The organism is Alteribacter salitolerans, assembly GCF_016901055.1.
Lineage (GTDB): Bacteria > Bacillota > Bacilli > Bacillales > Salisediminibacteriaceae > Alteribacter > Alteribacter keqinensis.
On the sequence record NZ_JAFEUX010000003.1, the window covers coordinates 230687 to 346029 of the forward strand.

The 115343-nt window shown below is 46.8% G+C and carries 112 protein-coding genes and 1 pseudogene (1 of these 113 cut by a window edge); 95 read left to right on the forward strand and 18 right to left on the reverse strand.

The window, feature by feature from the left end; genetic code table 11:
- From JSY36_RS07285 to icmF, 4 genes are all read left to right on the forward strand, one after another.
- On the forward strand, positions 1-496 hold the 3' portion of the coding sequence (locus JSY36_RS07285; RefSeq protein WP_205165871.1) for an acyl-CoA dehydrogenase. It extends 647 nt beyond the left edge of the window; only the last 496 of its 1143 coding nucleotides appear in the window; its start codon lies off the left edge, out of view; its stop codon occupies positions 494-496.
- 22 nt (positions 497-518) lie between these two features.
- Complete coding sequence (meaB, locus tag JSY36_RS07290; protein ID WP_205165872.1) at positions 519-1466, forward strand: methylmalonyl Co-A mutase-associated GTPase MeaB; 948 nt, start codon at positions 519-521, stop codon at positions 1464-1466.
- Positions 1463-2116, forward strand: coding sequence for a TetR family transcriptional regulator (locus JSY36_RS07295; protein WP_205165873.1), 654 nt, complete (start codon positions 1463-1465; stop codon positions 2114-2116). The genes meaB and JSY36_RS07295 overlap by 4 nt, the downstream gene beginning before the upstream one ends.
- Positions 2117-2192: 76 nt before the next feature.
- The gene (gene icmF, locus JSY36_RS07300) at positions 2193-5450 is read left to right on the forward strand and encodes a fused isobutyryl-CoA mutase/GTPase IcmF (RefSeq protein WP_205165874.1); all 3258 of its coding nucleotides are present in this window, start codon (positions 2193-2195) and stop codon (positions 5448-5450) included.
- A gap of 444 nt (positions 5451-5894) precedes the next feature.
- Here icmF and JSY36_RS07305 read toward each other — a convergent pair whose 3' ends face one another.
- Positions 5895-6374 (reverse strand): hypothetical protein, encoded by a 480-nt coding sequence (locus JSY36_RS07305; protein WP_205166068.1) that lies wholly within the window; start codon positions 6372-6374, stop codon positions 5895-5897.
- A 611-nt stretch (positions 6375-6985) separates the two neighbouring features.
- On the opposite strand from JSY36_RS07305, the gene rpoE reads away from it, so the two are divergent.
- Both rpoE and JSY36_RS07315 read left to right on the forward strand, forming a co-directional pair.
- Positions 6986-7489, forward strand: coding sequence for a DNA-directed RNA polymerase subunit delta (rpoE, locus tag JSY36_RS07310; RefSeq protein ID WP_205165875.1), 504 nt, complete (start codon positions 6986-6988; stop codon positions 7487-7489).
- 357 nt (positions 7490-7846) lie between these two features.
- Positions 7847-9445 (forward strand): CTP synthase, encoded by a 1599-nt coding sequence (locus tag JSY36_RS07315; protein ID WP_205165876.1) that lies wholly within the window; start codon positions 7847-7849, stop codon positions 9443-9445.
- A gap of 158 nt (positions 9446-9603) precedes the next feature.
- Here the strand turns inward: JSY36_RS07315 and JSY36_RS07320 are convergent, their stop codons facing one another.
- The gene (locus tag JSY36_RS07320) at positions 9604-10140 is read right to left on the reverse strand and encodes a DUF2529 family protein (protein WP_205165877.1); all 537 of its coding nucleotides are present in this window, start codon (positions 10138-10140) and stop codon (positions 9604-9606) included.
- Between the two features lie 331 nt (positions 10141-10471).
- Here JSY36_RS07320 and JSY36_RS07325 point away from each other — a divergent pair, with 331 nt between their 5' ends.
- The 8 genes from JSY36_RS07325 (at position 10472) to JSY36_RS07360 (ending at position 18388) form a co-directional block, all read left to right on the forward strand.
- The gene (locus tag JSY36_RS07325; RefSeq protein WP_122899647.1) at positions 10472-10834 is read left to right on the forward strand and encodes a response regulator; all 363 of its coding nucleotides are present in this window, start codon (positions 10472-10474) and stop codon (positions 10832-10834) included.
- 380 nt (positions 10835-11214) lie between these two features.
- Positions 11215-12078, forward strand: a complete 864-nt coding sequence (fba, locus tag JSY36_RS07330; protein ID WP_122899645.1) for a class II fructose-1,6-bisphosphate aldolase — start codon at positions 11215-11217, stop codon at positions 12076-12078.
- Between the two features lie 123 nt (positions 12079-12201).
- On the forward strand, positions 12202-12849 hold the full coding sequence (gene fsa / locus JSY36_RS07335; protein ID WP_205165878.1) for a fructose-6-phosphate aldolase: 648 nt from the start codon (positions 12202-12204) through the stop codon (positions 12847-12849).
- A 150-nt stretch (positions 12850-12999) separates the two neighbouring features.
- Entirely contained in the window at positions 13000-14292 is a 1293-nt protein-coding gene (locus JSY36_RS07340; RefSeq protein WP_205165879.1) for a UDP-N-acetylglucosamine 1-carboxyvinyltransferase, read from the forward strand.
- 29 nt (positions 14293-14321) lie between these two features.
- A complete protein-coding gene (gene glpX, locus JSY36_RS07345) occupies positions 14322-15287 on the forward strand; it encodes a class II fructose-bisphosphatase (RefSeq protein WP_205165880.1) in 966 nt (321 codons plus the stop codon).
- Positions 15288-15708: 421 nt separating this feature from the next.
- Positions 15709-16983: a transcription termination factor Rho gene (gene rho, locus JSY36_RS07350; protein ID WP_205165881.1), complete on the forward strand. Its 1275-nt coding sequence runs from the start codon at positions 15709-15711 to the stop codon at positions 16981-16983.
- Positions 16984-17153: 170 nt separating this feature from the next.
- A complete protein-coding gene (locus JSY36_RS07355; RefSeq protein WP_122899635.1) occupies positions 17154-17396 on the forward strand; it encodes a type B 50S ribosomal protein L31 in 243 nt (80 codons plus the stop codon).
- A 368-nt stretch (positions 17397-17764) separates the two neighbouring features.
- On the forward strand, positions 17765-18388 hold the full coding sequence (locus tag JSY36_RS07360; protein ID WP_183163886.1) for a thymidine kinase: 624 nt from the start codon (positions 17765-17767) through the stop codon (positions 18386-18388).
- Positions 18389-18586: 198 nt separating this feature from the next.
- Here the strand turns inward: JSY36_RS07360 and JSY36_RS07365 are convergent, their stop codons facing one another.
- Complete coding sequence (locus JSY36_RS07365) at positions 18587-19147, reverse strand: sugar O-acetyltransferase (protein WP_205165882.1); 561 nt, start codon at positions 19145-19147, stop codon at positions 18587-18589.
- Between the two features lie 148 nt (positions 19148-19295).
- Here JSY36_RS07365 and JSY36_RS07370 point away from each other — a divergent pair, with 148 nt between their 5' ends.
- The gene (locus tag JSY36_RS07370) at positions 19296-19784 is read left to right on the forward strand and encodes a hypothetical protein (protein WP_122899630.1); all 489 of its coding nucleotides are present in this window, start codon (positions 19296-19298) and stop codon (positions 19782-19784) included.
- Positions 19785-20045: 261 nt separating this feature from the next.
- Here the strand turns inward: JSY36_RS07370 and JSY36_RS07375 are convergent, their stop codons facing one another.
- On the reverse strand, positions 20046-21374 hold the full coding sequence (locus JSY36_RS07375; RefSeq protein WP_205165883.1) for an FAD-dependent oxidoreductase: 1329 nt from the start codon (positions 21372-21374) through the stop codon (positions 20046-20048).
- 206 nt (positions 21375-21580) lie between these two features.
- Here JSY36_RS07375 and prfA point away from each other — a divergent pair, with 206 nt between their 5' ends.
- From prfA to JSY36_RS07640, 53 genes and pseudogenes are all read left to right on the forward strand, one after another.
- Positions 21581-22651 carry a peptide chain release factor 1 gene (gene prfA, locus JSY36_RS07380; RefSeq protein WP_122899626.1) on the forward strand — a complete coding sequence of 357 codons (1071 nt, stop codon included), beginning with the start codon at positions 21581-21583 and terminating at the stop codon, positions 22649-22651.
- Between the two features lie 3 nt (positions 22652-22654).
- Complete coding sequence (prmC, locus tag JSY36_RS07385; RefSeq protein ID WP_205165884.1) at positions 22655-23533, forward strand: peptide chain release factor N(5)-glutamine methyltransferase; 879 nt, start codon at positions 22655-22657, stop codon at positions 23531-23533.
- Positions 23534-23636: 103 nt separating this feature from the next.
- Positions 23637-24248 (forward strand): stage II sporulation protein R, encoded by a 612-nt coding sequence (gene spoIIR, locus JSY36_RS07390; protein ID WP_122899622.1) that lies wholly within the window; start codon positions 23637-23639, stop codon positions 24246-24248.
- Between the two features lie 348 nt (positions 24249-24596).
- Complete coding sequence (locus JSY36_RS07395; protein ID WP_205165885.1) at positions 24597-25049, forward strand: GNAT family N-acetyltransferase; 453 nt, start codon at positions 24597-24599, stop codon at positions 25047-25049.
- A 157-nt stretch (positions 25050-25206) separates the two neighbouring features.
- Positions 25207-26280, forward strand: coding sequence for an L-threonylcarbamoyladenylate synthase (locus JSY36_RS07400; protein ID WP_205165886.1), 1074 nt, complete (start codon positions 25207-25209; stop codon positions 26278-26280).
- Positions 26281-26360: 80 nt separating this feature from the next.
- Positions 26361-26873, forward strand: a complete 513-nt coding sequence (locus JSY36_RS07405) for a manganese efflux pump MntP (RefSeq protein ID WP_122900125.1) — start codon at positions 26361-26363, stop codon at positions 26871-26873.
- 728 nt (positions 26874-27601) lie between these two features.
- Positions 27602-28267 carry a low molecular weight protein arginine phosphatase gene (locus JSY36_RS07410; protein ID WP_205165887.1) on the forward strand — a complete coding sequence of 222 codons (666 nt, stop codon included), beginning with the start codon at positions 27602-27604 and terminating at the stop codon, positions 28265-28267.
- A 178-nt stretch (positions 28268-28445) separates the two neighbouring features.
- Positions 28446-29738 carry a methyl-accepting chemotaxis protein gene (locus tag JSY36_RS07415; RefSeq protein ID WP_419466034.1) on the forward strand — a complete coding sequence of 431 codons (1293 nt, stop codon included), beginning with the start codon at positions 28446-28448 and terminating at the stop codon, positions 29736-29738.
- A gap of 44 nt (positions 29739-29782) precedes the next feature.
- Entirely contained in the window at positions 29783-30220 is a 438-nt protein-coding gene (gene rpiB / locus JSY36_RS07420; RefSeq protein WP_205165888.1) for a ribose 5-phosphate isomerase B, read from the forward strand.
- Between the two features lie 32 nt (positions 30221-30252).
- Positions 30253-30825, forward strand: a complete 573-nt coding sequence (locus tag JSY36_RS07425) for a TIGR01440 family protein (protein WP_205166070.1) — start codon at positions 30253-30255, stop codon at positions 30823-30825.
- A 1108-nt stretch (positions 30826-31933) separates the two neighbouring features.
- Entirely contained in the window at positions 31934-33193 is a 1260-nt protein-coding gene (locus JSY36_RS07430) for a serine hydroxymethyltransferase (protein WP_419466031.1), read from the forward strand.
- A gap of 356 nt (positions 33194-33549) precedes the next feature.
- Positions 33550-34179, forward strand: a complete 630-nt coding sequence (gene upp, locus JSY36_RS07435; RefSeq protein ID WP_122899610.1) for a uracil phosphoribosyltransferase — start codon at positions 33550-33552, stop codon at positions 34177-34179.
- A 130-nt stretch (positions 34180-34309) separates the two neighbouring features.
- The gene (wecB, locus tag JSY36_RS07440) at positions 34310-35431 is read left to right on the forward strand and encodes a non-hydrolyzing UDP-N-acetylglucosamine 2-epimerase (protein WP_205166072.1); all 1122 of its coding nucleotides are present in this window, start codon (positions 34310-34312) and stop codon (positions 35429-35431) included.
- A gap of 197 nt (positions 35432-35628) precedes the next feature.
- On the forward strand, positions 35629-37908 hold the full coding sequence (locus JSY36_RS07445; protein ID WP_272873271.1) for a S8 family serine peptidase: 2280 nt from the start codon (positions 35629-35631) through the stop codon (positions 37906-37908).
- A gap of 563 nt (positions 37909-38471) precedes the next feature.
- A complete protein-coding gene (locus tag JSY36_RS07450; RefSeq protein ID WP_122899608.1) occupies positions 38472-38702 on the forward strand; it encodes an AtpZ/AtpI family protein in 231 nt (76 codons plus the stop codon).
- Positions 38702-39067, forward strand: coding sequence for an ATP synthase subunit I (locus JSY36_RS07455; RefSeq protein ID WP_205165889.1), 366 nt, complete (start codon positions 38702-38704; stop codon positions 39065-39067). Before JSY36_RS07450 ends, JSY36_RS07455 begins: the two co-directional genes overlap by 1 nt.
- Before the next feature lie 66 nt (positions 39068-39133).
- Complete coding sequence (gene atpB / locus JSY36_RS07460) at positions 39134-39859, forward strand: F0F1 ATP synthase subunit A (protein WP_122899604.1); 726 nt, start codon at positions 39134-39136, stop codon at positions 39857-39859.
- An 83-nt stretch (positions 39860-39942) separates the two neighbouring features.
- A complete protein-coding gene (atpE, locus tag JSY36_RS07465; protein ID WP_122899602.1) occupies positions 39943-40164 on the forward strand; it encodes a F0F1 ATP synthase subunit C in 222 nt (73 codons plus the stop codon).
- 121 nt (positions 40165-40285) lie between these two features.
- Positions 40286-40777 (forward strand): F0F1 ATP synthase subunit B, encoded by a 492-nt coding sequence (atpF, locus tag JSY36_RS07470; protein ID WP_122899600.1) that lies wholly within the window; start codon positions 40286-40288, stop codon positions 40775-40777.
- Positions 40774-41328: a F0F1 ATP synthase subunit delta gene (locus JSY36_RS07475; protein WP_205165890.1), complete on the forward strand. Its 555-nt coding sequence runs from the start codon at positions 40774-40776 to the stop codon at positions 41326-41328. The genes atpF and JSY36_RS07475 overlap by 4 nt, the downstream gene beginning before the upstream one ends.
- A gap of 11 nt (positions 41329-41339) precedes the next feature.
- Positions 41340-42842: a F0F1 ATP synthase subunit alpha gene (atpA, locus tag JSY36_RS07480; protein ID WP_122899596.1), complete on the forward strand. Its 1503-nt coding sequence runs from the start codon at positions 41340-41342 to the stop codon at positions 42840-42842.
- A gap of 191 nt (positions 42843-43033) precedes the next feature.
- Positions 43034-43906, forward strand: a complete 873-nt coding sequence (gene atpG, locus JSY36_RS07485; RefSeq protein WP_122899594.1) for an ATP synthase F1 subunit gamma — start codon at positions 43034-43036, stop codon at positions 43904-43906.
- A gap of 38 nt (positions 43907-43944) precedes the next feature.
- The gene (gene atpD, locus JSY36_RS07490) at positions 43945-45357 is read left to right on the forward strand and encodes a F0F1 ATP synthase subunit beta (protein WP_122899592.1); all 1413 of its coding nucleotides are present in this window, start codon (positions 43945-43947) and stop codon (positions 45355-45357) included.
- 146 nt (positions 45358-45503) lie between these two features.
- Positions 45504-45905 (forward strand): F0F1 ATP synthase subunit epsilon, encoded by a 402-nt coding sequence (locus tag JSY36_RS07495; protein WP_122899590.1) that lies wholly within the window; start codon positions 45504-45506, stop codon positions 45903-45905.
- A gap of 262 nt (positions 45906-46167) precedes the next feature.
- Positions 46168-47310 (forward strand): nuclease-related domain-containing protein, encoded by a 1143-nt coding sequence (locus JSY36_RS07500; RefSeq protein ID WP_205165891.1) that lies wholly within the window; start codon positions 46168-46170, stop codon positions 47308-47310.
- Positions 47311-47554: 244 nt separating this feature from the next.
- Complete coding sequence (locus tag JSY36_RS07505; RefSeq protein ID WP_122899586.1) at positions 47555-47926, forward strand: NADH-quinone oxidoreductase subunit A; 372 nt, start codon at positions 47555-47557, stop codon at positions 47924-47926.
- On the forward strand, positions 47917-48444 hold the full coding sequence (locus JSY36_RS07510) for a NuoB/complex I 20 kDa subunit family protein (protein WP_122899584.1): 528 nt from the start codon (positions 47917-47919) through the stop codon (positions 48442-48444). The genes JSY36_RS07505 and JSY36_RS07510 overlap by 10 nt, the downstream gene beginning before the upstream one ends.
- Complete coding sequence (locus tag JSY36_RS07515; protein ID WP_122899582.1) at positions 48441-48920, forward strand: NADH-quinone oxidoreductase subunit C; 480 nt, start codon at positions 48441-48443, stop codon at positions 48918-48920. Before JSY36_RS07510 ends, JSY36_RS07515 begins: the two co-directional genes overlap by 4 nt.
- A 12-nt stretch (positions 48921-48932) precedes the next feature.
- Positions 48933-50042 (forward strand): NADH-quinone oxidoreductase subunit D, encoded by a 1110-nt coding sequence (locus JSY36_RS07520; protein ID WP_122899580.1) that lies wholly within the window; start codon positions 48933-48935, stop codon positions 50040-50042.
- 14 nt (positions 50043-50056) lie between these two features.
- On the forward strand, positions 50057-51001 hold the full coding sequence (nuoH, locus tag JSY36_RS07525) for an NADH-quinone oxidoreductase subunit NuoH (protein WP_122900115.1): 945 nt from the start codon (positions 50057-50059) through the stop codon (positions 50999-51001).
- Positions 51002-51005: 4 nt separating this feature from the next.
- Positions 51006-51392, forward strand: a pseudogene (locus JSY36_RS20430) (NuoI/complex I 23 kDa subunit family protein); the annotation flags it as partial.
- Positions 51393-51913: 521 nt separating this feature from the next.
- Positions 51914-52411, forward strand: coding sequence for an NADH-quinone oxidoreductase subunit J (locus JSY36_RS07535; RefSeq protein ID WP_122899576.1), 498 nt, complete (start codon positions 51914-51916; stop codon positions 52409-52411).
- The gene (gene nuoK / locus JSY36_RS07540; RefSeq protein ID WP_122899574.1) at positions 52408-52722 is read left to right on the forward strand and encodes an NADH-quinone oxidoreductase subunit NuoK; all 315 of its coding nucleotides are present in this window, start codon (positions 52408-52410) and stop codon (positions 52720-52722) included. The genes JSY36_RS07535 and nuoK overlap by 4 nt, the downstream gene beginning before the upstream one ends.
- Before the next feature lie 34 nt (positions 52723-52756).
- Positions 52757-54619 carry an NADH-quinone oxidoreductase subunit L gene (gene nuoL / locus JSY36_RS07545; protein WP_205165893.1) on the forward strand — a complete coding sequence of 621 codons (1863 nt, stop codon included), beginning with the start codon at positions 52757-52759 and terminating at the stop codon, positions 54617-54619.
- On the forward strand, positions 54616-56148 hold the full coding sequence (locus tag JSY36_RS07550; protein WP_205165894.1) for a complex I subunit 4 family protein: 1533 nt from the start codon (positions 54616-54618) through the stop codon (positions 56146-56148). Before nuoL ends, JSY36_RS07550 begins: the two co-directional genes overlap by 4 nt.
- 6 nt (positions 56149-56154) lie before the next feature.
- Complete coding sequence (locus JSY36_RS07555; protein ID WP_205165895.1) at positions 56155-57612, forward strand: NADH-quinone oxidoreductase subunit N; 1458 nt, start codon at positions 56155-56157, stop codon at positions 57610-57612.
- A gap of 697 nt (positions 57613-58309) precedes the next feature.
- Positions 58310-58540: a DUF1146 family protein gene (locus JSY36_RS07560; RefSeq protein ID WP_236784652.1), complete on the forward strand. Its 231-nt coding sequence runs from the start codon at positions 58310-58312 to the stop codon at positions 58538-58540.
- A gap of 159 nt (positions 58541-58699) precedes the next feature.
- The gene (locus tag JSY36_RS07565; protein WP_205165897.1) at positions 58700-59482 is read left to right on the forward strand and encodes a YwmB family TATA-box binding protein; all 783 of its coding nucleotides are present in this window, start codon (positions 58700-58702) and stop codon (positions 59480-59482) included.
- Positions 59483-59515: 33 nt separating this feature from the next.
- Positions 59516-60841 carry a UDP-N-acetylglucosamine 1-carboxyvinyltransferase gene (murA, locus tag JSY36_RS07570; protein ID WP_122899562.1) on the forward strand — a complete coding sequence of 442 codons (1326 nt, stop codon included), beginning with the start codon at positions 59516-59518 and terminating at the stop codon, positions 60839-60841.
- Positions 60842-61488: 647 nt separating this feature from the next.
- Positions 61489-62529, forward strand: a complete 1041-nt coding sequence (gene spoIID, locus JSY36_RS07575) for a stage II sporulation protein D (protein ID WP_205165898.1) — start codon at positions 61489-61491, stop codon at positions 62527-62529.
- Positions 62530-62706: 177 nt separating this feature from the next.
- On the forward strand, positions 62707-63492 hold the full coding sequence (locus tag JSY36_RS07580) for a stage II sporulation protein SpoIIQ (RefSeq protein WP_205165899.1): 786 nt from the start codon (positions 62707-62709) through the stop codon (positions 63490-63492).
- A gap of 1174 nt (positions 63493-64666) precedes the next feature.
- On the forward strand, positions 64667-64948 hold the full coding sequence (gene spoIIID, locus JSY36_RS07585) for a sporulation transcriptional regulator SpoIIID (protein WP_122899556.1): 282 nt from the start codon (positions 64667-64669) through the stop codon (positions 64946-64948).
- A 403-nt stretch (positions 64949-65351) separates the two neighbouring features.
- The gene (mreB, locus tag JSY36_RS07590; protein ID WP_205165900.1) at positions 65352-66356 is read left to right on the forward strand and encodes a rod shape-determining protein; all 1005 of its coding nucleotides are present in this window, start codon (positions 65352-65354) and stop codon (positions 66354-66356) included.
- 60 nt (positions 66357-66416) lie between these two features.
- The gene (locus JSY36_RS07595) at positions 66417-67244 is read left to right on the forward strand and encodes a flagellar hook-basal body protein (RefSeq protein WP_205165901.1); all 828 of its coding nucleotides are present in this window, start codon (positions 66417-66419) and stop codon (positions 67242-67244) included.
- A 21-nt stretch (positions 67245-67265) separates the two neighbouring features.
- On the forward strand, positions 67266-68102 hold the full coding sequence (locus JSY36_RS07600) for a flagellar hook-basal body protein (protein ID WP_205165902.1): 837 nt from the start codon (positions 67266-67268) through the stop codon (positions 68100-68102).
- Between the two features lie 45 nt (positions 68103-68147).
- Positions 68148-68459: a DNA-directed RNA polymerase subunit beta gene (locus tag JSY36_RS07605; protein WP_205165903.1), complete on the forward strand. Its 312-nt coding sequence runs from the start codon at positions 68148-68150 to the stop codon at positions 68457-68459.
- 289 nt (positions 68460-68748) lie between these two features.
- Complete coding sequence (gene fabZ, locus JSY36_RS07610; protein WP_205165904.1) at positions 68749-69183, forward strand: 3-hydroxyacyl-ACP dehydratase FabZ; 435 nt, start codon at positions 68749-68751, stop codon at positions 69181-69183.
- A gap of 439 nt (positions 69184-69622) precedes the next feature.
- Positions 69623-69847 (forward strand): hypothetical protein, encoded by a 225-nt coding sequence (locus JSY36_RS07615; protein ID WP_205165905.1) that lies wholly within the window; start codon positions 69623-69625, stop codon positions 69845-69847.
- Between the two features lie 154 nt (positions 69848-70001).
- Entirely contained in the window at positions 70002-70250 is a 249-nt protein-coding gene (locus tag JSY36_RS07620) for a DNA primase (protein ID WP_205165906.1), read from the forward strand.
- Between the two features lie 131 nt (positions 70251-70381).
- Entirely contained in the window at positions 70382-70537 is a 156-nt protein-coding gene (locus JSY36_RS07625) for a hypothetical protein (protein ID WP_183163884.1), read from the forward strand.
- 99 nt (positions 70538-70636) lie between these two features.
- Entirely contained in the window at positions 70637-70783 is a 147-nt protein-coding gene (locus JSY36_RS07630; RefSeq protein WP_205165907.1) for a hypothetical protein, read from the forward strand.
- A gap of 246 nt (positions 70784-71029) precedes the next feature.
- Entirely contained in the window at positions 71030-71293 is a 264-nt protein-coding gene (locus tag JSY36_RS07635; protein WP_205165908.1) for a DNA primase, read from the forward strand.
- Positions 71294-71887: 594 nt separating this feature from the next.
- Positions 71888-73423, forward strand: a complete 1536-nt coding sequence (locus JSY36_RS07640) for a C40 family peptidase (RefSeq protein WP_205165909.1) — start codon at positions 71888-71890, stop codon at positions 73421-73423.
- A 337-nt stretch (positions 73424-73760) separates the two neighbouring features.
- Here JSY36_RS07640 and JSY36_RS07645 read toward each other — a convergent pair whose 3' ends face one another.
- A complete protein-coding gene (locus tag JSY36_RS07645) occupies positions 73761-74753 on the reverse strand; it encodes a C40 family peptidase (protein WP_205165910.1) in 993 nt (330 codons plus the stop codon).
- A 406-nt stretch (positions 74754-75159) separates the two neighbouring features.
- Positions 75160-76116, reverse strand: coding sequence for a peptidoglycan-binding protein (locus JSY36_RS07650; RefSeq protein ID WP_205165911.1), 957 nt, complete (start codon positions 76114-76116; stop codon positions 75160-75162).
- A 433-nt stretch (positions 76117-76549) separates the two neighbouring features.
- On the opposite strand from JSY36_RS07650, the gene pgsB (JSY36_RS07655) reads away from it, so the two are divergent.
- The 5 genes from pgsB (JSY36_RS07655) to JSY36_RS07675 are packed head-to-tail and all read left to right on the forward strand — an operon-like array spanning position 76550 to position 81470.
- Positions 76550-77725 carry a poly-gamma-glutamate synthase PgsB gene (gene pgsB / locus JSY36_RS07655; RefSeq protein WP_205165912.1) on the forward strand — a complete coding sequence of 392 codons (1176 nt, stop codon included), beginning with the start codon at positions 76550-76552 and terminating at the stop codon, positions 77723-77725.
- A gap of 18 nt (positions 77726-77743) precedes the next feature.
- Entirely contained in the window at positions 77744-78193 is a 450-nt protein-coding gene (gene pgsC, locus JSY36_RS07660) for a poly-gamma-glutamate biosynthesis protein PgsC (RefSeq protein WP_122899531.1), read from the forward strand.
- Positions 78194-78205: 12 nt separating this feature from the next.
- Positions 78206-79414 carry a CapA family protein gene (locus JSY36_RS07665; protein WP_205165913.1) on the forward strand — a complete coding sequence of 403 codons (1209 nt, stop codon included), beginning with the start codon at positions 78206-78208 and terminating at the stop codon, positions 79412-79414.
- An 18-nt stretch (positions 79415-79432) separates the two neighbouring features.
- Entirely contained in the window at positions 79433-81268 is a 1836-nt protein-coding gene (locus tag JSY36_RS07670) for a gamma-glutamyltransferase family protein (RefSeq protein ID WP_205165914.1), read from the forward strand.
- Positions 81261-81470, forward strand: coding sequence for a hypothetical protein (locus JSY36_RS07675; protein WP_122899525.1), 210 nt, complete (start codon positions 81261-81263; stop codon positions 81468-81470). Before JSY36_RS07670 ends, JSY36_RS07675 begins: the two co-directional genes overlap by 8 nt.
- 702 nt (positions 81471-82172) lie before the next feature.
- Here the strand turns inward: JSY36_RS07675 and JSY36_RS07680 are convergent.
- On the reverse strand, positions 82173-83348 hold the full coding sequence (locus tag JSY36_RS07680; RefSeq protein ID WP_205165915.1) for a pyridoxal phosphate-dependent aminotransferase: 1176 nt from the start codon (positions 83346-83348) through the stop codon (positions 82173-82175).
- Between the two features lie 95 nt (positions 83349-83443).
- Between JSY36_RS07680 and JSY36_RS07685 the strand changes: the two genes are divergently transcribed.
- Positions 83444-84238 carry a carbon-nitrogen family hydrolase gene (locus JSY36_RS07685; RefSeq protein WP_205165916.1) on the forward strand — a complete coding sequence of 265 codons (795 nt, stop codon included), beginning with the start codon at positions 83444-83446 and terminating at the stop codon, positions 84236-84238.
- A 265-nt stretch (positions 84239-84503) separates the two neighbouring features.
- On the opposite strand, the gene JSY36_RS07690 is transcribed toward JSY36_RS07685, so the two are convergent.
- Positions 84504-85178: a 2-hydroxy-3-keto-5-methylthiopentenyl-1-phosphate phosphatase gene (locus JSY36_RS07690; protein ID WP_205166074.1), complete on the reverse strand. Its 675-nt coding sequence runs from the start codon at positions 85176-85178 to the stop codon at positions 84504-84506.
- 308 nt (positions 85179-85486) lie between these two features.
- Complete coding sequence (locus JSY36_RS07695) at positions 85487-86464, reverse strand: nuclease-related domain-containing protein (protein ID WP_205165917.1); 978 nt, start codon at positions 86462-86464, stop codon at positions 85487-85489.
- A 324-nt stretch (positions 86465-86788) separates the two neighbouring features.
- Between JSY36_RS07695 and JSY36_RS07700 the strand changes: the two genes are divergently transcribed.
- The 3 genes from JSY36_RS07700 to JSY36_RS07710 are packed head-to-tail and all read left to right on the forward strand — an operon-like array spanning position 86789 to position 89992.
- A complete protein-coding gene (locus JSY36_RS07700; RefSeq protein WP_249414100.1) occupies positions 86789-87685 on the forward strand; it encodes a glycoside hydrolase family 16 protein in 897 nt (298 codons plus the stop codon).
- 1 nt (position 87686) lies between these two features.
- On the forward strand, positions 87687-89051 hold the full coding sequence (locus tag JSY36_RS07705) for a glycosyltransferase family 2 protein (protein WP_205165918.1): 1365 nt from the start codon (positions 87687-87689) through the stop codon (positions 89049-89051).
- Positions 89048-89992: a polysaccharide deacetylase family protein gene (locus tag JSY36_RS07710; protein ID WP_205165919.1), complete on the forward strand. Its 945-nt coding sequence runs from the start codon at positions 89048-89050 to the stop codon at positions 89990-89992. Before JSY36_RS07705 ends, JSY36_RS07710 begins: the two co-directional genes overlap by 4 nt.
- 145 nt (positions 89993-90137) lie before the next feature.
- Here the strand turns inward: JSY36_RS07710 and JSY36_RS07715 are convergent, their stop codons facing one another.
- Genes JSY36_RS07715 through opp1C form a run of 4 tightly spaced genes read right to left on the reverse strand, consistent with a single transcriptional unit; the run spans position 90138 to position 94014 of the window.
- The gene (locus JSY36_RS07715; RefSeq protein WP_205165920.1) at positions 90138-91157 is read right to left on the reverse strand and encodes an ABC transporter ATP-binding protein; all 1020 of its coding nucleotides are present in this window, start codon (positions 91155-91157) and stop codon (positions 90138-90140) included.
- Positions 91123-92163: an ABC transporter ATP-binding protein gene (locus JSY36_RS07720; RefSeq protein WP_205165921.1), complete on the reverse strand. Its 1041-nt coding sequence runs from the start codon at positions 92161-92163 to the stop codon at positions 91123-91125. The genes JSY36_RS07715 and JSY36_RS07720 overlap by 35 nt, the downstream gene beginning before the upstream one ends.
- Positions 92164-92181: 18 nt before the next feature.
- Entirely contained in the window at positions 92182-93105 is a 924-nt protein-coding gene (locus tag JSY36_RS07725; RefSeq protein ID WP_122899506.1) for an ABC transporter permease, read from the reverse strand.
- 21 nt (positions 93106-93126) lie between these two features.
- Positions 93127-94014 (reverse strand): nickel/cobalt ABC transporter permease, encoded by an 888-nt coding sequence (opp1C, locus tag JSY36_RS07730; protein ID WP_122899505.1) that lies wholly within the window; start codon positions 94012-94014, stop codon positions 93127-93129.
- Between the two features lie 333 nt (positions 94015-94347).
- On the opposite strand from opp1C, the gene JSY36_RS07735 reads away from it, so the two are divergent.
- Entirely contained in the window at positions 94348-95970 is a 1623-nt protein-coding gene (locus tag JSY36_RS07735; protein ID WP_336511457.1) for a glutathione ABC transporter substrate-binding protein, read from the forward strand.
- Positions 95971-96901: 931 nt separating this feature from the next.
- Entirely contained in the window at positions 96902-97888 is a 987-nt protein-coding gene (locus JSY36_RS07740; RefSeq protein ID WP_205165922.1) for a nuclease-related domain-containing protein, read from the forward strand.
- Positions 97889-98107: 219 nt separating this feature from the next.
- Here the strand turns inward: JSY36_RS07740 and JSY36_RS07745 are convergent, their stop codons facing one another.
- A complete protein-coding gene (locus JSY36_RS07745; protein ID WP_205165923.1) occupies positions 98108-98650 on the reverse strand; it encodes a MerR family transcriptional regulator in 543 nt (180 codons plus the stop codon).
- Between the two features lie 251 nt (positions 98651-98901).
- Between JSY36_RS07745 and JSY36_RS07750 the strand changes: the two genes are divergently transcribed.
- From JSY36_RS07750 to JSY36_RS07810, 13 genes are all read left to right on the forward strand, one after another.
- Positions 98902-99408 carry a YtxH domain-containing protein gene (locus JSY36_RS07750; RefSeq protein WP_205165924.1) on the forward strand — a complete coding sequence of 169 codons (507 nt, stop codon included), beginning with the start codon at positions 98902-98904 and terminating at the stop codon, positions 99406-99408.
- A gap of 126 nt (positions 99409-99534) precedes the next feature.
- Complete coding sequence (locus JSY36_RS07755) at positions 99535-100074, forward strand: hypothetical protein (RefSeq protein WP_122899494.1); 540 nt, start codon at positions 99535-99537, stop codon at positions 100072-100074.
- 15 nt (positions 100075-100089) lie between these two features.
- Complete coding sequence (gvpA, locus tag JSY36_RS07760; protein ID WP_122899492.1) at positions 100090-100353, forward strand: gas vesicle structural protein GvpA; 264 nt, start codon at positions 100090-100092, stop codon at positions 100351-100353.
- Positions 100354-100441: 88 nt separating this feature from the next.
- Positions 100442-100714, forward strand: coding sequence for a gas vesicle protein GvpO (locus JSY36_RS07765; protein WP_122899490.1), 273 nt, complete (start codon positions 100442-100444; stop codon positions 100712-100714).
- Positions 100715-100720: 6 nt separating this feature from the next.
- On the forward strand, positions 100721-102055 hold the full coding sequence (gvpN, locus tag JSY36_RS07770; RefSeq protein WP_236784653.1) for a gas vesicle protein GvpN: 1335 nt from the start codon (positions 100721-100723) through the stop codon (positions 102053-102055).
- 15 nt (positions 102056-102070) lie between these two features.
- Positions 102071-102826, forward strand: coding sequence for a GvpL/GvpF family gas vesicle protein (locus JSY36_RS07775; protein WP_205165925.1), 756 nt, complete (start codon positions 102071-102073; stop codon positions 102824-102826).
- On the forward strand, positions 102823-103086 hold the full coding sequence (locus JSY36_RS07780; protein ID WP_122899486.1) for a gas vesicle protein GvpG: 264 nt from the start codon (positions 102823-102825) through the stop codon (positions 103084-103086). Before JSY36_RS07775 ends, JSY36_RS07780 begins: the two co-directional genes overlap by 4 nt.
- Positions 103087-103090: 4 nt before the next feature.
- The gene (locus tag JSY36_RS07785; protein WP_205165926.1) at positions 103091-103924 is read left to right on the forward strand and encodes a GvpL/GvpF family gas vesicle protein; all 834 of its coding nucleotides are present in this window, start codon (positions 103091-103093) and stop codon (positions 103922-103924) included.
- A gap of 71 nt (positions 103925-103995) precedes the next feature.
- Complete coding sequence (locus tag JSY36_RS07790; RefSeq protein ID WP_249414098.1) at positions 103996-104211, forward strand: gas vesicle protein; 216 nt, start codon at positions 103996-103998, stop codon at positions 104209-104211.
- Complete coding sequence (locus JSY36_RS07795) at positions 104204-104506, forward strand: gas vesicle protein K (RefSeq protein ID WP_122899480.1); 303 nt, start codon at positions 104204-104206, stop codon at positions 104504-104506. Before JSY36_RS07790 ends, JSY36_RS07795 begins: the two co-directional genes overlap by 8 nt.
- 39 nt (positions 104507-104545) lie before the next feature.
- Positions 104546-104854 (forward strand): gas vesicle protein, encoded by a 309-nt coding sequence (locus tag JSY36_RS07800; RefSeq protein ID WP_122900106.1) that lies wholly within the window; start codon positions 104546-104548, stop codon positions 104852-104854.
- Between the two features lie 16 nt (positions 104855-104870).
- Positions 104871-105074 (forward strand): hypothetical protein, encoded by a 204-nt coding sequence (locus JSY36_RS07805; RefSeq protein ID WP_122899478.1) that lies wholly within the window; start codon positions 104871-104873, stop codon positions 105072-105074.
- 1278 nt (positions 105075-106352) lie between these two features.
- Positions 106353-106865 (forward strand): VanZ family protein, encoded by a 513-nt coding sequence (locus JSY36_RS07810; protein WP_205165927.1) that lies wholly within the window; start codon positions 106353-106355, stop codon positions 106863-106865.
- 16 nt (positions 106866-106881) lie between these two features.
- Here JSY36_RS07810 and JSY36_RS07815 read toward each other — a convergent pair whose 3' ends face one another.
- The 4 genes from JSY36_RS07815 to pgsB (JSY36_RS07830) are packed head-to-tail and all read right to left on the reverse strand — an operon-like array spanning position 106882 to position 111971.
- Positions 106882-108771, reverse strand: coding sequence for a gamma-glutamyltransferase family protein (locus tag JSY36_RS07815; protein WP_205165928.1), 1890 nt, complete (start codon positions 108769-108771; stop codon positions 106882-106884).
- Positions 108768-110135, reverse strand: coding sequence for a CapA family protein (locus JSY36_RS07820; RefSeq protein WP_205165929.1), 1368 nt, complete (start codon positions 110133-110135; stop codon positions 108768-108770). Before JSY36_RS07820 ends, JSY36_RS07815 begins: the two co-directional genes overlap by 4 nt.
- Before the next feature lie 15 nt (positions 110136-110150).
- Positions 110151-110603, reverse strand: coding sequence for a poly-gamma-glutamate biosynthesis protein PgsC (pgsC, locus tag JSY36_RS07825; protein WP_122899471.1), 453 nt, complete (start codon positions 110601-110603; stop codon positions 110151-110153).
- Between the two features lie 39 nt (positions 110604-110642).
- Positions 110643-111971 (reverse strand): poly-gamma-glutamate synthase PgsB, encoded by a 1329-nt coding sequence (gene pgsB, locus JSY36_RS07830; RefSeq protein ID WP_205165930.1) that lies wholly within the window; start codon positions 111969-111971, stop codon positions 110643-110645.
- Positions 111972-113369: 1398 nt separating this feature from the next.
- On the opposite strand from pgsB (JSY36_RS07830), the gene pgsB (JSY36_RS07835) reads away from it, so the two are divergent.
- Genes pgsB (JSY36_RS07835) through JSY36_RS07845 form a run of 3 tightly spaced genes read left to right on the forward strand, consistent with a single transcriptional unit; the run spans position 113370 to position 115225 of the window.
- Entirely contained in the window at positions 113370-114548 is a 1179-nt protein-coding gene (pgsB, locus tag JSY36_RS07835) for a poly-gamma-glutamate synthase PgsB (RefSeq protein WP_419466035.1), read from the forward strand.
- A 20-nt stretch (positions 114549-114568) separates the two neighbouring features.
- Positions 114569-115033, forward strand: a complete 465-nt coding sequence (gene pgsC, locus JSY36_RS07840; protein WP_205165932.1) for a poly-gamma-glutamate biosynthesis protein PgsC — start codon at positions 114569-114571, stop codon at positions 115031-115033.
- A 27-nt stretch (positions 115034-115060) separates the two neighbouring features.
- On the forward strand, positions 115061-115225 hold the full coding sequence (locus tag JSY36_RS07845) for a hypothetical protein (protein ID WP_205165933.1): 165 nt from the start codon (positions 115061-115063) through the stop codon (positions 115223-115225).
- Positions 115226-115343 lie beyond the last annotated feature (118 nt).

Consider the following 115343-nt stretch of genomic DNA (forward strand, 5'->3'; position numbering starts at 1 on the left):
GTGCCGTGTACCTGCAGAAAACATGCTGGGCAATGAAGGAGACGGCTTTAAGATTGCCATGATGACCCTTGACGGCGGACGAAACGGGATTGCAGCCCAGGCAGTAGGGATTGCCCAGGGAGCTCTGGATGCGTCTGTCAATTATGCAAAAGAGCGTAAGCAGTTCGGAAAGCCAATCGGCGTTCAGCAGGGTATCGCCTTTAAACTCGCCGATATGGCTACTAAAATTGAAGCGTCCCGCCTTCTCACGTATCAGGCGGCCTGGAGAGAAAGCCAGGGCATCTCCTATGGAAAAGAATCAGCGATGTCGAAGCTGTTCGCAGGAGATACCGCCATGGAAGTGACAGTGGAAGCGGTTCAGGTATTCGGAGGATACGGGTACATTAAAGAATACCCTGTGGAGCGCTACATGCGTGATGCGAAAATTACACAGATTTACGAAGGTACCAACGAAATTCAGCGCCTCGTCATTTCAAAAATGCTGCTGGCAAATTAATAGAATGAAAGGGGGAAAGAGAATGGAAAACATAGCAGAACGGATCAGAAACAAAGAACTCCGTGCCCTTGCCAGAGGAATCAGCTACGTTGAAGACAATCATGAACAAAAACAGGAACTTCTCTCCATGCTCTTTCCCCATACAGGGAAAGCCCATATCGTAGGCATTACCGGTTCCCCCGGAGCCGGTAAAAGCTCTCTTGTGAACGGTCTGGTGAAAGTATGGCGTAAGCAGGGGAAAACCGTCGGAATTGTAGCGGTTGATCCTACCAGCCCTTTTTCAGGCGGGGCCCTTCTCGGAGACCGTGTACGCATGCGGGACCACGAAGAAGATGACGGCGTTTTTATCCGGAGCATGGGAACGAGAGGGAGTCTTGGGGGACTGTCCGAAGCGTGTAAAGATGCCATCCGTCTTATGGATGCCTCCGGTCTTGATATTGTCATCGTGGAAACCGTGGGTGTAGGGCAGAGTGAACTGGACATCATGAAGATCGCCGACACGATTGCCCTTGTTCTTTACCCGTCGGGCGGCGACGTAATTCAGGCGTTTAAAGCAGGGATTATGGAAATTGCCGATGTGTTCGTGATTAACAAAGCCGATCTTCCGGGCGTTGATCAATTAAAAGGGGAAGTGGAAGATCTGCTTCACTTAACCGCTGAACATAAGGACTGGAAGCCGCCGATATTGAAGACTGTATCGACTGAAGGAAAAGGAATGGACGACGTTGTCTCCCGAATCACTGCTCACAAGGAACAGCTTTTATTGTCAGGCGGTGGAACTGAGCGCAGGTTCAGTCAGCTTGAAGAGGAAGTCACAAGAAGACTGAAAGAACAATTCGCAGAGGATATCCGCGATCTTGTCCGAAGCGAGCTTGAAAATTCGCAAGAACCAGGTGACCCGTACGATACGGCTGCCCGGGTTTACAGACAATACAGAGAAAAATCAGGGGTCAAGGAGGGGAAGGCGTGAAGAAAAAACAAGTTCCGTCCATGGTGAAGGATCAGCGTCTGGTTAAAAAACGCAGAGATCAGATTGTAAAAGCAGCGGTTCAGCTATTTAACAAAAAAGGGTATCACAAGACAACCACTCGTGAAGTTGCCCAGAAGTCGGGCTTCAGTATTGGGACGCTTTACGAGTATATCGGCTCAAAAGAAGACATTCTCTACCTTGTCTGCGACTCTGTGTACGATGAAGTAGTGGAAAACTGGGCGCAGCTCATGGATGAAAACCTTCATGGGCTGGAGCGTCTTAAACAGGTGATCGAAGCGTACTTCCGTGTGGTGAACGATCTGCAGGATGAGGTCCTCGTTATGTACCAGGAATCCAAGTCCCTTTCCGGAGAAGCCCTCAATTATGTGCTGCAAAAAGAATTGAAAATGAAAGCCATGTTTGAAAAAGAACTGCAAAATGCCATTGACGAAGGGTACTTATCCCTTACAAAAGAAGAACTTGATCTTGCGTGCCACAACATTTTAGTTGCAGGACATATGTGGACATTCCGGCGCTGGGTGGTTCAGCGTGAATACACAATCGATCAGTACTGCAAGCTTCAGCTACGTCAACTGCTTGAAGGCTTTAACCTTCAGACATCACCCAGCGTTGAAAAAGAACTGAGCTGATTACTCACAGAAGAAGGCACTAAAAAAGTTCGGTCTTTAACTTTTTTAAGCGCCTTCTCAGAAAGGAAGGATCAACATGAAACGTTACGAACCGAAAAACCCGGTCCGCTTTGTTACGGCTTCAGGCCTTTTTGACGGCCACGACGCCTCCATTAATATTATGAGGCGGATGCTTCAGGCAACAGGTGCCGAAGTCATTCATCTCGGTCATAACCGCTCCGTAGAAGAGGTCGCTGACGCTATCGTCCAGGAAGATGTCCAGGGTGTAGCTATCTCTTCTTATCAGGGGGGGCACGTGGAGTATTTTAAATATCTCTACGATTCTCTTAAAGATCGAGGGGTAAGCCATGTAAATATTTTTGGCGGCGGGGGAGGAGTTATTATCCCTGCAGAAATGAAAGAGCTTCATGACTATGGAATCAAACGAATCTATTCTCCGGAAGACGGGCGGAAAATGGGCCTCCAGGGGATGATTAATGAAATGATGGAGTTGTGCGATTTCCCTCTGGACGATGTGTCGGATGTGGATCTTCAAAAGCTTACAAACCGTGAAGCGAAAGATATTGCACGAATGATCACGGTAGCTGAAAAACGGGCGTTCAACAGCCGGGAAGTGGCAGCCTCTGCAGAAACACTCTTTGAAGAAGCGGTTAATCAGTCGAATCTGCCCGATGTCCCTGTCCTTGGGATTACCGGAACAGGAGGCGCAGGAAAAAGTTCGTTAACCGATGAACTGGTCCGACGTTTTTTACGGGCATATGAGGACAAAACCCTGGCGATCCTGAGTGTTGACCCGACTAAGAAAAAGACCGGTGGAGCGCTGCTCGGTGACCGGATCCGGATGAATGCGATTCATCATCCCCGTGTTTACATGAGAAGCCTTGCTACCCGCGACAGCCGTCAGGAACTGTCAAAAGCGATTGAAGAATCCATCCGTGTAGTGAAAAAAGCCGGTTTTGACCTGATCATTGTGGAAACGAGCGGAATCGGTCAGGGAGATGCTGCCATCTCAGACGTGGCGGATGTATCCATGTACGTCATGACAAGCGAGTTCGGGGCGCCTTCTCAGCTTGAAAAAATCGATATGATCGACTTTGCCGATTTGATTGCCATTAATAAATTTGACAGAAAAGGTTCGGAGGATGCCCTCCGTGAAGTGCGCAAGACGTACCAGCGAAGCCATACGCTGTTTGAAGAAGACCCGGAAACCATGCCTGTTTTCGGAACGATTGCAAGTCAGTTTAACGATCCGGGAACGAACCGTCTATTTTACGAGCTTGCAGTCATTCTGGATAAAAAATGCGCCGGCAGCTGGGGCACCGACCTCGGTAAAACTGACAAGCTGACAGAAAAGGATGCCATTATCCCTCCTGAGCAGATCCACTATCTCCGTGAGATCGCCCAGAAAGTAAGAGGATACCATGCTGATACAGAGGCTGAAGTAAAGAAAGCCCGCCGATTGTTCCAGGTGGAGGGAACCCTTGAAGCGATCGATGAAGAAGGAACAGAAGGTGTTGACCGCACGAGCCTTCTTGAGCTTCGGGATCACTACTCCCAGTCTCTTGATTCACAATCAAAAGAGACGCTGGATACATGGGAAAGTACGAAAGAAGCCTATGCTAAAGACGAGTTCGTCACGAAAATCCGTGACAAGGAAATCGTGACGGAACTGAAGACAACAAGCCTGTCCGGACTCGATATTCCAAAAGTGAGTCTGCCGAAATACGAAGACTATGGCGAGATTGTCCGCTGGGTCCGTAAAGAAAACGTACCGGGGAAGTTTCCTTACACAGCAGGCGTGTTTCCGTTCAAGCGTAAAGGGGAAGACCCGAAGCGTCAGTTTGCCGGAGAAGGATCTCCTGAACGCACCAACCGCCGCTTCCACTATTTATCCAAGGACGACGAAGCGAAGCGCTTATCCACTGCCTTTGACTCCGTTACGCTGTACGGAGAGGACCCGGGATACCGTCCTGACATTTACGGAAAAGTCGGTGAGAGCGGTGTGAGTATCTGTACCCTTACCGATATGAAAAAGCTATATGACGGGTTTGATCTGTGTGCTCCGTCTACGTCTGTTTCCATGACGATCAACGGGCCGGCACCGATTATTCTCGCCATGTTTATGAATACAGCGATCGATCAGCAGCTCGCATTCTTCGCAGAGGAAAACGGCCGCCCTCCAACGGATCAGGAGACTGCGGGAATTAAAGCCAAGACCGTTTCTACGGTCCGAGGTACTGTTCAGGCCGATATTTTAAAAGAAGACCAAGGACAGAACACGTGTATCTTTTCAACGGAGTTTGCTCTTCGTATGATGGGAGACATCCAGCAGTACTTTATCGATAACAAAGTACGTAACTATTATTCAGTCTCCATCTCCGGCTACCATATTGCCGAAGCCGGGGCGAATCCAATCAGCCAGCTTGCCTTTACACTGGCTAACGGATTTACGTACGTGGAGTATTACTTGAGCCGCGGAATGAACATTAACGACTTTGCGCCGAATCTGTCGTTCTTCTTCAGTAACGGCCTCGATCCTGAGTACACCGTTATCGGACGTGTAGCGCGGCGTATCTGGTCTGTAGCTATGAAGAACAAGTACGGAGCAAATGAGCGAAGCCAGAAGCTGAAGTATCACATTCAAACATCGGGCCGTTCTTTACACGCCCAGGAAGTGGACTTCAACGACATCCGTACAACACTTCAGGCACTGCTTGCGATATATGACAACTGTAATTCTCTTCATACGAATGCCTATGACGAAGCGGTGACAACACCGACAGAGGAATCTGTCCGCCGTGCCATGGCGATCCAGCTGATTATTACAAAGGAGCTCGGCCTGGCAAGAAACGAGAACTCTCTTCAGGGCTCGTTTATTATCGACGAACTTACGGATCTTGTAGAAGAAGCGGTGTTAATGGAACTTGAGCGTCTGAATGACCGGGGCGGTGTACTCGGTGCCATGGAGACTCAGTATCAGCGAGGAAAAATTCAAGAAGAATCTCTACTTTATGAGACGAAAAAGCATAACGGTGACCTTCCAATCATCGGCGTGAACACGTACCTGAACCCGAATCCACCTTCAGAGGACGAGTTTGAGATGGAACTGGCCCGTGCCACGAAAGAAGAAAAAGAGGGACAGATTACTCATTTGAAAGAATTCCAGGATTCAAACGGAACAAAAGGGGAAGAAGCGTTAAACCGTCTGAAGCAGACGGCGCTGAATGGGGGCAACCTGTTTGAAGAGCTGATGGAGACGGTCCGCTATGCGAGTCTCGGCCAGATTACAAATGCTTTATATGAAGTGGGCGGTCAGTACCGCAGAAACTTGTAAACGTTATGTAGGGACCCGGGCTGCCTCAATCTGAGGCAGCTCTTGTTTATTAAAAGGAAATATAAAAGTTCTCTGTGAATTTATAATGAGATTTGACCGCGTAAGCTTCCTTGATCAAATGAAGTATTTAGCTTTGTTTTAATAATGGGTATTTTTAAGAGACGATTTACTGTAGGAAAGGAATTCCTAAGTACCTAAGTGTCTCTTTCACGTCCTTACTTTGAATTGGAGAAGCGATGTAGCCGGAATGTCCTCCTGCGGTAGCAGGGGCTGGGAGAGACACCGCAAACGAAGTGAGGAGGCTCGCCGGCACCGAAGGGACATACCGGCTGCATGTTACATCTTACGACTTTTAATATTTGTGTTTCTCCTTAATATGGGGGAGGGTCTGTAAACTCAAGCAACGGAAATCGACCTCCGGGTTTAACAGGGTCAGTGCGTAAGTTAATCCAGAGGATCTTTGCTTTTTCCGTATTTCAAAAGGTCATAAACAGCCATCATGTCACTCGGATGATCTTCTGAGTACCGCGCCGGGAAAAGGGCGAAGAACATATAATAGACTGAAAAGTAGACGAACTGGTAAAAAAAGATGTGAGGTTCAAACATGCCGGTCAGTATCAGGCTGTTTATGAGAATGATGCTCCCGGCATTAAATAACGATCCGCCGAGAAAAACGAGTATATGAGCGATTTTTGTGTCGTGTTTCAGTTTTTCGTACTGGCAAAAGCTGTGCCAGAAATAAATCCGTCTTACCTCTACAGGGCCAAGGGCAAATAATTTTTTGCCGGCACCGATCGTAAAGGTAATCTTCCCTCCAAAAATCCAGGCAAAAAAAGCATGACCAGCCTGGTGAATCATTGTGATCAGAGGAAGAATGACTAATAGTGACAAAAAGAACAATGTCATGTCTTCTAAATTAAAAATAGAGATTTCTCCTCTCCTGCTCAATGTTAAAGCGTCAGGGGTTTTGAGCAGGAATTGACGGAAAGGACCGGCTTCTTAAAAGATCGTTGTGTTAAAGGTCATTGCTTTTGTCAGTAAGCGTTGATGGAGCAAAACGGGAGGAAAATCAACACCGGGGTATAACAAAACCTAACAGATAAATCCAGCCGGTAAGCGGGGGCTTCCGGCCTCCTTTTTTAAGAAGCGGACTCCTATAATAAAAAATGTTGCTTGCTTATGTCAATGAAACGGTGTAAAAAGGGTATAAAGAAGGTTTGAAGTGGAAAACATTGGATGGATAGGTGCGGTTTGATTTGCGCTTAAAGTAAGTGCTTTCCGATGGTTGCTGCAAGATACGCTTTGTGGCTTTCATGCCCTTTATTTAGATTCCTGCTGTCTGGATCATTTCTTTCTTCAACCTGCTTTGATAGACTGGCATAAAGACAGTGTTTATGTTTATAATGAAAGGTGCAATTTAACAATTCTCTGTTTCGATTTTGATAAGGAAATAGTGTCGGGAGCCAAAAGGTCCACGAGGTTCTCACATTACCTATAAAGAACTAAGATTATGAGGGCGAAAGGAAGTGCCGGTTGTGAGCTTTAAACAATATAATGATACACAGCTGAAAGAATTATCCATGTTGGAGATTGCATACGAACTTTTGAAGGAGAAAAAAGGGTCTGAAGAGTACCACGTGTTGCTTAAGCAAGTGGCTGGGATGAAAGAAATCTCTGATGCCGATCTCAAAGACCGTATTGCGAACCTTTACACTGAAATGTCTCTTGACGGCCGTTTCGTAAACCTTGGAGACAACAAGTGGGGTCTTCGTTCCTGGTATCCGTTCGATCAGACGGAAGAGGAACTTTCCCAGACGAACAAGCCGAAAAAGAAAAAGCTTCGTGCATCTGCAGATGAAGATGATGACATCTTTGGTGATCATGAGGACGACTTCGACGAGTTTGAAGATCTTGAAGATGAGCTTGACGAACTTGCCAATGAAGAAGACGAGGACTTCGAAGATCTGGATGAAGAAGACGAGTTTGACGGTGAAGAGGACGAAGAAGACTTAGACAGTGAAGACGAAGAAGATCGTTAATTTTGACTGCTGCTCATTACAGACTGCCTATTGACATGGACGTACATTCTAGGTAGAATCATTTTTGGGCTACACAAGCACGTAAATATGAACGAAACCAATATATAAACAAAAGTGCCCCTCAATGCGAACGCTTGAGGTGGGCACTTTTGTTTTTTTTGTTTTGGCTATGTTAAAAGATTATTGTTGTTTTAAAAAGTTGATTGCAGCGAATGCGTCCCCGCGGGCGAAAGGAGCGGAGATCAACATTAACAGAGCCTTGTTTTTTAAAATGCGGAAGCTTCTAACCATTTAGGGTTATCCTAAAGGCGGATGTTCCGTCCCCTGAAATACACAAAAGAAAAGGAAGGGAACGTAATGACAAAATATATCTTCGTAACCGGTGGAGTAGTATCTTCTCTTGGAAAAGGCATTACCGCGGCATCTCTCGGCCGTCTTCTTAAAAACCGAGGCCTGAAAGTGACGATCCAGAAATTTGACCCATACATCAACGTGGACCCGGGAACAATGAGTCCGTATCAGCACGGGGAAGTTTTCGTTACAGGCGACGGTGCTGAAACGGATCTTGACCTTGGTCACTACGAGCGCTTTATTGATATTAACCTGAATAAAAATTCCAACGTAACAACAGGTAAGATTTACTCCAGTGTCCTGAAAAAAGAGCGCCGCGGAGATTACCTTGGCGGAACCGTACAGGTTATCCCCCATATTACCAATGAGTTGAAAGAGCGGATCTTCCGTGCAAGCAAAGACGGCAGCCCGGATGTTGTCATCACTGAAATCGGCGGAACAGTCGGGGACATTGAAAGCCTGCCTTTCCTTGAAGCCATCCGTCAGATCAAGAGTGACGTGGGTGTGAGAAACGTAATGTACATTCACTGTACACTTATCCCTTACCTGGCAGCTGCAGGGGAAATGAAGTCAAAACCGACCCAGCACAGTGTAAAAGAGCTCAGAAGCCTCGGTATCCAGCCAAACGTAATCGTGGTTCGTACAGAGCGCCCAGTACCTGAAGACATGAAGGATAAAATTGCCCTTTTCTGTGACATTGAAAAGGAGGCCGTTATTGAAGCGCGTGATGCAGAAACACTATACGAAGTTCCTCTTGAGCTTCAGCGTCAGAACTTCGACGACTATGTCTGCAACTACCTTGATCTTCCGAAAGCAGAAGCAAACATGGACGAGTGGAACGCTCTTGTTGAAAAAGTAACAAACCTGTCAAAGAAAGCAACCATTGCTCTCGTAGGTAAATATGTTGCCCTTCAGGATGCTTACCTCAGTGTGGCGGAAGCTCTGAAGCACGCAGGATATAACTTTGATGCAGACGTTGACATCAAGTGGATCAACTCAGAAGATGTGACACGGGAAAATGCTGCCGAGCTTCTTGGCGGTGTGGACGGCATCCTTGTACCGGGCGGATTCGGTGATCGCGGTATTGAAGGTAAAATTGCAGCAATCGAATACGCGCGAACGAAAAATGTTCCATTCCTCGGCATCTGCCTTGGTATGCAGCTGGCCAGCGTGGAATTTGCAAGACACGTTCTCGGTATGGAAGGGGCTAACTCAGCTGAGCTGAACCCGGGTACACCATACCCTGTTATTGACCTTCTTCCGGAGCAGAAAGATGTGGAAGATTACGGCGGAACGCTTCGTCTCGGTCTGTATCCGTGTAAGCTTCAGGAAGGCACAAAAGCGTATGAAGCATACGGTGAACAGGTTGTTTACGAACGCCACCGTCACCGTTATGAGTTCAACAACGAGTACCGTGAGCAGATGGAGGAAGCCGGCTTTACATTCTCCGGGACCAGCCCGGACGGCCGCTTAGTGGAAATCGTGGAGCTTAAGGATCACCCTTACTTTATCGCGTCCCAGTTCCATCCGGAATTTATCTCCCGTCCGACCCGCCCGCAGCCGTTATTCAGAGACTTTATCGATGCGAGCCTGAACAATAAGTAAAAGAAAAAGCTGATCTTTTTTGGGGGATCAGCTTTTTTGTGTGCCAGGGTGGCGCAGTTTCAGGGAATTTTTTTGTTTTCAGGAATCGGGCCGTTGGAATAAGAAAAAAAGGTGTATTTTCAGGAATCTGCACCCACACCCGCACTGCCTGCTTACAACTACCCGCGGTTCTCTGCAAGAATTTCTTCCGTCGTAAAGTAAAGATTGTAATACGCATAAAGGGCGATTAGGAGCTTAGGCTGACCAACCCGCTCACCCCGTTCGTTCGGAACGAGTCCTTTTTTTACCCCTAAATCAATTGAAACATCGGTCAGGTTCTCCAGGGACGGTCCGTCTTCGTCCCGTTTTTCTCCTGTGAAAACGGCAATCGTCTGGATTCCCCGTCCTCTCAGGCTGTCAGCAATCATGCAGCAGGCAGCTTCGTTTGGAGAAGGACTAAAAATGAGGACCGTATCCATTTCATCAAGCTCATGTAGCCGGCCTTCTTCAACGGCAACAAGGTTCTCAAAACGATCCACGCCCTTAATCGCCTGGGCGAGGACCCCTTCCATTTCCCCGGTGGCAAACATGCCTATTTTTCCATTGGTGATAAGGCTCTGGGCAATGAGTCTTGAGCCGTCTTCGAAAGCTTCTTCGTATGTATCATTCATTTTGTTGAGCAGCCCCTGAAGCTGCGTGGAAAAGATTTTTTGCATCGTGAAATCATGCTCCCTTCATTTTTCTACTATATGAAATTGTAAATTAACTGTAATGTTTACTGCTGTTAATAGAGTGGTACATTGTGTACAGATGTGTCTTTCCCCGGAAGACACATGTCCGCGAGGTTCGCACATGCGTCACAGGTTGCATCAGTGCAGACGGAGGTTATAACGAACCTTCCTTATTCAGTATAAGCAACGAAGGTAAAAAAAAACAACGCATATGCTGACAGAAAAGAAGGAAGATCCTGTCTTCTTAGCGAAGATAATTAGTTGTATGCAAAAGTAATGTTTGGCGTGGGAGAAACTATTGAGAGGGGGAACCCGAGTGAAGAAGAAGCTGCTTATTGTAGATGATCAATATGGCATACGTGTCTTACTTCATGAGGTATTTGAAAAAGACGGATTCGACACATACGACGCTTCCAACGGAAAACAAGCGCTTTCGATTGTGAGAGACAAGAATCCTGATCTCGTGCTCCTGGATATGAAAATTCCCGGGATGGACGGGCTGGAGATTTTAAGAGAGATGAAAAAAATGGGTGTGGAAACAAACGTCATTATGATGACGGCTTACGGCGAGCTTGAAATGATCAATGAAGCAAAGAAGCTGGGTGCGCTGGCCCACTTTGCAAAGCCGTTTGATATTGACGAGGTTCGTGAAAAGGTAAAAGAACATTTGATGGTGTAATGACTGGGCTGTATTCGTAAAAAAGCACCGGCTTGCGGGCCAGTGATGTTTCAAGAAGCTGTGATCCATCGATTAACACATTTATTCTGAATAGAGGATGAAATTTTAACGGGTTATGCTATAATGGACAAGTGAATCAACCCGTTGGGATGACTTTTCTCGTGAAGAATGCTGTGATATACCGAAAGGATCATGGCTTTTTGGTACGAGCTGATAAGGATGTAAGTGAAAAGCTGCGTCTGCAAACGTCCGAGTACAAATGGTAAGGATAAAACACACTCCGGTGGTAAATAGTATCATTATCGTTTGTATTCTTTTAATTACTTACACATTCCAAGGGCTGATCATAATGCTCGTGATTTCAAAGGAGGATATTTAGAATGCCTTTAGTATCAATGAAGGAAATGCTGGAAACAGCAAAAGCAGAAGGGTACGCAGTTGGACAGTTTAACCTGAACAACCTTGAGTTCACCCAGGCAATCCTACAAGCAGCACAGGAAGAAAACTCTCCGGTAATCCTCGGAGTTTCTGAAGGAGCAGCACGTTACATGGGAGGCTTCGTAACTGTTGTTACAATAGTTGAAGCTCTTATGGCTGAGTATGAAGTAACGGTTCCTGTGGCCATTCACCTTGACCACGGTTCAAGCTTTGAAAAATGTGTGGAAGCGATATATGCAGGATTCACTTCTGTTATGATCGACGGATCTCACCATCCGCTTGAAGAAAACATTGCGGTAACGAAAAAAGTTGTTGATGTAGCCCACGCGCTCGGAATTTCTGTAGAAGCTGAGCTTGGCCGTATCGGTGGTCAGGAAGATGACCTGATTGTTGACGATGCAGAAGCAGCTTACGCAATCCCGGCTGAGTGTGACGAGCTGATCAGAGCAACAAACGTTGACTGTTTTGCTCCGGCACTTGGATCTGTACACGGTCCTTACAAAGGTGAACCAAACCTTGGATTCGACCGCATGAAGGAAGTATCTGAACTAACGGCAGTACCACTTGTTCTTCACGGTGGAACAGGCATTCCGACAAAAGATATCCAAAAAGCGATTTCTCTTGGAACAGCTAAAATCAACGTGAACACGGAAAGCCAGATTTCATCGGCTAAAGCCGTTCGCGAAACACTTGCTAACGATGCTGAAATGTATGACCCGCGTAAATATATGGGACCAGCCCGTGAAGCAATCAAAGAAACAGTTAAAGGCAAAATGCGTGAATTTGGTTCTTCCCAAAAAGCGTAATGATACAGACAGTTGGCTGCGGACAAGCGTCCGCTTCCAACTTTCTTTTTCAACATGTTCGCCTGAATCTTCAGGAAATCGTAAGCGCTAACATAATGTACAGCTGGAAAGGTGGACGCCCAAGTGAGATTTTTTATTGATACGGCTAACATAGATGAGATTAAAAACGCACATGAATTAGGTATTCTATCTGGTGTGACAACAAACCCTTCCCTTGTAGCAAAAGAAGGCGTTGATTTTCATGATCGATTAAGAGAGATTACGAGTATCGTAACGGAAGGCTCCGTGAGTGCAGAAGTGATTTCCACGGAGGCGGAAGGGATGATCGAAGAAGGTAAGGAGCTTGCTGCCATTGCCCCGAACATCACGGTGAAAGTACCGATGACACTTGAGGGACTGAAGGCAGTACGGACGTTTGCAGACCTTAACATCAAAACCAATGTGACTTTGGTATTTTCAACAAACCAGGCCCTCCTGGCTGCCAGAGCCGGTGCAACCTATGTGTCACCGTTTCTCGGAAGGCTCGATGACATCGGTCACGACGGACTGGAATTAATCAGTGCCATTGCAGAAGTTTTTGATATTCATAGTATTGATACTGAGATTATTGCGGCATCCGTTCGTCATCCTGTCCATGTAACAGAGGCGGCAATGAGGGGCGCCCATATTGCCACGATTCCCCACAAGGTGATTGCACAGCTTGCATCACACCCGTTAACGGACGCAGGAATCGAAAAGTTCCTGAGCGACTGGGAAGAAGCGAACGCATAAGCTGAGCGTTACAAAAAACAGGCACCTTTTTCTCCGGGTGCCTTTTACGTTTTCTTTAAAGAAAGACGATACTTTTTTTCCGTTGAATGGTTATAATGGGATAAAAGTAAGGTTGGTTTATAACACCTACGAATAGAAGGGAAGCTGAATATGGAAAAGCTTTTAATTGAAGGCGGACATTTACTCGAAGGCACAGTGCCCATCAGCGGAGCAAAAAACAGTGCGGTGGCTCTCATTCCTGCAGGGATTTTGGCCGATTCCACTGTAACAATTGATAATCTGCCTGACATTTCAGATGTTGGCATCCTGGCAGAACTCCTTGAAGAAATCGGCGGAAAAACCGAGCTGGATGGCGACACACTGACAATACATCCGGAAAATATGTTTGCCATGCCTCTGCCAAATGGTCATGTAAAAAAACTTCGGGCCTCTTATTACATGATGGGGGCTATGCTGGGAAAGTTTAAAAAAGCCGTTATCGGTCTCCCTGGAGGATGTAACCTGGGTCCCCGCCCGATCGATCAGCATATAAAAGGCTTTGAAGCGCTCGGCGCAAAAGTAACCAATGAACAAGGGGCGATTTACCTTCAGGCGGACGAGCTTACAGGAGCCCGTATCTATCTTGACGTTGTAAGTGTTGGTGCGACCATTAACATCATGCTTGCGGCTGTAAAAGCAAAAGGGCGTACCGTTATTGAAAACGCAGCGAAAGAACCGGAAATCATTGATGTAGCCACCCTTCTCAGCAACATGGGTGCGAAGATCAAAGGGGCCGGAACAAACGTTATCCGCATCGATGGTGTGGAACATCTTTCTGGCTGCCGTCACTCCATTATTCCCGACCGCATCGAAGCAGGAACGTTTATGCTTGCTGCGGCAGCGATGGGGCGTTCTGTGATTATCGATAACATCATCCCGTATCACCTGGAGTCCCTTACAGCCAAACTCCGTGAAATGGGTGTGAGAATCGAGACAAATGATGACCAGGTCTTTATTCACGGAGCAAACAGCGATCTGACCGCGGTAGACGTAAAGACGCTTGTTTACCCAGGGTTTCCGACAGACTTACAGCAGCCGTTTACGAGTCTTTTGACCAAAGCCCAAGGATCGAGTATGGTCACAGACACGATTTACAATGCCCGTTTTAAACACATTGATGAACTCCGCCGCATGGGCGCAGACATCAAAGTGGAAGGACGATCTGCCCTGGTTAACGGCGGAAAACGTCTTGAAGGAGCACGGGTCCGTGCAAGTGACCTGCGTGCCGGAGCAGCCCTTGTTATTGCCGGTCTTATGGCAAACGGGGTTACGGAAATAACCGGTGTTGAACATATCGACCGGGGTTACTCGAACCTGGAAGAGAAACTGAAGAATCTCGGGGCCACGGTGTGGCGTGAAACCCTTGATACGAAAGAGGAAGAAGAAGTAAAAAGCTCGTCATAATACCATCAACAGACTTGGGGGAGAGGTTTATGGAAAGAAGCTTATCAATGGAACTTGTCCGTGTAACAGAAGCAGCAGCACTCGCATCTGCACGCTGGATGGGAAGAGGAAATAAAGAAGGGGCCGACCAGGCAGCAACAGAAGCGATGCGTGATGTATTTGACACCGTGCCGATGAAAGGGACTGTCGTTATCGGAGAAGGGGAAATGGACGAAGCACCGATGCTTTATATCGGTGAACGTCTGGGGAACGGATACGGTCCCCGCGTCGATGTGGCGGTTGATCCTCTTGAAGGAACGAACATCGTAGCAAGCGGAGAATGGAATGCCCTTGCAGTCATTGCGATTGCAGACAAAGGAAATCTTCTTCACGCACCGGATATGTACATGGAAAAAATAGCAGTCGGTCCTGAATCCGTAGGTAAAGTGGATCTCGATGCACCGATTATTGATAACCTGCGAGCAGTAGCAAAGGCGAAAAATAAAGATATAGAAGATCTCGTTGTTGCGATTCTGAAGCGCGAGCGTCATGCGGCAAAAATTCAGGAAATCCGTGAAGCAGGAGCAAGAATCAAGCTCATGGGAGACGGAGACGTGGCGGCTGCGATCAACACGGCCTTTGACGACACAGGTGTAGACATCCTCCTCGGTTCAGGTGGCGCCCCGGAAGGCGTTCTGGCAGCAGTAGGACTCAAATGCCTCGGCGGTGAAATTCAGGGTAAGCTTCTCCCAAGTAACGAAGAGGAACTGGCCCGATGCAAGAAGATGGGGATCGATGATATAAACCGTGTCCTGATGATGGACGACTTGGTGAGCGGCGATGACTGTATTTTTGCAGCTACAGGTGTAACGGACGGTGAACTGTTACAAGGTGTCCGGTACCACGGCCACACAGGTCATACCCAGTCTATGGTTATGAGAGCAAAATCAGGTACTGTCCGATTTATTGATGGTAAACACAGTCTTCAGAAGAAACCGGATCTCGTCATAAGGTAAACCCCAAATGCCTTAAAAGGTCAAACAGAGCACCTTTTAAGGCATTTTCTTATTTTACTTCCTTTTTCAACGGGTTTAAAAACAGCCCGCTTCGTAAATAATGATTCCAGTAAAATCTTTTTCTTGAAACAGTGCCTGTTTCTGATTAGAATAGAGAGTATCTACGTTGATCCTGACGAAACATTACCCAGTCCCTGCGTAAACGTTCTGTTTACCCAAACCTCAAAGTGCACTCCGTTTTTACCCTTCTGCGGTCATTTCCTAACACATTTAAAACTGATTCCAATGACCTTTTGAATGGAAAGTAAACAGCCGTCCCGGCATTCGTCTGCTTATGTCTTTTTGTGCAAAACCCGTATGCCCTGACCGGACAGGACTGCAAAAACATAATTATAATTTTAGTAAAGGTGTGATTAATGGTATGGGAGTCACCTTATCTCAACTGGAAAATATGAAACTTAAAGAACTTTATGAAATGGCCAAGCATCATAAAGTCTCTTACTACAGCCAATTAACAAAAAAAGAACTTATTTTTGCTATCTTAAAGAAGGCGGCAGAGAGTGAAGATCTTATGTTTATGGAAGGGATTCTTGAAGTTATCCCGACAGAAGGATTTGGTTTTCTTCGTTCAAACACCTACAAGCCGAGCTCACAGGACATTTATATTTCAGCCTCTCAGATTCGCCGCTTTGAACTCCGTAACGGAGACAAGGTAGCGGGTAAAGTACGGAAGCCAAAAGAGAATGAGCGTTATTACGGCCTTCTTCAGGTAACGGCAGTGAATGGACAGGACCCGGACCTTGCGAGAAGCCGCCCTCACTTCCCGCAGCTTACACCGTTATATCCTGAACAGAAAATGACACTGGAGTACGATCCGCGCATGGTCGCTTCCCGTGTGATTGATATGATCGCTCCGGTCGGTTTTGGTCAGCGTGGTATGATTGTAGCTCCTCCGAAAGCCGGTAAGACCCTGCTTTTGAAAGAAGTAGCGAACAGCATTGCCGAGAATCACCCGGATCATGAACTGATTGTTCTTCTCATTGACGAGCGTCCGGAAGAAGTAACGGACATGGAACGTTCTGTTAAAGGAGAAGTTGTCAGCTCTACATTCGATGAAGTACCGGAAAACCATATTAAAGTAGCAGAACTCGTTCTTGAGCGTGCCATGAGGCTTGTGGAGCATAAAAAAGACGTGGTTATTTTAATGGACAGCATCACCCGTCTTGCACGTGCGTATAACCTTGTTATCCCACCAAGCGGCCGTACCCTGTCCGGCGGTATTGACCCGGCCAGTTTCCACCGTCCGAAGCGTTTCTTCGGTGCTGCAAGAAACATTGAAGAAGGGGGAAGCCTGACAATTCTGGCTACTGCTCTTGTAGATACCGGCTCCCGTATGGATGATGTCATTTACGAGGAATTTAAAGGAACAGGTAACAGTGAGATACATCTTGACCGCAAGCTTGCTGAACGCCGTATCTTCCCTGCGATCGATATTCGCCGCTCCAGCACCCGCCGCGAAGAACTGCTTCTTCCGAAAAAGCAGATCGACAACCTGTGGGCCATGAGAAAAACGATGAACGATCAGCCTGACTTCCTTGAGGCCTTCCTGAAAAAAGTGAAGCAGACGAAGACGAACGAAGAATTCTTCAGCTCTTTTGAACAGGAAAAGACCGGAAAAGTAAGGATTAAGTCGTAAAAAAGGCGTCGCTCCTGGTTTTGAACGAATTTGTAGTTTTTTAAACAGCTGTTGCAAATTAAACAGCATCTTGATATAATTTCGTCATATGCGAAAATCCTTGTACTCATACGTGCGTGCAGGAATTAAACTCTGATTCGAAAGATTCAGGGCGGAAGGAGATGAAAAGAATGAAAGCAGATATCCATCCAAAATACCAAAAAGTTGTATTTAAGGATACAAGCACTGGCTTTATGTTCTTAACGGGTTCAACTAAAGGTTCAGCTGAGACAGTTGAGTGGGAAGACGGTAACACGTACCCAGTAATCAACGTCGAGGTTAGTTCTGATTCTCACCCATTCTACACTGGTAAACAAAAGTTTGCCGATGCAGGTGGCCGTGTGGACCGTTTCAAGAAGAAATACAACCTTTAATCAACTGGATAATAAAAACAGGCAAGGATTTGTTCTTGCCTGTTTTTTTTGCCCGGATTCAGGGCCTTTGTATAAGTGTCCTGGATAAACATCCGATGCGGGGCGGACGAAGATCCGGTTATCCGCAGCGGTTTGAACTGGATTAAATGGAAAACCTCCGTTTTTTTCCCTCAAAACATCAATTCTTCTCAACGATCTGTATCCGGGCGATACAAAGCGTAAAGGCCGTAAAAAGGTACAATAATCGACTAAATAAGACGTTGAGTTTTTGCCTGAAAGGGTAATATAATGGGGAAAAGTGTCAATTGGAACCGGCAGTCTGCCGGACGGTTTACATATACAGAAGGTTAAGTAGGGAGCTGTTTTTGATGAATTTAACAAGAAGAGAAGGATGGCTGGAAGTTGTATGCGGCAGTATGTTTTCCGGAAAATCGGAAGAACTGATCCGCCGGGTCCGCCGTGCCAGCTTCGGGAAATTAAAAGTACAGGTGTTTAAGCCTGCTCTTGATAACAGATACAGTGAAGAAGAGGTCGTATCCCATAATGGAACAAAGGTGACGGCACTTCCAATCAAACGTTCCACAGACATGCTGGATCGGCTTGAGAATGGAACCCAGGTGGTTGCCATTGATGAAGTGCAGTTCTTTGACGAAGACGTTCTGGATGTTGTGCAGACCCTGGCGGATGAAGGGATTCGCGTCATTTGTGCGGGACTTGATCAGGACTTCCGCGGCGAGCCGTTCGGCTGTATGCCTCAGCTGATGGCAGTGGCCGAGACTGTAACGAAGCTTCAGGCGATATGCCTGTCGTGCGGTTCTCCTGCAAGCCGTACCCAGCGCCTGATCAACGGAAAGCCTGCTTCCTACGACGACCCGATCATTCTCGTAGGAGCATCGGAATCCTATGAGCCCCGCTGCCGCCACTGCCATGAAGTGCCGGGCAGACCGGCTCCTTCTTATGAAAAACAGACAGTGGAGACAACAACGATGTAAATAGAGAAACCGCGGTACCTTTTCTGAGGGGCCGCGGTTTTTTAGTTAGGTGCAGAGTGGGGGTGAGTGGCTAAACGTAAAAAAGGGTGTGCTAAGTGTAAAAACCGCCGTGCTAAACGTAAAAATGCTGACGGGAAATGTAGAAACCGGTTGTTTAACCGTAAAATGACCGGTGCTAAGTGTAAAATGCCTCCAATGTTACTGATCAATCTCCTTAATCACCCGGGCTGGGTTTCCGCCTGCAACCGTATTTGCCGGCACGTCTTTCGTAACGACCGCACCGGAAGCGATAACGGCATTGTCTCCGATGGTTACGCCGGGATTAATGATGGCACCGCCGCCGATCCAGACGTTGTCGCCGATCGTGACAGGCTTACCGAACTCTTTGCCCGAGTATCTCCCTTCCACATCGAGAGGGTGGGAAGCGGTGTAAATATGTACGCCGGGAGCGAGCATGCAGCGTTTTCCGATCGTCACGGGACAAACATCAAGAATCACACAGTTGAAATTGGCGTAGAACTCTTCTCCCACATGAATGTTAAAGCCGTAATCACAGCGGAAGTCCGGTTCGATATATAGTTCGTCACCTGTAGACCCGAAGAGTTTTTTCAGGAGCGTTTCTTTCATATCGTAATCGGTTTCGATTAACTGGTTAAAATGCCTTGTGATGGCCCGGGCATCTTCCCGGCCTTTCAATAATTCAGGGTCCATTGGTGAATACATCTCACCGGCAATCATTTTTTCTTTTTCACTGCGCATCGTATCGACTCCTAATAAATGACTTCCACCCTTAGTTTAAGCACTTTTGTACGTCCGGGCAATGCTGAATTTTGCCCATAAAATCATCGCGCCGTGAAGACTAAAAGAAGGCGTGTTTGGTTATGCTACTGGATAGGAGGTGTTCATCATGAAACTCATCCTTAAGAGCCTCGCCCTTGTCATGCTTTTGGTGACTGTGGGATGCTCTGATATGGATACACCTGATGTAGAGAGCATGAACAAGCCAAATGAACCGAATCATCCTTTTCAGCGTAACGTTGCACATGGACTGTTCGGACCGGGCCCTGCAAATTATGGTGCCATTAATGAAATGAGACAACCGCAGCATACAGATCATAGAGAAAACGTAAACGGGCTCAGCTACCGGGATCCGTTGTCAGCGCGCCAGACGATTGGTGAAGATCAGGATATGATGGAAAACGTCATTTACTCCACGCCGGGTGTAACACCGGGAATGATTCTTCTGAACGGGGCTCATGCATGGGTAAACATGCAGATTGACAACGACGGTCTTACCCAGAAAGAGAAAGACGCAAAAGTCCGGGAAGTGGAAGAAAAGCTGAAGGCCGCTAACCCTCGCTATGAGTACCGAGTTGTGGTCAATGATTTCAGGTAAGGTGTAAACATTGCTCCCCCATAATAGTTAATATAAATCAAAAAAGGCACCTGCCAGCCAACAGGTGTCTTTTTTGTATTTGCGGGGGACGGATAGGGGCGGAGGTTTATGGAGAACTTTTATGGTTTTATGGAGAGTTTCGGGCTGTTTATGGAGAACTTCAGATGGTTTAAGCAGAGTTTGGCCCGGTTTATGCAGACTTTTCGTCCGTTTAAAGAGAATTCGTCAAAATTAGACATTTTTCACGCAATGCGCTATCTCCTACTTCATCCGTCTGGCCGCCTGCTGCACAGGATCCCATACTCCGTTGTATGGAGGGGCGTAGCTCAGGTCAAGATTTTCAATATCAGCCATGGTCATGCGGTGATACAGCGCCGTTGCTGCCACGTCAATCCGCTTGTCCACGCCGTTTTTCCCGACGGCCTGAAGTCCGAGAAGGTGACCGGTATTTTTGTGGCTGATGACCTTTAACAACAGCGGTTCGTTGCCCGGATAGTACCCAGCGTTGGAGTGTCCTTCAAATTCAAGTGTTTCAAAGTCAAAGCCAAGGTCCTCTGCTTCTTTTTCCCCGAGTCCGGTCTTGCCTACTGTCAGGTCAAAGAATTTCACGATTGATGTACCGACGATTCCCTGAAAAGGCTGGGAGCCGCCGCTCATATTAATACCGGCGATCCGGCCCTGTTTGTTGGCATGCGTTCCGAGAGGCTGGTAATCGTTTTTCTCTTTAATCCGGTGGTACTGGGTTGCACAGTCACCGGCTGCGTAAAGGTCTTCCACGTTTGTTTCCATATAGGCGTTGACGATAATGGCGCCGTTTTCGCTTGCGTGGACCCGTGTGTCATCAATCATACTCGTGTTTGGTTTTACCCCGATGGCGACGATGACCAAGTCTGTAGAGTACGTTTTGCCTCCTGTCACGACGGACTTTACCCGTTCTTCACCTTCAAAACGTTCAACTGACTCACCGGTAACGACTTCAATGCCGTGACGTGCGGCTTCGTCTTCAATTGCTTTACTGATTTCTTTGTCGTAAACCGAACCGAGACGGGATGCCTGGTCAATGATGCGCACCTTTTTTCCTTTTTCCACAAGGTTCTCCGCCATTTCAAGGCCAATGTAGCCGCCTCCGATAACGGTAACATCGGAGGCGTTTTCCAGGTCGTCAACGATAGCTTCCGCATCCGGAATCGTCTTAAGGGTATGGACACCTTCCAGTCCCGTCCCTTCAAAAGGAGGGACCACTGGCGCGGCACCGGTTGCTACAAGACATTTGTCATATGAAATTTCAAACGACTCCCCGTTTTTTAGATTGGTTCCGAAAACACGCTTTCTTTCGGTGTCGATCTTCGTAACTTTATGATAAACCCGGGCGTCAATCCCGTATTCTTCTTCAAATGTATCCCGGCTTCGTGCGATCAGGTCATCACTGGATTCCGTGAGGCCTCCAATGTAATAAGGCAGGCCGCATTGGGCGTATGAATAAATACCACCCATTTCAAGTGTTGTAACCTTTGCTTTTTTATCTGTGCGGACAATCTGCATGGCTGCACTCATGCCTGCTGCATCACCGCCGATAATTACGTAGTTCATTCTATGCTCCTCCTCATCTATGACTGCATCTATTCTACAATATCCCACTAATCCCTCTAAAAAAAACGGGGAATTAAAAGTTCGGGGGTCTGTCCCCGCACAATTTCCGATGTTCGCTTGACAAAGAGGGGGGATTGAGGGGGCTTTGACGGCAGAGGCGGGCTGTACTATAATAAGACTGTTATGCAGAAGATGAGGTGAAGAGAATGTTTGAACGCCTGCAAGCGGTTGAAGAACGCTATGAACGTTTAAATGAATTACTTATGGATCCGGATGTGATCAGTGATACAAACAAACTCCGGGAGTATTCCAAGGAACAATCCGATATTGAAGATACAGTAATGACATACCGGGAATACAAAGAGGTTAAGTCTCAGTATGACGACGCCCGTGAAATGCTGAACGACAACCTTGATGATGAAATGTACGAGATGGTCAAGATGGAGATGGATGAGCTGTCAGACCGCATCCCTCCATTGGAAGAAAGGCTCCACATTCTTCTTTTACCTAAAGACCCGAACGACGACAAAAACGTTATCGTTGAGGTCCGGGGTGCAGCCGGCGGTGATGAAGCTGCCTTGTTTGCCGGTGACCTGTACCGGATGTATTCGCGCTATGCGGAGGATCAGGGCTGGAAGATTGAAGTCATTGAAACGAACCAGACAGGAATCGGCGGCTTTAAAGAAGTGATCTTTATGGTTAACGGAAAAGGCGCTTACTCCAAGCTTAAGTACGAGAACGGTGCCCACCGTGTGCAGCGTGTGCCATCAACAGAATCCGGTGGCCGTATCCATACATCTACAGCAACGGTAGCCGTGATGCCTGAAGCGGAAGAAGTAGAAGTGGATATTCACGAAAAGGACATCCGCGTTGATACGTTTACATCGAGCGGACCGGGCGGACAGAGTGTTAACACGACAATGTCAGCCGTTCGTCTTACACACTTGCCGACGAACACTGTTGTATCGTGTCAGGACGAAAAGTCCCAGATTAAGAACAAGGAAAAAGCGATGAAGGTACTTCGTGCCCGAATCTATGATAAGGTTCAAAAAGAAGAACAGGCTAAATATGATGATGCCCGTAAATCTGCCGTAGGTACCGGTGACCGCTCAGAGCGAATCCGTACGTACAATTTCCCGCAAAGCCGGGTAACGGACCACCGTATCGGTCTTACCATTCAGAAGCTTGACCAGATTCTTCAGGGGAAGCTTGATGAAATTATTGAGGCCCTCATTGTCGAAGAACAGTCCAGAGCAATGGAGCAGGCAGGAGAGTAACTGATGGAAAAAGATCAAAGAGTATACGAAGCCCTTGCATGGGCTTCTTCTTTTTTAGAAAAAAACGATGTTGAGCCGGGAGTCGCAGAGGTACTTCTCAGCCATCATACAGGCTGGAGCCGGGCTCGCTGGCTGTCAGAGATGAGAACCGAACTCGATCCCGCCGTATGGGAGCTGTTTCAGCGTGACGTAAAGACCGCAGCAACCGGGGTTCCGGTTCAGCACATTACCGGTGTGGAAGAGTTTTACGGCCGTACGTTTCGCGTGTCAAGAGACGTGCTTATCCCGCGTCCTGAAACAGAAGAGCTGATTGAATCGGTTCTTACTGAGGCGGAAGAGAGGTTCCCGAAGGATCATCCCCTTCATCTCGTTGACGTTGGGACAGGAAGCGGAATCATTGCCATTACGCTGTTTAAAGAATTAAAGGAACGAGGATGGTCTCCAAAAATCCAGGCAGTGGATATTTCAGAAGCTGCGATAAAAGTGGCGAAGGAAAATGCCCGGAGGCTGGAGGCGGAAGTCGCATTTGTCCACGGGGACCTTCTTGGACCTTTGGTCGAAAACGATGCTAAAGTGGACATCGTGGTCTCAAACCCGCCGTATATTCCGGAAGGACAAAGAGAGGGTCTTGCGAAAAACGTCCGGGATTTCGACCCTGAAACCGCTCTGTTCGGCGGGGAAGACGGACTTGTTTTTTACAGAGGGATGGCCCGGCAGCTTGGATCTGTGCTGAAACAGCCGGGAATGGTGGCCTTTGAAATCGGCTTCGATCAGGGAAGAAGCGTGCCTGGATTATTGCAGGAGCACCTTGGACAAAGCGGGGATATCAGGGTGTTAAAGGACATCAACGGGAAAGACCGGATCGTCTTATTTACCCGTTAAATTAAAGCCAGTCGCAAGTCATGTCATAACATGTCGGGCGATTGGCTGTTTACTTTCTTTCACCAGTGACCAGACTGGTTGGTGAGAGGAAGGTGTCAGAAAAATGAAACAACGAGCCCTTATTTATACAATTATTTCTTTTTTAGTTTTGATCATGAGCTGGGAAGGCCAGCAGGTAAACCCGGCATATGCGAATGATCCGGATGCGATTCCGGAAGAGTCAATCCGGCTGCGGATTCTCGCCAACAGTAATAGTCCGGTGGATCAGCTGGTTAAGCGGAATATCCGTGATGCGATTAACGTCCAGATCACAGAATGGGTCCAGGAAATTGTGTCTCTTGAAGAAGCGAGGAATACGATCGAAGAGGGGCTGCCTGAGCTTGAGGCTATTGTAGCGTCAGAGCTTGAAGCTGCCGGGAGCAGTGAGAATTTTACTGTAAGCTACGAGGATGTCCAGTTTCCAACGAAGCTTTACGGGAATTTTTTGTACCCTGCAGGCGAATATGAAGCGGTACTTGTGTCAATCGGAGAAGGCCGGGGAGACAACTGGTGGTGCGTACTGTTCCCGCCACTTTGCTTCCTTGATTTCGGTAACGGGGATGCGGTCGCAGCTGAGACGGCAGAAGAAGATGCTGAAGGTGAAGAGGAAGAAGTGGAAGTGACGTTCTTCTTCGTAGAGTTCTTCGGAGGGCTGAAAGACAGGATTTTTGGATAGGCAGTTATGGAGCATGAAAATAGGTGTGTGATTTGTTTTTGGACAGGTTATCTTTATCCTCTGAATATTCAATGTGTTGTGCTAAGTTGACCGGAATATGCGAGACTCCTGCGGAAGTGCTAGACAGGCTAGACCTTGCACCTTACCGGGGAAGCTCGGCCCGAGTCCGCGGAAAGAGAGCGTATATCGGTCAACGAAGCTTAGAACATCGATGAGAGGTTTGAAATCTCCCAAATTGTTTTACAGGGTAGTGGTTCGCCGGCATCACTCTATTAAATCAACGTTCCTATCATAATCCACAGGTTGTCCACATAAGGTGTAAAAACGACACTGGAAAGGGTGGACGATGTGGGAATGATCGTGCGAAAAGCATTGGAAGAAGATACATTGCAATTGCAGAGGCTCCTTTCTAAAGCCGGAGTCATAGAGCAGGTTTATGACGAGGAGCCTACGGAGTTTATCGTCGCAGAGAATGAAAACGCCGAGCTGGTAGCTACGGCAGGACTTGCTGGAATCGGGAAAAAAGATGTGATTCTTCGTTCCCTCGTGATTGATTCTGAAAAGGTAGGGGCAGTATTCCTGCTCGAATTTCTGGAAACGGCCACCGCCTTTGCAGAAAAAAGGGGCTATAAAAGCTTATATCTGTTAACGTCCGGCCAGCAGGCGTTCCTTGAGCAGGTAGGCTTTTCCCTTCTTCAAAGCGATGAGGTGCCGAAAAGGGTCAGGGAGTCGAATCACTATAAACAAAACGTAAAACGGAGCCCGAAAGTGATGCATACCCGCCTGGCTGTGAATAAATAAAAGTTTCACCCACAGTTTATAAACAAGGTTATCAACAAAAACATGGAGTTATCCACCGATGAATGTGGATAACTCTTTCTTATTTCACAAACCTGCCGGGCCGTTGACAATCGGTGTAAACATCCGCAAAATAGACAACAGCAAGGAGGAACGAATAATGACTGATCAACGGAACATGTTTATATGGACTGTGGAAAAAGATGTGGATAACCTCGCAGAATCCCATCATATTCAGGAAGCAGCAGAACGTTTAATACAAAATGAAGTTGTGGCTTTTCCCACTGAAACCGTCTATGGTCTCGGTGGAAATGCGCAATCTGATAAAGCCATAGACCGGATTTTTCAGGCAAAAGGCCGTCCGTCTGATAACCCCCTCATCGTCCATATTGCCAAAAGGGATGATGTGAAGCGGTATGTGGAAAAAACGAATGAGCTTGGTGAAAAGCTGATGAATGCTTTTTGGCCGGGGCCACTGACTCTTGTTTTTCGTCATAACGGCCGGTTATCAACGAAAGTCACCGCGGGTCTCGATACGGTAGGAATCCGGATGCCCGATCACCCCGTAGCCCTCGCTGTCATTGAAGCATCGGGGCTTCCGATTGCAGCCCCGAGCGCCAATACTTCGGGAAGGCCGAGTCCGACGACGGCAGCCCATGTTCAGGAAGACCTGAGAGGAAAAATTGCAGGGATTGTGGACGGAGGCGCCACGGGAGTCGGTCTTGAATCTACCGTGGTTGACTGTACCGGTGAGGAACCGATGATTCTTCGCCCAGGCGGCATTACGAAAGAACAGCTCGAAGCGGTGGTGGGAAAAGTAGCAGTTGATCCGTCACTGGCGCAGGAAAAAGAAGCACCACGGTCACCGGGGATGAAATACACCCACTATGCCCCGAAGGCAGAGATGATCCTGGTGGACGGATCCGACCGTTTTTTTCAGGAACAGATCGACAAAGCAAATCGTAAGGGATTAAATGCAGGCATCCTCGTTCCGGTGGAGAAAAGCGAGACGTTTTCAGGGATGAGAAGACAGGAAATCTGCGGCACGGAAAGTGATATCAGTACCGTTGCCCGGGAGCTGTACGGAGCTTTAAGAAGCTTTGACTCCGGAGAGGCGGTCGACGTTATTTTTGCCCGGACGGTGGGTGAAGCAGCCCTCGGTCAGGCTGTGATGAACAGGCTTAGAAAAGCGGCGGGAAACAGAGTTCTAACTGAAAACGAATTACAGAAATAAAACCCCTTGGACGTGCATACGGTAGAGTAGCACGTCCAAGGGGTGATTTCGTGATTGGAGAAGCATTAACGATAGGGATAATGGCTTTTGCTTTGAGTATGGACGCGTTCTCCATCTCCGTGGGGATGGGGATGATCGGTCTCCGTCTGCGCCAAATCGGGATGATCGGAACGACGGTTGGCCTGTTTCATGTGGCCATGCCGCTTTTAGGTATGATTTTAGGCAAGATCGTTTCTCAGTACGTGGGTGTGTTTGCGTATCTTCTTGGAGCAATCGTGCTGATTATATTAGGCCTGCAGATGATTTTTTCTTCTTTTTCGAAAGATACAAAAAGCTTTCTGCAGCCGGTGGGATTAGGACTCATTTTGTTCGCTGTGGGCGTGAGTATCGACAGCTTTTCCGTCGGGTTGAGCCTGGGGATGCTCGGGGCGAAAACGTTACTGACTCTTGTATCCTTTGGCATCATGAGCGCTTTTTTAACGTGTGCGGGACTGCTTCTTGGAAGAAAAGTCGAAGGACTCCTCGGAGGATACAGCGAAATGTTGGGAGGCCTCATTTTGGTGGGGTTCGGTGTTAAGATTTTGTTTGTATAAGTTGTTTGGTTTACCCTGAAAAAGAATTGAATTCAGCTTCTATGAATGGAATACGCTCCATTTTGCAGACTTGAGCCGAAAAGTCCAATTCCGATAATTGTGTCACCATTTAGGGCTCTAATTGCAGCCCATATAAAAGTTTTTGATGTGCTAAATGTCTTTGTCGTTTTATAAAAAGTGTTGATTGGAGCGAATGCGCGACACTCCTGCGGGAGCAGCGAGCGGTTACACCACGAATATGCTGCGAGTTGCTTCGACGCAGAAAGCTTCGTAGAGTAGCTGGCAGAGGAAGAAGCAGGGGTTCATCCTTTCACCGGCGCCCCCGCTGCAATGAGCGGAAATCAACACCTGACTTTACTGAGCCTATTTTAAACAAAATGGATTTTTTCAGTGACCTCTCGAAGTGTGAGGAGGCTCCCGAGCCGCCAGCGGAAAGTGCAATGAGCGTAATTCACATGAGTTTAACAGAGTAACTTTTAAAGTATGTGAGTGTGAAGGCAGGGGACGCGGTTTCCGTGCCTTTTTTGATCTGTTGAAAGAGTAAGGATAAAGGTGCTTAGTGAAAGGAGGGGGCACTGCTGAATCCGGTATAGGACTATTTTCTGAAATCATCTTCCGTTACCGGTTACAAAGGACCGGTATGGTAAAATATAAGTGTGAAAAAAAGTAAAAGAGGTAACGAATAGGAGTAAGTTTGAATTTTTACTCACAAGGAGGAAGCGGCAGCAATGAAAAAAGTACTGTTTGTCTGCACAGGCAATACGTGCCGGAGCCCACTGGCCGAAAAGGTGTTCATTGAGAAGACAAAGAGCTTCCCGGAACAGTATGAAGCCCGTTCTGCAGGAATCCATGCCATGGACGGCGTACCGATCTCAGAAGGGTCAAAAGCTGTTCTTGAGGATAAAGGAATAGAGCATTCACATCAATCCAGGTCTCTGGATAAGGACCTCCTGGAGTGGGCGGATGTGGTATTGACAATGACTCAGGAACACAAGCGAAGAATAATCGAACATTTTCATAAAGACCAGAACAATGTGTTCACATTGAATGAGTTTGTCCATGATACAAAAGAACACCGAGAAAAGAAAAAGAAGATTGATCAAGAAGCGGCCCAGCTTGAAATCAAGAGGGCGCAGTTTATAGCAGAAAACCAGAGTAAAGTGGATGACTTTCTTAAAAATAATGATAGGTCCAAACAACAGGAACTTGAAGAAGCGCTGCTGGCCGAGATTAAACCTCATCAGGAAGCGATCGATGAACTGATTAAAGATTTTCCTTCCATGGATATTGCCGACCCCTTTGGTGGAGACAAACACACATACAAACAAACACTCATTGAAATAGAACAAGCCATAGATAAACTTGTTGCCAAGCTTAAAAGAGATAAAGAATAAAAGCTTCTAAGGCAATGAGCGTAACGGTTGTATTTCTTAAAAGCCTGGTACGAGTGGGTTTTTCGTCCCAGGCGCGCAACCGAGTGGACCCATTGCAATTCTAATAAAAGGCACTGAAAAAGTTGTTTTGTACTTTTTCAGAGGCCTCTCTAACCAGGGGGAGTAAGCGTTGTCCAAACTGCAATCATCGTCATACCGGTTCAGTATCAGAAAGAAAATGGTTCTTGGAATTTGTTCGGTAGCTGTCATCACTTATGCTACGAGCGCGTTTTTTATCTTCTTTTTAAGTGATTATCTTGGCGGTTTACTCGGGGTTAACGAGAATATCTTTACCGTCATCACCTTAGTGCTTGGAGTCATGTGGTGCGGGGTATTGGGCTTTATCGGGGCAACTGTCATCGCTAAGCCTCTTCACAGACTGGAGAAGGCCGCCGGGAAGGTGGCTTCCGGGGATATTTCAGAACACGTGGAAGTTTCGAAGTCAGACGATGAGCTGCGCGGCTTGGCATTGGCTTATAACAACATGGTGGACAACCTCCGCTCCATGGTTCAGGATATCGACCGCAATTTTATGAGTACAAATGAGCGCGTGGCCGAGATTAACGGTGCCTCCCTGGCTGCGGCTGAGCAGGCAGATAACATCAGCCGGACTGTAGACGAAATCTCACAGGGAGCTGAAAACTCAGCGGCTTCCATTCAGGAAACCGCAGAATCGGTTGAAGATGTGATGCAGATTGCCACACAGGTGCAAAATCACGCCCAGACTTCAAACCGCCTGAGCGAAGATATGGTAGAGACGCTTGCTGAGAGTAAAGAAGTCATTACTTCTCTCGTGGAGGGAATTCAGCAACTTGCAAAGGATAACGAAACGTCTCTGACTGCTGTTCACCGGTTGGAAAAAAATGCGAAGGAAGTTGAAGAGATTATTTCTCTTGTCGGGGATATTGCCGGACAGACGAATCTTCTTGCTTTGAATGCATCCATCGAAGCGGCAAGAGCCGGAGAACAGGGCAGAGGATTTGCCGTAGTGGCAGAAGAAGTGAGAAAATTAGCTGATGAAAGCGGGAAAGCTGTACAGGGAATTTCCTCTCTCATTAAGAGTATCCAATCAGAAGTCACCAACGTGGTAGGGCAGATTACCGATCAGGTTCAGGTGGCAAAAAAAGAAGCGGATAAAGGATCTGCCACGAACGAAGCAATAGCGGATATGGGAGAGTCTGTTACGGAAGTGGCGAAATCAGTAGCTGAGATTTCCATACTCGTTGAAAAACAGATGAAGTCCGTTGAAGCGTCCGCCAGCCAGTCTGAGGAAGTGGCAGCCATAGCACAGGAGACGTCCGCCGGGGCAGTGGAAGTAAGCTCCGCCACCCAGGAACAGTCGGCAGTTATGGAGGAGATTGCGGCAGCTTCTGAAATTCTGTCTGAAGAAGCGGGCAATCTGAAAAAAGTGATACAGAAATTTCACGTGTAGGGGCTGTTAAGAGCGTGCCCCTAAAACCTAAGGAGGACAACGAGATGAAAGTAGCAATCGGTTCAGATCACGGTGGAAGAAATTTAAAAGAAGAAATTAAATCATTAATGGACGAGCTTAACATTTCCTATGACGATGTAGGCTGTGAGTGCAGTGACTCTGTCGACTATCCGGACTACGGAATTCCAGTTGCAGAGAAAGTGGCAAATAACGAAGCAGACCGCGGAATTGTCATCTGCGGAACAGGGATCGGCATGTCCATTGCGGCCAATAAAGTAAAAGGAATCCGCTGTGCGCTGGTGCACGACCTTTTCAGTGCAAAGGCAACCCGGGAACATAACGATTCAAACGTCCTTGCGATGGGGGAGCGTGTAATCGGACCTGGCCTTGCACGTGAAATTGCGAAAGTGTGGCTTACTACAGAGTATGAAGGCGGACGCCATGATCGCCGTCTTGAAAAAATCTCTGACTACGAAGGGTAGTCGGTAAGGAGCTGATAAGTGTGTCTGATCACCTGACCCAGTTAACCGAAGACCTCGAAGCCGCGCTTGTTGACCTGAACGAAGCTGCGAAGCTTAGGGAAGGGCAGATTCTTGTTGTAGGTACAAGTACGAGCGAAGTAAAAGGAGAGCATATCGGGAAAGCCGGTTCCATGGATATTGCAGAAGCGTTATGGAGAGCCCTTGAATCGTTCAGGATAAAAACCGGCGTTCATCTTGCCTTTCAATGCTGCGAACACTTGAACAGAGCGCTTGTGATCGAAGGAAACACAGCAGATTACTGGAGGATGGAAGATCATGTATCAGCGATTCCTATGCCACGGGCAGGGGGATCGATGGCGTCTTATGCCTACCGCCAGATGAACAGTCCTGTTGTGGTGGAAACAATAAAAGCACATGCAGGCATCGATATTGGAGATACGTTAATCGGTATGCATCTAAAGCAGGTTGCTGTTCCTGTCCGCAGCCGGATTAAGTCCATCGGAAGCGCCCACCTGACCCTCGCACGAACACGGCCGAAACTCATCGGAGGCGAACGGGCCGTCTACACGATCGACACAACAGAACCACCATCCACATGTGATTAACGTAGAGAAAACCCCGCCACCCGGCGGGGTTTTCTCTACGTTACAGGGATCCGTAAAACCAGAGGTCTGTCCCTATAGCCCATCGAATTAAAGGAATTCTTGAAGCAGAAGAAGTCAGGATGCAGCCGGAATGCCCTTCGCTTTCCGCGGGGGCGCCGGTGAGCCTCCGGGTGCTCCGCGAAGGCACTGAAAAAGTTTGGCCTTTAACTTTTTTAAGTGCCTTCTAAGCAATGAGCGGAACGGTTGCATGTTTTGAAAGCCTGTTATGAGTGGGTTTCTCGTAATAGGCGAGCAACCGATGGAGCCATTGCCATTTAAATAAAAGGCAGTGAAAAAGTTGTTTTGTACTTTTTCAGTGGCCTCCTCCGCACTCCGGGGTCTCACCCTGCCACCTGCTTCCGCAGGAGTCTCGAACATTCCGGATGCATCCTCTTTTACATTCTTATTTGATTGCTTTTAAACATGAAGCAGCTTACAGATTTCTATATGCGAGTATCCTCCTTTTACAAAGGTTAAATGGGGATAACGGAACTCGAAGAAAAAAGCACTCCAACTCCTCTTCTCTGAGTATTCTCTTAACCGTATAGGTAAAGAGGTGTAAGGAAGAGGAACCCGGAGGCATTACTTTTCTGCTGCTCTGTGTAAGCAGCCAAGTTTCTGTTGGGAACGATAAGCTAGGATGCTGGAACCATGTCCAATTTTTTTATCAAAGGTCATTGTCCTTTATAAAAGATCGTTGATTGGAGCGAATGCGCGACACTCCTGCGGGAGGAGCGAGTTCCGGGGAGACCCCGCAAGCGCGGAGCGCTGAGGAGGCTCCCGAACCGCCCGCGGAAAGGGAGCGCAATGAGCGGAAATTTACATCTGACTTCTCTGAGTTTAGTTAAAAAAATCTACTTCTTCAGTAGCCTCACGTTAGGGCAAGTAGGAAAACCGGCCCCCGCCGGGAAGCCGTGTACATAGCGACAGCATCTAGATCATTTACTTATGGGTAATACTAGAATATTGTGAAGCATCAAATAAACAGATGAAATTGCCGGTGGATATGCGTTATACTGTTAATGTTATGAAAACAACATGAACGGGATTACTTGAGGAGGCGAACGAAATGGAAACGTTGAACCAGGAACGATTGGCTCATGTAAAAAAGCAGGACAATGATGTTTTTCAGGCAATGGACAAGGAATTGAAACGCCAGCGTGACAATATCGAATTGATTGCATCAGAGAACTTTGTGTCTGAAGCGGTAATGGAAGCACAAGGTTCTGTGTTGACGAATAAATACGCAGAAGGCTATCCTTCCAAGCGCTATTATGGCGGCTGCGAACATGTGGACGTTGTAGAAGACATTGCCCGCGAGCGTGCAAAGCGTTTGTTCGGTGCGGAACATGTGAACGTTCAGCCTCACTCAGGTGCGCAGGCGAATATGGCTGTCTATTACACAGTTCTTGATCACGGTGATACGGTTCTTGGCATGAACTTAAGCCACGGTGGTCACTTAACTCATGGAAGCCCTGTTAACTTCAGCGGAAAGCAGTATAACTTCGTGGAATATGGAGTGGACAAAGAAAACCAGGTTATCGATTACGATGATGTCCTGGCACAAGCCAAAGAACACCGTCCGAAAATGATCGTTGCCGGTGCAAGTGCCTACCCGCGTAAAATTGACTTTGCCAAGTTCCGCGAAATTGCAGACGAAGTGGATGCACTGCTGATGGTTGATATGGCGCACATTGCAGGACTTGTTGCTGCCGGTCTTCATCAGAACCCGGTTCCTCACGCAGACTTTGTGACGACAACAACGCACAAAACCCTTCGCGGTCCACGTGGCGGTATGATTCTTTGTAAAGAAGAATTCGGAAAGAAAATTGATAAAGCGATCTTCCCTGGTCTTCAAGGCGGACCTCTCATGCACGTTATTGCTGCCAAAGCAGTTGCTCTTGGCGAGGCTCTTGGAGATGAATTCACAGGTTACGCCAAGCAGGTTGTTGATAATGCGGCTGCTCTGGCAGAATCCTTAACAGAGCAAGGAATTGATCTTGTGTCTCGCGGTACGGATAACCACCTTGTCCTTCTTGATCTCCGTAAATTAGGAATTACGGGTAAAATTGCAGAAGAAGCTCTGGATGAAGTTCGTATTACGACGAACAAAAACACCATTCCGTTTGACCCGGAAAGTCCGTTTGTTACAAGCGGTCTCCGCATCGGTACTGCTGCGGTTACGTCCCGCGGATTCGGTGTGGATGAAATGAAGGAAATCGGCAAAATCATGGCAACTGTATTGAAATCCCCTGATAAAGACGAGGTTCTTGAAGCAGCCCGTAATCAGGTCGCCGAACTGACTTCCCGTTTCCCGATGTATAAATAAGAAGTTGCGATGTCCCGGATGATTCATTTAGAAATCCGGGACATTTTTGTGGATAAAAAAGATAAGGGTGTGGATAACCCAAAACATTTTGTTAATAAAAAACCAGGGTTTGTGTGTATTTATCTACAGTTGTGAATAAGTTGCACTATTTTTGTGGACAAACATCTTTGATTGTGGATAAATGGGCATAACTGTGTGCATAACTTTTCCGACATCGGGAGCGCTGCCTTCATTTACAATGAATAACTTTATGGAATTGGCTTGAATCAGTCCATGTTTTTATGTAGAATCTTCAAAGGGTATAATAGAGATCACGTCCCGAACTAATCTTTGAGTCTAAAGGAGCGATATAAACCATGAGTAAGGTGTATGTCTTTGATCATCCGTTAATTCAGCACAAGCTGACGTATATTCGCGATAAAAATACAGGTACGAAAGAGTTTCGTGAGCTTGTGGATGAAGTTGCAAGCCTGATGGCGTTTGAAATTACGCGTGAACTTCCGCTTCAGGAAGTGGAAATTGAAACACCGGTAGGTCCGGCGACGAGTAAGACGATTGCGGGTAAAAAGCTCGGTCTGGTGCCGATTCTCCGTGCCGGTCTTGGTATGGTTGACGGTATTTTGAAGCTGATTCCCGCTGCAAAAGTGGGACATGTCGGTTTATATCGTGATCCTGAAACGTTAAAGCCGGTTGAGTATTACGTGAAGCTGCCGAATGACGTGGAAGAAAGAGAATTTATTGTGATCGATCCGATGCTTGCTACGGGCGGTTCTGCGGTGGAAGCGATTAACTCTCTTAAAAAGCGCGGAGCAAATAACATTAAATTAATGTGTCTGGTAGCAGCGCCGGAGGGTGTGGAAATTCTTCAGGAAGAACACCCGGATGTGGATATCTATCTTGCTGCAATGGATGATAAATTAAACGAAAAAGGCTACATCGTACCGGGTCTTGGTGACGCCGGAGACCGTTTGTTCGGGACGAAGTAATAATAAAGAAGTGTGGGAAGAGAGATGCAGGTCTCTCTTCTTTTTTTAAAGGGATGGGATTAACGGAAACCGGTGTGGATAAGAAATCGGACTTTTTGGGGTGTGGATTGTGAATAAACGAAAAAAAGTGATGACGATTTTCGGTACAAGACCGGAAGCAATTAAAATGTGCCCCCTTGTGCTTGAGCTTGAAAAACACGAAGAAATTGAATCGGTTGTTGCCGTAACCGGTCAGCACAGGGAGATGCTTGATCAGGTACTGGATATTTTCGGGGTAAACCCGGATGAGGATTTAAACATCATGCAGGCGCGCCAGACCCTGACGGATGTAACAACGAGAGCCCTTGAAGGTCTTGATGAGGTCATGAAGCGGGTCAAGCCGGATATTGTTCTCGTACACGGAGATACGACGACGACCTTTGTTGCGAGTCTGGCTGCTTTTTATAATCAGATTGACGTTGGTCATGTGGAAGCAGGTCTTCGTACGTGGAATAAATACTCACCGTTTCCGGAAGAAATGAACCGACAGTTGACAGGTGTTATCAGTGATTTGCACTTTGCTCCTACGGAAAAAGCAGCGGAGAACCTTCTTGGTGAGGGGAAAAAGGATAACGGGATTTTTATTACGGGAAACACGGCGATAGATGCTTTGAAAACAACGGTGGATGAAAATTACGATCATGAGGTTCTTGGAAAACTGGGGGATGATCGTCTTATTCTGCTCACCGCTCACCGCCGTGAAAACCTTGGTGAACCGATGCGCAATATGTTCAGGGCGATCAAGCGTCTCGTTGAAGAACATGCTGATGTGCAGGTAGTTTATCCTGTTCACCTGAATCCTCTTGTCCGTGAAGCGGCTGATGAGGTGCTTGGAAACGATCCTCGTGTTCATCTGATTGAACCGCTCGGTGTCCGGGATTTTCATAACTTTGCATCCCGGGCTCATTTGATTCTGACGGATTCCGGCGGTGTTCAGGAAGAAGCTCCTTCTCTCGGTGTTCCGGTACTTGTGCTTCGTGACACTACTGAAAGGCCTGAAGGGATCGAAGCAGGTACGTTGAAGCTTGCCGGAACTGACGAAGAAAATATCTACAGTCTTGCGAAAACTTTGCTCGATGATAAAGATGTCTATAAAGAGATGTCCCGGGCATCGAATCCATACGGAGACGGCCAGGCGTCCAAACGCATCGTTGAAGCCATCCGTTACTACTATGGTTTGCGGGAAGACCGCCCGGAGTCGTTCCGGCCGTAAATGAATGTAAAAACCTTGCCTCGTTTACAATGCAGGTAAGGTTTTTTGTCGTCCGGATACTCTCTTCGCAAAATCCTCCCAATTCCACAATCTTACACAAAATTGTGCGGGGACAGACCCCGGTGCGAATTTATACATGAAATGGGACAGAGTCACGCATGCTATAAAAATAATACTCAGCTCCGGGAGGTCTGTAGATGATGATGAGGCGTGTGTGGGGAATGCTGGCGGCAGCGATGGTAGTGACGATGTTGTTTTCACCTTATCAGGGGTTGGCAGAAGAAAGCGGCGGATTGTATCCTGAACGGCCGCCCCTGCCGGAAATAGATCCGGAACAAATGCAGATTGTGATTGTGGAAGCTGACGATGATCCGGTTGAAGCGATGGCACGGGTACAGGAGCAGCTCCCTGACACTCAGGTGCGCCGGACATTTCTGACGTTATTTAATGGTTTTTCACTTGAAATCAAACAAAAAGATATAGAGCAGCTTCAGACAATCAAAGGGGTTAAGCGAATTGATCCTGTTGCCATGTACGAGCCGTCCATGGATGAGAGCATTCCGTTTATCGGTGGAAACGAAATTCGAAGTATGCTCGATGAAGACGGCGACCGCCTTACAGGGGAAGGGATAAAGATAGGAGTAATTGATACGGGCATTGATTATCATCACCCCGACCTAAAGAAAAACTACCGGGGCGGATATGACGTGGTGGATGAAGATGATGATCCGATGGAAACGACGAAAGAAGAAGGTGTGCCGACCCTTCACGGTACGCACGTTGCAGGGATTATTGCAGCAGACGGCAGAATGCACGGCGTAGCCCCTGACGCTGAAATTTACGGGTACCGGGCACTCGGTCCGACAGGAATAGGAACCACTGAGCAGGTGATCGCTGCCATTGAAAAGGCGGTAGAAGACAAGGTGGATGTGATCAACCTGTCTTTGGGCAACACAGTAAACGGACCGGACTGGCCCACAAGCGTAGCCCTGGATAAAGCTGTAGAAGCAGGGGTTGTGGCGGTAACATCGAACGGAAACAGCGGCCCGAACCTCTGGACAGTCGGTTCACCGGGGACATCATCAAAAGCCATTTCAGTAGGGGCTTCAACACCGCCCCTCAGAATTCCCTACCTTGTTCTTGACCGGAACGAAGAACAGGAATGGGCGATCACGCCGATGATACGGGCGAAACCTTGGGACCAGAAGAGGGAAGATGAAATTGTCTATGCGGGTCTTGGCCGGAAAGAAGACTTTGATACCACTGACGTAAAAGGAAAAATCGCCATCGTTGAACGGGGTATCGTGACGTTTACCGTTAAAGCAAAGGCTGCGAAACAGGCTGGTGCGAAAGGGTTAATCGTATACAACAATCACGACGGGGAATTTGCCGGGACGCTTGAAGAAATTGTAGATCTCCCTGTGGTGAGTATGTCAAAAGAAGATGGTGAAGCACTTTTGAGTGAGCTTTCAAAGACGAATCATTCCCGGATCCGAACGGTTTATCATGAAGAGGAAGACTTTATCGCCCCATTCAGCTCAAGGGGGCCGGTAACCTATTCGTGGGATGTAAAGCCGGATCTCGTAGCACCGGGTGTGGCCATTGACAGTACCGTTCCTAAAGGGTACCTGGATATGAACGGAACGAGTATGGCAGCCCCTCACATCGCCGGTGCCGCAGCACTTGTTTTGCAAAAGCATCCCGACTGGACGCCTGATCAAGTGAAAGCAGCGCTGATGAATTCGGCCAAGCTGATCTCTGACCGTGACGGAAATGTGTATCCGCCCCATGTTCAAGGAACGGGGAGGGTGGACCTGAGTCGTGCATTAAAGGTTGAAACCTTGGTGTACCCGGGGGCAGTCAGCTTTGGGAAGTGGCTCCGGGATGATACGCGGATTGAGAAGCAGGTCAAAATTACCGTGGACAATCAATCGGATGAGAGAAAGCGGTACACGGTGGATCCACCGTTTGAAGTGCCTGATGGTATTCAGTGGAAAGTACCGTTTTCGTTTTACCTGAATCCCGGTGAAAAAAGAGAAGTGCCGATTATTATGGACGTTCTTCCTTCTGTATTCGAAGGAGGAATGTACAACGGGATCATTGAGGTGAAGAGTAAAGACGAGATCATTAACGTACCGTACCTCTTTTTTGTGGAAGAGCCTGATTACCCGCGGGTGATGGCCTTTATGCTTGAGCATACAACGGAGGAAGATGTGTATCAGTACGAAGTATACCTTCCGGGGGGCGCGGAGGAGTTCGGGATTGTTTTATACGATCCGGATACGTTCCAGTTCGTGAAGTATATCGAGGCTAAAAAGGATGTAGACCGGGGGATGCTTGAAGAAAAGCTTGAGATCCAAGGTGTGGAGCCCGGTGTTTATAAAGCACTGATTTTTGCAAGGCAGGACGGGAAGGAAGATACGATCGAGCGTGATATTATTATCGGCCAGTACCTGGGACCGTCTTCCAGCCGGTAATGGCAGAAAAAAGAGGCGTTTCGGCAGAATAAATTCGATTTTCGATAGAATAAATTCGGTTATCGGCAGAATAAAGCCGATTATCGACAGAATAAATCCGGTTACCGGAAGAATAACGCCCCGTATCGGAAGAATCAAAAAACCGGCGACCCAAATATCGCCGGTTTTATTGCTTTTATTAAATAAACGACCAGCTTTAATTTACTGAAAATTAGAACATTTATTTTCTTTGTGAATCGTCACGCAAAGAAATTAAAATTATGTATAATATGAACTGTGTCATTTTTTTAATTCCCACTAACTTAATGAGGATTCATGAAAGCGCTTTTCCTTGTGCGAAAAACTTCCATGTGTTTTTCCCCGGTTTCGATTGACACAAGAGGGGCTCTATTATACGATTACAAGGGGGATTTACCACCTTTGTACATAATTGTGTCATCGTTTTCAGTCGGCCGGGCGGAGCTTGTTATCCGGCATAAGGATTCTAAAAAGTCTGATATTTCGACGTGCTTTTTGAATCGTTCAAACAACTGTTTAACGACGTCGCAGATCGGAGGAAGAAGATGGCTGACGAACCGCAGTTCAAATCTTTGATGCGGAAGATGGCGTTAGTATCCACGATCACTTCCTACCTCATTGGTGCCATTCTTGTCGGTGTGCTCGGCGGGAGATGGCTTGACCAGCACTATGAGACAGGGGGGCTGCTTCTGGCGCTCGGGTTTGTTATCGGGCTTGGAGCAGGTGTGTACGGGATTTACCAGGTACTCAAGAGGTTTATGGGAGACGATATGTAATGGAGTTTCGCAGTACAGCAAGACGAATATCGCTTTATGCATTCGTCCTCATTGGTTTATATGCCTTGCTGGCGGTGGTCACACCCTATGAAACCGTGTTTTTCGGTCTCATACTCGGTACAGCATTCAGTCTTTTGAATCTGCTCACCACCTATGTACAAGTAAAACGAGTAAGTAACGCGGTACTTGGGAGAACCAAGTTTGCCTTTGGAACGGCAAGCAGGATCGTGACGGCAGTTGCCTGTATTCTGGTCACCGTGAACTTTCCGGATTTTTTTAATCTTGCTGGTGCGATCATAGGACTTATGAGTACCTATGCCATCATCATGATAGAACCTATTTTTCATATTAAGCGTTTACAGTGACGACGGTGTTTGTACTTCGTTGAACAAACTTAGCCGTTGCAGAAGCGAGAAAAGAGGTGAAAGTAATTGGAACATCAAGAGCTAGTGATTGAACTCTTTGGGATTTCCTGGCTTGCCATGAACGTAACGAACATGATTACCGTCACGGCAACGCTTCTTATCATCTTCCTGGTCTGTTTCTTCATGTCCAGAACCATTAAGATGTATCCGACAGGTGCCCAGAACGCCCTCGAATACCTTGTGCAGTTTGTTAAGAACATTATCAGCGCAAACATGGCCTGGGAAAAAGGGAAGAACTTTATCATGCTCGGTATTACCATTATCCTTTATGTGTTTACGGCAAATATGCTCGGTCTGCCTTTTGAGATCGTAACGGAGCCTGGACACTATGTGTGGTGGAAGTCACCGACATCCAATGCCTATCTGACATTGACATTGGCAGCCATGATCGTGTTACTCACACATTTCTATGGCGTTAAGATGAAGGGGCCGAAAGAATACACGAAAGACTATTTCCGACCTGTATTCTTCTTATTCCCATTCAAGATCATTGAGGAGATTGCCAACACTCTTACACTTGGAATGCGTTTGTTTGGTAACGTATTTGCAAAAGAGATACTCATGATCATGATTGTAGGTCTTGGAACCTCCGGAGTCCTTTGGGGGATTCTCGCATTCGCACCACTCGTAGTCTGGCAGGCATTCGGACTGTTTATCGGTTCACTCCAGGCATTCATCTTCTGTATGTTAACGATGGTGTACATGAGTCACAAAGTAAATGAAGAACATTAATTTTTGGTACCAACAGCTCTAACAAATTCATGGTAGAGCGTAAGTATAAAACTTTTTTCAGAATTCAAAGGAGGATTTTTTTAATGGGTACTATCGCTATTGGAGTAGGTATTGTTGCAGGTCTTGCAGCACTTGCGGGTGCACTTGGAGTTGCAATTGTTGTAAAGGGAACGTTGGAAGGAATCACTCGTCAGCCTGAGCTTAAAGGACAACTGCAAACAGTAATGTTCATCGGTATTCCACTTGTAGAGGCCGTTCCGATCATCGCAATCGTTATTTCGATCCTGCTATACGGACAAATGTAATAACGCCGGCGTCCTCATAGGACAAGCCGGAACTGATTTAGAACTTATATGGCGGAGAACGTTTGGATCACATACATCTTCGCCTTTCCTTATGTATGATTGAAGTAAAGGGGGCAGAACTGTGTTAGGACCATTTACAATCGTTGATGTTCTCTTCCAGCTCGCAGGTTTCGTCGTTCTCTTGCTCATCTTGAAGAAATATGCTTTCGGTCCGATTATGGACATGATGGAAAAGCGAGAGAAACACGTAGCAGAACAGATTTCTACTGCGGAAAAGAACCGCGAAGAGTCGGAAAAGTATCTTGAAGAACAGCGTGAAGCGATCAAAACTGCGAGAGCAGAAGCGAAGGAAATCGTGGAAAACGCTCGCAAGCAGGCTGAACGTCAGGAAAAAGACATTATTGCCAATGCTGAAAAGCAGGCTGAACGTAAATTGCAAGAAGCACTTGCTTCTATTAAGCAAGAAGAAGAACAAGCGATCTCTGCACTTCGTGAGCAAGTTTCGACCTTGTCTGTACTGGTTGCAACGAAGGTTATTGAAAAAGAGCTGGATGATAAAGAACAAGAGAAGCTTATTCAGGAAACTCTTAAAGAAGTGGGTCAGACGGTATGAAACGGGACCCGTTAGCGTTTCGTTACGCCAATGCTCTTTTTGATCTTGCCAAGGAGCGCGGCCAGCTCGAGCTCATTGGTGAGGAGTTGCAGGCAGTAAAGGATGTTTTTGAAGAGACGAACCTTCTTGACGAAGTGTTCAGACACCCAAGCATCACGAATGAAGAAAAGAAATCGTTGTTAAAAACGCATTTCGGTACACAGGTGTCAGGAGCGGTGATGAACCTGCTGTTCCTGCTCGTTGACCGGAAGCGCATCAGCATCATTTTGGCTGTTGCTGACGAATATAAGCGTCTTTCCTACGCATCAAGAGGCGTTGCTGAAGCCACTGTGTATACAGCAAAGCCGCTTAGCGAAGAAGAAAGACAAGCGGTGAAAGATACGTTCGCGAAGAAGACGAACACTGGGGAGCTTCTTCTTGATGAAGTAAACGATCCTGACGTCCTTGGCGGATTTAAAATCCGAATCGGTGACCGCGTCTTTGACGCAAGTGTCGCAAGTCAGCTTGAACGTATTCATAAGCGTATGATTTATGGGAACGCAAGTAGATAGGGGTGAAGCAAATGAGCATCAGAGCCGATGAAATCAGCTCTCTGATAAAGAAGCAGATTGAAGATTACCAGTCTGAAATTCAAGTAAATGAAGTCGGCACCGTAATCCGAGTTGGTGACGGGATCGCCGTTGCTCACGGACTTGAAAATGTCATGGCCGGTGAGCTTCTGGAATTCTCAAACGGTACAATGGGTATGGCCCAAAACCTTGAGGAAGATACAGTAGGTATTATTATTCTTGGACCATACGTGGACATCCACGAAGGTGACGAGGTTAAACGTACCGGACGCATCATGGAGGTTCCTGTAGGGGAAGCCCTTCTGGGACGCGTAGTAGACCCACTTGGAAACCCGCTGGACGGGCAAGGGGAAATCGAGTCAGAAAAGCGCCGTCCAATCGAAAGCCCGGCACCAGGGGTTATGGACCGTAAATCTGTACACGAACCACTACAAACAGGAATTAAAGCAATTGACTCTCTTATCCCGATCGGCCGTGGACAGCGTGAGCTTGTAATCGGAGACCGTCAAACGGGTAAAACAGCAATTGCAATTGATACAATCATTAACCAAGCAGACCAGGACATGATTTGTATTTACGTCGCGATCGGTCAAAAGGAATCTACAGTTGCAGGGGTAGTAGAAACACTACGTCAGCACGGTGCCCTTGATTACACGATCGTTGTAAGTGCGAGTGCGTCCAAGCCTGCACCACTTCTTTACCTTGCTCCTTATACAGGGGTAACAATGGGTGAGGAGTTCATGTACAACGGAAAGCACGTATTGGTTATCTACGATGACCTTTCCAAGCAAGCGGCAGCATACCGTGAGCTTTCCCTTCTGCTTCGTCGTCCTCCGGGCCGTGAAGCATTCCCGGGAGATGTTTTCTACTTGCACAGCCGTCTTCTTGAGCGTGCGGCAAAGCTTTCCGATGCAAAAGGCGGCGGTTCTTTAACTGCACTGCCATTCATCGAAACACAGGCCGGAGATATCTCTGCCTACATTCCAACAAACGTAATTTCCATTACAGATGGACAGATCTTCCTGCAGTCCAACCTTTTCTTCTCCGGTGTACGTCCGGCGATCGACGCTGGTTTATCCGTATCACGGGTAGGGGGATCTGCACAGATCAAAGCGATGAAGAAAGTTGCCGGTACGCTGCGTCTTGACTTAGCGTCCTACCGTGAGCTTGAAGCATTCGCCCAGTTCGGTTCCGACCTTGATAAATCCACTCAGGCGAAACTGAACCGTGGTGCCCGTACTGTAGAAGTTCTTAAACAAGGCCTTCACCAGCCATTAGCTGTAGAGAAACAAGTTGTGATTCTCTTTGCTCTTACAAAAGGCTTCCTTGATGATGTTGCTGTTGAGGATGTACAACGCTTTGAAGCGGACATGTACAGCTACCTTGAGCACAACAACAAGGATCTCTTGGATCACATCCGCACGACAGGAAACCTTCCTGAAGATGCTGATCTCAGAAAAGCGATCGAAGACTTCAAAAAGACATTTAACGCTTAATAAAAGATTGGGAGCGGCTGTCTCCATTTCAGCCGCTCCGTCCCTGAGAAGGACGATCGACCGTTAAGCGGCAGGCTGTGAGGTTACGAGGGTAACAGTGTCAATGACACACAGCCGGGTCGGAAAGAACAGACGCCCTTTTGCCCGGAAAAAGAGGACAGCGAGTTTTGAAAAAAAGGTGGTGAAGTACGATGGCCTCTCTTAGAGATATAAAGTCTAAAATTACGTCTACAAAAAAGACGAAACAGATTACCAAAGCGATGCAGATGGTTTCTGCTGCCAAGCTGAACAAGGCGCAGAACAAAGCTCAGTCGTTTTGGCCATACACACAGAAGATTCGTGATGTTGTTATGAGTATCGCTACAGGAACCGGGGCATCCCACCCGATGCTTGAGGCCCGTGACGAAGTGAAAAAGACAGCTTATCTTGTCATCACATCGGATCGCGGTCTTTGCGGTGCCTACAACAGCGGTCTGTTAAGACACACGATGAATACGATTAACGAGCGGCACAAGTCCCAGGATGAATACGGGATTATCGTGATTGGAAAAATCGGACGTGATTTCTTCAAGAAGCGTAACATGCCAATCTACCAGGAAATTGTAAGTATTTCCGATCAGCCAAGCTATGCAGACATTAAAAATATCGCTGCCACCACTGTTGAGATGTTCACAGACGAGGTGTTTGATGAGATTTATCTCCATTACAACCACTTTGTGAGTGCCATTTCACAGGAAATCACTGAAACAAAGCTCCTTCCTCTTACGGACTTTGATGGAAGTGAGAAGGAAGCGAGCGGTGATACGCCAACGTATGAATATGAGCCGAACGAGGAAGCGATTCTTGAAAAGCTTCTTCCACACTACGCAGAAAGCTTGGTGTTCGGCGCATTATTAGATGGTAAAGCCAGTGAGTTCGGAGCGCGTATGACTGCGATGAGCGCAGCCACAGACAATGCTTCTGATATGATTGACCAGCTGAACTTGCGCTATAACCGTGCAAGACAGGCCGCGATTACGCAGGAGATCAATGAAATTGTAGGTGGAGCATCAGCTCTCGAATAACGTTCATTCGTGTTCATAGGAAGTGAGGAGGAAAGATGATGAATAAAGGACGCGTCACTCAAGTAACAGGACCGGTTGTAGACGTAAAGTTCAACCGCGGAGAATTACCTGAGATCTATAACGCGATTAAAATCCAGCACAAAGCTCAATCCTCTGGTGAAGTGGACGTCGACGTAACGTTAGAGGTTGCCCTTCACCTGGGTGATGACTCCGTGCGTACGATTGCCATGGGATCCACTGACGGATTGACCCGCGGGCTGGAAGTAGTCGATACAGGTAAGCCAATCGCAGTACCAGTAGGGGACGCAACTCTCGGACGTGTATTTAACGTTCTTGGGGAAGCGATCGACCTTGGAGAGGAAGTAGCTGAAAGTGTGCAGCGTGACCCGATTCACCGCGAAGCACCGAAGTACGAGGAACTCTCCACTGAAACAGAAATCCTTGAAACAGGAATCAAAGTCGTTGACCTCTTGGCTCCTTACATCAAGGGTGGTAAGATCGGTCTCTTCGGAGGTGCCGGTGTAGGTAAAACGGTACTTATCCAGGAGCTTATCAACAACATCGCACAGGAGCACGGTGGTATTTCCGTTTTCGCAGGTGTTGGTGAGCGTACCCGTGAAGGTAACGACTTGTACCACGAAATGACGGATTCCGGCGTAATCAAGAAAACATCCATGGTATTCGGTCAGATGAACGAGCCGCCTGGTGCACGTATGCGTGTTGCCCTGTCCGGTCTTACAATGGCTGAGCACTTCCGTGATGAAAAAGGCGCCGACGTACTTCTTTTCGTTGATAACATCTTCCGATTTACGCAAGCCGGTGGTGAGGTATCCGCCTTACTCGGACGTATGCCGTCTGCCGTAGGTTACCAGCCTACACTTGCAACGGAGATGGGTATGCTTCAGGAGCGTATCACGTCTACGAAAAAAGGTTCCGTAACATCCATCCAGGCGATCTACGTACCTGCCGATGACTACACTGACCCGGCACCGGCTACAACGTTCGCCCACTTGGACGCAACAACTAACCTTGAGCGTAAACTTTCGGAGATGGGTATCTACCCGGCCGTTGACCCACTTGCGTCAACGTCCCGTGCGTTGTCCCCTGAGATCGTTGGAGAAGAGCACTACAACGTATCCCGTGAAGTTCAGCAGACGCTTCAAAAATACAAAGAGCTTCAGGACATCATCGCCATTCTTGGTATGGATGAGCTCTCTGAAGAAGATAAGCTTGTCGTACACCGAGCTCGTCGTATTCAGTTCTTCCTATCCCAGAACTTCCACGTTGCCGAGCAGTTCACAGGCCAGAAAGGTTCTTACGTACCAGTTAAAGAAACCATCCGCGGCTTCCGTGAAATCCTGGACGGCAAATACGACGACCTTCCAGAGGATGCCTTCCGTCTTGTCGGACGCATCGAAGAAGTCGTTGAAAAAGCGAAGGAAATGGAATAACAAGCCGGCATTGCGAGTGACGGCGGGGGTGGCTGGGCGGCGCTGCGTTAAAGCGGTGCCGCACCACCACGCCGGGGGTCTGACCCCGCTCCGCCTTTTTATGAGGCTGGGGAGTCACTTGTAAAAGCGGTGAAGGAGGATAAACCATGAAGACGATGCAGGTCAATGTCGTCACTCCCGATGGCAGTGTCTTCGAAGCAGAGGCCAATATGGTCAGTGTGAAAGCAGAGGAAGGTGAGCTCGGTGTTTTGCCAGGTCACATTCCCCTCGTCACACCTCTTCGCATCGGCCCTGTCCGAATCAAGCAAGACAATCAAGTCCATCTGGTGGCGGTAAACGGCGGCTTCATGGAAGTTCGCCGAGATGAAGTCAACATTCTGGCTGAATCAGCCGAATTGCCAACGGACATCGACGTCGTGAGAGCCCGTGCTGCCAAAGAGCGTGCCCAGCGTCGTCTGGACGTTGCCAAGCAGGACAACATCGACTTCCGCCGCGCGGAGCTCGCACTGAAGCGTGCGATCAACCGCCTGGAAGTATCAGGAGAATAATGTTTTAGTACAGCACCCCCGGTTCCGCATATGATGAATGCGCTGAGCCGGGGGTGTTTAGTAAGATAGTTTTTTGAAGAGAGGGGGGGGTGTCGAACCGTGGCGATTTTTGACTAATTCTCTTTAAATGGGTAGAAGTTCTGCATAAAACGTCCGAAAGTCTGCATAAACCTCTGAAAGTTCTCCATAAATCCTCCCAAACTCTGCATAAAAGCAAAAAAGTTCTCCATAAAAACCTCCCCCGAAAGGAAGTTACCTCTAAATGTTCATAAAACCCATCCAAAAACCAGCAAAACTACTCCAATACGAATCGTTAAGCAGAAGATTAGCCGATTCCCATCCTAAAAAAGAAGAAATCGTTGCAAGATACCACTCAGAAAGAAGCGGCTTTAAAGGAGAAGAGTCCATGGGATACTATCTCAACAGCCATGAACTCGAACAATGGAAAATCTTCCACAATATTAAACTCCACGACGGTTCTTCAACCTTCCAAATCGATTTCCTGCTGGTATCCCCCACACTCATATCAATTCTCGAAATCAAAAATATCTCAGGGAAGCTACGCTTCGAACCAGACCTGCAGCAAGTCATCTGGACAAATAAGCAAGGAATAGTAAAAATCCTTCCCGACTTTGTTATCCAGGTAAACACCCAGAAACGAAAACTTGCACACTGGCTTCGAAAAAATAAATACCCCAACATTTCAATTGCCCCATTGGTCATTATTACTGATCCACGCTGCCTCCTGGAAGTCCCTGACCACTGTAAAAAACACTCATCACTATCCGCTATCATAAGGAATTCTCTTTTCCCGTCCAAATTCTCAAACCTCATTGAATCACACAACGATCTTCTGTTAAAAAAACTACAGCTCAATAAACTCACCAAGCACATCCTCAGAGAAGACGTTTCTTCCGGCGAAGATGTATTAAGTAGATACGCAATCTCTTTAACTGACCTTCACACAGGGTTTTACTGCCGAAAATGCGAGAACTTCTCAAATGAAAAACGCAGACAATCATGGAGATGTATCGTCTGCGGCCAAACAATTACAACTCAGGAACCCTTGCTTCAGGCTCTGAGAGACTATAAATACTTGTTCAATCACACTATCTCAAACCAACAATTCCGTTGGTTTACGAATACATCTTCACGAGCAGATGCCTATTACCTGCTAAAAAGTTTAAACCTCCCACAACCGGCTCAAAGAAATCCACCACCTACGACCTCACCGACCTATAACTTGCCGCTCAGCCCCACGAACAAACCAACCACAACCCAACCCTTTACCAACCCAAGCCCTTTTACGCTCCGCTCAGCAAAATCCAAAACCCGTCCCAAGCACTTCGAAATTTCCACTGATAATCCTGTCCATCCACTCATACCATTTATTGAGGCACACTAAAAAGTCAGGCCTGTGCGGCAGCAAACCTCTGCACATTGCCTGACCTAAAACCACACTGCCTTGAAAAGACCCAGCCGCACCTGTCAAAAGGAGGGACCAGCCGACCATCATAGACCGCGCAAAAACGCAAAAGATGACGAACCTTGACTAAAGTTCAGATAATTCGGAATACTATAGACGGATAATTCCAAGCTTTGGTATACTTTGGGAGAGTAAGACTTGACGAATGGAGGGGAGTGACAGTATGGATTTAGCGCTTTATTACGAAAATTACACTTATGTGGTGATCTTTTTGCTGCTTGGTGTGGCGCTGCCGGTTGCAGCTTTAACTTTTGGAAGGCTAGTAAGACCGAAGAATCCTTATGAAGAAAAGCTCGTTACCTATGAAAGTGGTATAAAACCAACGGGTGACGCGCAGGTTCGCTTTCACGTCGCTTACTATATCGTTGCACTCGAATTTATCATTTTTGATGTTGAAACCGTTTTCTTATATCCGTGGGCCGTTACCCTCGACCAGCTTGGCTGGGTGGGCCTAAATGCCATGCTCATCTTCATCTTCATTTTAGCCTTAGGGCTTGCATACTCCTGGAAAAAGAAGGTGCTTGAATGGAACTAAAAGGATTTCAAGACTTAGAACGATACGACCCGAGACTCGCTGAAGACCTAAAGAGAAATGTATTTTTCACCAAAGTCGAGCAGGTAAAAGCCTGGGCCCGTACACGGTCACTATGGCCCCTCACATTTGGACTTGCCTGCTGCGCCATCGAAATGATGGGCACAGGAGCGGCGCGCTACGACTTTGACCGTTTCGGCGTTATCTTCCGTGCATCCCCGCGCCATGCGGATCTCATGATCGTCGCGGGCACCGTGACTGCTAAAATGGCACCGGTACTCAGACAGCTGTATGACCAGATGCCCGAGCCGAAATGGGTGATCGCCATGGGTTCATGCGCCACATGCGGCGGCCCTTACAAAGATGCGTACAGCGTTCTGAACGGCGTGGACAAAATCGTCCCCGTTGACGTTTATGTTCCCGGATGCCCGCCGACACCACCGGCCCTTCTCGACGGCGTCGAGCTGCTCAGGAAAAAAATCCGCGACGAAGCAGCAGGGAAGCAGGTGGTCAAAAAATGAGCGAGGAGCTTCTCGACACGATTACCCGGCGGATCGAGGGCCTTCAGGGAGAAGGCTCAGTCCTTGAAGCGACAATGAATTTTTCCAAACCGATGATCACCCTTGATACCTCACAATGGACACCGCAAGTAGCACAGCTGCTTCACAACGATCCCGAACTGAAGTTTAATTTTCTCAGCTGCCTCACAGGAATTGACTACGAAGAACACATGGAAGTTATCTATAATCTCTATTCAATACCTCACGACTATTATCTGTATGTAAAAGTAAAAACGCCACGGGACACACCGAGCGTGCAGTCAGTTCAGCCGATCTGGAAAACGGCAGACTGGCTCGAACGGGAAACGTACGACCTTTTAGGCATTGAATTCCCCGGTCACTACAACTTAAAACGCATTTTACTCGACGACGACTGGGAAGGACACCCGCTCAGAAAGGACTACGTTACAGACAAAAAAGCACTGGGACTGGATTAAGGGGGCAACAGGATGTCAATTCGCACAGAACAAATGACATTAAACATGGGGCCGCAGCACCCCAGTACACACGGGGTATTCCGGCTCATCCTCACCATCGAGGGGGAAACAATTAAACACGCCGAACCGGTCATCGGCTACCTGCACAGAGGCTCTGAAAAACTCGCAGAAGGGCTTTTGTACACCCAGTTCATACCCTACACCGACCGGCTCGATTACTTAAATGCCATGACCAACAACTACATCTACTGTGCCGGAGTGGAGGAACTCCTCGAATGGGAAATTCCCGAGCGCGCCGAGTACCTCCGCGTTCTCGTTATGGAACTGAACCGCATCGCCAGCCACCTCGTCTGGTGGGGCACATTCATGCTCGACATCGGCGCACTCAGTCCGTTCCTTTACGCCTTCCGCGACCGGGACCTCATCCTCGACCGACTGAACGAAATAAGCGGCGCACGAATGACGTTCAACTACGTCCGCATCGGCGGCGTAAAGTGGGACGCGCCAGAGGGCTGGATCGACCGGGTTAAAGAAACAGTGAAAGAGGTCCGGGAAAACATAAAAGAATACGACACGCTGGTTACGGGTAACGAAATTTTCCAGGCACGCACAATCGGTGTCGGGAAGATCAGCCAGGAGGAAGCGATCAACTGGGGCCTCTCAGGACCAATCGCGAGGGGAAGCGGGATTCGCTTTGATCTCCGTAAAGAAGAACCGTACAGCATTTATGACCGGTTTGATTTCGATATTCCTACCTTCAAGGAAGGGGACGTGTACGCCCGTTATAAAACGCGGATTGCTGAAATGCACGAATCTCTCCGGATTATCGAGCAGGCGTGCGAGCAGATTCCTGAAGGGGAAATCATTCATAAAAAAGGCAAACGGATTATGATGATCAAGCCGCCTGCCGGAGAAGTGTACAAACGCTGTGAAGCATCAAAAGGGGAGATTGGCGTTTATATCGTGAGTAACGGCAAAACCCAGCCGTACCGGGTGAAGCTCCGCCGTCCGTCCTTTGTAAACGTCCAGATTCTGCAGGAGCTTCTCATTGATGAGTCGATCGCCAATCTCGTAGCGATCTTCGGAAGCCTTGACGTGGTGCTTGGGGAGGTGGATGCGTAGTGGACCTCGTGTTCATGATCGTCTACGCCGTCTGTCTCATGCTCCTTCTTCTCGGGGCTGTCACATACGCGATCCTTTTCGAACGGAAGGTGATCGGCTATATGCAGGTGCGAATCGGCCCGAACAGGCACGGTCCATGGGGGATGCTTCAGACGGTCGCCGATGTGTCGAAACTTCTGATGAAAGAAGACGTCATCCCCCGGGCTGCAGACCGGCCGATTTTTATCCTCGCGCCGGTCGTTGCCTTCGTACCGTCGTTTGCCATTTACGCCACAATCCCTTGGAGCGAGAACCTGTACGCTGCCGACCTGAATATCGGAATTCTCTACTTCATCGGGATTTCATCCATTACAACCCTCGGCGTTGTGATGGGGGGATGGGCGTCCAACAACAAATATTCACTCATGGGGGCCATGCGAAGCGTCGCACAGGTGATCAGCTATGAGATTCCCCTCGTTTTGTCCATCGTCGGTGTGGTTATTCTCGCCGGATCGCTCAACTTCCGTGAGATTGTTTTTTACCAGGAATCGATCGGCCTGTGGCTCATCATTCCACAGTTTCTTGGTTTTCTAGTCTACATGATTGCAGCGATTGCCGAGCTGAACCGTTCACCGTTTGATTTGCCCGAAGCTGAATCGGAGCTTGTCTCCGGCTATCACACAGAATACTCCGGTTTCCGGTATGCTTTCTTCATGCTTGCTGAATATACGTACGCCATCGCCATCTCAGCCCTGGCCACAACCCTTTTCCTTGGCGGGTGGCTCGGACCGGCCTTTCTGCCTGGCGTCGTATGGTTCTTACTTAAAATGTGTGTGTTTATGTTCATCTGGTTCTGGCTCCGCGCCACTTTGCCACGCGCTAGGGTCGACCACTTAATGGGCTTCGGATGGAAAGTGCTCATCCCGCTGGCCCTCCTGAACATCGTGATAACGTCGATCATCAAAGTGTGGATGGGGTGATAACATGTTTCGACTGCTCAAAGGATTCGGCGTCACACTGAACTACTTCACGAAAAAGAAATTCACAATCCAATACCCCGAAGAAAAAGTAGAAATGCCGGAACGGTTCCGGGGCGTTCACCGCTTTTTTCCCGAAAAATGCATCGTCTGTGACATGTGCGTAAAAGTGTGTCCCACAGACGTAATCACACTGACGGGTAAAAAGAGCGAGGCGAATCCGAAAAAGAAGGTCATCGACACTTACAACATCGACTTTCAAGGGTGTATCCTCTGTGATTTTTGCACGGAAGTGTGCCCTACGAACGCGATTGTCATGACCGCCAAGTATGACAACCTGTCTTCCTACACAAGAGACGAACACTTTAAAGATATGGGATGGCTCACCGAAAACAAAGTGTTCGGAAACTACACCGAGCCCGATCCAAACGCAGAAGCAGAAAAACCGAAAAGACCCGCCCGTACCAAAACGGGGTCTGACCCTGTGAGAAAAACTTCACAAACAGAGAAAGATCCGAAAGGGGAAGCGGTGAAAGAGAAAAAGGCTCCGGTGAAGACAGAGGCTGAAGCCGAGGTTAAACCGGCTGAGGCTGGGAAAAAAGAAGCGAAGCCTTCTCAGGAAGCTACAAAGCCGGAAGTGGAAGGAAAAGCTTCGGAAGTACCACCTTCAGCTGAAGAGCCTAAGGAACGACCGGTAAAAAAAGAAGCTTCGGAAACCCCGTCAACAACGGAGGAGCCGAAAGCCTCGCCAATGAAAACTGAATCCGAAACTCCGGCAGAAGCGCCTTCCCCGGAGAAGAAAAAGAAAGAAACGGAAGAAGAAACACCGGCCGCGGAGTCAAAAGTACAGTCTGAAGAAGATTCGGCGCCAAAAGAAGCAGAAGAAGTTTCAGAGAGTAAGCGAGGTGGGGGAGAGTGAGTGCTCAAATGACGTTTTTCCTCATTTTCTCGTTTGTGATTATCGTGTGTGCCGTCCTTGTGCTGGCACTGCAGAGGATTTCCCACCGTCTTGTGGCAATGGCGTTCTGCTTTTTCGCCATAGCCGGAATGTACTTTTTACTCCGAGCCGAGTTTATCGGCATCATTCAGATCATGGTTTACGTGGGGGCCATTTCGATTCTCTTCATCTTTGGAATGATGCTCACCGATCACCGGGCGGTCGGGTTCGGACCTGATCGGAGCCGGCTCCATAAGGTGTTCAGTTTTCTCGGTGTTGCCACACTGCTCGGGGGGATGCTGTACGGAATTTTGACGGCTGATTTTGCGGTAAACGAAGAGCCGTTTGTAGGTACTGCCGAAGCCATCGGTCTTGAGCTTTACGGGAATTACCTGATTGCGTTTCAGGGTGTTGCCATCCTTCTTCTGGCTGCTCTCGTCGGTGCAATCGTCATTGCCCGGAAGGAGGCGGACTGACCATGGTTACGGTGAATTTATTTTTAGCCCTTGCGGCGATCCTGTTTTGTATCGGCTTGTACGGCGTCCTCACGAGACGCCACCTCGTTGTGGTGCTCATCTGTATCGAGCTGATGCTGAACGCCGTGAACATTAACCTGGTGGCCTTCTCGAGTATCGGACCTTTTGCCAGCATAACCGGGCAGGTGTTCACACTCTTTGTCATCACAGTGGCAGCTGCAGAGGCAGCGGTGGGACTCGCCATTTTAATTGCCCTCTACAGAAACCGTGCATCGATTGACGCCATAAAACAGGACCTCCTTCGCTGGTAGGGCAGGTCGAAAAGATAACAGAAAAGGTGATGGTATGTTACAAAACGCTTGGATCATCCCGGTTTTTCCGTTGATCGCCTTTATCGTCCTGCTCCTTTTTGGGCGGACGTTAAAACATAATGCTGCTTATGTGGGAATAGCTGCCCTGTTCCTCTCCTTTCTTTTTTCCACCATCGTACTTGTTGAACGGTGGGGAGGGGAGTCCTACACGGGGGTGGCGGAATGGATCACATTCGGTGAAAGTACGGTCATGATGGGTTATGAAGTATCGGCACTCAATGCCATGATGCTGTTTGTCGTAACGGCCGTGAGTCTTCTTGTTCACGTTTTTTCGAGACAGTACATGCTTGCCGATGACCGGGTACACGTATTTTACGCCTACCTGGGGCTGTTTTCCTTTTCAATGCTCGGCCTCGTTCTTGCCCCGAACATTTTGCAGCTGTTTATTTTCTGGGAGCTGGTAGGACTCTGTTCTTTCCTCCTGGTCGGGTTCTGGTATTTTAAACCGGAAGCAGCAGCGGCGGCGAAAAAAGCCTTTCTCGTTACGCGGATCGGGGACGTAGGGCTTTTAATCGGGCTTATCCTTTTATTCAACGCAACAGGAAGCTTTGAATACGGGGCGGCATTTGAAGCGATCAATGCCGGACTTGTATCAGACACACTTGTGACAGCAATTGCTCTATGTATCTTCCTTGGGGCCGTGGGGAAATCAGCACAGTTTCCCCTGCATGTATGGCTTCCGGATGCCATGGAGGGGCCGACGCCGGTCAGTGCCCTCATTCACGCGGCTACGATGGTAGCGGCCGGTGTGTATCTCGTTGCCGTCACGTATCCGATCTTTCAGGCATCGGGAACAGCTCTCACAGTCGTTGCCTACACCGGAGCGGTCACCGCCATTTTCGCCGCGTCAATTGCCCTTGTGAATACAGATATTAAACGGATTCTTGCCTATTCCACTGTGAGTCAGCTCGGTCTGATGATGCTCGCTCTTGGAACGGCGGGGTACGTGGCGGGTCTGTTTCATCTGATGACGCACGCGTTTTTTAAAGCGCTGCTCTTTTTAGCAGCAGGATCGGTGATTTACACCCTCCATCACAGACAGGACATCAACAAGATGGGCGGTTTGTGGAAAAAAATGAAGATTACCGCTGTGACGTTTCTGATCGGCTCACTGGCTATTGCAGGGATCTTTCCCCTCGCAGGGTTCTGGAGCAAGGAAGGCATTCTTGCGGCAGTTTGGGCAAACGGAGATGTGTTCTTGTTTGCGATTGCGATTCTTACATCGTTTATGACTGCGTTCTACATGTTCCGTCTGTTTTTCAAAGTGTTCACCGGTGAATTTCGGGGGGAGGGCAAACTTATAGAGGATGCACGGGAAAATAAAGGCTGGATGACAGTTCCCCTTATCGCTCTTGCCTTTTTCGCTGTAGTGGCGGGAATCATTAACAGTCCGTTAACCGGGTACAGTCTGGAGAGTTTCCTTACTGAAGGACTGGCACTGGGGTCACAGGCACATGGCGGACTGGGGCTGGCTGCTATTTCGCTTCTTGTTGCTGCTGCCGGTATCGGACTGGCGTGGCGGATGTACAGCGGAGCACCTGAACAAAGAGAAACCCGTTCACCTGTTTATAACGTTTTATTGAACAAATATTACATCGATGAACTGTACGACACGGTTATTGTAAAACCGACAATCGGACTCAGCCGACTGCTGTTTGCTGCTGACCGGAGATTAATAGACGGCTCTGTCAATGTTCTTGCCCGTTCCGTCAGAGGGATCGGGAGAACGGCAGGGAAGCAGCATAACGGACAGCTTCAGACATATGGACTTGTGACGGTAGTTGGAAGTCTGGCTGTAATAGCGGTTGCGTTTATCGTCAGGGGGTATTTCGGATGATTCCTAACATTCTCTCGTGGCTCGTATTTTTACCACTTGCAGGGGCTCTTATCCTGCTCGTCATCCCAAGGGAAAATAAAAACGTCATCCGCTCTCTGGCAGCGGGGACGGCTTTAATCACACTGATTCTTTCCCTTATTGTGTGGTCGGGTTTTGACAGAGGGGCTTCCAGTGCTCAGATGGGGGTGAGTTATCCCTGGATTGACTTCGGTCTCCTTCAGATCAATTATGAGCTTGGGATTGACGGTCTTTCCCTGCCGCTCCTCCTGCTCACAACCGTTGTGACGACCCTCGGAATTTTTGCATCCTTTACGATTCAGGACAGGATTAAAGAGTATTTTGTCTGGACACTCGTTCTCATGACCGGGATGCTCGGTGTGTTTACAGCACTCGATCTGTTCCTGTTCTTTCTTTTCTTTGAACTTACTCTTATTCCTATGTTTTTTATCATCGGAATCTGGGGCGGGAAAAAACGTGAATACGCCTCATTTAAATTTCTGATCTACACAGGGCTTGGGAGTGGCGTGATGTTTCTCGCTTTTATTGCCATGGCTTTCAAAGGTTCAGAGGCAATGGGGGCGGCAGAAGCCACATTCAATATGGCGGCCCTTGCAGACATTTATGCCAACCCCGCAAACCCGGAGGCGGTCAGTGCTGCTTTTAAAACAGGATTGTTTGCTGCTTTACTGCTTGCTTTCGCAGTGAAGTTGCCGATTTTTCCCCTTCACACCTGGCTTCCTGACGCGTATGCCGAAGCGCCTGTAGCAGCAACAATGGTTCTGGCCGGTGTTCTTTCAAAGCTCGGAGCCTACGGACTGCTCAGAATCGGTTATGGTATTTTACCCGATCAGGCTGTCTCGTTTGCCACATTCATTGCTGTGCTCGCAGTGATCAATATTCTATACGGTGCGTGTCTGGCGCTTGTACAGACCGATCTGAAAAAGCTGATTGCCTATGCGAGCATCAGTCATATGGGAATCATTCTTCTCGGTGCGGCTTCGTTTACGGAAGCAGGCCTTCAGGGAGCGATCTTTCAGATGGTTTCCCACGGTGTCATTACCGCTCTCCTGTTCTTCATGGTTGGAGCCATTTACGAACGGACCAAGACCCGGGAACTGTCGGAGCTCGGAGGACTGTCCAAGTCGATTCCGGTGCTCACAGGGTTTATGCTTGCTGCAGCCCTTGCATCTTTAGGACTTCCCGGACTCTCGGGATTTGTGAGTGAACTCCTTGCCTTTATCGGCATTTTCGGTGCTTCGCCGGATGTCATTCCACAGGCTGTGCCCATTGCTGTGATCGGAGCTCTTGGAATCATTCTGACGGCGGCTTACCTCCTCTGGGCGGTGCAGCGGACGGCGTTTGGGCAGCTGAATGAGAGATTTGCAGGTCTGAAGGATGCAAGGCCGGTGGAATACATTCCGATGGTCGGTCTTCTTGGAGTGAGTCTCCTGATCGGGATTTACCCGAATGTGTTAAGTGACGTGATAAACAGTACCGTAATTGACTTTGTGTCAAGGATAGGGGGGTAAAGACATATGCTTTCTTTTGATGCGGACTGGTCTTTAATGACCCCGGAGATTGTATTGGCAGCTGCTGCTTTACTCATCTTTACGATTGACTTTATGACAGGGATCAACGGGAAAAAGCCGTTCATCGGCCGCCTGAGTATCGTTGCTCTTCTGGCCACTGCGGCCCTGGTTCTGTTCTGGAACGGGGGGAATTCCGGAAGTATCGGTGATATGTTCGTCGTTGACCCGTTTTCTACCGCTTTTAAAGTACTGATTCTCACAGGCACGGCCATTGTGATCGGAATCAGCATGTACTATCTTGACCGGCATCCCGATGTGTATCAGGGTGAGTTTTATTCTCTGCTTCTGTTCGCTTCTCTCGGGGCTATGCTCATGGTTTCATCGGCAGACCTGATTACACTGTTTATCGGTCTTGAAATTTTAAGTATTTCAGCTTACTGTATGGCCGGGTTTAAAAAGTACAGTAAGAAATCAACCGAAGCAGCAGTGAAATACGTTGTCCTGGGCGGGACCGCTTCCGCTTTCATTCTCTACGGAATGTCCTTTATGTACGGCCTGACGGGAACAACAAGCTTAGTAGAAATCGGTGCACAGATCGGTTCGCTGTTCGATGCGTATCCATTCCTTGTGATGATGAGCCTTTTGTTTATGCTCGTCGGATTCGGCTTTAAGATATCCGTCGTTCCGTTCCATATGTGGGCGCCGGATGTGTATGAAGGTGCACCGACGCCGGTGACATCCTTCCTGACGGTCATATCCAAAATCGCAGCTTTTGCCATCATCCTGCGCGTCTTTTTCACTGGATTTGGCGGCATTTATGAAGAATGGGGGTTTATTATCGCTATCGTGGCGGCGGTCACGATGATTGCCGGAAACCTCATTGCCCTTACGCAGCATAACGTAAAGCGGCTGATGGCATACTCGGGCATTGCCCAGGCGGGATATCTTCTCGTACCAATTGCCGCTTTTGTAACGCTTGATATGACAGTCAGTGTCATCTTGTTTTACGCTGTTGCGTACATGGTGATGACTCTAGGAGCCTTCGCTGTCATCACGATTGTGACCGAGAGCTCGGGCTCGGAAGACATCCTGAGCTTTTCAGGATTATACCGGCGCTCTCCTTTTCTCGCCATTGCCATGAGTGCATTCTTAATTTCTCTTGCCGGCCTGCCCGTTTCTGCCGGTTTTACCGGGAAGGCATGGATCTTCTTTCAGGCCATATCCGCAGACATGCTCTGGCTTGCGGTGATTATGATCGTGACAAGTATTGTTTCGTTCTTTTACTACTTCGGAATTATCAGGCAGATGTTTATGAAAGAACCAAAAGAGAAGGAGGGGCAGCTTCGGATCCCTGCTGGAATGTCGGGAGTCGTAACCGTTACGCTGATTTTCACTCTGGGCCTTGGGATCCTGCCATTTTTACTGATTAACTTCTTTACGACGATGCAATGGATGGCGTTTTGAGTTAAATCCTGTATTGTTGTCTCTTGGTAAATACTAGATGAAGCCTAAGTACCCTTCTCTTTCCGCAGTGGTCCTGGCGAGCTTCCTCACTTCGTTTGCGAGGTCTTACCTAGGTTCCGTATAAAGTAAATGTAAAATTCTTTTTAAATTGATCATTTAACCTCTTTGGCGTTGATTTCCCTTTCCGCTGGCCCTGGAATAATTGTAAATATTTTGTCGAGATGACGGACAGAAAAAGAACCCTCTCCACGGACAATGTTTTATGGACATTGTGGAGAGGGTTCTTTTTGTCGGTTGAACATACACAAAATTCAAGGTAATAATGTAAACATTTTGAATAAATGGAATAAATTATGTAAAAATGAAGTCGATTTCATAAAAAAATCCAGTTATTTTCAGTTTAGAAGTTTACATTCATGTTACAAGTGTTATGTAATATACTACAAGTCAATTTTAAACCCATTCGACAATGAATTGTGTACAAAACGTGACAAGGAGAAATTTACCTGAAAAAAGTGTAATTTAGGTAAAACAATCCATAGCATTTGAGTGTGATTTTCGTTAAGATAGTTTTTGTGAAGTTTTGTATAGACGAGTTGATAACGTTAAAAGTTACCACGTTTATCATAAGACTTCAAGCAGAAGACATTCAAAAAGAAAAAGAGCTATGGACGTTAGCGTTGGAGGTAATGCAGTTTTGGAACAGTTCGGTCAGCAGGCGTTGGTCAGTCTTTTTGTAAATATCACAGTTCTGGTCACAGTCTGGTGGGCTTTACAGACATTCAAGTGGGACTTGTTTGTATCAGACCCTGACGGCCCCAAGGCAAAAGCATTAGTTATCCTGATCGCCATCGCCATTACGCATTTGGTAAGCAGCTTCCTGTTGAACTACCTCAATTGGTCAACAATGCTACAGCACTTATTTTAAGTTTTATTTAAGTCATGATTCAGTACTGGAAATGAGCTCAGACAAGCTCGAAGATTGTCGTGTATTAGCTTTAAATTCCATGTATGTCCCCCTTCTGAGAGGTAACAATGCTAGTAAGAAGTAACGTGCGAAACGTTATATCCGGGGGAGAGAAAAAACATGGGGAAATACACGGTTGTCACAGGGAGTCTGATATTGATTTTCCTGCTATGGATCGGAGTAGCTCAAGGAAACGAAAATTTGGACAAAGACGTAATAGCACAATCACCAATACAAACAATACAGCAGATGAACGATAAAATGACGGAAAATACCATTCGTACAAGTCGTTGGCACATTTACGCCAGAAACAATGACCCGAATACGATGACGAAGAGTACGTTTGAAGAATTTGTTCAGCAGAATAAAGGACAGCTGAGTATGTTCGATTGGGCAAAGGTTACGTACGAAAATGGAAATGAGGTTTGGGAAGGGATAAGAACGGATATTAACCAAACTGTAACGGAAAGAGTCACCTTAACGTCTATACGTGTTGCAGATGATGAATATCAGGCTTATCACACCTATAACGCATCAATGATCCCCATCAAACATGATGGAAACACCGAGTTCTCAATGCTTTTTGACAACGTTCAATCACCTGAATGGCTGCAGCAATCAGAATTTTTTGTTCGTGCAGAAGGCGTATTACCCGAGAACAGCGCAGACGATTTTGAAAAATGGGGAACAGAGATTACACAAACATTTTCCGCAAATGTAGTTGAATCCTTACAAGAAGCATCATTCGTTTCAATTTCCGCATATGCCCCTTTTTTAGGGACACATCTTGAAACGAACGGCGAACCGATGAACTTACAGATCGCTCTAAGGAAGAATGAACAAGGATTGGGCGGTGAAACAACCGTCACAATTGGCACGCCAATAATTACGGCTGAATATTAATAACTATAGAAACTGGACGCGGAGGGGAATACGTTGGAAAAAATTATTGTCCGCGGCGGCAGGCAGTTGAGCGGCACAGTTCGCATTGAAGGTGCGAAAAACGCCGTATTGCCGGTCATCGCAGCATCTATACTCGCCAGCAAAGGGAAGAGCAAGATTTATGATGTTCCAGCTTTAGCTGATGTATACACGATCAATGAAGTTTTACGAAATCTTAACATTGATGTTAATTACGAAAACGGCGCCATTGACGTGGACGCTACAAAAGCACTGAAAACGGAAGCACCGTTTGAATATGTACGTAAAATGAGAGCATCTTTCCTTGTAATGGGACCGCTTCTTGCAAGAGTGGGCCACGCCCGTATTGCACTCCCTGGTGGCTGTGCAATCGGATCACGTCCGATAGACCAGCACCTGAAAGGCTTTGAAGCCATGGGAGCGAAAGTGGAAATCGGTAATGGCTTCATCGAGGCCAAAGTGGAAGATAAGCTTGTGGGGAACAAGATCTACCTTGATTTCCCAAGTGTAGGTGCAACTGAGAACATCATGATGGCTGCTTCAATGGCTGAAGGTACAACGATCATTGAAAACGCAGCAGAAGAGCCGGAAATTGTTTGTCTTGCAACGTACTTAAACTCCATGGGAGCAAAGGTGCGCGGAGCAGGTACAGGTACGATCCGCATTGAAGGTGTGAAAGAACTGACCGGAGCAGAGCACACAATTATTCCGGACAGAATCGAAGCAGGTACCTTTATGGTTGCGGCGGCGATCTCTAAAGGTAACGTGCTTCTTGAGAACGTAGAGCCTGAACATTTACGCCCGCTCATTTCCAAGCTTAACGAAATGGGTGTCATCATCATCGAAGAAAGCGACGGGATCCGTGTTATCGGTCCTGAAAAACTCAAGTCTGTAGACCTGAAAACAATGCCTCACCCTGGCTTCCCAACGGACATGCAAGCCCAAATGATGGCGCTTCTGCTTCGTGCTGAAGGAACCAGCGTGATCACGGAAACGGTATTTGAAAACCGCTTTATGCACGTGGAGGAATTCCGCCGCATGAACGGTAACATCAAAATCGAAGGCCGTGCTGCCATTGTATCGGGACCAAATGAACTGCAGGGAGCTGAAGTTTCTGCGACGGACCTTCGTGCCGGAGCCGCCCTTGTTGTAGCAGGCCTTGTGGCTGACGGCTACACAAGAGTAACAGAACTTAAGCACATCGACAGAGGTTATGTTGACTTTGCAGGTAAATTGAAAGCACTTGGCGCAGACGTAGAGCGTATTTACGAAGCGCAGGAAAATGAACTTGAAAATCTTGAAGCACCGGCTCCATTAAAGATGGACCCGAACTTTGCATAAGAAATAATATTATTGATTATTATTATGACCCTGAGCACCCCGCGTGCCAGGGTTTTTCTTTGTGTTCACAGTTATAGATACCCTGTCTGAAGCAATATAGAGAATGCTCCACGGAAGGAAAGACAGTGGCCGGAGGTGCTTCACAGCACCACCGGGAATCTCCTGGTAGTGGGTTGCATCTTCAACATAGGGGAGGTTCACCGTTGGCACCTGTTCCGGAAAAAGCTTACTTAAAACCATAGCAGCTTATTTAAGGTAACAGCAATTAAAATACATATATTGGAATTTGTGTTTGTTGTCACTCGACATTATTTTCAGGGAAATAATCGAATGGAAGGGAAATTTGCGGAGTTGCACTGAGTAGGTAAAGCGTATAAATCTTAAGAAGGGAGCCTCACCATTTACCTGCACCCTGCTGCATCAAGGGAAATGAAGAGAAGGGATAGTAGGACATAGATCCACGGAAACCGGCTCTTTTCACTGCCTCTATCTTTTCTATTAATTTAAAGAAACTAGTATAAAATCCCGCCTGCCTGTTCTAACTAGTAATAAGAAAACATAGATATGTATCAGAAGTGGGCAAGTCAGATATAGCAAGAATCTACATTATTCTTCATTACAGTTGGAAGGGACGGGAGCGTGTAGGAATGAAGCAATTTATATTTGTCGGAATTATTCTCATGGGGGTCATCTTAGTGATTCCCTCCCTGCTTGTTGTCTGGTTTGCAGACGATGAGCCTGAGCAGGCGGCACAGGAAGCAACAGCCTCAATCGACTCGCTGCAACAACAGGAGCAGACGCAGAGCGCCCAGAGCGCTGGTGGAGAGCTGACAGTCTCCGTTTTCAGATCTCAGAGTGAAACCATTGAAGAAGTGGATTTCGAAAGCTACATTGCTGGTGTAGTTGCTTCAGAGATGCCGGCCTCTTATGAAAAGGAAGCATTAAAGGCCCAGGCGCTCACAGCACGCACCTATATTATCAGGCAGATGACGAGTCCGAGTGACGTCAACATTCCCGAGGGGGCCGATGTGACCGATACGGTCATGCATCAGGTTTTTCAGGACCAGGAAGAGCTTAAAGCGAGACATGGAGACAACTATGAAGATATGATGGCCAAAATTGAAGAAGCGGTTGCTGAAACTAAAGGAGAGGTCATCACATTCAACGGCAGCCCGATTACTGCAACGTTCTTCTCGACGAGCAACGGTTATACAGAAAACTCGGAAGAATACTGGGAAAATGAAATTCCTTATTTGCGCAGTGTAGAAAGTCCGTGGGATAAAGAGTCACCTCGATTTAACGGGGAGCGTACATTCACGGTTCCGGAATTTGAATCAACTCTCGGTGTAAGCGTGGCCGGCATATCGGGCAGCGCTATAGGTGATATAACAGAGCGTACAACCGGCGGACGTGTAGGGAAGGTCCGTTTTGGTGATACAGAATTCACTGGGAGGGAGATCCGCGATAAACTCGAACTGGACTCAAGTGACTTTACGATCACCCGTAACGGAACTGAAATTGTTGTGACTACTAGAGGCTGGGGCCACGGCGTGGGTATGAGCCAGTTTGGAGCAGACGGGATGGCCAAGGAAGGAAAAACTTATCAGGACATCATTCATCACTACTACAAAGACGTTCAGATCACAGAGGCCGATAACATACTGGGCAGCTTTACAGCCAAAAAATAATTGTCGGGGGTCTGTCCCCCGACAATTTGCATTTTACTGTTGACATAGGGGAATGCCCGTTTTTCAAAGGTTTGAGCGTGTATAGGAAGGTGGAGGGGACAGGCTTCAGAACTTTTTTCTGAATAATGTATAAACTGTTGACAATTTGATCAGAATGGTTGCTGAGGTGATGATCAAATGAATCAAGAAGAAAAACAAGTTTCCAAAGTGGAACAACTTAAGGCGAATCTCAAACGCCTGATGAAAAAACGTTTTACAATGCCGGCTCTTTACTTAACGCTTGCTGCAGTCGTAATTACAGGTTTTATCTGGCTAACATCTACAAGTGAAGATCTTACGCAGGATCCAACGCAAGACTCTGAGTTTGATATTGTTCAGCCAGGGGACGATGAAGATGCTACACCTGTAGCGGTGCAAAACGAAGTGTTTGAAATGCCGGTACTTGATGAAAACGAAGTAAGTGTCGTAGGAAGCTTTTATGACTATGAGTCTTCTGTTGACGAGCAAGTAGATGCCTTAATTCAGTACAATAATTACTACTACCAAAATAAAGGTGTCGACTTTGCATCTGATAACGGAGAAAGCTTCGATGTGACAGCAGCCATGAGTGGTACAGTTGTTAAAGCTGAAGAAGACGCGTTGTTCGGACAAGTGGTTCACGTAGAACATGATGATGACATCCTGTCTATCTATCAAAGCCTTGAAGGCGTACTGGTAGAAGCGGGTCAGACTGTGAAACAAGGTGACGTAATGGCAAGAGCCGGACGTAACCTGTATAACACAGATGCTGGTGTTCACCTGCACTTTGAGATCCGGAAAGACGGTGTTCCGGTAAATCCACTGGAGTACATGGAGCAGCCAATCGCTTCTCTTCCGGATGTTGAGGAAGATCAGGCGGCACAAGAGCCTGGAAGTGAAGAACTTCCGGAATCAGTTGTCGAAGATCTCAGACAGGAAGACTAGTTACGGGATCAGGTTAAGTCAAGGTTTCACTGGAATCCAGGCTCATGCCGGAATTCCAGACGTAAACAGTCACTGAATACAGCAAATGAAGCACCAAAAGAAAAAGCGTAAAACGCAGCTTTCCATATTGCCAACCAGTAAGCTAGTTTTAATTCCAACTAAACCGATAAAGTAACATCCTAAAGGAAGTACCTTCAATACTTCCTTTAGCAGTCACAATCTCATGTGACACCCTCAGCAGCAGCCCCCACCGCGTCCGGGGGCTGCTGTTTTTATGTGTGCAAAATTTATAGTTTGAGAAAAATTAAGTTTTTTCGAATGAATATAAATATCCAATTTTTCTTTTTTAAAAGTTCCTTTCTTATGGGGTTTCTTAAAATCAGTTGTTGATTTACGCTGATTGCGCTCCCTTTCCGCGGGCGGCTCGATCCTCAGCGCTGCGCGCTTACGGGGTCTCCCCGGAACTCGCTCTTCCCGCAGGAGTGTCGCGCATTCGCTGCAATCAACATTTTTAAAACAAATGGTATTTAACAAAGTTTCTTAAAAGATTGTTGTTGAACATCACTTCAGCCTCCTTGAGGAAAACAGGCCTGCGGGTCCTTCAGTTCCATTATTTCTGATTCTCCCTCTAGTGATGTGCTGTGTATGTGTCTAAGCAAATCAACGTTCATCCGATATATATGCTCGGTGCTGTAGTCAATTCCTTCGCTTCGTTTCTTATTATGAAAAAGTAATCATAATTTTTCGGATATGAAAAAAATCGATGCAGTTGGAATGTCCGAAGACTCCTGCGGAAGTGGGGGCCAGTGTGAGACCCCGCAGGGCGAAGCCTGAGGAGGCTCGCCGGCACCTCCGCGGAAAGCGAAGGGCATTCCGGCTGCATCAACCCTCTTCAAGGGTCTGTCCCCCGAACAATTGTGTAAAACATCGAAAACGCCTTGACGAGACAGGGATTTTACATCTTCTGTGATTTTTGTGCATATCTAAGCAAGCTCGTTAATAAAATTTAACAAACCTTACCACATTGACAAGGTCGTTCAAGGAGATAGCGAGTGCTGACAGGCAACCTGTATGGGACTTGGGAACGCAACCACCAGCAGCAGGAATAGCATCTAAGGGTGGCTGTCTTTTTCTCCGTCTTTTTGAACCTAGAAACATTAGGGAGGCGAGAGGTGTGCACGATTACATCAAAGAGAGGACAATCAAGATCGGTAGGTACATCGTCGAGACGAGAAAGACAGTACGAACCATCGCAAAGGAATTCGGCGTTTCCAAAAGCACGGTCCATAAAGATCTGACCGAGCGGCTGCCTGAAATCAACCAGGAACTGGCGAATGAAGTAAAAGAAATTCTCGAGTACCATAAATCCATTCGTCACCTTCGCGGAGGAGAAGCAACAAAAGTGAAGTACAAAAAGACTCATGTGGGAAAAAAGATGGCGGAAACGAAAGCGTAAACGCTGCGCTTCTCTTCCAAAGAGCACACGTTATTGACCTGAAAGAAGGCTGCAGCTAAACACGACCCTGTCTGGCTTATGTACAGTGTGAAGCCGGATGTACTTCAGCCTGCGTGCGAACTCAGGAGTTGACAAATCGTTGGAGATGCAGGAAACCTTGACTAATCCGCTATCCCTATCTTAACGGTGTAAAGAAAGCCCGGCACAACCAGAAAAGGACGCACCATTGTAAAACCGGAACTTCGTTTTGCACCTATCCTTTTTGAGGGTTTTTGTACAAAAATTTCATGAAACTCCCACCTTATTCTGACAAATTGTGATAAAATTAAACATTGGATACTTTATCTGCAATGAACGGAATATAAAAAGGCGCAAATAGACAATATCAGGGAGGAAAATTGAAATGTTTGGTAGGGATATCGGAATAGATCTCGGTACAGCTAATGTACTTATTCACGTGAAAGGGCGGGGGATTGTTCTTAATGAACCATCCGTTGTAGCCATTGACACAAACACAAAACGAGTGTTGGCAGTCGGTGATGAAGCTTTCCGCATGGTCGGACGCACGCCCGGGAACATCGTGGCGCTCCGCCCGATGAAGGATGGTGTTATCGCTGATTTTGACATGACTGAATCAATGCTTAAACACTTTCTTGATAAAATAAAAGTCCGTAACTTTTTCTCCAAGCCAAGAATTCTCATCTGCTGCCCGACAAACATTACTTCCGTCGAGCAGAAAGCAATCCGGGAAGCTGCAGAAAAAAGCGGAGGCAAATCCATCTTTATTGAAGAAGAACCAAAAGTGGCAGCGATCGGTGCCGGCATGGATATTTACCAGCCATACGGAAACATGGTGGTCGACATCGGCGGCGGAACAACGGACGTAGCTGTGCTTTCCATGGGCGATATCGTAACAGCTTCTTCCATAAAAGTAGCCGGAGACCGTTTTGACCAAGACATCCTGAATTACATAAAGAAAAAATACAAGCTTCTCATCGGCGAACGTACTGCCGAGCAGATTAAATTTGAAGTAGGAACTGTATCACCTGAGGGTCGTAACGAAGAAATCGATATCCGCGGACGCGATATGGTGAGCGGACTGCCAAGAACAATCACCGTCACCTCCCAGGAAATCAGCGAATCCCTTGAGGAATCGATCTACCATATTGTACAAGCGTCCAAGACTGTTCTTGAGCAGACACCTCCGGAACTTTCAGCAGACATTATTGACCGCGGGGTTATCCTCACCGGAGGAGGCGCGTATCTTCACGGCGTGGACGAGCTTCTCGCACAGGAGCTCAGAGTACCGGTTTTCGTTGCCGAAGAGCCGATGAACTGCGTCGTGAACGGAACAGGAAAACTTCTGCATAACCTCGACCGCCTGTCTAAACGGGGAATTAAAATCTGATACCAACCTTGCCGATAGAAGAAACAGACGAATCTTTTTACGAAACAGAGGTGTAATACCATGCTCAGAGGACTTCACACAACGGCATCAGCCATGATTGCCCAGCAGCGCCGTCAGGAAATGCTTACTGACAATTTAGCCAATGCGAATACACCAGGGTTTAAAGCAGATCAAGGCTCGCTTCGGACGTTTCCGAACATGCTCATTCAGGCCACAGGAACCGACCATTCCAGGCGGTTTGGATCAAATCACGTAGGAGAGCTTGCAACTGGCGTTTATATGCAGGAACGAACACCGGATTTTACCCAGGGCGACATTCAGGAAACGGGCAATGTCACTGATCTTGCGCTGCTTCAGGGGAACGTTCCGGTTAACGAAGAGACAGGACAGGCTGCAACGCTTCTATATAATGTGGAGTCTGATGACGGCACCATCCGTTACACCCGAAACGGAAACTTCACCGTTGATGGCGGAGGCTTTTTAACTACGTCACAGGGAAATTACGTTCTTGACAGTGAGGGAGAGCGGATCAACACAGGGAATGAGCAATTTACCGTGAACGAACGGGGAGAAATCCTGACCGGGCCGGATCAGCAACCACTGACCCAGCTTAACGTTGCCATCGTCCCTGATCCCGCCCAGCTCGTTAAAGAAGGGAACGGCCTTCTTCGCTACGAAGGGGAAGAACCCCCGGTTACAGCGGTCAACAACGATGATGCTGAGTACCAGATCCAGCAAGGGTTTATTGAACGATCGAACGTGGACGCAGCCCGGACCATGACCGAAATGATGGCTACGCTACGCTCTTTCGAAGCAAACCAGCGCATGCTTCAGTCCTATGATAAAAGCATGGAGCGGGCAGTGAACGACGTAGGTAGAATCGGGTAATGAGAAGGAGGTGCATCCACTTTGAATCAAGCAATGATTAACTCAGCCGTAACGCTCGGACAGCTCCAGCACAAAATGGACACCACCGGGCACAACCTGGCAAACATGAATACATCAGGATATAAACGGCGGGACGTCAGCTTTTCCGATCTGTTATTTCAGCAGGTCAATAATCAATCATCCCAGCAGTACGAAACAGGAAGGCAGACACCGGCAGGGATCCGCACCGGAACGGGGGGAGCCGTAGCTCAGACAGCCGTCCGCTTCGAACAGGGATCCATCTCCCAGTCAGGCCGCGATCTTGATGTTGCCATCACAGAACCAGGCTATTATTTTGAACTCGTACCGGGAGAAAACGGCGAACGGCGCTTCACCCGTGACGGTGCCTTTTATCTGTCACCAAACCCGAACAACCAAGCCGAGAACTTCCTCGTTGACCGTTCAGGCGAATACATACAGTCACAGGAAGGCCAGCCCATCACGATCCCGGGCAGCTTCCGTGACCTCAGAGTGAGCGAAACCGGCGAAATCCAGGTCACACTGAACGATGGGGAAAATACAGAGGTTACCGCAGGACAACTGCAGCTTGTTTCGATTACAAAACCGCAGCTCTTAGAAAGCCACGGGGGAAACTACTACGGCCTGCCTGATTTAGATGAGCTTAACCTCGAGATCGATGACGTTCTCACAGAGTCCGCCGGCACCCAGGTGTTCCAGCAGGGGGCTCTTGAGATGTCCAACGTGGACATGGCCAAAGAAATGAATGATATGCTTCAAACGCAGCGGGGATATCAGTTTAATACCCGTGCCATTTCGATCACTGATGAGATGATGGGACTTGTAAACAACATCCGTTAAAGCTACAATGTGTAGAGAGAACCATTGTAAACAAGGAGTTTATACATGACCAAAGAGAACGAAACACATCATATGACTCGTGAAGAGATAAGGAAACAAAAACACGAGGCGCAGGAACAGGAAAAAGTCCGGAAGAAGGAAGAAAACAATTCCAGGAAGATACCCGGACGAATCCGGTTAATCCCAATCTGGCTCCGCTTGATTCTGGTGGTTATCTTCTTGTTTATCAGTCTGGCAGCCGGTGCCATGATCGGCTACGGCGTTGTTGGCGACGGTAACCCTGCCGATGTTTTTGAAAGAGACACCTGGTATCACATAGTGGATATTATCTATAAGGATACAGATGTACCTGAATAACTTTCATCCCCTGGCCGCACCCGCGGCAGGGGTTATTTTTTTTTTTATGCCGGCGGGTGCGGGTGCGTGGGCCTAAACGTAAAAAGAGAGGGACTAACTGTAAAAAAGCTCGTTATAACTGTAAAATAGCAGGAGCGAAACGTAAAAAAGACGGATGTAAGTGTAAAAACCAGTGCAACTCCTCGTTCACCACTCAATAGTAACAACCGGCTTTTACAAACCGGCAAAAAAAAGATAAACTAAACGTAGTTAAAAATTAAAACCAGCATATAAGAGGAGGTACTAACTCATGTTAAATACAGAACAAATCAAAGAAATCATTCCTCACCGATATCCTTTTTTACTTGTCGACCGGATTCTTGAAGTGGAAGAGGGGAAGCGCGCGATCGGAATTAAAAACGTCACTGCCAATGAAGATTTTTTCAACGGCCATTTCCCTGAGTACCCGGTTATGCCTGGAGTATTGATTGTGGAGGCCCTCGCTCAGGTAGGTGCTGTCGCCATTCTGAAAAAAGAAGAAAATAAAGGCCGCCTTGCCTTTTTTGCCGGTATTGATAAATGCCGCTTTAAAGGCCAGGTAACACCAGGAGACCAACTCCGCCTCGAAGTTGAAATGACACGACTGCGGGGCAGTATCGGGAAAGGCAAAGCCGTTGCCACAGTTAACGGCGAAACCGTTGCAGAAATGGAAATGATGTTCGCCCTCGGCGACAAACAGGAATAATCCCGCAATCCGCAGAGGAGGGGGCAAAAGGTGAAAAAACACACCTTTTGCCCCCTCCTTTTTCTTCATGTCAAATTTCCCCGCCTTAATCAAACGTTTAATTAATCTCCAAAAGTTCGGGGGTCTGTCCCCAAAAAATTCCACTAATCCTATTGACATGGCTTCATCCGACAAATAATTACCACAAACGAAGAGACAAAATGCGCACTGCCGCAATCTTACACACAATTGTGCGGGGACAGACCCCCATTTTGGCTCACATTTTATGGGTGAGACTTTGGGAGGATGCTGTGAGAATGTGTGATTGTGTGTGAATACTGTCATTTTACGTTTGGGATTGGAGGAAAGGTGATATATCTCGAGTAGAATCACTGATCACAGCAAATTAAAAAGCTGGACTCATATTCGATTTATTATTACCGGACAGGAGGCTGATTCCGTGAAAAGAAAAGCCTTATTAACAGCAGCATCTTCACTTCTTGCCGTTGGTGTTCTGGCCGCATGCGGTGACGAGGAGCAGGAAGTTGACGTTGATGATAGTGATGCCGATCCAGGTGTAGAAGAAGACACTGAGGATAACGGCGACGACGCTGATGTTGACGCAGATGTTGATGTTGAGGGTGACATGGAAGAAGACCATGAAGAAGACGGTCAAGAAGAATAACAAGTCCCACATGCTGCATTGCATGACTAAAAGATAAACAGATCACAATAAGCAGAAGTGGCATTCATTGATTCATGATCAGACACAATCACTCAGTCATATGAGCATCCAGATAAACACAAAAAAACTTTTAAAAAATCAGGAGGAATTTAAAATGAAGAAAAAATTATTACTTTCAGTACTTTCCGGAGTTTTAGCCATTGGAGTATTAGGTGCATGTGGTGACACAGAAGAAGATCCAGGTATGGAAGAAGATCCGGGCATGGAAGATGACGGTATGGAAGATGACGGCATGGAAGACGATGGCATGGAAGATGACATGGAAGACGATGGCATGGAAGATGACATGGAAGATGACGACATGGGTGACGATATGGAAGAAGACGACGAAATGGATGAATAGTCCTGATTTAGTCTAAACTATACTCTACAGTGTCCCGGCATTGCCGGTTAACATGTATATTACCTTTTTCCGGTATACTATTTAAGCCGGATGGTTTTGAATCATTTCAATTCTTCAAGGAGGAATAAGTAATGAAGAAAAAACTGTTCTTATCTGTACTGGCAGGAGCAATGTCCCTTAGCGTTCTCGCTGCCTGCGGAGGCGATGTAGACGACCCGGGTATGGAAGATGACCCGGACATGGAAATGGAAGATGACATGAATGATGACATGGATGGCGACACTTAATCCAATCACCTGACATTGAACCGGGGATTTTTGCCCCATAACCCTTATTCGTATAGAACAACCAACACGACCACTACATCTTAGAAGGAGGGACAAGTTATGAAAAAGAAAGTATTACTTTCTCTTTTAGCCGGAGTTTTATCCATTGGAGTCCTGGCAGCTTGCGGAGACGCTGAAGAAGATCCGATGCAGGATGACCCAGGCATGGAAGACGACGGCGGCATGGACGAAGAAGGCGATTATTAAGCCTTCCCGCTTAAGTTATCCTAAGGTGTGGGGGGAATCCCCTGCATCTTTCAATGAGAAAACGCATTTTGGTAAAATCTCAAAATGTGCAAAAAACTTGCAAGATCTATTGCAGTTGGTTTTTTCTCGCGTTATGATGATTCCGACGTTGAAACACAGCGTCCATCGAAACAGGGATCTCGCTAACATCCCAAACACTAAAAACAACAACCATCTTGGAATGGTACAACTAGGAGGAATTTAATCATGAAGAAAAAGCTTATGCTTTCAGTATTATCAGGAGTACTAACAGTAGGAGTTCTCGCAGCATGTGGAGATGCTGAGCAAGACCCAGCAGAAGACGACATGGGCGATGACACTGGTGTAGAAGAAGATGCTGACATGGAAGATGACGGCATGGAAGATGACGGTATGGAAGACGACTTCGAAGAAGAAGACGAACTTGAAGAAGACGATGAGTTTGACATGGAAGATGACACGGAAGAAGACGACGAAGACGCTGACATGTAATCCGGGCTTAACCCACCCAGGCATTACACTCTAACCCTTTAATTTATACAACCCTAACTCTCTAAATAACCCATCCCTGGGTGTCCTGAGGCCTAACCCCCCTCGCTCACCCGGGGCAAGGATAAACAAATCCTTACTGTGAATAACACTTGTAACGCACGTTCAACCTATATTCTCTCCCAATTCCCCCTTAATTGAAGATAAATATAATGAACGTGAAAAGACCAGGGCCTCAACCACCCTGGTCTTTTTTTGTATTCTTTTTAGTCTGTAAAAGCAGAAACCTGAAGCATTAAAACCCAAAAGCTTTTACCTGAAATACATAAAAAAGTCCCACCTTTACAAAGGGAAAAACAAACACAGGTATTCCTTTCTTATAAAAACAACCCTTAACCACAATCCTTCAAAGCTAAACCTGATCCTTTTGAAATTTGACTTAAAGATAAAAAAGTCCCGCCATGAACCGTTACCTTATTCGGTTGTTTCTGATAGTGTACAAATGTATTGAATCTCCCCAACTGCAGGGGTAAAATTAAGTATAAAATAAGCCAAATTTAGCCAATTAAAACATAAAATAAGAGGAGCGGTGTAATAATGTCATTGTTGTCGTCGAAAAAAGCAATTGTTACAGCTTCAGTTGCTGTGGCAGGAGTTGTATTTGCGGCTCCATCAGCTACAGAAGCATCTTTTGGTGAACGGACCCTTCATTTTGGTATGAATAATAATGATGTCAAAGTACTGCAGGAAACCCTGAAGGAAAAAGGATTTTTTCAATTCCACACGGCGACAGGCTTTTATGGTGAAGTGACCCGCAAAGCTGTAACTGATTTTCAAAAAGCAAACGGACTTACGGCTGACGGTATCGCCGGTCCTCAGACATTTGGAGCGCTAAAAAGTAATTCATCCTCCAACGGCAGCTCTCAACCTGCCCGGCAGGAGGCTTCAAAAACAATCCCTGACACCCAGCTCCTCAGACAAGGATCTTCCGGCAGTGCGGTTACACTGCTTCAGGAAAAACTAAAAGAACTGGGGTACTATACCGGCTCGGTAAGTGGCAGCTTTCAGGCTGGTACAAGAGAGGCTGTCCTTGCTTATCAGCAGGCAAACAGCCTGCATCGTGATGGTATTGCCGGTCCACAGACAATCGGTCACATGAATAGTGGAAAAGGGAAAGCATACAGTCCGGAGCAGCCGTCTTCTTCAAATGGCTCAAAAAATTCCGGATCACTGCCTGCCAACACCGTTCTTCGTTTAAATGACAAAGGGTCTGCAGTAAGTGAACTGCAGGAAAAGCTAAAAACACACGGATTTTACAATTCCGGTGTCACAGGTACATATGGTACGATAACCCGCCAGGCCGTGCGGGACTTTCAGCAGGCAGCAGGTATAGGAGTAGATGGCATTGCCGGCCCTCAGACTTTCAGAGCCCTTGAAAACTGGACAGGCCAAAGCCAGAATGGCAACTCAGGCAATAACAATTCAAACTCAGGCTCAAATAACAGCAGTTCTGCATCAACCCTTAGAGAAGGGGTGGAAGGTACGGCGGTGACGGAGCTTCAGAACCAGTTGAGGACGCTTGGCCTGTTCCATGTGCAACCGACAGGGTATTATGGCTCAATTACAAAAGAATCAGTAAGGAAGTTTCAGCAGCAGTGGAACCTTACAGCCGATGGTATTGCTACGAAAGCTACAATTCAAAAGCTGAATGAAGTGGCAGAAATACATAGGAAGAGTGCTGAGAACAGTTCCTCCCAGCCGTCAAGAGGAAGCTTTCAGGTATTAAATCTGATCGCGGATGCATCAACATTCCTCGGAACGCCTTATGTGTGGGGCGGGGCTTCTCCTACCGGTTTTGACTGCAGCGGTTTCATCCAGTATGTTTTCAAGCAAAACGGGCTTACAGTACCCCGTACAGCTGCCCAGCAGTACAACTTTGGTAAAAACGTGAGTAAGCCGCAAGTAGGGGATATTGTTTTCTTTGAGACCTACACATCGGGCCCTTCTCATAACGGTATTTATATCGGAAACAATCAATTCATTCATAGTGGTTCATCCACCGGTATCACGATTGCTAATCTGAATACAAGCTACTGGAGCCAGCGTTACCTGGGAGCTAAACGTCTTCATTAAAAATAAGCGCCCTGCCGATTGAACCCGGCAGCGGCGCTTTTTTTGTGCTCGAAAAAAGAAATAGCCCGTTGTTTTTATGTGTACACACCAGAAAGACAAATGTTTGCAGAAATTAATCAAAAGGTGAAACTTTTTTGACATCAGGCTCGTCTATTATAGTAAGAGTGTGAAAGGGTGTGACCTACCTTTTCTTTTCTCTTCTCCCATTATTAAAGGCGCCCGTCTCGTCCACGGGCGCCAAGTGTAACAATGATTATTATGTTTAAAGCTATATAGTCAGGGTAGATTAAATGTAGGGTTGATTTGTGTAGTTAAGCTGCATTTAGTTTAAGATATTTTAGAAACGTCCTGCTCCAAGGTATCGTGGTCCCCAGTAAGTGTTGTTCATATCTGCAACAACAACCCCTGTTGACGATCCTGAGTGGATGAATTGTCCGTTACCCAAGTAGATACCCGCGTGTGAAGGGCCTGTACGAGTTTCGAAGAATACAATGTCTCCTACTTGTGGAGAAGACACCCGTGTGCTCGCGCTCCACATTTGAGCTACAGTTCTTGGAAGGCTTTTGCCGTTTTGAGAGAATGCGTAGTTAATGAATCCACTGCAGTCAAAGCCTGATGGGCTTGTCCCGCCCCATACATAACGAGCGCCAACTTGACTTCTCGCAGTTGAAATGATGTTTTGAACACTGCTATTTGAAGAAGTGGAAGTTCCAGTGTTTGATGTGCTGTTGCTTGAACGACTTGTGCTAGCTGATTTTACTACAGTTTCACCATTTAATGCACGGTAAGTCTGTGGTCCTGCGATTCCGTCAGCAGTAATACCGGCTGAGCGTTGGAAGCTGCGTACCGCCTGTGCTGTCTGAGGTCCGAAAACGCCGTCAGCAGAACCTGCACTGTGGCCAACAGAATTCAATGCGTCCTGAAGACTGCGTACGCCTGCACCTCTTGAACCTTGGCGAAGTGTTCCGTTAAATGAGATCCAATCACCTGATCCGGAAGATACAGATGTTGACCCTGAGTTAGAAGAAGAACTGTTGTTGCCACCAGATACGTTCATTGCGCTGAACGTTTGTGGACCAGCGATGCCATCAACAGCAATTCCTGCGTCTCTTTGGAAATCACGAACGGCTTGACGGGTAATAGAACCAAAGTATCCTGTTGCCGTATGGAAACTGAAGTGACCTTCTGAGCGTAATTTCTCCTGTAATTCTTTTACATCCCCGTGATTCATACCTTGACGTAATGTCTGATCCCCTAATGCTGCGTCCGCTGCCTGCGGTGCTAATAAAACCCCACCTGCTAATGCTACACTTAATACAACCTTTTTCATCCTAATCTCTCCCCTTAATCCTATGTGTTTATAAAATTGTTTAAATCTCCCTGTGTTGTACAATAGTAACTATACAAGAGCTTTTTACATACGACAATAGTATTTGATAATTCGATATATAACGTTAAACAGTCTGTAAAATTTGTAACATTAGCAAATAATTTGGCGAAAATATGCATCAATAAGACGAAAAAACCAGTACTTTAGTCACTTCCGTAAATGAAAGAACTGTATATCTACTTTTCCCGGGATGGGTAAAGTGTCCTACAAACCCATATATTAACAGTTACGTTTGTAAAAAGACGCCTGTCTCGTCCACAGGCGTCTATAAAAATCATGTTTGCATTTCGCTACAAGAGGGTAGCGTATAAAGGTACAAGTTTTTCATTTTACGGAATATCGTTTTTTACAGTCGGCCGGCACCCAGGTAACGAGGGCTCCAGTAAGAGCTGTTCATATCTGCGATCGTTACACCAGTAGATGATCCCGCATGGATGAACTTTCCGTCCCCAAGATAAATACCAGCGTGTGACGGACCGGAAGTGTAAGTTTCAAAGAACACAAGATCCCCGCGCTGCGGAGTAGAAACAGATTTTGCGGCATCGTGAATGGTTGCTACTGTTCGTGGAATGCTTTTGCCGTTTTGTGCAAATGCATACTGAAGGAACCCGCTGCAGTCAAATCCTGAAGGGCTTGTCCCGCCCCATACATAAGGCGTTCCTTCTAAGCTTTTCGCAGTAGAAATGATGCTCTCAACAGTGCTGGATGCAGATGAACCACTGTCTGAAGAACTGCCAGTGCTCTCTGATTTAACAACAGTCTCACCATTTAAAGCGTTATACGTTTGTGGTCCGGCAATACCGTCTGCAGTAATACCAGCGTCACGCTGGAAGCTGCGAACAGCCTCAGCAGTCTGTGGACCGAATACACCGTCGGCAGAGCCTGCGTTGTGTCCTAGAGAATTTAAAGCGTCCTGAAGGGTAGTAACACTTGCACCACGTGAACCTGAACGCAGAGTTCCGTTAAACGTGATCCAGTCACCTGAGCCCGAGCTTACGTTTGAAGAGCTGCTTCCCCCGCTTACACCCATGGCGTTAAACGTCTGCGGTCCTGCAATGCCGTCTACGGCAATCCCTGCGTCACGCTGGAAATCACGAACCGCCTGGCGGGTGATAGAACCGAAGTATCCTGTAGAAGTATGGTATGTAAAGTGACCTTCAGAGCTTAACCGATCCTGTAATTCTTTTACATCCCCGTGATTCATACCCTCACGTAAAGTCTGATCTCCCAAAGCTGCGTCCGCTGCCTGTGGAGCCAAGAATACTCCACCTGCTAGTGCTACACTTAATGCGACCTTTTTCATTATTCTCTCTCCCCTTAATTTATGTTTTTTATATAATTGTCTCTCTCCCTGTATTACACAGTTGTAACTATACAAAAGCTTTAAAAGTCCTACAATACTTTTTGAAGATTCGATATATAACGTTAAACGGTCTGTAAAGTTTGTAATATAAACAAATAAAACCGCGAAAATATAGGTCGAATTGTCACAGGAAACAGGTCTAAAGACCCTTTCTTTACCTGATCTCGCCTCTCTCTTTTTTGCCTCTCTTACATTCACTTTTCCTGATTAAATAGTTTCAAGAAATAATTGTTAATGAAAAAATTGAATATAAGATGAGTGAATCAACCAGAAAAACCCATACTAACGGTAGAAAAATCATTCCATTATTTAGATAAGATTCAGGACATACTAACGGAAATCGAATGGATTAGAGAAGCGGGAGGACCCCAACATGTTATTAATTCCACTCTCATGTGTGCTTTTGTTCGTCTTCGGCGTCTTAGAACGAAAACGCCACCAGCGAAACGTTGACAGTATCCCGGTCCGGATAAACATTAATGGTGTCAGAGGGAAATCCACTGTCACCCGGCTGATTACAGGGATCATGATGGAGGCAGGGTACAAAACCATCGGAAAAACAACCGGAACCCAGGCAAGAATGATCTACAATGACCGTGAAGATCCGATCATCAGGGATCCTGAAGGACCGAACATCCGTGAACAATTAAAAGTAATGAAAAGTGTTTCAAATGAAAACACAGAAGTGCTAGTAAGTGAATGCATGGCGGTCAACCCGGATTATCAGAAAGTATTTCAGAATATTATGCTTCAAGGAAATATCGGTGTGATTGTAAACGTCCTTGAAGACCACATGGATGTCCTCGGTCCTACTATTGATGACGTCGCAAGATCCTTTACCGCAACAATTCCGTACAACGGCCACTTAATCGTAAATGACGGGCCGTACCAGGATTTTTTTAAAGAGATTGCGGCAGCCCGGAACACAAAAGTAATTGTGGCGGACACGTCAACGGTTTCAGAAGATTACTTGAGAAAATTTGAGTATATGATGTTTCCTGATAACGCAGCTTTGCCTCTTGCGGTTGCAGAAGCGCTGGACATTGACCGTGAGACGGCTCTAAAAGGCATGCTGAATGCACCGCCCGACCCGGGAGCCATGAGAATTCTGAAGACAGGGAATCCTGAGCGTCCGTCCTACTTTTTCAATGGCTTTGCAGCAAATGATGCTTCTTCAACACTGAACATCTGGAAGCGGGTAAAAGAGCTTGGGTTTCCATCTGATCATCCGATTGTCATTATGAACTGCCGAAAAGACAGAGTGGACCGCTCGGAACAGTTTGCCCGTGACGTACTGCCAAACCTGGATATCGGGACTCTTGTTGTTATTGGAGATCTTACCTCCCCAATCGAACAGGCCTACAGAGACGGGACCATTGAGGCAGATGAATTTATCAATTTAGAAGGCCGCTCCACTGAAGACATCTACAACGAGCTTCAGAAGATAATGGATCGCTCGTCCGTTTTTGGAGTAGGGAACATCCACGGAGCAGCCGAGCCTCTGGTGGAGAGAATTCAGGCTGAACATCATGAGGAACATGCATCTTAGAAAGGGAGGTGGCATCCAGTGTTTGGAGCCGATTTATATATCACATTGGTTGTCGGAATTGTACTAAGTTTGATTTATGCAGAAAAAGCAGGAGCTCTGCCGGCGGGGATTATTGTCCCGGGGTATCTGGCCCTGATTTACGATCAGCCCTTTTTCCTTATGTCCATTTTCTTTATCAGCTGTGCCATTTACTTTCTGGTTGTTCATGTGTTCTCGAGGTTCACGATTCTTTACGGACGCCGGAAATTTGCAGCGATGCTCCTGACAGGCGTTGTACTCAAGCTTGCCTTTGACTTTTTCTATCCGGTGTTCCCGTTTGAGATTTATGAACTGCGTGGAATCGGGGTCATTGTACCGGGACTCATTGCCAACTCATTTGAAAAACAAGGTGTCTACATAACCGTGACGAGCACCATGGTCCTCAGTGGACTCACGTTTTTAATCATGACCATCTACTACATGTTTTAAGGCGGGTCAATTATGAAAAATAAGCGTTATCTAACGAAAAAAGAAAAGCTCCTTGCACTTACAAAAAGACATAAAGAAAAGGCAGACAAGCACGCACTCGTGTTTCTTATTGCTCTTTTTCTGCTGATCACACTCGGTCAGATTGTAAGCTTTGCTCAGATACCTGATGTTGAAAAAGACGAGGAATCGGTAGTGACCGGGACCGTTGTAGGAGACCTCATGTTCGGACGCTATGTGGAAGAGGTAGTGTCCAGAAAAGGGTTTGATGAGCTGTTTACATTTGCAAAGCCGTACTTTGATGCCTCAGACTATGTGAGCGGCAATTTCAAGCAGACGATCATCGATATGCCCGCAAGTGCCATGGAAAATAAAAACGGCGATACCCTTGAAAACATTACGGAGAACGAAAACAAGCAGATGATATTCTCTACCACCTATGAAAGTGTGGAATCCCTTATTAACCAGGGATTTACGAACGTAAATCTTGCCAACAACAATCAGTTTGACTTTAAATATCTCGGCTTTCGCAACACGTTAAATGTCTTTGATTTATATGAAAATGAAATCAGCTATGTAGGGGCAGGAGTCAATACAGAGCAGGCAATTACACCGGCAGTGCAGGAGATTAACGGGACAACGGTGGCGACGGTCGGCTTCACAGATATCTATGCGCCTAACCACGCGGTGGACCAGGACCGTTCCGGCGTGCTTACGACCCGCCGGCTTGCTGATGTCTACGAAGCTGTCCAGCTTGCCGAAGAGCAGGCTGACTTTGTAGTTGTTCATGCCCACTGGGGAGAGAACTTTAACAACCGCATCTTCTCCAGACAGCGGGAGATTGCCCACTACCTTGTCGATCTCGGCGCGGACTTGATTGTCGGACACTACTCTCACGTAATCAGCCCGATGGAGGTATATGAGGACAGTCTCATTTTGTACGGTGTCGGCAACTTTATCTCAGACCAGGGGTGGTCAAGAACCTCAGATGCTCTCATTACCCAGTTTCATTTATTTGAGGATGGCAAAAAACAGTATGTTTTTTCACCCATGATGATCAGAGAGGCGACTCCGCTTCCTGCTACAGAGCCTTTTGGCAGCATTCAGAAGCAGCGGATCTTCAGAACCCTCACGAAAGAACTCGGAAGCGATGTCAACACGTGGCGGGATGACGGTAAGCTTTACCTTGAGATTGGTGGAAATGACGAGGGAGATTCCCTGTAAAAGAAAGGAGTGAGACGGATGCGCCTTCGCTTTGCAACAAACATCATCGGAACTGTTTTAATCATCGTCTTTTTAATCGCCGGCTTTAATGAAATTGAGTTCACCCAGAACCAGGGTCTGCAGGAAGATGATGATATCCCGGAAGAGGAAATCGCCAGTGGTGAACAGTCGTATGGTGTAAGTGCTGCTCACCCATATGCTGTTGATGCAGGGATGAAAGTCCTCAAAGAAGGAGGCAACGCAGCAGACGCCTTTATCGCGGTCTCTTTCATGCTCAATGTCGTCGAACCTTATGGCTCGGGCATCGGGGGAGGAGGCTCACTCCTTTATTACGACCCCCAGTTCGGTGCAGCTCCACAATACCTTGACTACAGGGAGACAGCACCCTATAACATTCCCACGGCTGAACAGTACGGCAGGAGCTTTGGGATCCCGGGCTTTTTAATCGGGATGAGCACCGTCTTTGATAACTATGCTTCCGGAAACCTGAGCTTTGCAGACCTTCTCGAGCCGGCCATTCAAATTGCCGAAGAGGGATTTGAAGTAGACCGCTATTTAGCCGGACGGCTTGTCCATGCCCAGTACAGAATGGACCCTTCCCAGATTCCTCACTTTTACGAAGGGGCAGAGACAATCCAGAGCGGAGGCCTCCTTGTGCAGGAAGAGCTGGCGGAAACCCTTCGGACAATCCAGGAAATGGGCCCCCGCCAGTACTTTTTGGAAGTACTCGCACCGGCAATGGAACAGCGTTACCCTGGCCTGACGGTAAACGACTTTCAGCAGTATCAGGTTAAGCAGCCTGAACCGGTCACCGGCACGTTTCAGGGATACAGTGTTTACAGCGCTCCTGCACCTCTGGCAGGACCGACGCTTATTCAGCTTCTCCAGGCTTCGGAATATCTGGATTTAGAGGAAATAAAAGAAAGTGAAAACGATGACGAATCGTGGTATCTTACTTATGCAGAGCTTCTTTCGAGGGTACAGATTGAAGCCTACAACGATCGTCTGCAATTTATTGCGGACCCTGATTTCAATCAGGGGAACCAATGGGAAAACCCGTTTCTTGAGAATCTGAACCGCCTCACATCAGAGGAATATGCCCAGGAACTGGCCGCAGATGCCAGGGACGGAGTCGTTTCAGAAGAGATGGAAGACGACGCCCCGGCCATGACAAACAACCATAACAATACCAGTCATTTTGTAATCGTGGATAAAGAAGGACGGATGATCTCTGTGACCCACACCCTGAGTAACTTTTTCGGCTCGGGTCAGTATTTCGGAGGCTACTTCCTGAACGATCAGCTGAGCAACTTTAACCAGTCACCGGAATCAATCAACCGCTATGAACCGGGCAAAAGACCGAGAAGTTTTATGGCACCGACCATTCTGGTAAGCGAGGAAAAAGGAGTTCTCGGCATGGGTTCCCCGGGTGGGGCCCGTATTCCGAATATGCTCGCCCAGACACTGATTCAAAAGGAAATCTTTGATTACGGCCTGAAAGCAGCCGTCGAACAGCCGCGCTTCCACTTTGATGACCGGATTGACCGTACTGGTGAAATCGGTGTGTTCGTGGATTACAAATTCCCGTCGGACTGGCAGGTGGACCTGGAAGCCCGCTTAAATGACCGGGAAGACATTGAAGGCTGGATTGTTCAGCAGGACGACAGTGATATGTTCTTTGGCGGAATTCAGGCAATGCTTATAGATACGTCAAACGAAATTCTCTACGGGGCATCAGACCCTCGCCGGGGAGGAAAGTGGGAAGCGAGCGATCCGGAAAAAGAAGAGGAAGAAGACACAGACTTCTTCGATCAGGACGATATTCAGGAAGAGGAGGGACAATACGATGAATAGCAAGTGGTTGCAAAAATACGGGTCATTACTTTTTCTCGTCATTGTTTTTGCCTTCATGGCCTTTTTCAGGCACGACATCGACCTCACGGACAATGAAGAGCGCATGACAGAAAACTATTTTGACCACCACGTAGGTGATGACTCAGATACCAGTGACGACATCATCACCTCACCGGAAGAAGACGCCGGAACAGAGAGCTGAACCTCTTCCGGAAACCCCGCTGCCTAGGATGGTTGCGGGGTTTTAGTGCTGGAAGGATTAATGAAAAAAGGTCGCCTCACGAAACCGGAAAAACCAGGTGTTGAATTCCGCTCATTGCGCTCCCTTTCCGCGGGGCCGCCGGTGAGCCTCCGTGTGCTCCGCACTCCGGGGTCTCACCCTGCCGCCTGATCCCGCAGGAGTGTCGCGCATTCGCTCCAATCAACACAATCTTTTATACCGATCTGATCTCTGATCCATAAAATGATTGCCTGACTTTAATTTTTCAGTGGCTTCTTTCGCGTTTCCGAGTCTCAGCCTCGTGTAGCACTCCAAAGTGAGTTTTTTGAATAATTCTGCTTCTTTTTTCCAATAACAGCCGAAAAGAAAAATCCAAAAAAAGGGTACGGGAATTATCGATGAAACAGAAAAGTTCATGAAACCAATAAATCGCGTGCAAAAAACGAGGCTGGAACAAAAAGAAAGTGTTTTGCAGAAAATTCGAACAATCCGCTGACATAGCGGATGAAATATACGGAGACTCCTGCGGGATGAAAAGCAAAGGTGAGACCCCGCAACGAAGTGAGGAGGGTAACCCGCTTCCCGCGGAAAGCGAAGTATATTTCAGGAGCGGTTTGTTTGCACCGCATTATATTCGTTCGGATTCTCTTTGACTAAAACACCTTTTGTCCCAGCTGCGCCGGCTTAATCAAACAGTTTTAAGTCATCGATTCGCCGAACAGCCTCAAGCAGCCGCTCTTCACTGGCGAGGAGGCCGACGCGCAAATAGCCTTCGCCGCACTCACCGAAGCCATTCCCGGGTGCGGTCACCACATGAGCCCTGTCCAACAGCAGTTCAGCAAACGCTTCAGACGTGTACCCTTCAGGCACAGGAAGCCACGCAAAGAACGTACCTTTGGACTCAGGCACCTTCCAGCCAATGTCATTCAATGCCGGAATCAGTACATTTCGGCGGTGTTCATATGTTTCCACGAGATCACGAACCGCGCTCTGGTCACCGGTTAACGCTTTGGCGGCCGCCTGCTGGACCGCCCCGAACAAGCTTACATATCTGTGATCCTGAATCAAATTAAGACTCTTAATCACTGACGGGTTTCCGACTGCAAAGCCAACGCGCCAGCCCGCCATGTTGTACGTCTTCGAGAGGGTGTACATTTCCACCCCGACATCCTTGGCTCCCTCACTTTGAAGAAAGCTTCTCGGCTTTTCCCCATCGAATCCAATCGCGCCGTACGCGAAATCGTGGACAACGCAAATATCGTGTTTTTTGCCCAAGGCCACGGTCTGGTCAAAAAACGATGCGTCAGCCACCGCCGACGTCGGGTTGTTCGGATAGTTTAAAAACAGAAGCTTCGCCTCATCAAGGGTGTTCTTATTGATGCTTTTGTAGTCAGGCAAAAAGCGGTTCTCTTCAAGCAGCGGCATAAACGATGTCCGGGCATTGGCAAGGGCGATGCCGGACATGTAGTCCGGGTAGCCCGGATCGGGGAGAAGGGCGAGATCCCCCGGGTTCAGGAGGCACTCGCTGATCTCCACAAGACCGGTCTTCGCCCCGAACAGAACAGCCACCTCGGTCTCGGGGTCCACATCCACATCATACTCCTGCTTGTAAAACGCAGCGATCGCTTCTTTTAAAAAACGGTGTCCCGTGAAAGGGGAATACTTATGATAAAGAGGATTTTCCGCTGCTTCCTGAAGTTCTGAAACAATATGTTCAGGGGTAGGCAGATCCGGATTTCCCTGGCCGAGGTTGATCAGATCATGACCTTCAGCCGCAAGATCCTGGACTTGTTTGGCAAGCCGGGCAAAAAACTGCTCGGGCAGACGCTTTAATGTATCGGACGGTTCAAATGTACGCATAGCAATCACTCCAGAAAAAAATTCTCGTAATACTTGAAATAGTAACACAAATCTTATACTGTTGATCACAACCATAACAAAAAAGGAGCCTGAATATGAAAGTAAACACTGCACTTCTTCAAATAGATATTGCTTTTGGCGATCCAAAAGCAAACCGCACAAAAGTGGAGCGGTATTTTCATGAAGCCATGAAGCAAAAAACAGATGTTGTTGTCCTGCCCGAGCTTTGGACGACCGGCTATGATCTCGGGCGTCTTGATGAGATCGCGGACCGCGGGGCAGAAGGGTCTGTGGCTTTTATATCAGCACTGGCGAAAGAATACTCGGTGAACGTTGTAGCCGGCTCTGTTGCAAAACAAACAGCCAATGGTGACGTCACCAATACGATGCTTGTGATTAACCGTGAAGGTGAGCTCGTGAAAGAGTACTCGAAAGCGCACCTGTTCCGTTTGATGAGCGAGGAAAAATTCCTTAAAGAAGGGAACGAAGACGGGAATTTTGAGCTTGACGGTGAGCCGTGTGCAGGCGTGATCTGCTACGATATCCGTTTCCCCGAGTGGATTCGTACCCACATGCTGCAAGGGAGCAAGACCCTTTATGTAGTGGCTGAGTGGCCGAAGCCCCGCGTCGATCACTGGCGGGCACTGCTCATTAGCCGCGCCATCGAAAATCAGTGCTACGTGGTGGCCTGCAACCGTGTGGGGAGCGACCCGAACAACGAGTTCGGCGGCCATTCGATTATAATTGACCCGTGGGGAAAAGTCGTGGCCGAAGCCGATGACCGGCAGGAGCTCGTTCTCCGGGGAGAAATTGACACGAGCGAAGTGGACACGATCCGCGACCGCATGACGATCTACGAAGACCGCCGCCCGGAATTGTATAAGATCTGAGTGAGAAGACAAGCCTTTTGGGGCTTGTCTTTATTAGTGGGGGGGGGGATTTATTTATTTTCTAAAGAGTTTTTGCTGCACAAAACAGAGAAAATTCTGCTCAAAATAGAAACAATTTTGTACAAAATGAGAATAATTCTACCCAAAACAAAAATAACTCTGTCCAAAATCAATTAAATCTTCCCCCAAAAGAAGTTACTTCTTCTAAGTCCAAAAGCCCGCAAAAAACACATGCACGCCCCACTGGAGCGTGCATGAACCTTACCTACCGCCGGCCGGCTATCTCACGCTGTTGTTCGATCTGACTAATCACGTCATAAAAAGTGGTAAACGAAGTATGGTTCAGCCCGAACTCACGGCATTTTTCCAGGAGAAAATCATCGCAGGCAAAAACCTGATGTGCTTCTTTTGCGGCTTCAAGGTTCGATATGGAATCTCCAATTACAATTTTATAGTATTCATCGTCAGGGAACTGCCGGAGAATGGAAGCTTTACAGCAGCCGCAATCCTTATCGCAACCTTCATCACACGCATGAGGCCAGGTAATTCGAATCGTGTCCCCCGAAAAGTCACTTCCATTACAGAAAAGCTGATCGAGAAGCTTGTACGGTTCCAAAAGGGGCTCGATGAAAAAATCGATCCCGCCACTGACCACGCGAATCCGGATCCCGCGGTTTCTTGCAAACGCTAAAAATTCAGTGAACCCTTTACGCATCTCCGCCTGTTCCAACACATAATTTACAATCTCAATTTTCTTTGCGGAAGGAATAAGAGAAAACATTCTTCCAACGCCTTCGCGAAGGGAGATTCTCTCCTCGAAGATATCGTCTTTGATTGCCTTCCACTCGGGTGGCGCAAACTCCTTCATAATCGTGATGATGTTGTCTTTTACCGTAATCGTACCGTCAAAGTCACAAAAGACGATCGGCTTTCTTTTCATTAAAGGGCTCATAACTGCACTCCTTTCTTTTATCCTGGCAAAAAACGAAAACATCCTCTTCAATAGGTGAAGAGGAGGATTTATCATTTTCGGTGCAGTTTCGATTGATATGAATTATGACAGGATTAAAGTTATCTGTCAATTCAAACAAAAGAGAGGGGGTTATTTGGAGAAGCTTAAGCATTTTTGTTAAAATCTAAGCCAGCGGGCTTGTTTTTTTTGGTTGAGAGGAGGGGGGATTCACCCCTTATGTAAGTTATTTCTCCCCTAAGTCGAATTAATTCCCCCCTAACTTCACTTTTTCCCCCCTAAGGAATTAACGCCCCCAGAAAATATCTTCTGGCTTTTGTTTCCCCATCATAATTAAGACCGAGACGCTTAAATGTCTTCGTAATCGTCTTCCTGTTATTAATTTCACACCATTGAGAGAACAACTGATTAGTTATAGGTTTCCCGGTCATGAGGTAATAGTCTTTGAGTGTATCGAGCAACACTTCTTTCGAATAAAAACCACAAGCAGCACACTCCCAAGTCCTATGAACCTTCAGCATCTTTAAATACTTACAGTCCGGACAATGAACCCCTTTCTTCAGTTCCTCAAAAGACACATTATACCGCTCCATCCCCGGCTTAAAAAGCTCCCTATGCTGACTCAACAGGGCTTGGTCCAGATCCCGAAGCACACCTTCAGTTAAAATATTCTTCTTATGCTTCTGATCAAATTCATAAATGAGATATTCGAGATAAGAGGGGCGAATGACGCGGTCGCGCTCTTTATAAGAGGGGGAGAGGATCACTTCACAATGGGGATTGGCCATTACAACGAAGTATTCGACGGGCATCGGAGGCAGATTATTGGTCCTGAGCCAGAGTTGCAGTTGCTTTTTCTGTTGCTTCACTTGCAATATGGGATCATCAAACGTATTCTTCTTCTTTTCATACGATTTCCATGTAAGCTGGTGAGGGTCCGCCTTTAACGTAACAGACTCGCCGGAGTAGTGCTTCACTTCCAGAATTAACAAATATCCGGGAAAAGTTAGGAGCACATCCATTTCGAATGCTTCATCATCGGGACGTTCAAACCTCAGGTTGTGATAGATGTAACTTGAAGAAAGAGGGCAGTTCTTGAGGTAGTAATCAACGGAGGATTCCCCTTTATAGCCGGAGGAAAAATTTCTGTGGTCCCTTTTTATATAAGGATACCGGGGATGCAAGGGGGGCGTGCGCCTGAGAGCAGCTTCTGCAATACGGAGAGCAAGAGGAATACTGCGGGGTTTTTTGATCAAACATACTCATCCCTTCTATTAAGTTAGTAAAATTATGGCATTACCAGAGCTGTGCGTCAATCAGGACAAATTTAACGCGTAATTCTTCTACATACGACAAGATGATTTTATTTTACATATACAAAAGAGGGGGAAGAGGGGCTGAAATTCTTTATAAAGAACCATTCTGGTATATGAACTTTATCAATTATTGTTTAATCTTATGTCTTTTTAGTTTACTTTCTAATTCTTTAGTAGTATTATTCTTTATATAGAACAAACCCAAGCATTATAAAGAACTTATTTTTTTAATCTGTTTGTTCTTTATTAAGAACGATAAACGGGGTGTTTCTGATAAAGAGTCTATCAATCGTAATACTTGTCATAGTGTTTGGGTCTATCCCTTTTCTGTTTGAGAGTTTAATCAGTCAGTTCAAAACGCAGGTGGAAGAAATAACGGAAGTAACCATGCATGCTGCCAGGGCCGTTAATGCTAACGACTTAAAAAGAAATTTAGGGCCCGAAAGTTTAATTGTACCTCAATACTATGATGAGAATGAAAAAAAATGGAGATTGATTTGGAGAGACGAATTTGAAGAGGACGCTTTAGATACGAGTCGTTGGAATACAGAATATTGGCCTGCTGAAAAGAACAATGAATTACAATACTATACTCCGGAAAATGTGAGCGTGCGTAATGGCAACCTTATATTATCCAGTAAAATTGAGATTTATGAAGACCGGTCGTATACATCCGGTGCAGTCCATTCAAAGGACAAGTTTAGTTTTAAGTACGGAAAAATAGAAATGAGGGCCCGTCTCCCTGAAGGAAAGGGAATGTTTCCGGCATTTTGGCTTCTTCCAAACATAGATCATACATGGCTTCCTGAGATTGATATTTTAGAAATGTTAGGTGATAAGCCGAATGAAATATGGATGGTGGTTCATTGGGAGGATGAAGAGGGCAACCTCTCAAGTGATTTTAGCTCATATTATGGCAGTGATTATTCCAAGGGGTACCATACTTACGGAATTGAGTGGAACCCATCAGAAATCAGGTGGTTTATTGATGGAATTGAAAGATTTAAAACCAATCAATTTGTCCCTCATGAAGAGATGTATTTGTATATAAACACAGCGATTGGCGGCGATTGGCCAGGCTCCCCGGATAAAACGACGTCCTTTCCTCAATTTTTTGAAGTCGATTATGTGAGAGTTTACCGAGCTGAAGGGGGAGAGTAAAATGATGATCCTTACACTATCGTTATTCTCAATATTTATCGTTTTTCAAATCCTGTATATCTTTGTACCCCTATACTTGGTGAAAGAAAAAAGAGAATTTATTAAAACGAGTGAGGAAAAGCGTATTTCTATTTTAATACCGGCTTTTAATGAAGAAAAAATAATTATGAACTGTATTGAGGGGATTCATCATTTAGACTATTCGAACTATGAAGTCATCATCATTAACGACGGATCCGTCGACCAGACAAAAGAGTTGCTCATAAATAAATTAAAAATGAAACGGGTCATAAAGTCATCGGATGAATCACTTTCTTATAACCTCATTAAAGGCCTCTATAAATCTGCTGTTTATCCGAAGATCTATATGATTGATAAGGAAAATGGGGGGAAGGCTGACGCATTAAATGCAGGGATTGACCATTCTGAGAGTGAAATCGTGATCACTTTAGACGCTGACAGTGTACTCGAATCCAACTCATTGAATGTGATTAATACCAGGTTTGACGATCAGCATATTATGGCTGCAGGAGGAATGGTTCAAATTGGACAAGGCTTTTATGGAGATCTGAAAAATCTTCAGCCTACCTTTTATACCAAAGGGTTAATAAAGTATCAAATCATTCAATACCTTACAGACTTTTATCTGCACCGGTTAACACAAACCAAGTTTCAATCTATGACAATTATTGCCGGGGCCTTTGGTGTCTTCAGGAAAAATATACTGCTGGAAGTGAATGGATACCGGAAGACAGTGGGGGAAGACATGGACATTACACTCCGCTGCCTGAGTTTAAAAAAAGAAAAGTATAAAAAGCATAAGCTTGTTTTCATTCCAGAAGCCATATGCTATACGGAATGTCCATCATCGTTCATTGATTTATTCAAGCAAAGGATAAGGTGGCAAAAAGCGTTTCTCGACTGCATCCTTAATTACAAGACTGCTTTTTTTAAAAAGCTGGGCTGGGCACCTTCCATATACTTGTTGTTTGACTCTTTTATTCTTGGAACTATCAATGCATTTTTTACCATATTTGTCTGCGTCATTTTAGTAGTGACTCAAGGGAACTATATGGTTGCTTTAGCCTTTCTGTCTGTAACCTTTTTACTCGCTGTTTATAGAAGTGTGACAGCCATGGTGATCAGCAGAAGGTTCGGCTTAGCATACAGCAGAAAGGATTACTTTAAAATATCCTGCTTTATTCTTTATGAGATTATAACTTATAGATTGCTGGGTTTGGTTTTTGTAACGGTTGGAACGATCATGTATGTGAAAAATAAGGAAGGGTGGGACGCCTCAAGGAGGAATGGAAAGAGTTTTCAAACATCGCCTGAAAGAGGTCAGCTCAGGAGGACGGGCTCATGAGAATAATGCTGGTTAATGCCTTATTTCTGTTAACCTTTGTATTTTTCTTCAGTTCCATTGTTAATTATTATTATGATGATTTCGCAACTGCCATGGATAGTAATAGTGGTTTATTTACAGAAAATAAATCTATAGATTTAAATGATACAAACCAGGGATGGGGCAGGGGCGTGAGGGACTTTAAGGTCGATGAGGGCAGTGCAGCACCTGAAATACCTGTTCTGTTGTATCATAGAATCTTGGACGATAATGACATTCAAGACCATCATTACAACAAGAATGGCGAACTATACAAAACCATTACCCTGAAATCACAATTTGAGAAGCAAATGGACCTTTTAGCAAAAGAGGATTTTGTAACGTTAACTTCAAAGGAATTTGAATTATTTATGAGAGGAGAAATAGATTTACCCGAAAAAAGCGTACTAATTACATTTGATGACGGATTTAAAGACAATCATATTGAAGCCTATCCAATTTTAAAAGAACATCAATTTACCGCGCTGAATTTTGTTATAACTGGATATATTGATGAATCAGATTCCGAATATGAACCGGCCCATAACCAGTACCTGAGTATTTCGGATATCATGGCCGCCACAGATGTATTTGAATACTACAGTCACACCTATAATTTTCATCACCAGAATGAAAAAGGGGTAGCTTATCTCATCTCTGAACCTATAAGCGCTGTGAAAAAAGACATCGAAATTAGCGTGAACAATCTAAATAACCGTTCTGATTATTTTGCCTATCCATACGGGGCATATAACGATAAAACAGCTGATTTATTGGAAGAAATGGACTTTAAAATGGCTTTCACCAGTGATTTAGATAAAGCCCGTCCCGATCAGGATCCTTACCGTATTCCCCGTATCGAGATAAGTAACCGGGATGATATAGAAGACTTTAAAGAGAAAATAGGATTAGAGAAAGAGTAGGGAGTGTCGGCCTGTCATCACAACCGGAATAAACTCATTTAAGTCCCCCGTCCAAAGCAGGCGGGGGACTTAAATGATGCCTTCTTTGCCCTCCTCTTTAACTGCAGCAAAAAACCCCGCTCCTTAAAGAGCAGGGTTTTGGTTCTTACGTATACTTCGGCTTCATCTCGCCGCTTTCAATCTCTTCAATATAATGGCAGGCAGCGTTGTGGCCTTCTTTCATCATATCCTTGCCGGTGTTGCGAAGCTCCGGAACTTCGTCTTTACACTTGTCCGTTGCAAACGGGCAGCGGGTGTGGAAACGGCAGCCGGTCGGCGGATCGATTGGAGAAGGAACATCGCCCTTCAGGACAATCTGATCGCGTGTGGCAGTCGGATCCGGAACAGGGATCGCAGACAGCAGCGTCTTCGTGTACGGGTGCTTCGGATTGTCGAACACAGACTTTTTGTCACCGATTTCGACAATTTTACCGAGATACATTACCATAACACGGTCGGAAATGTGACGGACAACCCCCAGGTCGTGTGAAATAAACAGGTACGTGAGGTTAAATTCCTTCTGCAGTTTTTTAAGCAGGTTCAATACCTGTGCCTGAATGGACACGTCAAGAGCGGATACACTCTCGTCACACACAATAAGCTTCGGATCCACTGCCAGCGCGCGGGCGATACCGATACGCTGACGCTGACCGCCACTGAATTCGTGAGGGAAGCGGTCAAGCTGGTGAGCCCCGAGGCCGACCGTCTCCATCAGGTCCATCATGCGGTCAAGGCGCTTCGCCTTAGGCACAACGTTTTGAATTTCCATTGCTTCGTTTAAAACCTGACGAACCGTCTGACGCGGGTTAATGGAAGCATAAGGATCCTGGAAAATAATCTGAAGATCTTTCCGGCGTTTACGCATGTCACTTTTACTTAGAGCCAGCAGATCTTCACCGTTGAACGAAACTTCACCGCTCGTCGGCTCGTCAAGACGGAGGATCGCACGGCCTGTTGTGGATTTACCACAGCCGGACTCCCCAACGATACTTAACGTTTCACCTTCGCGAACGCCGAATGTGATGTCGTCTACGGCTTTAACGTCATTGACACGGCGGCCGAAGATTCCACCTTTAATAGGAAAATACTGTTTAAGATTGTTTACTTGCAGCAGATTCGTAGTCATTTTTGACGTTCACCTCCGGGCCGTCCCATTTGTCGGTATGAATCCAACAGCGGACTTGATTTCCTTGTTCAAGATCCTCTAAGTGAGGGAGGCTTTCGCGGCACATCTCACGTGCGAACGGGCAGCGTGGTGCAAAACGGCAGCCTTCTGGCATATTATCAGGTGTCGGTACCGTCCCTTTGATGGTACTCAGATCACCTTCCATATCAATATCGTGACGCGGGAGGGATTTTAACAGTCCAACCGTGTACGGGTGTTTCGGGTCAGCAAACAGTGTATTCACATGTGCGTACTCCACAATTTTACCGGCGTACATAACCGCTACGTAGTCACACGTGTCAGCTACAACACCAAGGTCGTGAGTAATCAGAATCACACTCATGTCAAGCTCGTCCTGAAGGTTACGAATTAAGCGGAGGATCTGCGCCTGAATCGTTACGTCAAGAGCTGTCGTCGGCTCATCGGCAATCAGCACCTCCGGACGGCACGCAAGAGCAATCGCGATCATCACACGCTGGCGCATTCCCCCCGAAAGCTCGTGAGGATAGTTTTTCAGACGTGCTTTCGGAGAAGGAATTCCTACGAGCTCAAGCATCTCAAGGGATTTCTTCATCGCTTCTTTCTTCGATAATCCCTGGTGAATCATGACGGCTTCAGAGATTTGATCCCCTACCGTGAATACAGGGTTCAACGATGTCATCGGCTCCTGGAAAATCATTGAGATCTGATTTCCACGGATCCGGCGCATCTGGCCCTCGGATTTGTTCAACAGGTTTTCCCCGTTAAAGTTAATTTCGCCGCCTATAATTTCACCTGGCTCATTAATCAGGCGCATGATGGAAAGAGAGGTGATACTTTTGCCCGAACCGGACTCTCCTACAATTCCGAGCGTTTTACCGCCTGGTACGGCAAAAGTAACGCCGTCAACGGCTTTTACTTCTTTTCCATCAACGAAAAAGGATGTTTGCAGTTCTTTTACATCAATAATACTTCGTTTGTTTTCCATAGAAGTACCCTCCTTTCCTTAATCCAGTTCAATTCGTTTATTTAAGAATCGGTAACTCAAGTCAACAATCAAGTTTACAAGCACGAACAACAGGGCAATGACAAGAACAGACCCTTGGACGATCGGGAAGTCCCGGGCATTAATCGCCTCAATTACCAGTCGTCCCATACCGTTTATTGCAAAAACTGTTTCTGTCAGCACCGTTCCGCCAAGAAGAACCCCGAACTGAAGTCCAACTACCGTAACAACCGGAATCAGGGCGTTACGAAGGGCGTGTTTGTAAATAACGTACTTCTCTTTTACCCCTTTGGCACGGGCTGTACGGATATAATCCTGATTGATAACTTCAAGCATGGACGAACGGGTCATACGGGCAATAATCGCAGCTCCGGCCGTACCAAGTGTAATAACCGGAAGAACGATATGACCCGGAGTTCCCCAGCCGGAAACCGGGAACCACTGCAGCGGAGGCAGGGCAAAGTACTGAATAAGCATAAGTCCGAGCCAGAAGTTCGGCATGGAAAGACCGAACAAAGCCACAATCATAATTCCTGTATCAAGAAACGTGTAACGCTTCGTTGCAGAAACAATACCGGCAATAAGTCCCATAAAAATACTTAATATCGTACTGTATACGGCGAGCTCTATGGTTACCATAATTCGTCCGCCAATCTCGGCACTAACCGGATTTCCGCTTCGGATGGAGTTCCCTAAGTCACCTTGAACAACACCGCCGATGAATTTTGCATACTGAACAGGAAGCGGCTCGTTCAAGCCAAGTCGTTCACGCATCTGTTCAACCTGTGCTTCACTGGCACTTTCACCGGCGATGATCTGAGCCGGGTCACCGGGAATAAGGTGCATCATGGAAAAAACTAAGATTGTAACCCCGATCAGTACGGGGATGGTTTGTAATAAGCGTCGAATGATATAGACAAACATCGTTTCTCACCTCTCTCTTCGTTATTTCGTCTTAGGATCAAGAGCGTCGCGTAAACCGTCACCAAAAATGTTGAAGGCTAATACGACAATGACAATGGCGAGACCAGGGAATAAGGCAATGTGAGGGCTGTCCCACATATAGTTACGCCCGGCACTCAGCATGGCACCCCATTCAGGTGTCGGCGGCTGTGCACCTAAACCTAAGAACGAAAGTCCGCTGGCTGTCAGAATCGCAGTTGCCATACGGAGCGTCGACTGAACGATGATGGGTGACATAATGTTAGGCAGGATGTGTCTGAAAATAATGCGCGTATCCGTTGCACCCAGTGCACGAACCGCATCTACATATTCAAGTTTTCGAACCGCAAGCGTGGAACCACGCACAATTCTTGCAAACATTGGAACCGAGAAGATACCAACGGCGATAATCACGTTTTGCAGGCTTCCTCCCAGTACACTTACAATCGCAAGAGCAAGAAGGATACCAGGGAACGCAAGAAGCACGTCCATACAACGCATGAGAATTGCATCTACTTTTTTTCCGTAATACCCGGAGATAACCCCTATAAGCACCCCGACTATAGCCCCGATTAATACGGAAACAAAGCCGATATATAATGTGATGGACATCCCGTGGATGATCCGCGTGAAGATATCCCTTCCTTGGTGGTCAGTTCCGAACCAGTTATCCGCAGATGGTGATGCCATCCTGTTCGTCGGATCAATGGAAGTCGGTGAACCGGATGTAAAAAGTGGTCCGAAGATTGCCACTAATACAAAAAAGATAATAAAGTAACCGCCGACCATTGCCGCTTTGTTTTTGCGTAATTTTTTGAAAATGGTTTTGAAATTTTCAACCGTCGGCGATGGCGGCTTTGCAGCTGGTTTATTAACAGTCGTTTCAGCCATCAGTTCTTCCCCCTATTCTAAATTATTTGATAATTTACCTGTTTGTTGCGATTCAATTAGACACAAAAAAAATTATATCATCTCAATAAAATAATACAAGAGATTCTACTGCTTGAAATTATTGTCATACCAATATTTGCAAACGCTTTCTATGACAATGATGCGCTAATAATGCACTTAACTGCAGTGTTTATAATGTTATATTAATAAAACAATTTTCGCCACATAGCGAATACATAAAAGGTTCCGACAATTGGAACTTGTCTTTTTAAATTTAATCGTGTAATTTAGATATGAAACATTCTCTAAAAATTTTACAAGGGGGTAACAATTTTGAAGAAAAGTAAATGGTTTAAATCCATTGCAATTCCTGCAGTCATGGCAGTTGCGCTTGTTGGTTGTGCAAGTGAGCCGGACGAAGGGGGAGACACAGGTACGGACGATGGCGATACAGGTGCAGACAACGGAGAAGAAGCAGAAGGTGAAGAAGGCGGCAACCTCGTCATCGCACTTGGTGCAGACATCGTTGCTTTGGATCCGCACGGGTCTAACGACGTTCCTTCAAGTAACGTTCAGACAAATATCTATGAAACTCTTCTTACTCAAAGCGAGGACATGGAGCTTGAGCCGCTTCTTGCTACAGACTGGGAAGCCGTTGAAGACGACCTTTGGGAATTCGAACTTCGTGAAGACGTAACATTCCACGATGGAAGCGAATTCAACGCTGAAGTTGTAAAAGCAAACTTCGACCGTGTACTCGATCCTGAAGTCGCATCACCACGTCAGTTCCTATTTGAAATGATTGAAGAAGTTATCATTGTCGATGACTACACTGTTCAATTTAAAACAGAATACCCATTCGCTCCACTTCCATCCCACCTTGCCCACACAGGCGGAAGCATGATCAGTAAAGATGCAATCGATGCTGACTATGAAGCAATGGAAGACGGCGAAAGCCCTGGAAGCGTACTTAACAGCGAGCCGGCTGGTACAGGATTCTTCAAATTCGAATCCAGGGACACAGGTAACGAAGTTGTTCTTGCCAAAAACGAAGACTACTGGGGTGAAAACGCAAAAGTTGACCAGGTTACTTTCCGTGTAATCAGTGAGCCAAGTACCCGTGTAGGTAACCTTGAAACTGGCGATATCCACATATCCTATCCGGTTGAGCCAAACAACAAATCCCGTGTTGAAGCGATGGACATCGCTGACGTATACGAGCAGCGAAGTTTGAGCACAGCTTACGTTGGATTTAACAACGACAAAGAGCCATTCGACGATCCAAAAGTACGTCAGGCCCTTACAATGGCAATCGACAAGAGTGCCATCATCGACGGTATCCTTGAAGGTAACGCAACTGAAGCGATCGCTCCAATCAACGACCAGGTATTCGGTTTCAGTGACAGCGTGGACGAGCTTGGATATGATCCTGAGCGCGCGAAAGAGCTTCTTGCTGAAGCAGGTTACGAAGACGGATTCGAAACGACAATCTGGACAAACGAAAGCGCTGAGCGTGAAGACATCGCGATCATCGTTCAGGACCAGCTTTCTGAAATCGGCGTAGACGTATCCATCGAAGTTCTTGAGTGGGGTGCTTACCTCGACAACACAGCAAACGGTCAGCACGACATGTTCATCCTTGGATGGGTTACTGTAACAGGTGACGCAGACTACGGTATGTTCCCACTGTTCCACTCTTCACAAAAAGGAGCAGCAGGTAACCGTACATTCACTGACAACGCTGAGCTCGACGACGTTCTTGACCAGGCCCGCAGAGAAACTGACGACGCAACTCGTGAGGACCTCTACGAGCAAGCTCTTGAAATCCTTGTAGAAGACGCGCCAATGCTGTCTCTCTACCACACAACTTACCTTGTAGGTGTAAACAACGACGTACAAGGCTTCTGGAAGCATCCAAACGGCCTTTACATGCTGCAGGATGTAACGATTAACTAATTTAATTGGGCAACCTCCCGCTTTTTGGCGGGAGGTTGTTTTTTTGGTTGGGGAGGGTGCGTGGTTGCTGGTTTCGGTGCTAACCGTAAAATAGCGCGTGGGAAGTGTTAAATCCAACGGAAGAAGTGTAAAATCCCGAGCCGTAAGTGTAAAAAGCGAAGCGCTAAGCGTAAAAAGAGCTGCTTTTTCTGGTAACGGGGTAATCAGGGGCTTGGCAATCCGGAGCATGGATGGCGTTCGTGCGCATATCGGTGCTAACCGTAAAAACGGGCGTGGGAAGTGTAAAATGAAGAGTGAGAAGAGTAAAATCCCCAGCCGTAAGTGTAAAAAGCGAAGCGCTAAGCGTAAAAAGAGCCGTTCTTTCTGGTAACGGGGTAATCAGGTGCTTGGCAATCCGGAGCATGGATGGCGTTCGTGCGCATATCGGTGCTAACCGTAAAAACGGTCGTGGGAAGTGTTAAATCCAACGGAAGAAGTGTAAGCCGTAAGTGTAAAAAGCGAAGCGCTAAGCGTAAAAAGAGCTGACTTTTCTGGTAACGGGGTAATCAAATGCTTGTCAATCCGGAGCATGGATGGCGTGCGTGCACATATCGGTGCTAACCGTAAAAACGGGCGTGGGAAGTGTAAAATGAAGAGTGAGAAGAGTAAAATCCCGAGCTGTAAGTGTAAAAATCGAAGCGCTAAGCGTAAAAAGAGCCGTTCTTTCTGGTAACGGGGTAATCGGGGGCTTGGTAATCGGGAGCATGGAGTGGGTGCAGCCGCATATCGGGCTAAGCGTAAAATCGGGCATGGGAAGTGTAAAATGAAGAGTGAGAAGAGTAAAATCCTGAGCTGTAAGTGTAAAAAGATCCCGTTTAAACCCTTCTAAGGAAGGAATTACCACCCCGTATGTCGAACGTAAGTTCTTATAATGGAAGAGAGGATGATGTAATTGATTAAAAAGCCCCGTAAACCCTCCTTGGAACTACTAACATTCCTAGCACTAGCCCCCAGATTTCCAAAACACCTCCCACAGTACAACTACTTCGAAAGAGACTTAGGGAAAATGCAGTCTGGGTTTATTGGAGAAAGATCAGTAGATTATTACCTCCAACTGTATGCAAGATCACACACGAACTATCTTTACCACAACCTTAGATTTTTGACCCATGAATCTGCATATCAAATGGATACTCTTCTACTAACCCCATTCTATATCCTGATTATTGAGATCAAGAACTGGGGTGGCGTATCGCTAGAATTTAACCAGCACCAAGTAAAGCAAATATTTCAGGATGGGAGAATCGAAATACATGATGATCCAATCATACAAGTAAAAAGACAAAGAACTAATCTTATGAACTTGCTTGAAAAACTAAGTTTCTCGCATCTCCCCGTTGAATATTTAACAGTTATCGCCAACCGAAACCCGGAATTGATTTTCAAAGACTATCCGGAGTCCGACAGGATTATCAGAAGCAGCTACCTCGATTTTTCAATTCTGGATTTTGATAAAGAACACTCCGTTAAGATCCTCAGCCCAAATCAACTCTCTAAAATTAATAACACTTTCCTTTCCACCCACAAAGAAAAAAAGATTAATATTCTCGATAAATACAATCTTACAGCTGACTCCATTACAAAAGGCGTCTTATGTCCTTCATGTCTTACCATTAGCATGATCAGGCAAAAAAAGAGCTGGCTCTGTATCAAATGCAAGTATAGAAACAATTCGAAATCAGAATTACTTAAAGCCCTGGCCCAATATTCCATGCTTATTGGTCCCTCAATTACTCATCAGCAATTCAAGGACTTTTTTCAAATCTCTACTGCGCGCCATGTATCCTCACTACTGGGAAATCTTAATCTTCCAAGCGAAGGGAAGACGAGGGGGAAGAAATATCGATTAGATCAACTGATGACAGATATGTGGATTTGACCCTATCTGTAGAAAAGTGGCTTCTAAGTGTAAAAAACAGATATCTAAATGTAAAAAAGAGTGAGTCAACCGTAAAATGAGCACGACTAAACGTAAAATAATCTATTCTAACCGTAAAAAGCGATCCCAAAACCCCATACCCATACAAAAAAACCGGGGCAAACGCACCTGCCGCCCCGGCTCCAACAAATCATCCGAAAGATCCACCAAACCTCTACTCTACTCCTTCTCTGCCAGCACTTCCTTCAACTTCTCCTCAAACCGGCGGTCCGTGTACAATTCCACAAATTTATCACGCTTTTCGTTATCTTCCACCTTCAGGAACAACCGCCCGCGCTTCATCCGCGTCTCCTTAGGAAGGCCCTCCCACTCACGAAGCGACTCTTCCCGAAGCGCCCGCTCGACCTCGCGCCGCAGCACCGCATCTTTCACGCGATCCTGTTCAGCCGTGGAAGCCAGCTCTTCCATTAACTCCGCACGCAATGCCTCCATATCAACGGCCCCGCCGCCAGACGGAAACGGCCGCAACTCATAATTTTCATTTAGCTCCTGAAAAATCTCCTCAAGAGACTTGTTCTCCTCGCGCTTTTCCTTAATCACCCGCGCGATCTCCATGTCAAACTCATCATAAATCCGCTCTTCATCCGCCCGGTTCACATAATGAAGCTGCTTTTCCTCCAGCTTGCGGAACCAGTTGTCCACCGTACTTGCATGTTTGTCCAATTCCTTTGCAAACTCACCTATTTTCCAAAATTCCACCATGAAAGAGTCACCCCTAATCCGAATTTTCCTGCTACATTATCTTTCTTGCTACGTACGCTATTTCCCTCTTTCATAAAACTCAAATCATTTTAATAGGAAAGAAACCGTCTTTTTTAATGGTAAATCATGGTGCCGTAGCTAAATAAACCACAACTTTTACCTACTTTATAACCATTTCCTAACAAAACAGTTTTGGCGATTCACAAAAGGGTATAGCTCGTAAGGAAACCAATTTCAAGGAGGAATTCAACATGTCTACAGAAGAACAGCATACAAACGACTCAAATGAGCCGCAAGTAAATGAACAGCAAAAAGGTGGAAGCAAAAAAACATTCATTACAGGAGCTCTTGTGGGAGCAGCCATCGGTTCTGCGGCTGCAATCCTTACTACACCTAAAAGTGGGAAAGATCTTCGTGGCGAAATCGCAACAGGCTACGAAAGCACAACCCAAAAAAGTAAGGACACGCTTCAGGGACTGAAAGAGTCGTCCACTGAATCTGTGAGCAAACTTAAAGAAAAAGTAGGAAACTGGCGTACCGAGAAGCAGGAAGAAATTGCCGGAAGTCTGAGAGATTCAGCAGAAAAAGTTGCTGCCACTCTTGAAGATGATACTTCTGAAGAAACTGACGAAGAATCCGAAGACCAGTCTGACGAGGAAACGGAAGAAGAAACAGAAGAAACAGAAGAAGAAACTGATTCTGAAGAAGAGTCCGAAGAAGAGGAAGAAGACGGCTCTGACGACAACAAAAAAGAGTAAACAAACCATGAAAAAAAAGATGGTGCGAAGGCACCCTCTTTTTTAATACGTAAAAAAGACCGTTTCATGAAAGAAAGATCGGGAATTAATTCAAACAGATCCTTTTATTAGAAAGGGGAGGCTGCGATGGATAAAAATACGAGTCAATCTTCAGGTACAAAGACAGCACTTATCGCCGGCGGGATCACCGTCCTGGCCGGAAGCCTTGCGTTACTGAACAAGAATGCCCGATCCAAAGTGGTGGGTACCTTCAAGAAGGCCGGAAAAGAAACCAAAGAAGAAGCCAAGGAACAAGCAAAAGACTTCGCAGACGATCATCCAAAAGCCAAAAATGCAGCTGCAGCAACCTATATAGGAAAAAAATTCTACAATCTTTTTGAAAAAGTCCGAACTGCTAAAGAGAAAGTCAAAGACAACGTTGAAGAAGCAGGGGAAAAGCTGAAAGAAACCGGTGAAGAAGCCCAGGAGAACCTTAAGGTAGCGAAGCGCCGCATTAAATCAAAAGGCGAAGACGCAAAAGAGGAAATTAAAGACAATGAGCTCACCGGCGGCAGCGATTCCGGCAGCGACAGTGACGGAATCAAGAAGCCCAGTGACATTAAGAAGCCGTCCGACTTGAAAAAAGTGACGGAAATTAAAAGCGCTGAAAATATAAAAAAACCGTAGAGGAGAGTGCATGAAATGGCTATTCAAAAAAGTACGGATTCATCCAGTCTGGCAGAAGTGATTGACCGAATTTTAGATAAAGGGGTCGTTATCGACCTGTATGCACGTGTTTCACTTGTAGGAATCGAGCTTATTACGATTGAAGCCCGCGTTGTTATCGCAAGTGTGGACACTTGGCTTCGATACGCTGAAGCAGTCGGACTGCTTCGCGACGAAGTGCAGGGTGAATTAGACGGAGCAGAAGAAGGAGAAGGCAGCAACAGGCTGAACTTTGCCTAACCGGTAAAGGGAAGCTGGCATATGGCCAACCATATGCCAGGTTCTCTTTTCGGTGTTCAAAACAACAGATCAAAGGGTGTGTAAACCTATGAAACTAGAAGAAGTTATCAATACAGTAAAAGACTTTTTTACAGAACACGTCTACCCTGTTTACCGAATCACCTCCATCGTCACGGAAGAAAAGGCGTGGGAAGTGGAAGTGGAAGTGATCGAGGAGAAGGAATACATGAAAAAATACGGGCGCGACCAGCTACTCGGCGTTTATCAGGCCCGGGTCAATGAAGACATGGACGTGGTGTCCTTCCACCGTAAAAGCCTTCGATACCGTGCAGAAAGAATCGAAGAAAGCGAAGGGAGGTAGTCGATCATGGTCTTAAAAAAGCTCATGAATAAAGACTCCGAAGATGAAAAAGACCAGAAATCAAACGGTGACAAACAAAAGAAACAACAATCAAACGACGACAAACAAAATCAATCAAACACATCATCAAAAAAACAGTCTTCCAGTAAAAAACAAACGAAATCGGATCAATCCAATACCAAAGAGAAAAAGTCTCAAAGCAGCAGTAAATCCAGCGAAAACAAATCTGAAAAAAAATCAGATGACACGAAGCAGTCCAAAGAATCCCAATCAAGCAGCAAATCAGACGACAAATCTTCAAACGATAAAGCCAAAAATGATTCGAATAAGCAGTCTTCAAAAGAGAACGGAAAGCAATCAAAACAGCAGTCATCCAAGGGCAAAAGCGACAAAAAACCTTCCAAAACCAAGGATGAGTCGTCTTCAAAAGAGAAAACAGACGACACATCGAGCCGGTCAAAACAGAACATTGACCTGGACAACTTTGTTGTCACGTCGGAAATTGAAGACTTAGTCGAGCGTTCAAAACAGTATTTAAAAGCTCGCTATCCGGTTCATTTCACAGGCCCTGCAGGTGTCGGGAAAACGTCACTTGCTCTTTACCTTGCAAGCCAGTATGAGCAGCCTGTTTTGTTCCTCCAGGGAAATCACGAAATGAACAATGTGGATCTTATCGGAGGCGCGAATGGTTTTTCTTCATCGAAGACTGTAGATAACTTTATCCGGTCTGTTTATAAACATGAAGAACGGGTGAATGAAAATTGGCATGAAGGTCACCTCGTGAAGGCAGTTAAAAACGGTTATACAGTTATTTATGATGAGTTTACCCGCTCGAAACCCGAGACGAATAACCTTCTACTTTCGTTGCTTGAAGAAGGGATCCTTCCGCTATATGGAACTAAGCAAAAAGATGCGTTTGTCCGGGCACACCCGAACTTTAAGATAATTTTCACGAGCAACCCCGAGGAGTATGCAGGGGTTTATCAGTCGCAGGATGCGCTGAGGGACCGGCTCATCACCCTTGAGTTGAACCGTGGATCGACAGAGACGGAGATCAAGATGGTTCAGGAGAGGACCGGGATTGAAGAGGACGAAGCGAAAGTGATTGTCCAGCTCGTTGAGAATATCCGAAAGCTCTGCGAAAAAGAAGAAGTCCAGGGGCCAAGCTTCCGGGGCAGTGTGATGATTGGCGAGATTGCCAGACAGAACGACATCGAAATCAAGGCGGATAACGATGATTTCATTTCGCTGTGTAAAGACGTGCTCGGTGCGTCAGTTGGCAGATGCTTAGGGAAAAAAGAAGCGAAGAAAAAGATCGCAGATGAACTGAAAAAGCTGTAAAAGGAGAGAGCGTACATGAGTAAAGAGGGAGTTTACATGTTTGGCGCGATTGAAACAGAGGAAGCGCAAACCTTTGAAAAAGTGAAACTGGCAGGTGAGCACCGCCGTGTGTATACGATCCCTTACAAAGGCCTGTCCATGGTTGTTACCAATGCCCCGGTGCAGATTTATGAGCCGAGCAGGCAGAATCTGAAAGCCCATCAGGATACGGTGGCTGCGGTAATGAAGCAGTTCACGATCATTCCCATGAGTTTCGGAAACGTACTCGAGTCGGAAAAAGACGTGAAGATCCTTCTGACCAAGCTCTCACCCCAGTTTAATGAAATCTTTCCCCGTATCAGAGGGAAGATGGAAGTCGGTCTTAAGCTGATCGGGAAAAAAGAGTGGATTGAAAATTCGGCGCAGAACGAACCGGCAATGAAAAAGCTGCAGACGAACGTAAAGGGGAAAAATGCTGAGGCAGGGTACTACGACCGGATTAAGCTAGGTGAAGCAGCCCGTAATTTTATGACAAAACTTCAGATGACCTTTGATCAAGAAGTGTTTCAGCCTCTGGCGGAAGTGGCTGATGCGGCTAAAAACAATGAAGCGATCAGTGAGCGGATGCTTATAAATGCGGCCTTTTTGATTGATAAGGAAAAAGAAGCAGAGTTTGATGCCCTGGTAAACGAGTTTCACGAAGAGTGGGGCGACCGGGTTGATTTTAAATATACAGGCCCGTGGCCGGCGTACAACTTCATCAATCTGAAAATCAAAGCAGATGCGTCATGATCTTCAAACTTTTCACCTGGCCCATTGATACGCTCGTAATGGTCGGTAAAAAGGTCAAAGAAGAAGTGGACAAAGAATTGTACGATCTTGAACACATCCAGCAGAAGCTGATTCATCTGCAGATGATGCTTGAGATGGAAGAAATCTCTGAGGAAGCGTACGAAAAGCAGGAAGAAGAACTGCTGGAGCGATACAGAATAGCAAAAACACTTGAGCAGGAACGACTGAGGGAAAGTGTGGAAGAGAACGAAGGAAGGTGAATCGATGGAAACGAATATTGCAACGGACCAACTACTGTACTTGTATGCCTTTATACCAACTGACGAACAAAACGATACACCCGATATGCCGGGCATCGATCCTGACACCCAGGTGGAGTACGTATCGCATGGCGATATAACATCCGTCGTCTGCCGTGTGAAAAAAGATGAGTTTAATGAAGACCAACTGAACAAAAACGTGGAGAATATGAAATGGCTTCAGGATAAAGCCTTTCACCACCACGAAATGATGAACCGTCTTCATCAGACCTTTACCATTATACCGCTGAAGTTCGGAACGATCTACGAGACCATGGAAAGCCTTGAGTCGATTGTAAATACTCACAGGGAGCGTATTGTTGAACTGTTCTCGGAGCTTTCGGATAAAGAAGAGTGGAACGTGAAGGTTTATGCGGATAAAGAGAAGTTCACCCGGAGTGTTCTTGAAAACAGCCCGGAAATTGAACGAAAGAAGCAGGAGATTGAATCCCTGTCCAAAGGAAAGCAGTTTTTTGAGCGTCGCAAGCTTGACCAGTTTGTTGAAAAACAGGCGGAGAAAGAGGTCGATGAAGAGTGCGGTCTGCTGCACGAAAAGCTCAAAGAGATTTCTTCCCAGACCGAAGTGAAAAAGAACTGGAATCAAAAGGTAACCGGCCGGACGGAAGAAATGTGCTGGAACAGTGCGTACCTCATTGACAGAAGCGATATGGATCGCCTGACCGGGATCATGGAAGAAGCGAAGAAAGAAGCGGATGAAAAAGAGAGCGGGCTTGACTTTGCTGTCACGGGACCGTGGCCTGCGTATCATTTCTCTAGTTTTACAGAAGCCGGAGAGTAGAGTGAAGCGATGATTACACGATTAAATCAGAGATGCCGTATCGTACAGAAAGACCGAATGAGGTGGATGCTGTGAGGAGAGAAAGCCTTGAAAGAGATGACGTATCGCTGCTCGATATACTCGATGCGGTTCTGGATAAAGGCGTTGTGCTCAGAGGGGATATCACCATATCGATAGCCGATATAGACCTGGTATACCTTGATTTGCGTATTCTTCTGACGTCTGTGGAGACATTGATTGAAAGCCAGAATAAAGAGCCTGTGAAAGGAGAGGAAACAGTTGAGTAAAGCAGAACTTTTTGCCCCGGAAAACAAGCCCACAGGGCGTATATCCCTTGATCCGGAAAAAGCGGAGGAAGGTTTGTCCCAGCTCGTTCTTACGGTTATTGAACTGCTCAGACAGCTTGTGGAGAGACAGGCGATGCGCCGGGTCGACAGCGGCAATCTGACGGACGAGCAGATTGAGCAGCTGGGTGTTGCGCTTATGAACCTGGAAGAGAAGATGGAAGAAATGAAAGAGATTTTCGGCCTGGACGATGAGGACTTGAATATCAATCTCGGACCCCTTGGTAACCTGCTTTAGCACGAACACATAAAATAGGAGTGAGTGAACATGGAACCGATGAAGACCCCGAACAATTCAAACAGCCTTGTAGACGTACTTGAAACGGTTCTCGATAAAGGTGTGGTCATCGCGGGAGATATTAAAATCAACCTGGCTGACGTAGAACTGCTGACAATAAAAATCCGTCTCCTGATCGCTTCCGTGGATAAAGCTAAGGAAATCGGCATGGACTGGTGGGAGAACGACCCACACTATTCTTCGAAGGCGTCGAAGCTCCAGGAAGAGAATGATTACCTGAAAGGCCAGCTTGAGGATTTAGAGAAAAAAGTACAGCAAATCTCCTCACGGGAAGAAAGTAAAACCTGAAACTGAGGTGATGTTAATGGGAAAAAAGGACTTTTTTAAGGATTTGGAGAGACTGCTTAAAGATCTGGAAACGTCGGACCATTCGACGGTGGTCCGGTCTGAAGAGCGGCGGCTGGGTGATAAAAAGAAGGGGCCGGTTCTCCGAACGGACTATTCGATCCGGGGCCAGGTGGGGATTCCACAGCCGGGCAGAGATAGAAAGCCGAAACCAGATGAATAATTCGGGAAATCAGGGCAGAGGATGCACTGGTTTCTTTTTTTATTAAATGAGTATATCTTCACGTCAGTTTATCTGAGCTCCGCTGAACGCCATCCGCTCGCTTTCCGCGACGGTGCCGGCGAGCCTCCGCGGGCTTTGCCCTGCGGGGTCTCGCCTGGCCCCCACTGTCGCAGGAGTCTCGCTGCTGGCGTTCAGCTGCGCATGATACAAGAAGTATTTAACCTGCGTGCCCTTTGCTTTCCATAACTATGCCGGCGAGCTTCCATACTTGCCAGGAAGGTACTGAAAAAATTAATTTGTACTTTTTTCAGTGGCATCGGCCAGGGGTCTTGGACATTATTACAGCCTCTTCTTAATTATTATAGCTGTGTTAAAGAGCGATGTTGATTTTTAGAAAAGAGTTGATTGCATCGAATGCGCGAGACTCCTGCGGGAGGAGGTGGCAGGGTGAGACCCCGGAGCACGAGAAGGCTCACCGGCGCCCCCCGGAAAGTGCAATGAGCGGAAATCAACACGTAACTCTTCTGAGAAAATAGACTTTTCTTCAGTGGCTTCGCTTAGCTTATTTAGATCCTCCACCATTTCCGCAACGGCATTCTTTCAGCCTCCTCTTAATATTGAATTCCCATTGAAGACAAAATAATTTAAGCAGGTCCTCAATAGTGTTATTAGATCCCTTAGCCATGAAGTTTAGGTATGATGCTCCATATCAAAGCAAATGAGGTAAATATAACGGGAGTGTCCTGCGCCTTCAGTGGAGGCGCAGGATATCTATTATTAGATAATGGCTTACAGACAGGGCCTGGAATGTATTAGGCTGGGATTTTAAGAAAGTAATCAGCTATCTTTCGTTCGAACAATTCGGTGACATAGCGAATGAAATATACGCAGACTCCTGCGGGAGGTAAAGCTAAGGTGCGACCCCGCAACGAAGTGAGGAGGGTAACCCGCTTTCCGCGGAAAGCGAAGTATATTTCAGGAGCGGGTTACTTGCATCGCATTTTAGTTGTTCGTATATTCCCGGAATGGTGTAATAACTTCCTTCATTATTTCCTCAGACCCCACTGAGGTGCTCTCATTACAATTTCCCTGTAAAACCCCGCTGTTTCCCCACGCTTTGCAACTTAAGCAAACGTTTATTTAACCTGCGCAATTGCTCGATTTCCCGGGAAATTGACTCGAATGAACACAGAAATTGTCCAGGCTCTCCCAAAAGGCCCAAAATGTAACGTATAATAAACATCTATTCGTTAATACACTAATTCAGGTGATAAAGAGATGAATCAAAAAGAAAACAATACATTACTCAGTCATATCGTACCGCTTCTTGGGTGGGTTGCTGTGATTCAATATGCTTCCTCCCAGTCGTATGAAGAGCAGAACGTTACTCCGATACTCGGAAACATAAACCTGGCGTGGGTGGAGTCAGCCTTTGGCTGGGTGAGCTTTACTTACGGAACGAGCGTGGTGAGTCTCGAGACGAGTTCCACCGAGCAGTTTGTGGAGTTTTTCATCAGAAAAGGTGCTCATGTTTTTGTTTATTTTGTGCTGGCGGTCCTGGTCTACAGGGTGGTCCGGTTGTGGCTTGGAGACCGGATCCCCGAGGCGGCTGTTATAGCAATTCTTTGTACAACGCTTTATGCGGCTTATGATGAGGTGCGTCATTATTTTCACCCGAACCGAAGCGGAATGGTGGAGGATGTGCTTCTGGATATGGCCGGCGGGGCTGTCGGGGTGCTGTGCTGGATCCTGTTAACTGAACGAAAAAAAAAGCGGCAGGCCTATGAGTAGGCACTGCCGCTTTCGTTTATTCATCAAGTTCATCTTCGCCTGCGCCTTGTTCTTCCTGAGTTCCTTCGTGTGTGCCGAGCTGCCATGCACCGTTACGGCGCGGGTCCCCGCCGCCGAAGATACGCTGGACGTGACCGGCGTCGCTGTATTCAAGACCGATTCCCTGGATTCCTCCATAGTAAAGCGGAGAGGATTCCTGTCTTAAGTCATAGCCGAAGTCTTCAAAGAAGATCCGGCGCATGTCATCATCCATGCTGCGTTCATAGTTGACGAGGTTGCCTTCCGTGTAGAAGCGGGGTCTGGAGATCGCTTCCTGAAGGGTGTACGGCTCGCCTGTGTCTTCATTTACACCATAGGTATATTCCATGATTGTCTGGAACAGCATGGCCGGAATGCGTCGTCCGCCTGGTGTGCCGAGTCCGAGCTCTGCCTGGCCGTGCTCGCCTTCCAAAATGACGGGAGAGACGAACGTACGTGGACGTTTGCCCGGAGCGTAGCTGTTCGGTGACTCGTCACGCGGGCTGAAGTTGTTCAGCTGATTATTCAAAAACATTCCTTCCACGTAGCGGCCTGATCCGAAGAACTCACCAAGAGAGTGGGTGGCAGAGACCATCATGCCGTCCTGATCCACAATAACAAAGTGAGTCGTGTGCCGGGAGTCATTAATTTCAGCCGGTGAGTCGTATTGATCGTTGTAGGAAATACGGTCAACGTTGATGCCGGACTGCTCTTCATTTCCATCAATCAGTGACTGCGTATAGGTCGGCTCTGTAAAGGTGTTTGTGTCAATCTCCGGGTTGAACTGCGGGTCTCCCACAGTCTCAAGACGGTCCCCGTAGGCGGCTTTGGTCACTTCGCTCATGAGGTGAACGTATACGGGATACCATTCATCCTCGTTGACCAGGTGTCCGAGTTTCATGTTCGGATCAAGGTCAAGACCGTCAAAGCCTTCAATGGCACTGAGGGTCTCATAGACATCGAGCTGGTCAGCCATCTGAAGCATTTGAATCAATGTGGTGGATGCTGATGGTGACGCGGTTCCATAAATGCGGCGGTTTTCAAACTCGCCGGAGACCGGCTCGCTTTCGTATACGTCATAGTTGAGCAGGTCTTCGTGAGTAAACGAAGTGGCGTTCACGAGGGCATCGGCAACTTCACCTTCGTAAAAGCCTGCCGCACCTGATGCCTGAATTTTTTTCATTGTTTCTGCCAGGGCAGGCTGCTGGAGAGTTTCATACCGCTCGATGGCGAGGCCGCCCGGATAGAAGTATTCACGGTTTTGCTCGTCCATATCGATGTAGCGGGTCGCGCTGTCGATACGGTTGGTCAGAATCTGATCCACAAGGACGCCATCTTCCGCATACTCGATGGCATCTTCAAGGAGTGCTTCCCAGCTTGTTTCTTCTTCTCCGGACCAGTATTCTTCGTGAAGAAGCTCCATACCTTTTACAAGACCGGGAACGGCGACGCCACGTTCAGGCCATGCACCGCTGGATGCTGCTGCTTCACGGTAGTCGAAGCTTCGTACGCCTTGATCGGGGTCGTGAACGAGCATCATGCCCCCGCCGCCGATTCCTGATCCGTAGGGTTCCACAACGCCTAATACGAAGCTGACAGCGATGGCTGCTTCGGCGGCATTACCGCCGTTTTCAACAACTCTGTTACCGGCGCGCACAGCGAGGGGGTGAACGGCACTCGTCCCAAAGACATATCCCTCCTGTTCCTGTGCGGCTTCTTCATCCGCCGGGGCTTCTGAGGTCAGTTCAAGTGTATCTTCATTTTCTTCGACCTCATCGGAGTATGGTTCTTGTGTTTGTCTGATAATATCCTGAAAACTGATTTCCCAGGCCACAAGTCCAATGAAGATGACAAGGGCAAGGATGTTTGTTATTCGTAATGCGCTCATTGGACAAGTTCCCCTCTTTCAAAAATGCCTGCAGCGTCCAGATCAATAATCAGCCGGCTGTTGTCCACCCGCCAGAGATCATCGTCAAGACTGGCGCGGAGGGTACGGAAGATCCGGTAGTCGCGGTATCCCTTAAACAGTCCCTGTGTTTCTCTTGGGGCAGAGTCAAGAACGTTCATTGGAATAAAGGAAAGCTCGCTGCTTCCGTCATCGAGCAGGTCAAGCTGGGCTAAGACCGATTCTTTTGTCCGGGTCCATCCCTGGTCAAAGACAAAGTTACCCAGGCTGTACATGACGAGGGTGTTATTTCGGTAGCGCTGTCCGTCTTCCTCAATGGTTCCCTGAATAATTTCCACGTCTTCAAGGACGTGGGAGTGGTGGCCGATCACGACGTCAGCTCCGTTATTGGACATGAAACGTGCCAGGTTTTCCTGGTGATCGGTACGGTTGCGGTAGATCTGGTACTCTTCGCCCCAGTGGATATGAACCATGACGATATCTGCATTGGCCCTTGCCTCCCTGAGGCGTCTGCTGAGAAGTTCAGTTCCGGCCTGTCCGGTCCCGGTCACGTTTGACGTGATAAATACACCTGGTGAATGACCGGCGGCAAACTGCTGGTAAAACACATCGGTAATCCCAATCATGGCAATCGTTGTATCCTCATCAAGGTCGTGATAGGAAATCCGGGCTGCATCGAGCTCTTCATTTTCAATGTCTTCGTCCTGAGTGGAAGAAGGGGTTTCCTGGGCTGGTTCTTCTTCGAACCATTCCTCTTCTTCCTCCTCCTGACCGAATTCCTGCGGATCACCAAGACGGTGGCCGATGCCGACCATCTCGATACCGCTGCCTTTCATATGACGTACCGTCTCCTGAAAGGAAAGCTCACGGTAGTCCATCGTATGATTGTTTGCAAGGCTCACAGAATCAAAGCCGGCGTTTACGAGAGCATCGACGGCGCTAACAGGTGCGTATAAATGAATTTCTTTATCAAACTCAAAGTCTTCGATCATGTTTTTAGTTTCCTCTTCGTGGTCGGCGATGATCGGACTTTCAAGGTTTCCGGTTACATAATCCGATTCTTGAAAGTATGGAGTCACGTAACGGAACACGCGATCCATTCCTTCCCCGCTCTGCTCTGCTGCGTCCTGGACGTGGCGTCCCATCATAATATCACCGACCATGGAGATACGGTGCTCTACATTATCGGGGCGGGTATCCTCCGGGATGGGGGCTCCGTTCCAGATCGGCTGAGTAAGAATAATTGTAAGAACAATGGCTAAAGCAATAAGAGAGTGGGGGAGTGCTTTCTTTTCATGCCTTTGAGTCCAAGCTCGCATTCTATCTTTCAGGTTTTGTTTTTTCATAGATTAGATCCCTCTCTAGAACAAGTGATAGATTGTGATAAAGACAAAGGTTAAAAAGGAGATAACAAGAGTAGAGCTGAATGTCGGGATAACTCCCTGCTTATGAATGGTATTGGCAATCAGTCCCGGGACGATAACACCGATACCCCTCAGCTCAAAGTTCTCGAAGGGGACAAGTGGCCCGTAAAAGTTGTCAAAGGACATTTTCAAGAGCACTCCGATGGCAAGCATGGCGGCGAACTTTCTTCTGCCGTACATGACGGTGATCCGCCCGATCACCTGGGTGACGATTAAAAAGGTAAGCAAGCTTAAGAATGCGACGGCAACAACCGCCATTAAATGGTCAAAAATCAACGCAACATAGCCGGGCACGATAAGCCCGGCTGGCATGATACCTGTTTTTTCTACGTAAATGAGACTGAGTATAATTCCTAAAACGATAGCGATATAGAGATCTGTACCGAACACGGTGGCGACAACTCCTTCATATTTTACTGAGTCTGTGAATTATTTAAGCGGTGATTGTGCTGCTTTTATTTTCTGGTCGATGATCCCGGAAGAGACAGGCTCTTTTTTCTCCTTGGAGCATTGTCGTGCAGCCAATCTGTCCTCACTGAGAACCGTAACTTCGTCTGTTTTGTAATCTTCGAGTGACACTTCTTTGATTTTTCTCTCTTCGATCGCCTCGGCAAGTTCTTCCCCGCGGCCTTTAATGTTTCCAATTCCGTAAAGAACACTGTCGCCCGGCAGTTTTTCAAGCTCAGCCATTATGGCTTCCACTGATTTCTTCTCCAGGTTAATAAGGTTCTCATAAGGAAGCTTTCCTTCATTGTGTGCCTGTACGATCGGACTTGTTCCGCGGCCGATAAGCACGAGTGTGTCCGCATCCAGGTGTGGAAGGACGTGATCAATAAACTGAAGGGTACGGTCCATCCGGTCGTCACGGCAGTTCATCACAATCGTACGGTGATTCATCGGATAGTCGAGATCTTTTACCCGGTCCCAAATGCTCAGGGTTGAGGTAGCATCATTGGCTGCAAAGCCGTTAAAGAAGTATTTCGGCGCCTTTTCTTCTCCAAACCGGTGGACTCTCATGGCACCCGGGTCCACAGGTGCGTTCAGCATTCCTGCAAAAGCCACATCCCGGTCAATACCCAGGATGTCGGATACAGCAAGGGCGAGTGCGGCGTTCTGAGGGAAAATCATAAACGAAAACTTCTTTAAGTAGTCTTCGTCGATATCATTCTCACGTGCTACGATCACTTGTGAATTTTTCCGCTTCGCAGCCTGCTCGAAAAAGCGCTGGTACGTTGTTTCAGGAATAACCACATAGCCGTTTTCAGGAATGGTGGAGCTGAACGCCCGGGCGATATCATCCACGGTCGGGCCCATCACATCCAGGTGGTCCTCCATAATATTGGTAATAACCGTAATGTTGGCTTTCACAAGCTGAGCCTGAAACACCTTCTGGTACTCGGGGTTGACGGCCATACATTCGGATACAAAGGCATCGGCTCCCCGTTTTACCACTTTACGGGCCATATGTTTCTGTTCACTGATATTTGGTCCCTGAAGGCCCCGGACAATCGGTTCCTCCTCTTCCTGGTCCCAGTAAAACATGCGTGCAGACGTCCCCGTTGTTTTTCCGACAACGCGGTCGCCGTTTTCTTTCATTATTCCCATGATCAGGCGGGTGACGGTGGATTTACCCCGGATCCCGTTTATAAGAACACGGGTTGGGATTTGATCTATTTTCTTTGAAAGCGTCACACGTTCGTAGATTCCGCCTGCAAGTAACAATGCTGCAAAAATGAACAGATACGTCAATTCGCTCATTCGGTCTAGTCCTCCATTCATAGTGCCTCTGCTTCATAGTTGTAAAGGAAGAAGAGGTTGGCTGATATTACAGTTTTCGGTGATATTTGTCAGATAAGAGGGGTATGTGTAAAAGTTCATCTATTTCGACAATGCCTATAACTCCTATACCCAAAAGGTTGTATTTAAAATCATCATTTAGAAAACATATTTTGGGCGTTCCAAACTTTAAGACGATGTTTTATTGACTATGTTACCTGGTACCATTCAATTGAGCCTATAGACACAGGGAATAACCAAATAAGTAGAATCAGAGGGAGATCATTCCATCACCTGACACGAACCGCTTTTTTTTCGCAAGGTTTCTAGAGCAGGAAGAATGCTGTATCCTTCATTTAAACTTCGTTGACCGTAATGCGCTCCCTTTCCGCGGCGGTTTGGGAGCTTCCTCATTCTCTGGAGATCCTCCTTGAGCCTTCAAATTCCGGGTTTCCTGATTTGAGGGCACTACTTGACCTTTCTTTAATGCATTAAAATTCTCGATTTCCTTGTTTAACGGTACTACCTAGCCTCTCCTGCATTCTCACATTTTGGTTTTACTAGATTGTTATAAAACAAAGCTCTATCTTGCACAAAAAAAGCCCTCCGTTATGATGCAGGTGTGAACCCATTACACCACGAGGAGGACCTTGTGCAGGATTGTAAATCGAAATCAGCAATTATTCAAGTTATAAATTGAAAGGCGGAGTCCCCTAACCGTTTCAAAGATAGAAGAGTTAAAGAGGAAGTAAATAGGGAGTCTCAGGTCTTCCGGCTGCATTTGTTGCAAAAAAATCGAAAACAGCCTTGCCTTTTCTAAAATTCTATCCTTTCCTGATAATTCTATTTATGGGTCCGGAAACCTCTGATTTCATTAAGTAAACGCTTAACTGTGTAAAAGCGTCCAGTCTGTTTCAATAGTGTAACAATGACCCTAAAACTCAATGACAACTGTTTCAAATGAAACAGTATCGTAAAATAATGACTTATTCTTAACCCCCAGAGACCCTCATATCTCTTCGATAAACTCTAAATGGATTCATAAGATACCTGCGGGAGCGTCCGTTTTTTATTTTACAAAATGATTGCGGTGTTTCTTTGGGACGTTTCTGGATTTTCCCGCAGGACGAACGGATCACCTTTCAAAAAAACGATATGGAGGTGGAGATGAACCGGGTGCACCTGTATGTGCACAATCATTGAGAATCGTCATTATTACGATTTTTCCATAATCAAGCAAATGTAAGTAAATGTGACTCCATTTACACGATTCTCAACATTTATGTAACTCGCGTTTAATGTTTAAGGCGTATAGTAATGGCCGGGTTCAAAAAACGACAAAAAAACGTGATGGAGGTGAAAGAGATGCCAGTCGAATATATTTTTATTTTGGGATTTGCCTTATTGGCATTCTTCCTTGGTGTAAGGGAGAAGAGAAAACATGATAAAAACATCGAACGGGTTCCTGTCCGTGTCAACGTTAACGGAATCCGCGGGAAGTCAACGGTAACGCGACTGATTACAGGCGTGCTCCAGGAAGCAGGCTACAAAACAGTCGGGAAAACGACCGGAACCGATGCAAGAATGCTCTACTGGTTTGTCGATCAGGAGGAACCGATTAAACGAAGGCCCGAGGGCCCGAATATCGGTGAGCAGAAAAAGGTCATTGAAAAAACGGTGGACCTTGAAGCAGACGCTCTTGTAAGTGAGTGTATGGCTGTAAAGCCTGACTATCAGGTCGTATTCCAGAACCAGTTGCTTAAGGCAAATATCGGACTTATTGTAAATGTCCTTGAAGACCACATGGATGTGCTCGGTCCCACATTAAAGGAAGTGGCGGATTCCTTCAGCGAAGCAATTCCCCACAACGGTGACCTGATTGTAAACGACAGCCCCTACGTTCCTTACTTCAGGGAAATGGCGGAAAAACGGAATACGAAGCTTCATGTCTGTGACACGTCGCTCATCTCGGAGGATTTCCTCAAGAAGTTTGAGTACATGGTGTTTCCTGAAAACGCGGCACTGGCACTGTCGGTGGCAGATGTTCTTGGAATCGATTATGAAACAGCGTTCAGAGGGATGCTGAAGGCATGGCCTGACCCGGGAGCGATGGAAATTCTGCCGCTCGGAAATGAAGAGGATCCGGGTTTTCTGGTCAATGGCTTCTCTGCCAATGATCCGACATCTACATTAAATATCTGGGAGCGTGTGAAGCAGCTCAGCTATCCGACGGACGAACCGGTTGTCATTTTTAATGCCCGTTCCGACAGAGTCGACCGGACGGAGCAGTTTGTAAAACAAGTGCTTCCCTATATCCCAGCCGACACCCTGATCGTGATGGGACAAGGAACAAAGCCGGTCGTTGATGCCTATCAGGAAGGCGCCTTTCCCGTAAATAAGATGCTCGATCTTGAAGGGGACGACACAGATGAAATCATCCGGGTGCTCAAGCCGTATTTATCAGGAAAAACCATTTATGGTGTTGGAAACATCCACGGCGGTGCAGAGCAGCTCGTTGAAAAACTTGAAGAACAACAAAAAATTAACCAAACAGCATAGAAAGGAGGTTCGGTCAGAAGATGTTTGTCTTTGACTCAGGTGATGTTTATTTAGCCCTTATTGCAGGTGCCATACTCAGTTTGTTTTATACGGAAAAAACAGGTGTACTGCCGGCCGGACTTGTTGTACCGGGGTACATTGCGATGCTGTTTACCTTCCCTGTAAGCATTGCAGTTGTGTTTATGATCAGCTTTTTGACTTATTTTATCGTTATGAAATTCGTAGGAAGATTTACGATTCTTTACGGAAGAAGAAAGTTTACCGCGATGCTCACTGTCGCGATTATTCTTTCCATCGGGTTTGATTATTTGTTCCCGCACTTTTCTCCCCCGCATATTGTGAGCGGCCTTATGGCCATCGGGGTGATTGTGCCAGGTTTAATCGCCAATACCATCCAAAAGCAGGGTGTTATTCCGACAACATTAAGTACGATGCTTCTCAGTTGCGCAACGTTTGGTGTTGTCATGATTGCAAGCTTTATATAAGTAAGGACTACTGAAGGAGGAATAGAAGTGGAAATAACATTAAAGGGTCACAAGCAGGAAGAAAAACAGGTCACGTTAACGTTCAGCCAGTGGATGCTGTATACGATTAAAAAACATAAAAAAAGAACGAACACGGATGCTGCCGTTGGACTGGTGGTAGCAGGTACGCTCTTTTTCATCACATTGATGTAGTCGATCGCACCTATGCCCGCTGTTCATGAGAAAAGCCCGGCAGCTGAGACATCTATCTGCCGGGCCCGCAGCGTGCAGGTTTAAAGTCTCAAGTGAAGGTTTTTGGAAAAAGGCAGCC

Coding starts and splice junctions, on each gene's coding strand:
- meaB (WP_205165872.1), top strand. CDS start 519: ATGGAAAACATAGCAGAACGGATCAGAAACAAAGAACTCCGTGCCCTT.
- gvpA (WP_122899492.1), top strand. CDS start 100,090: ATGGCTATTCAAAAAAGTACGGATTCATCCAGTCTGGCAGAAGTGATT.
- JSY36_RS07555 (WP_205165895.1), top strand. CDS start 56,155: ATGCTTTCTTTTGATGCGGACTGGTCTTTAATGACCCCGGAGATTGTA.
- upp (WP_122899610.1), top strand. CDS start 33,550: ATGAGTAAGGTGTATGTCTTTGATCATCCGTTAATTCAGCACAAGCTG.
- opp1C (WP_122899505.1), bottom strand. CDS start 94,014: ATGGCTGAAACGACTGTTAATAAACCAGCTGCAAAGCCGCCATCGCCG.
- JSY36_RS07805 (WP_122899478.1), top strand. CDS start 104,871: ATGGGAAAAAAGGACTTTTTTAAGGATTTGGAGAGACTGCTTAAAGAT.
- spoIID (WP_205165898.1), top strand. CDS start 61,489: ATGAAGCAATTTATATTTGTCGGAATTATTCTCATGGGGGTCATCTTA.
- JSY36_RS07405 (WP_122900125.1), top strand. CDS start 26,361: ATGGCTTTTGCTTTGAGTATGGACGCGTTCTCCATCTCCGTGGGGATG.
- JSY36_RS07455 (WP_205165889.1), top strand. CDS start 38,702: ATGGAGTTTCGCAGTACAGCAAGACGAATATCGCTTTATGCATTCGTC.
- JSY36_RS07665 (WP_205165913.1), top strand. CDS start 78,206: ATGAAAAATAAGCGTTATCTAACGAAAAAAGAAAAGCTCCTTGCACTT.
- JSY36_RS07645 (WP_205165910.1), bottom strand. CDS start 74,753: ATGAAAAAGGTTGTATTAAGTGTAGCATTAGCAGGTGGGGTTTTATTA.
- JSY36_RS07370 (WP_122899630.1), top strand. CDS start 19,296: ATGAAACTCATCCTTAAGAGCCTCGCCCTTGTCATGCTTTTGGTGACT.
- JSY36_RS07800 (WP_122900106.1), top strand. CDS start 104,546: ATGAAGACCCCGAACAATTCAAACAGCCTTGTAGACGTACTTGAAACG.
- JSY36_RS07670 (WP_205165914.1), top strand. CDS start 79,433: ATGCGCCTTCGCTTTGCAACAAACATCATCGGAACTGTTTTAATCATC.
- JSY36_RS07520 (WP_122899580.1), top strand. CDS start 48,933: ATGTCAATTCGCACAGAACAAATGACATTAAACATGGGGCCGCAGCAC.
- JSY36_RS07605 (WP_205165903.1), top strand. CDS start 68,148: ATGACCAAAGAGAACGAAACACATCATATGACTCGTGAAGAGATAAGG.
- JSY36_RS07595 (WP_205165901.1), top strand. CDS start 66,417: ATGCTCAGAGGACTTCACACAACGGCATCAGCCATGATTGCCCAGCAG.
- JSY36_RS07755 (WP_122899494.1), top strand. CDS start 99,535: ATGGATAAAAATACGAGTCAATCTTCAGGTACAAAGACAGCACTTATC.
- nuoL (WP_205165893.1), top strand. CDS start 52,757: ATGTTACAAAACGCTTGGATCATCCCGGTTTTTCCGTTGATCGCCTTT.
- JSY36_RS07320 (WP_205165877.1), bottom strand. CDS start 10,140: ATGCAAAAAATCTTTTCCACGCAGCTTCAGGGGCTGCTCAACAAAATG.
- spoIIR (WP_122899622.1), top strand. CDS start 23,637: ATGAAACAACGAGCCCTTATTTATACAATTATTTCTTTTTTAGTTTTG.
- JSY36_RS07430 (WP_419466031.1), top strand. CDS start 31,934: ATGGAAACGTTGAACCAGGAACGATTGGCTCATGTAAAAAAGCAGGAC.
- fba (WP_122899645.1), top strand. CDS start 11,215: ATGCCTTTAGTATCAATGAAGGAAATGCTGGAAACAGCAAAAGCAGAA.
- JSY36_RS07815 (WP_205165928.1), bottom strand. CDS start 108,771: ATGAGCGCATTACGAATAACAAACATCCTTGCCCTTGTCATCTTCATT.
- JSY36_RS07445 (WP_272873271.1), top strand. CDS start 35,629: ATGATGATGAGGCGTGTGTGGGGAATGCTGGCGGCAGCGATGGTAGTG.
- JSY36_RS07360 (WP_183163886.1), top strand. CDS start 17,765: ATGAATTTAACAAGAAGAGAAGGATGGCTGGAAGTTGTATGCGGCAGT.
- JSY36_RS07620 (WP_205165906.1), top strand. CDS start 70,002: ATGAAGAAAAAATTATTACTTTCAGTACTTTCCGGAGTTTTAGCCATT.
- rho (WP_205165881.1), top strand. CDS start 15,709: ATGGGAGTCACCTTATCTCAACTGGAAAATATGAAACTTAAAGAACTT.
- JSY36_RS07750 (WP_205165924.1), top strand. CDS start 98,902: ATGTCTACAGAAGAACAGCATACAAACGACTCAAATGAGCCGCAAGTA.
- JSY36_RS07765 (WP_122899490.1), top strand. CDS start 100,442: ATGAAACTAGAAGAAGTTATCAATACAGTAAAAGACTTTTTTACAGAA.
- JSY36_RS07565 (WP_205165897.1), top strand. CDS start 58,700: ATGGGGAAATACACGGTTGTCACAGGGAGTCTGATATTGATTTTCCTG.
- JSY36_RS07410 (WP_205165887.1), top strand. CDS start 27,602: ATGAAAAAAGTACTGTTTGTCTGCACAGGCAATACGTGCCGGAGCCCA.
- JSY36_RS07820 (WP_205165929.1), bottom strand. CDS start 110,135: ATGAAAAAACAAAACCTGAAAGATAGAATGCGAGCTTGGACTCAAAGG.
- JSY36_RS07500 (WP_205165891.1), top strand. CDS start 46,168: ATGTTCATAAAACCCATCCAAAAACCAGCAAAACTACTCCAATACGAA.
- prmC (WP_205165884.1), top strand. CDS start 22,655: ATGGAAAAAGATCAAAGAGTATACGAAGCCCTTGCATGGGCTTCTTCT.
- prfA (WP_122899626.1), top strand. CDS start 21,581: ATGTTTGAACGCCTGCAAGCGGTTGAAGAACGCTATGAACGTTTAAAT.
- JSY36_RS07745 (WP_205165923.1), bottom strand. CDS start 98,650: ATGGTGGAATTTTGGAAAATAGGTGAGTTTGCAAAGGAATTGGACAAA.
- JSY36_RS07510 (WP_122899584.1), top strand. CDS start 47,917: ATGGAACTAAAAGGATTTCAAGACTTAGAACGATACGACCCGAGACTC.
- JSY36_RS07400 (WP_205165886.1), top strand. CDS start 25,207: ATGACTGATCAACGGAACATGTTTATATGGACTGTGGAAAAAGATGTG.
- JSY36_RS07685 (WP_205165916.1), top strand. CDS start 83,444: ATGAAAGTAAACACTGCACTTCTTCAAATAGATATTGCTTTTGGCGAT.
- JSY36_RS07580 (WP_205165899.1), top strand. CDS start 62,707: ATGAATCAAGAAGAAAAACAAGTTTCCAAAGTGGAACAACTTAAGGCG.
- JSY36_RS07505 (WP_122899586.1), top strand. CDS start 47,555: ATGGATTTAGCGCTTTATTACGAAAATTACACTTATGTGGTGATCTTT.
- JSY36_RS07775 (WP_205165925.1), top strand. CDS start 102,071: ATGAGTAAAGAGGGAGTTTACATGTTTGGCGCGATTGAAACAGAGGAA.
- pgsB (WP_205165912.1), top strand. CDS start 76,550: ATGTTATTAATTCCACTCTCATGTGTGCTTTTGTTCGTCTTCGGCGTC.
- JSY36_RS07690 (WP_205166074.1), bottom strand. CDS start 85,178: ATGAAAAGAAAGCCGATCGTCTTTTGTGACTTTGACGGTACGATTACG.
- JSY36_RS07810 (WP_205165927.1), top strand. CDS start 106,353: ATGAATCAAAAAGAAAACAATACATTACTCAGTCATATCGTACCGCTT.
- JSY36_RS07355 (WP_122899635.1), top strand. CDS start 17,154: ATGAAAGCAGATATCCATCCAAAATACCAAAAAGTTGTATTTAAGGAT.
- gvpN (WP_236784653.1), top strand. CDS start 100,721: ATGGTCTTAAAAAAGCTCATGAATAAAGACTCCGAAGATGAAAAAGAC.
- JSY36_RS07550 (WP_205165894.1), top strand. CDS start 54,616: ATGATTCCTAACATTCTCTCGTGGCTCGTATTTTTACCACTTGCAGGG.
- JSY36_RS07710 (WP_205165919.1), top strand. CDS start 89,048: ATGAGAATAATGCTGGTTAATGCCTTATTTCTGTTAACCTTTGTATTT.
- JSY36_RS07720 (WP_205165921.1), bottom strand. CDS start 92,163: ATGGAAAACAAACGAAGTATTATTGATGTAAAAGAACTGCAAACATCC.
- JSY36_RS07705 (WP_205165918.1), top strand. CDS start 87,687: ATGATGATCCTTACACTATCGTTATTCTCAATATTTATCGTTTTTCAA.
- pgsC (WP_205165932.1), top strand. CDS start 114,569: ATGTTTGTCTTTGACTCAGGTGATGTTTATTTAGCCCTTATTGCAGGT.
- JSY36_RS07475 (WP_205165890.1), top strand. CDS start 40,774: ATGAAACGGGACCCGTTAGCGTTTCGTTACGCCAATGCTCTTTTTGAT.
- JSY36_RS07450 (WP_122899608.1), top strand. CDS start 38,472: ATGGCTGACGAACCGCAGTTCAAATCTTTGATGCGGAAGATGGCGTTA.
- fabZ (WP_205165904.1), top strand. CDS start 68,749: ATGTTAAATACAGAACAAATCAAAGAAATCATTCCTCACCGATATCCT.
- JSY36_RS07780 (WP_122899486.1), top strand. CDS start 102,823: ATGATCTTCAAACTTTTCACCTGGCCCATTGATACGCTCGTAATGGTC.
- JSY36_RS07650 (WP_205165911.1), bottom strand. CDS start 76,116: ATGAAAAAGGTCGCATTAAGTGTAGCACTAGCAGGTGGAGTATTCTTG.
- glpX (WP_205165880.1), top strand. CDS start 14,322: ATGGAAAGAAGCTTATCAATGGAACTTGTCCGTGTAACAGAAGCAGCA.
- JSY36_RS07340 (WP_205165879.1), top strand. CDS start 13,000: ATGGAAAAGCTTTTAATTGAAGGCGGACATTTACTCGAAGGCACAGTG.
- wecB (WP_205166072.1), top strand. CDS start 34,310: ATGACGATTTTCGGTACAAGACCGGAAGCAATTAAAATGTGCCCCCTT.
- atpG (WP_122899594.1), top strand. CDS start 43,034: ATGGCCTCTCTTAGAGATATAAAGTCTAAAATTACGTCTACAAAAAAG.
- nuoH (WP_122900115.1), top strand. CDS start 50,057: ATGATCGTCTACGCCGTCTGTCTCATGCTCCTTCTTCTCGGGGCTGTC.
- JSY36_RS07675 (WP_122899525.1), top strand. CDS start 81,261: ATGAATAGCAAGTGGTTGCAAAAATACGGGTCATTACTTTTTCTCGTC.
- JSY36_RS07640 (WP_205165909.1), top strand. CDS start 71,888: ATGTCATTGTTGTCGTCGAAAAAAGCAATTGTTACAGCTTCAGTTGCT.
- JSY36_RS07375 (WP_205165883.1), bottom strand. CDS start 21,374: ATGAACTACGTAATTATCGGCGGTGATGCAGCAGGCATGAGTGCAGCC.
- JSY36_RS07635 (WP_205165908.1), top strand. CDS start 71,030: ATGAAGAAAAAGCTTATGCTTTCAGTATTATCAGGAGTACTAACAGTA.
- mreB (WP_205165900.1), top strand. CDS start 65,352: ATGTTTGGTAGGGATATCGGAATAGATCTCGGTACAGCTAATGTACTT.
- JSY36_RS07365 (WP_205165882.1), bottom strand. CDS start 19,147: ATGCGCAGTGAAAAAGAAAAAATGATTGCCGGTGAGATGTATTCACCA.
- rpiB (WP_205165888.1), top strand. CDS start 29,783: ATGAAAGTAGCAATCGGTTCAGATCACGGTGGAAGAAATTTAAAAGAA.
- JSY36_RS07725 (WP_122899506.1), bottom strand. CDS start 93,105: ATGTTTGTCTATATCATTCGACGCTTATTACAAACCATCCCCGTACTG.
- atpD (WP_122899592.1), top strand. CDS start 43,945: ATGAATAAAGGACGCGTCACTCAAGTAACAGGACCGGTTGTAGACGTA.
- JSY36_RS07680 (WP_205165915.1), bottom strand. CDS start 83,348: ATGCGTACATTTGAACCGTCCGATACATTAAAGCGTCTGCCCGAGCAG.
- JSY36_RS07515 (WP_122899582.1), top strand. CDS start 48,441: ATGAGCGAGGAGCTTCTCGACACGATTACCCGGCGGATCGAGGGCCTT.
- JSY36_RS07315 (WP_205165876.1), top strand. CDS start 7,847: ATGACAAAATATATCTTCGTAACCGGTGGAGTAGTATCTTCTCTTGGA.
- JSY36_RS07785 (WP_205165926.1), top strand. CDS start 103,091: ATGGAAACGAATATTGCAACGGACCAACTACTGTACTTGTATGCCTTT.
- icmF (WP_205165874.1), top strand. CDS start 2,193: ATGAAACGTTACGAACCGAAAAACCCGGTCCGCTTTGTTACGGCTTCA.
- pgsB (WP_205165930.1), bottom strand. CDS start 111,971: ATGAGCGAATTGACGTATCTGTTCATTTTTGCAGCATTGTTACTTGCA.
- atpA (WP_122899596.1), top strand. CDS start 41,340: ATGAGCATCAGAGCCGATGAAATCAGCTCTCTGATAAAGAAGCAGATT.
- JSY36_RS07625 (WP_183163884.1), top strand. CDS start 70,382: ATGAAGAAAAAACTGTTCTTATCTGTACTGGCAGGAGCAATGTCCCTT.
- JSY36_RS07715 (WP_205165920.1), bottom strand. CDS start 91,157: ATGACTACGAATCTGCTGCAAGTAAACAATCTTAAACAGTATTTTCCT.
- JSY36_RS07495 (WP_122899590.1), top strand. CDS start 45,504: ATGAAGACGATGCAGGTCAATGTCGTCACTCCCGATGGCAGTGTCTTC.
- JSY36_RS07630 (WP_205165907.1), top strand. CDS start 70,637: ATGAAAAAGAAAGTATTACTTTCTCTTTTAGCCGGAGTTTTATCCATT.
- atpE (WP_122899602.1), top strand. CDS start 39,943: ATGGGTACTATCGCTATTGGAGTAGGTATTGTTGCAGGTCTTGCAGCA.